This window comes from Micromonospora sp. NPDC053740 (assembly GCF_040677775.1).
GTDB lineage: Bacteria > Actinomycetota > Actinomycetes > Mycobacteriales > Micromonosporaceae > Micromonospora > Micromonospora alfalfae.
This window is the reverse complement of the sequence record NZ_JBFASO010000004.1, coordinates 1-113908: the sequence shown is the minus strand read 5'-3', so window position 1 is coordinate 113908 and position 113908 is coordinate 1. Positions and strand designations below refer to the sequence as shown.

Here is a 113908-nt window from a genome sequence, read left to right as displayed (position 1 = left end):
CGCCTCCGGTGACCACGCAGAAACCGCTGACCGGTCGGGCGTACCAGGGCGGGTCGGCGTTGGACGTGGCCACCGCGCTGCTCGCCTTCGCCCACGACACGTTGCCCGCGTCGGCGGGACCGGACGAGGTGGCCGAGGGCTGCGAGCTGGACTTCCTGCGCGAGCACCGCCAACCGCGAAGCCGACTCGCCCTGATCTGCGCGCGGGGCTTCGACGGGTTCAACAGCGCGTTGGTCCTGCGCGGGGCCGCGCCGATGAGGGGAGAGGCGTCATGAGCGACAAACGAGCCCGGGTGGTCTTTCTGGTGCGGGTGCCGGTGCCGCGCACCGAGCAGTTCCTCGCCGCGTACGAGAAGGTGCGACACCTGGTCGCCGACGGTGTGCCGGGGCACCTGGTCGACCAGGTGTGCCGGTCGTCGACCGATCCGGAGCAGTGGTTGATCACCAGTGAGTGGGCGAGCCTGGCCGACTTCGAAGACTGGGAACGCAGCCCCGAACACCGTGACCTGGTCCGCCCGATGCGGGAGTGCTTCACCGACGCCCGTTCGCTGCGCTTCCACATCCACGCCCAAACCCCCGCCCTGCCCTGACCGCCCCGCCGCCCCCGCCCCGTCCCGCCGCCCCCGCCCCCGCCCCCGCCCCCGTCCCGCCGCCCCCGCCGCCCCCGTCGATCATGGAGTTGTGGTGGGGGACAAAGTTTCCTTATGCGGACGAACCAGGCACCACAACTCCATGATCGGACGGGGCTGGCCGGCTTCCATCCCGCGATCTTGCGCGTACTGTCGCGACATAGAGGGCATTCAACGCATTGCAACGACCGGAACTGCAAGATCGGCGCGGTGGGGTGGGGTGGGCCGATGGCTTGGCTTCGTCCCGGGCGGTGTCCTTCAGGAGCGCGTAGGGTCCTGGAGCCATGAAGGTATTGATCTCGGTGGACCTGGAAGGCATCTCGGGGATCGTGCATCCCGCCGAGACGAACCCGGATCGGTACGACTACGAGCGCGGCCGGGCGCTGATGACGGCCGAGGCGAACGCGGTGATCGCCGGGGTCCTCGATGCCGAACCCGACGCGGTGGTGTGGGTCGCCGACGCGCACGGCACGTTTCGGAACATCCTGCCGGAGGACCTCGACCGGCGCGCTCACCTGGTGCGGGGCAAACCCCGCCCGCTGGGCATGCTCGCGGGGCTGGACGAGCAGACGGATGCCGTTCTGCTCGTCGGCTATCACGCTCGGGCTGGTGCCGGGCCCGCCGTGCTGGCCCACACGATAAGTGACGCCGTCCTCGACGTAAGGGTGGCCGGCCGGTCGTTGGGCGAGATCGGCCTCAACGTCGCCATGGCGGGGCACCTGGACGCGCCCGTCGTCCTGCTCAGCGGAGACGACACCGCCTGCACGGAATTCAGTGAGCTGGTGCCCTCGGCAGTCACCGTCGCCGTCAAGCAGACCCTGGGGCAGGCCGCCGCGGTGGCCCTGCATCCACAGGAAGCGCGGGAGCGGCTGCGCCACGCTGCCGCCGACGCGATCGCCCGGCGCGCCTCGATTCCCCCGGCGAAGATGGCCGGGCCGTTGGACGTCGAGGTCGACCTGTACGGCCCGTACATGGTCGACCTCGCAACTCTGGTGCCCGGTGTGACCCGCCTCGGCGGCGGCCGGACTGTCGCCTTCCACGCCGCCGACGTCGCCGAGGCGTACCGGCTGGTTCAGCTGCTCGTTCAACTCGCCAGCATCAAACCGAGCTAGCGCCCGGGAATCGTCGGGCTCGGCCGGTGACCGTGACGCCATCGGCCGTCCGGTTGGTACCGCGCGACGCTTGTACGAGGGGTCATGTCTCGGTGACGCTCCGCCAAGTCGCCCGCTCGATCCTGTCCGCCGAACGGGCTGTCGGCAATCCGGCGGGCCGCTGCTTCTGATCCATCCATTCGCATCTAGCAATGGCCCTGCGGCCGTCGTATGGTTCCCCGCAACACCCCGACAAGCGTACGTGATGGGCGGATTCGCCCTCTTTCATGCTGGGCGGTGAACGGCAGTGACGGCAGAAGATCCTACGGCGACCGACCCCGGCTGGGTGGACGATGTCCTTTTCGCCGGCCACCCGAACGACGTTTGTCTCCGTCTGCCCGAGCCCGTCGACCGGGCCACCCTGCACCGGTTGGTCACCGCCGCGCAGTACCGGTTGACCGCTGCCGGACTGCGCCCCGGTGGCGCCGCGGCGCTGCGGTTGCCGCCGTCGCTGGCGTACGTGGTGAACCTGCTGGCCACCTGGCGCGCCGGGGGGCAGGCGATCCTGCTCGACCACCGGCTCACCGACCACGAGGTGGACCGGGCGCTGGTCCGGTTGACCCCGCAGGTGGTGGTCGCTCCGGTGCGGACCGGTGGCGGCGCGCTGAAGATTTTCGTCGACGTCACCGAGGGCGTCACAGGGTACGCCGACCGTCCGGCGGTCAGCGGCCACGCCGTGATCCAGCTCAGCTCCGGCTCCACCGGCCCGTCCAAGGTGATCGGCCGCACCGCCGCCGACCTGGTCGCCGAGGTGCACCGCTACACCCTGATCGACGGGGTGGCGCTGCCTGGCGAGCGGCTCATACTGCTGCCCTCGATGGTGCACGTGCTCGGCCTGGTCGGTGGCCTGCTCTACGGGCTGCACGCCGGGGTCGAGCTGGTTCCGCCGCAGCGGCTCAGCGGCGACGCGGTGCTGGCCGCGATCAGCTCGGGCACCACACCGGCCACAGTGCTTGGTGTGCCGTTCCATATCGGACTGCTCGCCTCCACCCGCCCGGCTGGTCCACTGCCGCAGCTGCGGCGGATGACCACCGGTGGTGAGCTGGTGCCGGCCGCCGTCGCCCGGGCGTTCACCGATCGCTACGGGGTGCCGCTGGGCAACATGTACGGGATGACCGAGGTCGGGGTGATCGGCACCGACCTGTACGGGTCGCACCGGCCGTCGATCGCCCCCGCGCCCGGGATCGAGGTCCGCGAGTCCGGCGGTGAGCTGTGGGTGTCCTGCCCGGCGTCGCCGTACGTCGGACTGAGCGACCCGACCCGGTGGTCCGACGGCTGGCTGCACACCCGCGACGCCGGCACCGTCGATGAGGACACCGGCCTGGTCACGGTGCGCGGTCGACTCGACTCGCAGGTCTCCGTCGGTGGGATGAAGGTCGACCTGACCGAGGTGGAGGCCACCGTCGCCGAGCTGACCGGGGTGGCCGCCGCCGTGGTGGTCTGGGACGACGGCATCACCGCGTACGTCCAACCCGACGGACCGCTGTCGGAGCAGTCGCTGGACAAGCTCCTCGCCGAGCGGTTGGCCGGCTACAAGCGGCCCCGGGCGTTGCACCTGCTCGATCAGTTGCCCCGTACCACCACTGGCAAGCTGGTCCGCTCGACCGACGTGCTGCGCTCGGCGGCCGCCTCGTGACCGGGCCGCTGCACCACCTTGACGTCGACAGGCGCGCTCGCCTGCGCGGCGATCGCCAGGACGAGGCCCCGGCCCAGCCGCGGGTGACCGACCCGCAGGACCTCGGCGCCGGGCACCGGCCGCAACGGCAGCCCCGGCGGCGGCATCAACCGGCGAAGCCCGCCGCCGCGCAACCCCTGCCCGCACGCCTTGCCGACCGCCTCCTTGGCGGTCCACAGCCGCAGGAAGTCCACAGTCCGGCCGGCCTCGGGCCGATCGCCCAACCAGGCCAGCTCGGCGGGCGGGAACCAGCGGCGGGCCAGCGCGAGCGCCGGCAGCGGGCGGATCCGCTCCACGTCCACCCCGACCGCGCCGGCCCGACGGGCGGCGACCACCACCAGCCCGGCGGTGCGGCTGATGCTGACCGCCACCTCGACCCCGTCGGCGCGGACGACCGGCCGTCCTTCGCGGTCGTGCGTCAGCACCACAGCGGTGTCCGCGCGACCGAGCAGCAGGGCACTCGCCCGCCGCACCAGCTCAGCGGACGGGTCCGGCTGACCGCCGGTGTCCCGGCCGACCCACACGTAGACGGTGTCCCGACCGGACACCGTCAGCTGACCCACCTAGAGAGGGTATCCATGAGAGCCGAGGTCCGCGCCTTCGTCGTCGAGCAGCTCGCCGACATGAACTACGACGTCGAGGGGCTCGACGACGACACCACGCTCGGCCCGTCCGGCGTCGACCTGGAGTCGCTCGCCCTGGCCGATCTGTCCGTCCGGGTCGAGGACCGGTACGGCCTGACGTTCGCCGACGACGAGTCGGAGCAGCTGGCCCTGATGACTGTCGGCGAGTTCACCACAATGGTCGCCAATCGCGTCACCGAGGCGACGAGCGACAACGCCTGATGAGCGGTCAGCCCGATCTGGGGCGAGCTGACCTGATGACCATGCTCGCCGAACTCACCGCGAAACCGGCTGCCGAGGTGTCCGACCGGATCGGCTCGATGGAGCTTGCCTGGCTGGTGCACCTCGTCGAGCAGCGCTACGAGTGCCGGCTCGACCTCACCGACGACGAGCTGGCCGGCATCCGCACCGTCGACGACGCCCTGGTGGTGTTCCGGGCGTCGCTGACCGCCTCCGCAGATGGTTGAGGCGCGCGTCGCCCAGCTCACGGGTGTGCACGCGGTCAGCGCCCTGGGGCGGGGCGCCGACGCGCAGCTCGACGGTGTGCTGGCCGGGGTGCCGGCGTTCGCAGCGGTGAGCCGATTCGACACCGCCGCCCGCCGGGTCACAGTGGCGGCCACACTGCCCGAGGTCGCCACCCTCCCCGACGAGTTGGCCGCCGCTATCGACGCGGCCTGCCGGGCGGCCGGCCTGGACCGCGCGCAGCGCACCGGGTGCGCCCTGCTGCTCGCCGTGCACGGCGGCCCGGCCCCGGGCCCGGCGCCGGCCGTGCTCGCCGGACAACTCGCCGCCCGATGTGGACTCTCGGGTCACACCCGGGTCTACACCAGCGCCTGCGTGTCGGCGAGCACGGCGGTGGCCGATGCCGCCGCCCGGATCACCCGCGGTGACGTCGAGCGGGTGGTGGTCGCTGCCGGCTACCTGGTGGAGTCGGACCAGTTCGCGCTCTTCGACGCCGGTCGCGCCCTCGCTGTCGACGGGGCGGTCCGCCCGTTCAGCGCCGGCCGCCGGGGGTTGCTGCTGGGTGACGGCGTGGCCGCGGTGGTGCTGGAGTCGAGCACCGGCCGACGACGCGGTGTCGATCCGGTGGCCACAGTTGTCGGTTGGGGGCGGGCCGGCGACGCGTTCCATCCCTGCCAGCCGGAGCCCGGTGGCAGCGGACTGGCCCGCGCTGTCGGCGGCGCGCTGCACCGGGCCGGGCTGGCACCGCAGTCCGTCGGCTACGTCAACGCCAACGCCACCGGAACTGCGCAGAGCGACGCCGCCGAGGCGGCCGCCCTGCGTCGGGCCCTCGGTGGGCATGCCGACCGGGTCCCGGTCAGCTCCACGAAGTCGGTGCACGGGCACGCGCTGGAGGCCTCCGGGTTACTCGAACTGGTGGTCACCGCGCTCGCGCTGCGCCACGGTGAACTGCCTGTCAACGCCGGCTGGCTCGCCCCCGACGAGTCCTGCCCCGTGAACGTGGTCAAGGACCGTCCCCACAAGACGGAAGCCACCCACGCCCTGACCCTCAACGCCGCCTTTGGCGGCGCCAACACCGCTCTCCTGGTCGGCCGCGAATGACCGCCCCCGAGTCCCCGCGATCTTGCACTTTCTGCCCCGACGATTCCGACCAAGCACCCGAAACGACGACCGAAACTGCAAGATCGACGGGGGTCACGGCGGGGGTCGGGGCGGGGGTCAGGGCCCGGGCTTGCTGGCCTGAGGGTGGGGACGTCGCGGGCGCGGCGGCGGGGGTGCCGGGGTTCGTGCACTCGGACTTCGCACCGGTGGTGGTGGCCGTCGCCGAGCGGTGTCTGCGGCGGGGGTACGGGTCGGCGGGAGTACCGGCCGGGGTGCGGACGGGGATCGTGCTGGTCAGCGCCAGCGGTGATCTCGCCAGCGCCCAGCACGTACGGGCCACCGTCGAGGCCGGCGGGCGGGTCGGCCCGCTGTTCTTCTTCCAGTCCGTGCCCAACAGCGTCGCCGGGCACCTCGCGGCCCGCTGGGACCTGCACGGCCCGGTGGTCTGCCTCAGCCCGACCGGCGACCCGTACACCGACGGTGTCGCCGAGGCCGACCTGCTGTGCGACGACGGCGACGCCGACGAGGTGTTGCTGATCCTGATCGAACAGGCACCCGACGGGCCGACCGAGGCGGTCGCGGTGCTGATGGGGGGAGGAGCAGGACAATGAGGAAACGGGGACTGCGCGGCGCACTGGCCGCCGACACCGAGCTGGGTGCGGGCAACGTCCTGGCCCGGGTCCTGGCGCACGGCGCCGACCCGGACGGGCCCGGACTGACCTTCGACACCGCCGTCGACGGGCACCCCGCCGAGACGCCGCTGACGCTGGGGCGGCTCGACGAGCGGGTCGCCGCCCGCGCCGCCTGGCTGCACGAACAGGGGGTACGCCCCCGCGATCCGGTCGCCGTCTGGGCCTCCGCCGCCGCCGACATGGTGCTCAGCTTCCTGGCGCTGGCTCGGCTCGGCGCGATCCCGGCGCTGATGAACGGCAAACTCCGCCCGGAGATCGCCGCCGAGTACATCCGACGCCTGCGCGGCGTCGCTGTGCTGGCCGACGACGAGCACACCGCGCTGCTGGCCGGGCACGACCTGGGCGTACCGCTGCTCGGCACTCCCGCGCAGGCCGGCGCGGGTGACCCGGCCACGGCCCCGGCGCACTACCGGCACCACCCGGACGACCCGATCGTGATCACCCACACCTCTGGGACGACCGGGGTGCCCAAGGCGGTGCTGCACTCGCACGCCAGCCTCTTCGCGGCCACCCGACACCTGCTCACCATGCCGCAGGCGCAGGGCACCACCCGGATCCTCAACGCGCTACCCGCACCGCACACCGCCACTGTGCTGATGGTCAACCAGGCGCTGGGCAACCGCGCGCAGATGTTCCTGCTCTCCGAGCAGGGCGGCGAGCAGGTGCTGGACGCCATCCAACGCTGGCGCCCCGACGGGGTGTTCGGTTTCTCGGTCACCTGGGCGGAGCTTGCCCGCTTCGACCTGTCCGGGTACGACCTGGACTCGGTGCGGCTGTGGTTCAACACCGGCGACGCCTCGCACGAGCCGCACATCCGCCGCCTGGTCGCTGTCGGTTGGCGCGACACCATCACCCGCGACGGGGTGGCGAAGGTGCCCGGCTCGGTCTTCATCGACGGGCTGGGCTCCAGCGAGATGGGGCACTCGATGTTCCACATCACCCACCGCGCCGACACCGACCGGTACGGCCGCTGCATCGGCCGCCCGTACCGGTTCGCCACCGTCGCGGTGCTCGACGCCGACGGGGAGCCGGTGCCGGTCGGCGAGGTGGGTTTCCTGGGCATCGACTCGCCGTCGCTGTTCCGGGGCTACTGGAACGACTCGGTCACCACCTACCGCTTCCGCCAGCGTGGCTGGTACCTCACCGGTGACCTGGTCCGCGCCGACGCCGAGGGCCGCTACTACCACCTGGACCGGGCGGTGGACTCGGTCGACGCCGGCGACGGGCGGCGCTTCTACACGGCGTTGTCCGAGGAGCGCATCCTCGCCGCCTGTCCGGACGTCACCGACTGCACTGTGGTGATCGTCGCCGAGGCCGGCGCGGTCGTCACCGACGTGCTGCTGGAGTTGGCCGCCGGCGCCGACGCGGCCGAGGACCGCACCGAGCGGGTCCGGGCCGCCCTCGGCCCGGACGTCGGCGCCACGCTGCGCCGGGTCGTGCCGGTGCGCTCCGCCGACATCCCGGTCACCGTGACCGGAAAGGTCCGCAAGGTGGTCCTACGCGAGCGCTACCTCACCGAGGCCAGCTCGTGACCGCGTTGATCACGGGGATGGGTCTGTTCACACCGGTCGGGCGGGGCGTCGAGGAAACCTTCGACGCGCTGACCACCGGCCGGTCCGGGCTGACCCGCCCGCCCGAGGGGCACCCGGCGAGCACGTCGCTGGACGTCGCCGGCCTGCTGCCCGACATCGACCCACGCACCGTCGCGTCCGGGCCGGAGACCCGGGTGCTGGACCGGATCGTCGTCCTCGCCCTGCTCGCCGCCGCCGACGCTCTCACCGACGCCGGCATCGAGGTGGGCCGCGACGTCGACCCCGACCGGATCGGTGTGATCGTCGGTGGGGTCGGCGGAATGGCCACCCTGGAGTCGCAGGTGCTGGCCCGGGCGGCCCGGGGTCGGGCGGCGGTCAGCCCGTACCTGCTCACCGGGATCCTGCCGAACATGCCGGCGGCGCGGATCGCCATCGCGCACGGCATCCGGGGCTACAGCTCGTCGGTCGGCACCGCCTGCGCCTCCGGCGCCCAGGCAGTCGCCGACGGGGTGCGGCTCATCGCCACCGGCGAGGTCGACGTGGTGCTCTGCGGGGCCAGCGAGGCGCCGCTCTTCCCGACCTTCGCCGACACCTTCGGCAACGCGCGGGCGTTGGCGCGCGCCGGCACCGACCCGGGCCGGGCGAGTCGGCCGTTCGACACCTCCCGCAGCGGCTTCGTCCTGTCCGAGGGTGCCGCCCTGCTGGTGCTGGAGCGCGCCGAGCACGCCGCGGCGCGCGGCGTCGCCGGGTACGCCGAGGTGGCCGGCCACGGCGCGACGACTGACGCGTACCACCCGACCGCCCCCCGCCCGGACGGCGCCGGCGCTGCGGCGTGCATCCGCCGGGCGCTGCGCAGCGCCGGTGTGCCGGCGGCGGCGGTCGGTTACGTCAACGCACACGGCACCGGCACGAAGCTGGGTGACATCGCGGAGACCACCGCCCTGGCCGACGTCTTCGGCGTCGGCGGTGTGCCGGTCAGCTCCACCAAGGCGCTCACCGGTCACCTGCTCGGCGCGTCCGGGGTGCTGGAGGCGGCGGCCACCGCGTTGGCGCTCGGTCGAGGGCTGCTGCCGCCGACGTACCACCTCGACGATCCGGATCCGGCCTGCCCGGCGGACCACATTCGTGGCACGCCCCGCACCGCCGACCTGGAGTACGCGGTGACCAACTCGTTCGGGTTCGGCGGCCAGAACGTGAGCCTGCTGCTGGCGCGCGTCGCCGAGCCGAGGGGGTGATCGAGGCGGCATCCCGGGCGGGGTGTGCCCGGACGGCAACAGGGGGAATCGGGTGGGAAGGGTTTCAGGGGACATGGACATCCGTGGTATCGACCACATCGAACTCTACGTGGGGGACGCCCGACAGGCGGCCTTCTACTTCAGCACCGCCGTCGGCTTCGAGATCTGCGGCCAGGGTGGTCCGGAGACCGGGCTGGAAGGGCAGCGCTCGCTGCTGCTCTGCCACGGCGACATCCGGTTGCTGCTCACCTCCGGGCTGAGCGCCGAGCATCCGGCGGCGCGGTACGTGCAACGCCACGGTGACGGCATCGCTGTCGTCGCTGTCGAGGTCGACGACGTGTCGGCCGCGTACGCCGAGCTGGTGGGTCGGGGCGCGACAGGTGTGACGCCGCCGACCACCCGCACCGGCGCGGACGCCGAGGTGGTGATCGCCGAGGTGGACGGCTTCGCCGACGTGCGGCACCGGCTGGTGCAGCGCCGGGGCGAGGGGGGCGAGTTCCTGCCCGGCGCCATCACCGCGACGGCGTCCACGACGGACGGCCACCCGCCGGTGCTCGCCGAGATCGACCACCTGGCGGTCTGCGTGCCGCCCGGCCAGCTCGACGAGACGGTCCGGCACTTCGAGGCGCTGTTCGACTTCGCGCAGATCTTCGAGGAGCACATCGAGGTCGACGGGCAGGCAATGAACTCCAAGGTGGTGCAGAGCCCATCCGGGCTGGTCACAGTGGTGCTGCTCGAACCGGACCGCACCCGGCGGCCCGGGCAGATCGACGCGTTCCTCGACCAGCACGCCGGTGGGGGAGTGCAGCACCTGGGGCTGCGCACCGACGACATCGTCGGCGCGGTCGAGGCGCTGGGCCGGCGCGGGGTGCGCTTCGCCGGCACCCCTGCCAGCTACTACGACGCCCTGGAGGCGCGGGTCGGTCGGATCGACGCCCCGCTGCACCGGCTGCGCGAGCTGGGTGTGCTCGTCGACTCCGACCATGACGGCCAGCTGTTGCAGATCTTCGCCGAGTCGATGCACGTGCGTCGCACGCTCTTTCTGGAGCTGATCGAGCGTCGCGGCGCGCGGGGCTTCGGCAGCGGCAACATCAAGGCGCTCTACGAGGCCAAGGAGCGGGAACTGGCCGCCGTGGCGGCCACACCACAGGGGGTGGGGGCGTGAGCGTGAGGAGTGAGCCGGTTTTGCGAGCCCCGCAGTCGCGAACAGAGGAGGCACAGTGACCGCGACGGAGTACGAGCCGACGTTGACCGCCGAGGAGCGGGCGCTGCTGCCGTCCGACGACGATGTGCGGCACTACGCCGAGCATGGCTGGTACCTGTCGGGAAAGGTGTTCACCGACGACGAGGTGGACGCCCTCGCCGCTGCCGCGCAGCGCTACTACGACGGGGAGCGGGACCGCAGGCTGCCGGCACGCCCACCGAAGCTGGCCTACTGGGAGCCGTCCTTGGGGCCGGTGCAGCGGCACAACGACTACGTCCACCACGAGCACGACGGGCTCGGCGCGATCCTGCGCAAGCCGCTGCTCGGCGCGGTCGCCGCCCGGCTCGCCCAGGCCGACGAGATCCGGGTCTTCCAGTCCACGCTCATCTACAAGCCGCCGATCTCCGGCGAGCCGAGCAACATCGTGCCCTGGCACTTCGACAAGCACTACTGGGCGTCCTCGTCGTCGGAGAAGATGCTCACCGCGTTCATCCCCTTCCACGACTGCGGGGAGGAGATGGGCACCATCACGATGGTCGACGGTTCGCACCGGTGGAAGGAGATCGGCGCCGACGACACAGTGGTGCGGCACTTCGCCGACCGGGACCGCAGCCAGCTGGAGGAGATGCTGGCCGAGAACGCCGCGTACAACGGCGCGGAGATCCGCAGGATCCCGATGGTGATCCCCAAGGGACACGTGAGCTTCCACCACTGCCGCACCTACCACGGCAGTGGCCCCAACGTCAGCGGTCGCCCCCGACAGGCGATCTCGCTGCACCTGCAGGACGGCGACAACGCCTGGCGGGAGTATTCGCTCTCCGACGGCACGCTCGCCGCGTACAACCACGACGTGCTGGTCCGCCGCACCCACGACGGGCGGCCGGACTACGCGGACCCCGACTACTGCCCGGTCATCTGGCGCCACCGCGCCCAGCAGGGAGGCTGACATGTCACGGTACGACTGGGGTAAGACGCACCCGGGCATCGAACGGTTGGAGCGGGCGGTGACCGAGCGGCGCGACGCCGTGGTCAAGCACCCGCTCTACGCCAACCTCGACACCCACGAGGCGCTTGTCACCTTCATGGAGCACCACGTCTTCGCGGTCTGGGACTTCATGTCGCTGCTGAAGTCGCTGCAACGGCAACTGACCTGCGTCACCGTGCCGTGGATCCCGACCGGCCCGACCGGCAGCCGTCGCCTCATCAACGACATCGTGATGGTCGAGGAGAGTGACGAGCTGGGCGGCGGCTACATCAGCCACTTCGAGCTGTACGTGCAGGGCATGGTTGAGGCCGGCGCGGACACCACAGCGGTGAACGCCCTCGTCGACCTGCTGCGCACCGGCCGGCCGGTCACCGAGGCGCTCGCCGAGGCGGGGGTGCCGGCCGCGTCGGCGAGGTTCGCCGCGACCACCTGGCAGATCATCGAGTCCACCCCGGTGCACTGTCAGGCGGCGGCCTTCGCGTTCGGCCGGGAGGACCTCATCCCGGACATGTTCACCCAGGTCGTCTCCGTCAACGAGGTCAGCAACCGGCTGAACACCTTCGTCGACTACCTGCAACGGCACATCGAGGTCGACGGCGAACAGCACACCCCGATGGCCATGCAGATGCTCGCCGACCTGTGCGGCGACGACGACACCAGGTGGCAGGAGTGCGCCGACACCGTCAACACCGCCCTCACTGCCAGGGCGCGGCTCTGGGACGACATCCTCGCTGCCATCAAGAGTCCGGCGTGACCGACGCCGACCCGGTCCGGCTCTACCGCACGGTCCGGCTGATCCGCCGGTTCGAGGAACGGGCGGTGGAGCTGGTCCACGGCGGGCAGATCGTCGGCGGCGTCCACCCGTACCTCGGTCAGGAGGGGATCGCCGCCGGCGTCTGCGCCGCGCTGGACGCCGACGACGTGCTGGCCGGCACCCACCGCGGGCACGGCCACGTCCTGGCCCGCGGGGCCGATCCGGCCCGGATGCTCGCCGAGCTGTGCGGCCGGGTCACCGGCCTCAACGCCGGTCGGGGCGGTTCCATGCACGCCGCCGACCTGAGCATCGGCGTGCTCGGCGCCAACGCGATCGTCGGCGCATCCGGGGCGATCATCACGGGCGCGGTCTGGGCCTACCGTCGCCAGGGCCGCGACACCGTCGGGGTGAGTTTCTTCGGCGACGGCGCGGTCAACGAGGGGATGCTGCTGGAGGCGTTCAACCTGGCCGCGCTCTGGCGGGTGCCGGTGCTGTTCGTCTGCGAGAACAACGGCTACGCCACCACCATGCCGGTCGCCGGTGCGGTGGCCGGCAGCATCGCCGGCCGGGCCGCCGCGTTCGACATCCCGGCCGTCCAGGTCGACGGTCAGGACCCCGAGACGGTACGCGTCGCCGCGGCCGCCGCCGTCGACCGGATGCGCGCCGGCGGCGGCCCCGAGCTGATCGAGGCCCGGACCTACCGCTTCGACGTCCACCACACCTTCGAACACGCGGTACGCCTCGACTACCGGCCACCCGACGAGGTGACCCGGGGTCGGGCCCGGGACCCGGTGCGCATCCAGGGTGAACGCCTCACCGACACCGACCGCGCCGCAGTGGACGCCGAGGTCGAGGCGACCCTCGACGCGGCGGTGCGGTTCGCGGTGAGCAGCCCGGAACCCGACCCGGCCGACGCGTTGACCTATCTGTACGCCAGCGGCCTGACCGCCCGCGCCGGAGGTGGTTGAGGTGCCGCGACTGTCGTACCGTCGGGCGCTCACCCGGGCCCTCGGCGACGAGTTGGCCCGCGACGAGGCGGTGTTCCTGCTCGGCGAGGACGTTCAGGTCGGGGCGTCGCTGGTGACCACCGGGCTGGCCAAGCGGTTCGGCACCGAACGGGTCCGCGACACCCCCCTGTCCGAGCAGGCGTTCACCAGCTTCGCCACCGGGGCGGCGCTGGCCGGGCTGCGGCCGGTGATCGAGTTCCAGATCCCGTCGCTGCTGTTCCTGGTCTTCGAGCAGATCGTCAACCACGCGCACAAGTTCCCGTTGATGACCGGCGGGCAGTGCAGCGTCCCCGTCACCTACCTGGTGCCCGGCTCCGGCTCGCGTACCGGGTGGGCCGGGCAGCACTCCGACCACCCGTACAGCCTCTTCGCCCACGTCGGCGTGGTCACCGTCGTGCCGGCCACCCCCGCCGACGCGTACGGGCTGCTGGTCACCGCGATCCGCCACGACGACCCGGTGGTGGTGTTCGCGCCTGCCGGAGCGATGGACGTGCGTGCCGACGTCGACGACCTGACGCCGGTGCCGCTGGGCAGAGGCCGGATCCACCGCTTCGGCGACGACGTGACTGTTGTTGCGATCGGGCACCTGGTGCACGACGCGCTCGCCGTCGCCGAGGAGGTGGCCGACCAGGTCTCGGTGGAGGTCTTCGACCCGCGGACCCTGTACCCGTTCGACATCGACGGTCTCGCCGAGTCGGTGGCCCGCACCGGACGCCTCGTGGTGCTCGACGACGGCAACCGTTCCTGCGGGATGGCCGCCGAGATCATCGCGAGCGTGGTGGAGCGGGTCCGGCTGCTCGCCCCGCCGCGCCGGGTCACCCGCCCGGACGGGGCGGTGCTGCCCTTCGCCCCGGCACTGGACCGGGCCGTCCAGCCCGGCCGGGCCCAGCTCGCCACCGCCATCCACCTGACCATGAAGGACTCCTCATGATCGACCCGAACTATCAGTGGCCGGCGGCTGACCGGGCCTGGACCGACCTGCCGGAGCAGGCCCGCCGGGCCATGGTGGCCAGTGGGGCGGCGGCCTGGGAGCAGGTCTTCCACGGCCGGGCCACCTACAACAAACAGTGGCGGTTGGCCCGACCCCCGGTGCTCACGGCCGACGCCTGGCGGCAGCTCAACGACGTCTGCGACCGGCTCGCCCAGCTCATCCTCGACGCCTGCCGTCGGCGGGCCGGCACCGCGGGTGAGCTGCGCCGGCTGCTCGGCGTACCGGTGGGGGAGACCCGGCTGCTGGACGAGGCCGAGCCGCTGACCGAGGCGCTGCTGGCCGCGTACCGCCCGGACGTGATCTTCTCCGCCGGGGTGCCGAAGTTCGTCGAGTACAACATCGACAGCAGCCTCGGCGGCGGGTTCGACGCCGACACCGTCATCCAGCGGTACGAGGGCCTCTACCGGGAGCACGGCATCCTCGACGATCTGCCGGTGCGGGCCGCGCCCTCACTGCTGGACCAGCGATTCGTGGCGATCCGCGAGGAGCTGCGGCTGCCCGAGGGCGCCCGGGTGGCGCTGCTGATGGACTTCGACGGCGACTACCCGGGCCTCGACGACCCGCAGACGTTCATCCGGATCCTCGACCCGCTCGCCGTACGGGCCCGCGACTTCGGTATCGACCTGGTCATCGCCCCGGTCGCCACCGCCACTGTGGACGCCGACAACCGCCTGGTCGTCGACGGCGCACCTGTCGACGCGCTGTTCCGGCTGTTCGTGCCCAACCGGGTCACCCCGACCGCCGGCCTGGACGCGGTGGCAGTGGCCCTCGCCGCCGGCACCCTACCGATGTTCGTGTCGGCGGCGGCCTGGCTGCTCGGCAACAAGACCACGTTCGCCTGGCTGTGGGAGGACGTGGACGGGCTACCCGTCGACGACCAGGCACTGATCCGCCGGCACGTGCCGTACACGGTGCCGTTGACCGGCGCGGTGCTCGACCGGGCCATCGCCGAGCAGGCGAGGCTGGTGGTCAAACCGGCCGACGGCTCAGCCGGGATCGGTGTGCTGCTCGGCCCCGAGCTGAGCCCGACGGACTGGGCCGACGGCGTACGGGCCGCCGCCGGGCAGGGTGGCGCGATCCTTCAGGAGTACCTGTCGACCGACCGGGTGCCGATGGACTTCGTCCAGATCGAGACCGGTGAGACGGTCACCGCCGACGTCCCGTACTCCCTGGCCCCGTACCTCTTCGGCCGGCAGGCGTCCGGCGGCCTGGCGAGGGTCGGCTACCCCGGCTGCGACGGAGTCCTCAACCTGGCCCACGGCGTCCTCCTAACCGGAGTCCTCCTAACCGGCTGACCCCCACCCCCACCCCCACTTCAGCCCCGTTGATCATGAAGTTATTGCCCTCCCCGCCGGCGTGTCGTGGCAATAACTTCATGATCAACGCGGTGGGGGTTTGGGGAGGCGGTGAGGGGACAGGGTGCGGAGGGTTTGGGCTGTCGCTATGGCGTCGCTGCGGGCGCTGCCGTGGCGGCCGTCGGTGCTGTAGAGGGTGGGGTCGGCCGTCAACGGGTGGCCGGTGAGGTGCACGTGGACGGTGTCCAGGTGCTCGGCCAGGCTTGCGGTGTGTGCCGACAGGCGGCGCATTCGCTCGCCCAGGCCGGGCCGGACGTGCTCGGGCACCGCCGGGCTGTGCGAGACGTCGAACATGCCCACTGTGATCACGGCGGCGCCCACCTCGCGCAGCGCGATGATCATCGTGGTCAGCTCGGCGTCCACCGTCTCCGCGTCGTACGCCGGGTGGAAGGCGTCGTTGCCGCCGCAGACGACCAGCGCCAGGTCCGGTGCGAAGGCCAGCGCCGGGGCGAGCTGGGTGGCCCGCACCTGGTGCGCGCGCAGCCCGCGTCGACCCAGATTCCGGTACGCCAGCTCGGGGCGCACGGCGGTCAGCTCGGCGGCGACCCGGTCGACCCACTGCACGTCCGGGTAACCAGGTGTCGGCTCACACATGCCCTCCACGACGCTGTCGCCGAGCGCCACGAACCGCCGCCACGGGTGCCCGCTCAGCAGGTCGGTGGCCTCCCCGGGGCGCAGACAGTACGGGTCCGTCGATTCGGTGAGCGTCGATGGCATGCCGGCACGCTAGCCGACCGTCGGGCTGCCGGGCCAGGCTCAGCCGGTCAGGCTGACCTCGGCCAGGTAGACACAGGTCCGCCCCTCGTGCGACGAGTAGTAGCTCACCCACAGCAGGTCGTCGTGCCAGACCAGTCCGGGGTAGCTGGTGTCGCCGCCGGACGGCAGCGCGACCAGCTCGGTCAGCTCGCCCCGGTCCGGGTCGACGACGCAGATCGAGGTGCGGACCTCGCCATCGTGCAGCCGCACCCCGGCCAGCAGCAGCCCGTCGGGCAGGCGGAGCAGCGTCGGCCCGCCCACCTGGACACCCAGATCCGTCCAGGTCCAGTCCCGGTACGGCGGCACGGCCCGGCCGAGCTGCGCGCTCGCGGTGCCCGCGTCCCGCCGCAGCAGGCAGAGGGCGGTGCCGTCCGGGGCGAAGACCAGACCGGACTCGTTGGGGTACCCGTCCTCGAACAGCGCCGGCGCCCAGGGCCGCAGGTCCACCCCGTCCGTGCTGCGGTAGAGCCGGGCGAACCTCGGCTCCCGGGTGGCGTAGCCGACGCCGTACATCGCGTCGTCATGCCAGGCCGCCCGCCACACCCAGACGTCCGGTTCACCCACCGGGGTCGGATCGCCAAAGGCATGCCCGTCGGTGGAGAGCCAGGTCACCGTCTGGAACGTCTTGGTGACCGCGCCGGTGGCGGCCGCAGCCAGCAGTTGCAGCCGCCCGTCGGGTCGCGTCACGAAGCGGGGGTCGCGCAGGTCGGCGTCGGCCTGCCGGATGACCGTCGCGGAGGTCCAGGACCGGCCGTCGGTCGACGTCAGCACCCGGATCACGCCGTCGTCGCTCAGGTGGGTGCTTGCCTCCCGGAAGGCGCAGAACCAGCTCCCGGCGTACCGGATCAGGTCGGTGAACGCGTTGTGCGGCGCACCGTCGCCGATCCGGCGCACGGCGGTGACCTCGGCGGTGCGACGGCGGGTGGGTGACGACGTCATACGCGGCAGCCTCCAGGTGCGGTGACGACGGTCGACGCTAGCCGTCCCCGGCCGACGCCCGCGCGGCCAGCAGCCGAACGTCCGACGAACAACGCGCGGACGCTGTCGGATTGGCGTCGTGGACGACGCCGCGTCGGCGCGCCGGGGTGGGCTGGTGGCACCCAACGCCCACCATGGGCGGTGGGCTGACCGCAGAATCCATCGGCGAGGGAGGTGGCCGCATGCTCGGTTCGTTCCTTCAGGCCCTCGCCACGAAACTGGTCGAGGAGATCCTCAAGCTCCTGGTTCAGTGGCTGGCGCCGAAGGCGCTGCGGTCGGTGCCGCACCGCGCCTCGCCGAACTGCCCGCGCTGCGGCGGGTACGGGGTCCGCCGGTGGGCACCCGGTGGCATGTGGATGTTCCTGCCGTCGATGCTGGCCTTCGCCTGGGGTTTCGGGTTCACAGTGCTCGGTGTGCCGGTGGTCGTGCTCACCGTGGTCGCCGTCCTGGTGTCCGACGGCGTCGGCGGAGTGCCGACCGCGCTGCTCGCACCGCTCGGCCTGCTGGTCCCTGCCGCGCTGATGGTCGCGGGCGCGTTCGGCCTGGCCCACTACCACAGCTACCCACCACAGTGGTGCGCCCGCTGCCACTGTCGGTGGCCACGCCGGGAGCGGGACGAATACCTACGCGCGTCGGCCCCGGTGATGACCTGCGGTTGCGGTCAGCGGCTCCGGGTGCCCCGGACGACAGCCGGGACGCGACTGCGCTGCCCACGCTGCCGTACCGAACACGCCAGCCCGGCTGCGGCCGGGCGCTGACGGGCCTCAGTTTTTCAGCGGGCCACGCTGTGCTCGGCGAGGAGTTCGCCGAGCACCCGCCCGGCCCACTCGGCCTTGGCCGGGTCCCCACTGTCCAGGGTGATCAGCGCCTTCCACAGCGCCCAGCCTCGTCCGCGGGCCCAGGTGGCGTCGTCGAGGCCGAGCGCGGCGCGGAAGGTGGCCCGGCTGGGGCCGTGCAGCAGGGTCCAGGCGATCACTGTGTCGCAGGCGGGGTCGCCCACTCCGGAGCAGCCGAAGTCGATGACGGCGGCGAGCCGGCCGTCGCGGACCAGCAGGTTGCCGTCCGCGACGTCGCCGTGGAACCAGACCGCCGGCCCGGTCCAGGTGGCGTCGAGGGCGGCCTGCCAGATGCCGGTGACGACGTCGACCGGCACCCGGTCGCGATGCGTCTCGATCGCCGCCCGGGTCTCGGCGTCGTAGGTGGACAGCGGGCCACCCCGCCAGGCGCTGTGCGGGCCGGCCGCCGGACCGTCGGTGGCGTCCACGCCGCGCAGGGCGCGCAGGAAGGCGGCAAGGTCGGTGGAGAACCGGGTCAGGTCGTCGATCCGCTCGGCGTGGGCGGTCCGCCCGTCGATCCACCGGTAGACCGACCACGGGTACGGGTATCCCGCCCCGGGCCGGCCGTGACCGAGCGGGGTCGGCACCTGCACCGGCAACTGTGGCCCGAGCACCGGCAGCCAACGCTGCTCCTTGGCGACCTGGAGGGCGTACCCGGCACCGCTGGGCAGCCGCACGCTCATCTCCTCGCCCAGGTGGAACGTGCGGTTGTCCCAGCCGTCGACAGCGACGGGGCCGATCGGCAGGTCCGCCCACCGGGGGAACTGCTCGGCCACCAGCCGGCGGACCAGTGCCACGTCGATCCGGTCGGCTACGGCGTCGTCTGCCACTGGGACGCCTGGCGGCGGCTGCGCGTTCATCATCATCAGTGCGAGCCTGCGGCAGCCGCGCCGGGCCCGCAACGGGTTTACCGGGTGGGGACGGGCGTGGGCCGCGCCGGTGTCTCCGGGCCGGAGGCCCTGCTCAGCAGCGGGTACGCGGTGACCACCAGGCACGCCGCCGCCATTGTCAGCAGGGCCGGGGTGAATCCCAAAGCGTCCACCGACCAGCCGCCGAGCAGCGCGCCGACCGGCAACCCGACGAACGCCAACGAACCGGCGATGCCGATCACCCGGGTCTGCAACTCCGGTGGCACCCGCTCGTAGAGCGCCACCCCGAGCAGCGGGTTGACCGCCGCGATGCCGATTCCGGACAGGAACGTCACCACGAGCACCACCGGCAATTCGTCGCTGATCGCCAGCGCCACCAGCCGGGGCGTGCCGGCGACCAGCGCGCCGACCAGGAACGTCAGCCGCCGGGGCAGCCGGGGGCCGAGCGCGGTGAACACCAGATTGCCCAGCAGCGCGCCCGCCGAGAACGCCGCCAGCACCAGGCCGAGACCGCTCGGGCCGGGCAGCTCCCGGGCGACCCAGACCGGGATGTAGACGGCCACGCTGGCGTTGGCCACCATGTTCAGCGCCGAGATGACGGCGAGCATGCCGAGCAGCGGCCGGTCCCGGCTTAGGTAACTGAAGCCACCCCGCAGGGCGCGCAGGTAACCTTCCGGCTGGGCGGGTTGCGTCGGGCCGGCCGGCGGGCGGACCAGGACGCCGATGAGCAGCGCGCAGACCCCGAAGCTGGCCGCGTCGATGAGGATCGCCTCGGTCACCCCGAAGACGGCGATCAGCAGGCCGCCCACTGCGGCGCCGAACAACGTCACCACCCTGCTGAGCCCGTCGTACGCGGAGGTCAGCCGGATCAGCGGCACTCCGGCGGCCTCCGCGACCGGGCGGAACATCACGTGCTTCACCCGGTCCCCGATGCCCCGCAGCGCGCCGGCCACCGCGACGAGCGCCACCAGCGGGACGAAGCCCAACCACGGGGTCAGCGCCACGACGACCATCACCACCGCGCTGCCCGCGTCGCAGAGGATCGAGGTACGGCGCAGGCCGATCCGGTCCGCCCAGGGCGTGCCCAACGCGCTGGACAGCAGGTACGGCAGGGTCTCGGCGAACGCGACCAGGCCCATCTTGGTGGGGCTGCCGGTGGTGACCAGCACCAGCCACGGGATGGTCACCACCGAGATGCGGGTGCCCAGGTTGGAGATCAGGTCCGCGCTGACCAGGACCACCAGTTGCCGGCGGGGGGTCACGCCCCGACCGCCGCCGCCCGGCGGGCCGCGTGCCGTGCGCGCAGCGCCCGCTTGTCCACCTTCATCGACCGGTTCACCGGCAGCCGGTCGAGGAACTCCACGGCGGCCGGCGCCCACATCTTGTTGAGCTCGGCGGTCACCAGCTCGATCAGCTCCGCCCCGGTGACCGTCGCGCCCGGTCCGAGCACCACATACGCGTACGGCACCTCGCCGACCGTCTCGTCCGGCACGCCGATCACGGCGGCGGCCCGTACCTGGGGGTGCCCGACCAGCACGTCCTCGATGGGACGGCAGAAGATCGCCCAGTTCCGGCGATGCGTGACGATCATGTCGTGGGCCCGGTCGACGAGGTAGAGGTAGCCGTCGTCGTCGAGGTGGCCGATGTCGCGGGTCCGCACCCACCCGTCGACGAGCGTCTGCGCGGTCAGCTCGGGCTGACCGTGGTAGCCGGCGAAGCTCAGTCGGGTCCGCACCCACACCTCGCCGTCGCGGCCGGTCGGCAGCACCGCGCCGTCGTCATCGCGGATCTCGACGCGGACGTCGCCGTAGGGCCGCCCGCAGGAGCGCAACCGCTCGGGGTGCTCCGGATCGTCGGTCAGCCCGGGCAGCGCGCTGATCACGACCGCCTCGCTGAGGCCGTACACGATGCGCAGCACCGGACCGAACCGCGCGATGGCCTGGCGCAGCCGGGCGGGCGCGGCGGGCCCGGCGCCCACGTTGAACATGAACATGGCGGAGAAGTCCGCGTCGACGAGCGCCGGGTGGTCCAACACCTCGTAGAGCATCGGCGGGGTGACGAAGGTCGAGTTGATCCGCTCCCGTTGCACGATGTCCACGAAGGCCACCGGGTCCCACTCGTCGCGCAGGAACAGCACCCCACCGGTGAACAGGTTGAACAGTGTGGTGATCTGCCCACTGGCCAGCCACATCGGCGAGTGCGACAGGTGCCGCAGCAGCGGGAACCCGGCGGCGCGGAAGTCGGCGGCCAGGGCGAGGATCTGGGCGTAGAAGCTCTCCCGGTGGTGCACCAGCTTGGGGCTTCCGGTGGTGCCGCTGGTCTGCAGGAACGACTCGGGCGCCGGCACGGACGCCGGCAGCTGCGTCACGTCGGTGTCGGCGGTGAGGTCGGGGCCGGCGCCGCCCGCGCCCAGACAGCACACCGGTGTGCCGGGCAGCGCGGCGGCCAACTCCGGGCCCAGACCGGCCGGGTCCCGGGCGTCGTAGACCAGGGCGTCCGGGCGGGCCAACCGGATGAACTCGTCGACCTCCCGCCGCGCTGTCACCGGGGCGACCCACATCGTCCGGCAGCCGAGCAGGTGCAGGGCGAGTTGCAGCAGTGGACCCTCCACCGCGTTCGCGACGGTCACCAGCACCGCCGACCCGGGCCGTACGCCGTGCCGGGTCAACGTCGCGGCCATCGCCCGGACCCGCACGGCGGCCTCGGTGTAGGTGAGCCGCTGATCGGCGTCGACCAGTGCCTCCCGGTCGCCGAATTCGGCGAAGAGATCCAACACCGTGTGCACGTAGGTAGTGGTGTGCCCGGGTCCGTCAGTCATCCGGCAGCCCCCATCCGAGAAAGCGGCGGTCCCCGGGCAGCTCCCGGTGACGACGCGACGGTGGCGCGCTTGGGCGACCGCACCGCCGCCGCCTGGAAGCCTAGGCGGGAAACGGCTGGTCGGAACCGTGCCGACGGACGGTCCGGGCGGCCCGCCGGACATTTGATGGCGTCGATCAGGTTGATTGACGCCCGTCAGCGGCGGCGGCTAGGTTTCTGGACCATCGTCCAGGCGGGCGCCGTCAGCGGACGGCCCTGGGCTGCCACACGATGGAGGTTCCATGGCAACGGCAACCCCGAAGAGATGGCCTGTCATCGCCGCTGCGGCCGCGCTGTTGGTCGCCGGCACACCCGCCGTCGTCGCCAGCGCCGGTCCGTCCGGCACCGCCGCCAGCCGACCCGACCGCGCCGAGTGGGCGGGCAGTTGGGCCACCGCTGTCACCCGGGGCAACTCGGTCGGGTTGACCAACACCGGCCTCAACGACCAGAGCGTCCGGATGATCGTGCACGTGTCGGTGGGCGGCCCGGCGCTGCGGGTCCGCCTGAGCAACCTCTACGGCGAGCAGGCGGTCACTGTCGGGCGCGCCACAGTCGCCCGGCCGAACACCGCGACCCCCGACGACCTCTCCGACATCGACGCGGCCTCGGTGCGCCCGCTGACCTTCACCGGTGCCACCACGGCGACAATGAACCGGGGCGCCGAACTGCTCAGCGACCCGTTGGCCTTCCCGGTCGCGGACGACAGCGACCTGGTGGTCACAGTGCACTTCCCGACGCCTACCGGCCCGACCACGTTCCACGGGCAGTCCCAGCAGGCCAACTTCATCGGCGCCGGGGATCTGACCGGGGCGGCCGAGGGCGCCGGGTTCACCACCCGGCCGACCTGCTGCTGGTTCTTCCTCTCCGGCGTCGACGTGCAGCGCAAGGGCAGCCCCGGCGCGCTGGTGGTGCTCAGCGACTCCATCGGTGACGGCAACGGCAGCACGGTCAACGCCAACCGGCGCTGGCCCGACCTGCTCTCCGACCGGCTGCTCGCCGACCGGCCGGACAAGCGCACCCCGGGTGTGCTCAACCTGAGCCTGGCCGGCAACCGGCTCAACCACGAGGGCACCGAGCCGGGCGACGGCAACTACCCGGGCTACTACCAGCTCGGCCCGAACGCGGCGGCCCGGCTCAACGAGGACGTGTTCGGCCAGACCGGGGTGCGTACTGTCGTCACCCACCTGGGCATCAACGACATCTGGATGTCGAACGACACACCTGAGGCGATCATCGGCACGCTGCGCCAGATCAACCAGCAGCTTCAGCAGCGCGGGCTGACCAGCCTGGTGGCCACGCTGACGCCGTACGAGGGGCACGGCGCGCCGGGCGTGTGGACGCCGCAGAAGGAGGCCACCCGCCAGGCGGTGAACGCGTACCTGCGCGGCAGTCGGGAGTTCGACGGGCTACTCGACTTCGACAGGGTGCTGCGCGACCCGGCACGGCCCAGCCAGCTGCTGCCCGCGTACGACTCGGGGGACCACATCCATCCGAACGACGCCGGCAACCAGGCACTGGCAAACGCCGTGCCGCTGCGGCTGCTCGACCTGTGACACGGGCCGGGGCGGCGGGTGATCCCCGCCGCCCCGGTCACCGACATCCTGGGGAGGAGTTGGCAGTGGACGTGGACGAGATACTCACCGGCCTGTACAGCGAGGCGGGCAGACAGGACCCGTATCCGTGGTACGCGGACCTGCACCGGCTCGGCCCGATCAGCGCGGTGCCGGCGCGCGCCGAGCACCGGACGGTGGCCGCCGTCGCGGTCGGCTACGACCTCGTCGACGGGTTGCTGCGCGATCCGGAGTGGACGAAGCAGCCGCCGCCGGGCTGGGAGGAGCAGGACATCCTGCGGACCTTCCAGACCTCGATGATGTTCGTCAACCCGCCCGATCACACCCGGATGCGGCACGTCTTCTCCCGCACCTTCACGCCGCGCCGGCTCGGCGCGCTGGAACCGGTGATCCTGCGGGTGGTCGACGAGCTGCTGGACCGGATGGCGGACGCCGGTGAGGGCGTCGTCGACTTCGTGGCCGACTTCGCGTACCCGATCCCGGCCCTGGTGATGGCCGAGTTCATCGGCATCCCGGCAGGGGAGTTGCCGTGGTACCGCGAGCGGGTGGAGTGGATCGACGAGTTCCTGGACGTGGCGGGGAAGACCCCGCAGCGGCTGGCCGCCGCCAACACCGCCGCGCAGGAGTTGCGGGCCTTCTACCGGGAGCTGCTCGCACACCGCCGCCGGACGCCCGGGGACGACCTGCTCAGCGGCTTGGTCGAGGCGCTCGACTCCGGGGAGGTGGAGCTGACCGAGGACGAGCTGATCAGCAACCTGGTCGTGCTGTTCAACGCCAGCTTCGTCACCACCGTCTACATGTTCAGCAATGGGCTGCCGTTGCTGCTGGCCCACCCGGAGACCGTCGCGGCGCTGCCCACCGACGCCACGCTGGCGCAGGGCTGCGTCGACGAGGTGCTGCGGTTGGCCAGCCCGGTGCACTTCCTGGCCCGCGCCGCGCCGGCCGACACAGTGCTGCACGGCGTGCCGGTCGCCAGTGACGACAATGTGCTGATCATGATCGGGGCGGCCAACCGGGACCCGGCCCGCTTCCCGGCCCCGGACGCCTTCGACCCGTCCCGTCCCGGCCCGGCGTCGCTGGCCTTCGGGGCGGGCCTGCACTTCTGCCTCGGCGCTGCGGTGTCCCGGTTGGAGGGACGTCTCGCGCTGCCCCGGCTGTTCGCCCGGTTCCCCGCGCTGACGGTCACCGAGACGCCGACGTACAGCGGCAGCCTGTTCCTGCGCGGTATCGACAAGCTGCTGGTCAGCACCTGTGGATAGGAGCGACATGGCGCTGCACCCGGAGGTCGCGGCGTACCGGGCGGCCCGCGCCGCGGCCGGCACTCCACCGCTGTACACGCAGACCCTCGCCGAGGCGCGCGCCGCGGACCTGGCCGCGATCCGCGCCGGCAGCGGCGCGGTCGAGCCGGTGACCGAGGTACGCGACGAGCGGATCCCCGGCCCCGCCGGGGAGCTGCCGCTGCGGGTGTACCGGCCGACCGGGTCGGGTCCGCTGCCCACAGTGCTGTACTTCTTCGGCGGCGGCTGGACGCTCGGCAGCATCGACACCGCCGACGGCATCTGCCGACGCCTTGCCAACGCCGTGCCCTGCCAGGTGATCACCGTCGGCTACCGTCTCGCCCCGGAGCACCCCTTCCCGGCGGCGGTGCACGACTGCCACGCCGCCACCTCGTGGATCGCCCGGCACGCCGACGAGTTGGGCGTGGACCCGACCCGGCTGGCGGTGGGTGGGGACAGCGCCGGCGGAAACCTGGCCGCCGCTGTCACCCTGCTCAGCCGTGGCGACGGGCCGCCGCTCGCCGCGCAGCTGCTGGTCTACCCGAACACCGACCAGAGCGGCGAGCCCGTTGGCGACGACGACCCGACGGTGTTCAACAGCCGTTCGGTCGCCTGGTACCGGACGCACTACTTCTCCGACCCGGCGCACGCCAGGGATCCGCTGGCCTCGCCGCTGCTCGCCGACGACCTGTCCGGGTTGCCGCCGGCGCTGGTGATCACCGCCGAACTGGATCCCCTGTGCGCCGAGGGGCGGCGGTACGCCGAGCGGCTGCGCGACGCCGGCGTGTCCGCCCGGCTGGAGCACTACCCGGGCATGATCCACGGCTTCTTCGCCATGCCGGGAACCTTCACCGACGGACGGCGGGCACAGGGGAGCGCTGCGGCGTTCCTCCGCGAGCGCTTCGGGCTGCCGTCCCGGCCGGACGACGCGGACGAGTTGGTCGAGCCGGCGATGGGCCCGGGGTCGGGCGATGGGTGAGCGGGTGGTGGCCGACCTGCCGGCCGTGTCGCTCGCCGACTACGCCGAGCGGGCCCGGGCCGTGCTGCCACCGGACGTGTGGGACTACCTGGCCGGCGGCAGCGCGTCGGAGGTCACCCTCACCGCGAACCGTCGCGCGCTGGACCGGGTCGCGGTGCTGCCCCGGGTGCTGCGCGGGGTGGACACCGTCGACCTCGGCACCCACCTGCTCGGCCGTCGGTACGCCATGCCGGTCGGGGTGGCGCCGATGGCGTACCAGCGTTTGGTGCACCCGGACGGAGAGCTGGGTCTGGCGGCGGCGGCCGGCGCGGCCGGGATCCCGTACCTGGCCAGCACGCTGGGCAGCACCCCCATCGAACAGGTCACCGGGGCGGGCGCTGACGTCTGGTTCCAGCTCTACTGGCTGCGCGACCGGGCGCTCGTCCGCGATCTGCTGGACCGGGTCGTCGCGGCCGGGTGCCGGGCGCTGGTGGTCACCGTGGACGTCCCGGTGCTCGGCCGACGTCCACGGGACCTGCGCAACGCGTTCCGGCTGCCGGCCGAGGTGATCGCCGCGAACCTCCCCGACGGGCGCGACGCGCTGGCGCACTCCGGTGCCCCCGGGGTGTCCGCGATCGCCGCCCACACCGCCGCGTCGTTCGCGCCGGCGCTGCGCTGGGCCGACCTGGCGTGGCTGCGCGAGCAGGTCGACCTGCCGCTGGTGGTCAAGGGGCTGCTGGACCCGCGTGACGCGACCGAGGCGGTACGGGTCGGCGCGGACGCGGTGGTCGTCTCCAACCACGGCGGGCGGCAGCTGGACGGCTCACCGGCGAGCGTCACCATGCTGCCGGAGGTCGTCGACGCGGTCGGGGACGGCTGCCAGGTGCTGCTGGACAGCGGCATCCGGTGCGGCACCGACGTGCTGCGGGCGCTGGCGTTGGGTGCGGCCGGGGTGCTCGTCGGCCGGCCGCTGCTGTGGGCCCTCGCAGCCGGTGGCGAACCGGCCGCCCGGGACGCGTTGGGACTGCTCGTCGCCGAGTTGACCGATGCGCTCACCCTGGCCGGCTGCGCCGACGTGGTGGCGGCCGGCGAGCTGCGCACCCTCGGGGTGGGTTGAGGGGTGAGCGCCGCCGAACCGGTCGACCTGACCGTCGCCGACCTGCACCCCGCGCTGGGCGATCCGGCGCTGACCTCGATGAACTTCCTCAACGAGGTGTCCGAGCGTTACCCGGCGGCGGTGTCCCTCGCGGCTGGCCGGCCGTACGAGGAGTTCTTCGACCTCGCGGCGGTGCACCGGCACCTGGACACCTTCCACCGGCACCTCGTCGACGACCTGGGGCACCGACCCGAGCAGGCCCGGCGGCTGCTGCTGCAGTACGGCCGGACCAAGGGCATCGTGCACCACCTGATCGCCCGCAACCTCGCTGTCGACGAGGGGATCACCGTCGACCCGGAGGACGTGGTGGTGACCGTCGGCTGCCAGGAGGCCATGTTCCTGGTGCTGCGGGCGTTGCGGGCCGGGCCGGCGGATGTGCTGCTCGCGGTCGCCCCGACCTACGTCGGCCTGACCGGGGCGGCCCGGCTGGTGGACCTGCCGGTGTGGCCGGTCGCCGGTGGGTCGGCCGGTGTCGACCTGGTCGACCTGGCGGCCCAGGTACGCCGAGCCCGGGCTGCGGGGCTGCGGCCGCGCGCCTGCTACCTGATGCCGGACTTCGCCAACCCCTCCGGGGCCAGCATCGACACCGCACACCGGCAGCGGTTGCTGGACCTGGCGGCGCAGGAGGATCTGCTGCTGCTGGAGGACAACCCGTACGGACTGTTCCACGGCGACGACGGGCCGCGCCCGCCCACCCTCAAGGCGTTGGACACCGGCCGGCGGGTCGTCTACCTCGGCTCGTTCGCCAAGACAGTGCTCCCCGGCGCGCGGGTCGGGTACGTCGTCGCCGACCAGCGGGTGGCCGGCCCGGGCGGTCGCGTCGGCCCGCTCGCCGACCAGCTCGCCATGATCAAGAGCATGGTCACTGTGAACACGTCACCGATCGCCCAGGCGGTGATCGGAGGCCGGCTGCTGGAGCACGGATGCAGCCTGGTGGCCGCGAACACCCGGGAGCGGTCCGCGTACACCCGGAATCTGCGCCACCTGGTGGCCGGCCTCACCCGGCGCTTCCCCGATCAGCCGGACCGGCCCGCGGTGCGTTGGACGGTGCCGGCCGGCGGATTCTTCGTGGTGGTGACGGTGCCGTTTCCGGTCGACGACGCGCTGCTGGACCGCTCGGGGCGCGACTACGGGGTGCTGTGGACGCCGATGGCGCACTTCTACGACGACACCGCGCCGGTACGTGCGTTGCGGTTGTCGGTCAGCGCTGTCACACCTGAGCAGATCGACGTCGGGCTGGATCGCCTCGCGGCGCTGATCACCGACGAGCTGGCTCGCCGGGCGGGTTGACACACCGCGTTCATCGGATGGCAATGCGCGACGACCCGCCTGCCGCCGTCCTGGTTGGACGGTCATAATAAGCCGCATGGTTGCCTGGGAGTACGCCCTACTCGTCCGCCGCTATCAGGGACAGGGCCGCAATTTTCACGTCTCGTTCGTCTGGTACGCGCCGGACGGGTCACGCAAGGACATCACCGCCTACGGCGACACCGCCATCGCGCACCTCAACCGCGCCGGCCGGGAGGGGTGGGAGCTGGTCTCCGCCGCCGAGGACGTCAACAACGTCCAGGGCAGCACCGAGGTCCACCGCTACCACCTGAAGCGCCCCATCGTCTGAGGGTTATCGGCCCGCCCCGGCACTCACCTGGATAAGCGACATACCTCTGGGTCACAGCCGTGAACCAGAGGTATGTCGCTTATCCGAGCAGGTGCCGTCAGTGGCAACCCGCTCAGCTCAGGTCGATGCCCGGGTAGAGGGGGTACGTGGCCAGCAGGTCGGTGGCCTGACCGGCGACCTTGTCGGCCAGGCCGGCGTCCAGGTTGTACTTCGCCTTCGACGGGGTGCCGTCGGCGTTGGCGCCGGCGGTGGTCTGGGTCAGCACCGTGTGGATCAGCTCGGCGGTCTGATCCATCTCGGCGGTGCCCAGGCCCCGGGTGGTCAGCGCCGGGGTGCCGATCCGGATGCCGGACGTGTACCAGGCGCCGTTCGGGTCCTGCGGGACCGAGTTGCGGTTGGTGACGATGCCCGAGTCGAGGAGGGCCTGCTCGGCCTGCCGGCCGGTGAGCCCGTAGCCGGACACGTCGATCAGCACCAGGTGGTTGTCGGTGCCGCCGGTGACCAGCGTCGCGCCCCGGCGCAGCAGCCCCTCGGCGAGCGCCTGCGCGTTGTCGACGATCCGCTGGGCGTAGTCGGCGAAGTCGGGCCGGCGGGCCTCGGCGAGCGCGACCGCCTTGGCGGCCATCACGTGCGGCAGCGGACCACCGAGCACCATCGGGCAGCCCCGGTCCACCTGGTCGGCCAGCTCCGGCTGGCAGAGCACCATGCCGCCGCGCGGGCCGCGCAGGGACTTGTGCGTGGTGGTGGTGACGATGTGCGCGTGCGGCACCGGGTCGAAGTCGCCGGTGAAGACCTTGCCGGCCACCAGGCCCGCGAAGTGCGCCATGTCGACCATGAAGGTGGCGCCGACCGAGTCGGCGATCTCGCGCAGGATCCGGAAGTTCACCTTCCGGGGGTACGCCGAGTAGCCGCCCACCAGGATCAGCGGCTTGAACTCCCGGGCGGCCTCGGCCACCCGGTCGTAGTCGATCAGGCCGGTCGTCGGGTCGGTGCCGTAGCTGCGCTGGTCGAACATCTTGCCGGAGATGTTCGGCCGGAAACCGTGGGTGAGGTGGCCGCCGGCGTCCAGCGACATGCCGAGCATCCGCTGGTTGCCCAGCTCGCGGCGCAGCGCGAACCAGTCGGCTTCGGTGAGGTCGTTGACCTGGCGGACCTGGGCCTTCTTCAGGGCGGGGGACTCCACCCGGTCGGCCAGCACCGCCCAGAAGGCGACCAGGTTGGCGTCGATGCCCGAGTGCGGCTGCACGTACGCGTGCGCGGCGCCGAACAGCTCCCGGGCGTGCTCGGCGGCGAGCGCCTCGACGGTGTCGACGTTCTGGCAGCCGGCGTAGAAGCGGCGGCCGACGGTGCCCTCGGCGTACTTGTCGCTGAACCAGTTGCCCATTGCCAGCAGGGTCGCCGGGGAGGCGTAGTTCTCGCTGGCGATCAGCTTGAGCGACTCCCGCTGGTCGGTCAGCTCGGCGCCGATGGCGTCGGCGACCCGCGGCTCGACAGCCCGGATCACCTCAAGGGCGCTCCGGAATGCGGTGGATTCGGCGTTGCGGGACATGCGACCTCCAACAGACGTGCGGGAAGGCCCAGGCGCTCGGCAAACGTCCACGTGACGAGGCCGCTCCCCGATGGTTCTCCATCCCCACGCGCCAGTAACGGCCCGGGAGGATCCTACCGGGCCGGAACCGGCCGTTCGGGCCGCCCTCCGGGAAGCGACCCCGCCGACGTGATTGGGCGATGCGTCGCGGGGCACACGGTAGGTGACCACCGCGCCGTCACGGGTGCGGCCAGGGTTCGCACAGAAGGAGTCGAGAACATGACCACACCCACCTCCGACCGGCCGCTCGCCCTGGTGACCGGGGCCTCCAGCGGGATCGGGTACGAGCTGGCCGCGCAGTTCGTCGAGCACGGCTTCGACCTGGTCATCGCGGCCGAGGACGACGGCATCGAGGCGACCGCGCAGAAGCTGCGCCGCGACGGCGGCCCGCAGATCTGGTCGGTCCGCGTCGACCTGGCTCGCGAGCAGGGCGTGACCGAACTGGTGGCCGCCGTCACCGCGACCGGACGGCCGCTGGACGCGCTTGCGCTCAACGCCGGCCGGGGCGCCGGTAACGCCTTCGTCGGCGGCACCGACCTCGCCGACGAGTTGGAGATCGTCGACCTCAACGTGCGCTCGACGGTGCACCTGGCGAAGCGACTGCTGCCCGGGATGGTCGAGCGGGGTGCGGGCCGGGTGCTCTTCACCTCGTCGATCGCCTCCACCATGCCGGGGCCGTTCCAGGCGGTCTACAACGCGTCGAAGTCGTTCGTGCAGTCCTTCGCCGAGGCGCTGCGCAACGAGCTGAAGGACACCGGCGTCACGGTGACCTCGCTGATGCCCGGGCCGACCGACACGGAGTTCTTCGACCGGGCCGATATGGAGGACACCCGGGTGGGCTCGGGCAGGAAGGACGACCCGGCGAAGGTCGCCGAGCAGGGCTTCGAGGCGATGATGAAGGGTGATCAGACGATCACCGCCGGCTCGCTGATGAACAAGGTGCAGACCGCCGCCGGCAAGATCATTCCGGACAAGCTCAAGTCCGAGCAGCACCGACGGATGGCCGAGCCGGGATCCGGCAGCTGACCCGCGGGGCACACCGAAGGGCCCGGCACGATGCCGGGCCCTTCGGTGTGAGCGGGTGCCTCAGGCCGTCACCGCGTCCATTGCCTTCTTGATCGCCTTCGGCGCGGTGGGGGTACGCGGTGCGTCCGCGCGCAGCGCGATCATCTTCTCGCCGATCTCCTGGAGCTGCTTTCGGCCCAGCGCGTCGCGGACCTTGGGGAACCACTCCTGCTCTTCCTCCTCGACGTGGTGGCTGACGTTCTCGATCAGCACTGTCGTCTTGGCGTTGAACCGCTCGTCGTCGGCGTCCATGCTGACCAGCTCGGCGCAGAGCACGTCGGCGACGTGGTGCTCCTCGTACGACTCGAGGATGTCGTCCTCCAGGTCGGGCAGCAGGCGGCGGACCTCCGGGTACATCACCTCGTTCTCCAGGTAGGTGTGCACGGTCAGCGCCTCCAGGATCTGGTTCACCAGCTTCTGCCGCTGGCTCGCCGGCCCCTCCTCGGCGTCCTGGAAGGCCTTGAACAGGCGGCGCATTTCCTTGTGGTCCTCTTTGAGCAGGACGATGGCATCGGTCGACACCGGTATGACCTCCTGAAAAAGTCTGGGCTGGTGCGGTTCCGGTACCCCGACGCCGAAGGCGGAAACAAGGTGAAACCGCCTCAGACCATCGCCAGGGTGCGGGGTATCTCGTCGAGCAACTCCCGAGCCAGAAAGCCGATCCGTCCGTAGCGGGGAATCAGCCGCTGGCCGCTCACCGAGTGCGCGAACGAGCCCCAGCAGGCCGCCTGCGCCGGGTCGGCCCCCCGGGACAGCAGCCCCGCCAGCAACCCGGCGAGCACGTCCCCGCTGCCGGAGGTGCCCAGCCCGGCGTCGCCGCTCTCCTCCCGCCAACCCCGCCCGTCCGGGGCGGCCACGTGCCCGTACAGCGACACGACCGCCTCGTACCGCGCGGCCAACTCGGCCGCCTCGGCATCCAGGTCGTCGCCCGGCTCCCGCCCGAGCAGATGCCCGGCCTCGGTGACATTGGGGGTGAGAACCACGGGCCGACCCGAGCCGACCAGCAGGTCCGGCGCGTGGCTGAGCGCACCGAGGGCGTACGCGTCGAGCACCAGCGACGTGTCCGGACGGGCCGCTTCCAGGACCAGACCCAGCAGGCGGTTGGTCTCGTCGATCGCCTTCAGGCCGGGGCCGATCGCCACCACGTCGGCCTGCGCGACCAGGTCGTCGAGCTGGCCGTCCCGGTCGGCGGCCACCGCGCCGTCGGCGGTCTCCGGCAGACCGACCACCAGCGCCTCCGGCACCTGGATGCTCAGCGCGGCGGCGGTGGACTCGGCGGCGGCGAGCTGGAGCACCCCGGCGCCGGCGCGCAACGCGGCCACCCCGGCGAGCAGCACCGCGCCCGGCGTGAAGCGGGAACCGCCGACCACCAGTACGGTGCCCCGGCTCTCCTTTCCACCGACCGGCACCGGGAGCGCCCAGTCCCGCAGCAACGCCGGGGTGATCACCTTCACCTCAGACCGGCTCGGCATGGATCTCGTCCTCCCTGGTGGGCTGGGCGCCCTGTTGGTGCAGGTGGCCGACCTCGTTGAAGCCGTCAAGCGTCAGCCGGTGCTCCGCGTCGGCCGACCAGTCGGTGATGGAACAGTTGGCGATCACGTGCTGGCGGGTCAGCGCCATCAGGTCCGTCTCGGTCAGCCCCTCCACCAGGTAGCGCAGCAGAAAGACCAGCGCGTCGTGGCCGAAGAGCAGAACACGCTGGCCCTCGTGGTCTCGGCGCAGGTCGCCGAGGAGCGTGCGCAACCGCAGCGCCACGTCCGTCCAGGACTCTCCGCCCGGCGGCCGGTAGTAGAACTTGCCGAGTCGTTCCCGGCGCGCGGCCTCGTCCGGGTACCGCTGACGTACCCCGTGGCCGGTCAGTCCGTCGAGGATGCCCAGCTCCCGGTCGCGTAGCCGCTCGTCCCGGCTGACCGGGATGTCGGTGCCGTGCAGCGCCAACTCGGCGGTGGAGACTGCCCGCAGGTACGGCGAGACCACCGCCACGTCGGGCCGGCGGTCCGGGGGAAGCCCGGCCAGCCAACGACCGGTGGCCCGGGCCTGATCCTCCCCGGTGGGGGAGAGCGGCACGTCGGCGTCGCGGTGGCTGAGGCCGATCAGCTCCTCACCGGTCGCCTCGGCGTGCGTCGCCGCCACGTTCGCGGTGCTCTCACCGTGCCGGATGATCCAGAGCGTCGCCAGTTCCGCCATGCCGACCCCCTACCCGGGCGCCCACCGCGGTAACCGTGGCCCCGCCGATCGCACGCCGCCGGACGACCGTGCAGGTCGCCGCCGTCTGCGGGGCAGCGCCGCGAGGGGTTGATGCCGAACAATGTGACGGACAGCCAACAGGGGGGTGTCGACGGTGACCGTCGTGCGAGGTTTGCGGGAAGCGTTTCTGATATTCGTGATGGCCGGGGTGCTGGTCGCCGTCGCGGCAGCGATCTGGGTGGCGATCGCCGGCGGTGCCTACACCAACCGGCTGGGCATCGGCTTGGTGGTGGTGGGTGGGCTCCTCGGCGTGACGGGCGACCTGACGCTGAGCCGGATGGGCATGCTCGGCCCGCGCGCCACCTTCGGCGCCGCGCCGGAGCGGGAGACGGCCGGCGGTGGCCAGGTGCTCACCGGCGTCGGCATCTTCCTCTTCGTCGGGCTGCCGATGATCGTGGTGGGCGTGCTGCTGATCACCTGACCGGGTGCGCCAGCCCCGCCGCCGCCGGACAGCTCCGCCGCCGCGCCGCACGGGTGTCCGTTCGATGGCCGTACGGCGTGCCTGCGCGTCGTACCCTCGGCAGATGGCGACGGCGGCGGAGGAGATTCAGGTGGGGGAGCGGTTGGTCCGCGTCTCCAGCCCCGACAAGCCGTACTTCCCGGAGCGTGGGCTGACCAAGCTGGACGTGGTCCGCTACTTCCTGGCGGTGGGCGACGGCATCCTGCGGGCGCTGCGGGACCGGCCGACCATGCTGGAACGCTGGCCGCGCGGTGTCTTCGAAGGCGCGACGATCGCCACCCGGCAGACCAACAGGGGCGACGCGTTCTACCAGAAGCGGCTGCCGGCCGGCGCGCCCGAGTGGGTGCGGACCGCGCACATCACGTTCCCCAGCGGTCGTACCGCCGACGAGGTCGCGCCGAGCGAGTTGGCGGTCGTCATCTGGGCGGCCAACCTGGGGACCCTGCGGTTCCACCCGTGGCCGGTCACCGCCGCCGACGTGGAACGCCCCGACCAGCTGCGCATCGACCTGGATCCGATGCCCGGCGTCGGCTTCGAGCAGGTGGTGCCGGTGGCGCACGAGGTGCGGGCGTTCCTCGCCGAGCTGGGCATGACCGCCTACCCGAAGACCACCGGCGGTCGGGGTCTGCACGTCTACCTGTCGATCGAGCCGCGGTGGAGCTTCGGCGACTGCCGTCGGGCGGTGCTCGCGCTGGGCCGGGAGATGCAGCGCCGGTTGCCGGACCTGGTCACCACCACCTGGTGGCGCGAACAACGGGACCGGCCGGTCTTCGTCGACTACAACCAGATGGCCCGGGACCACACGGTGACCTCGGCGTACTCGATCCGGCCGACGCCCGCCGCGTTGGTCTCCGCGCCGCTGGACTGGTCGGAGCTGGACCAGGTCCGACCGGAGGACTTCGACGTGCTCAGCATGCCGTCCCGGTTCGCCGAGCGCGGCGACCCGCACGCCGGCCTGGACGGTGACCGGCACTCGCTGGAACCGCTGCTGGAGCTGGCCGACCGCGACGGGCTGGAGGCTCCGCCGGAGCGCTGAGCCCGGCGCTCACGCCCAGGGGCTGCCAAGCCCGTCGAACTCCTCGAAGACCAGCCAGGTACGGGTGGACAGCACCCCGGGAATGCTCTGCACCCGGCCCAGCACCACGTCGCGCAGCGCGGCGTTGTCCGGGGCGCGCACCAGCGCGAGCACGTCGTGGTCACCGCCGAGCAGCGCGGCGTGCTCGATGTAGCGCACCCGGGCCAGCTCGGCCGACACCTCCCGCCAGGTGTTCTGCTCGATGGTCAGGGCGATGTACGCCGACGTGCCCAGCCCGGCCGCCTCGGGCGCCACCTGGGCCCGGAACCCGGTGATCACCCCGTCGCGGAGCAACCGCTCCACCCGCGCGTACGCGTTGGTGCGGGAGATGTGGATCCGTTCGGCGAGGGTGCGCACCGACGTCCGACCGTCGCGGACCAGCTCGTCGAGGATCCGCCGGTCGACCTCGTCCAGGGCTCGGGCCGATCGTCCCGATCCCGCGCCCCGGCTCGCTTCGTCGGCGGTCTCCTGGCTCACTGCTGGGCCCTCCGCATGCCAACCGTCCCGCCTTCTGTGTCGATCTTGAGTCAATCATTCACAAGCGGAAGCATAGGCTCACCACACGTCCCAGGAGGTTCCGCCGTGACGACCACTCCCCAGGCGGTCCGCAGGGCATCCCCGCGCGCCCGTCGAACGGTCACCCCGCCCGACCCGGCGCGCTCGTTGCTGCCAGACGCCGAGCCGGTCCGCCTGCTCGCCGAGAACGGCACGCCGTTGCCCGCCCGTGCCGACTACCCCGAACCACCCGCCGAGGTGCTGCGCGAGCTGTACCGCCGGATGGTGCTCGGCCGCCGCTTCGACACCCAGGCGACCGCCCTGACCAAGCAGGGCCGGCTCGCCGTCTACCCGTCCTCGCGGGGCCAGGAGGCGTGCCAGGTCGGCGCGGTCCTCGCGGTCCGCGACACCGACTGGGTCTTCCCCACGTACCGCGAGTCGATGGCGCTGGTTGCCCGAGGCATCGACCCGGTCGAGGTGCTCACCCTGCTGCGTGGCGACTGGCACTGCGGCTACGACCCGACCGAGGTACACACCGCGCCGCAGTGCACCCCCCTCGCCACCCAGTGCGTGCACGCCGCCGGGCTGGCGCACGGCGAGGCGTACCAGGGTCGCGACACAGTGGCGCTGGCCTTCATCGGCGACGGCGCCACCAGCGAGGGCGACTTCCACGAGGGGATCAACTTCGCCGCCGTGTTCAGGGCGCCGGTGGTCTTCTTCGTGCAGAACAACAAGTACGCCATCAGCGTCCCACTGTCGCGGCAGACCGCCGCGCCGTCGCTGGCCTACAAGGGCGTCGGCTACGGCGTACCCAGCGAGCAGGTCGACGGCAACGACCCGGTGGCGGTGCTCGCCGTGCTCACCCGCGCGGTCGCCCACGCCCGGGCCGGCAAGGGGCCGTTCCTGGTCGAGGCGCACACCTACCGGATGGAGCCGCACACCAACGCCGACGACGCCACTCGCTACCGCGACGGCGCCGAGGTCGACGCCTGGCGGGACCGGGATCCGGTCGCCCGGCTGGAGACCTACCTGCGCGCCCGCGGTGTGCTCGACGACGCGGCGATCGCCGAGATCACCGAGCAGGCCGAGGCGTACGCGGCGGACCTACGGACCCGGATGAACGAGCAGCCCACCGTCGACCCGCTGAGCCTCTTCGACCACGTCTACGCCGAGCCCACCCCGCAACTGATCGAACAGCGTGAGCAGGTCCGCGCCGAACTGGCCGCCGCCCACGCCGAGGAGGGTGACGCCTGATGGCCACCACCATGGCGAAGGCGCTCAACACCGCGCTCGCCGACGCGCTCGCCGCCGACGACCGGGTCGTCGTCTTCGGTGAGGACGTCGGCGCGCTGGGCGGCGTCTTCCGGATCACCGACGGCCTCCAGGCCCGTTTCGGCGAAAACCGCTGCTTCGACACCCCCCTCGCCGAGGCCGGCATCGTCGGCTTCGCCGTCGGCATGGCCATGTCCGGCCTGCGCCCTGTGGTCGAGATGCAGTTCGACGCATTCGCGTACCCGGCGTTCGAACAGATCGCCTCGCACGTGGCGAAGCTGCGCAACCGCACCCGGGGCGCGCTGAGCGTGCCGATCGTCATCCGCGTGCCGTACGCGGGCGGGATCGGCGGAGTCGAGCACCACTGCGACTCGTCCGAGGCGTACTACGCGCACACCCCGGGACTGAAGGTGGTCACCCCGGCGACAGTCGACGACGCGTACTCGCTGCTGCGCGAGGCCATCGAGGACCCCGACCCGGTGGTCTTCATGGAGCCCAAGAAGCTCTACTTCGCCAGCGCCGAGGCGTCCCTGCCGACCCGCAACGAGCCGTTCGGCCGGGCCGTCGTGCGCCGGCCCGGACGCGACGCCACACTGGTGGCGTACGGGCCGGCGGTGCCGGTCGCGCTGGAGGCCGCCGAGGCCGCCCGCGAGGAGGGGTGGGACCTGGAGGTCGTCGACGTGCGCACCATTGTGCCGTTCGACGACGAGACCATCACCGCCTCGGTCCGGCGTACCGGCCGGTGCGTGGTGATCCAGGAGGCGCCCGGCTTCGCGGGCGTCGGCGCGGAGATCGCCGCCCGGGTCCAGGAGCGCTGCTTCCATGCGCTGCACGCCCCGGTGCTGCGGGTCGCCGGACTGGACATCCCGTACCCGGCGCCGATGCTGGAGCACACCCACCTGCCCGGCGTGGACCGGGTGCTCGACGCGGTGGCCCGCCTCCAGTGGGACGACCAGCCGGACGCGCGTTGGGCGGCGGCATGACCACCGTCGAACGGACGCAGGTCTTCCTCCTGCCCGACCTGGGCGAGGGGCTGAGCGAGGCCGAGATCGTCGAGTGGCGGGTCGCCGTGGGTGACGTGGTCACCGTCGACCAGAGCGTGGTCGAGGTGGAGACCGCCAAGGCCGTCGTCGACGTGCCCTGCCCGTACGCCGGCCGGGTGGTCACCCTGCACGGCGCGGCCGGTGAGGTACGCCCGGTCGGCCAGCCGTTGATAACCATCGCGCCGCTGGACGGCGGCGACGAGCCCGCCGGGCACGCCACCTACCGCGAGGAGGAGCGGGCCGGATCCGGCAACGTGCTGATCGGGTACGGCACCGGCCACGGCACCGCCACCCGCCGTCGGCGGCGACCTCGCCTGGCGGTGGCCCCCGAACCGGCCGACGCCGGCCCGACCGGCGGCACCCCCGCGGCTGCCGGTGCCGCGTCCGGTGACCAGGCACCGCCGTCCGCGGCCCTTGTCATCTCGCCGATCGTGCGGCGGCTGGCCCGTGAGCACGGCGTCGACCTCGACACGGTGCGGGGCACCGGACCCGGGGGTGTGATCCGCCGCGCCGACGTGGAGGCCGCGCTGACCGCGCCCGCCGCCCGGCTCGCCGCCGTGCCGGACCCGCAGGTCGGGTCGGCCCCGGCCGGAGACGGCGACGTCATCGTCCCGCTGACCGGCGTCCGCAAGGTGATCGCCGACAAGCTCTCCCGCAGCCGGCGGGAGATCCCGGAGGTGACCATCTGGGTCGACGTGGACGCCACCAGCCTGCTGGAGACCCGTGCCGCGATCAACGCGGCGACTCCCGACGCGCCGGTGAGCATCCTCGCCCTGCTGGCCCGGATCTGCCTCAGCGGACTGCGCCGGTTCCCGCAGCTCAACGCCCGGGTCGACACCGAGGCGCAGCGCATCGTCCAGTCCGCCGGGGTGCACCTCGGCATCGCCGCGCAGACCGACCGGGGTCTGCTGGTGCCGGTGCTGCGCGACGCCCAGCGGCTCACCACCGCCGAGTTGGCCGCCGAACTGGCGGCGACCACGGCCGCCGCGCGGGCCGGCAGCCTGCCCCCGGCCCGGCTGACCGGTGGCACCTTCACGCTGAACAACTACGGGGTGTTCGGCGTCGACGGCTCCACGCCGATCATCAACCACCCCGAGGCGGCCCTGCTCGGGGTCGGGCGGATCGTGGACAAGCCGTGGGTGGTCGATGGGCAGCTCGCCGTCCGCAAGGTGACCCAGCTCAGCCTCACCTTCGACCACCGGGTCTGCGACGGCGGGGTGGCCGGCGGCTTCCTGCGGCACGTCGCCGACTGCGTGGAGCGACCGGCGCTGCTGATCGCCGCCGTCTGACGCGTACCCCCCCTCGGCCCCGGCGCTGCCTCTGCGGCGCCGGGGCCGGCGCACGTCCGGGCTCCCCGGCGGTGCCATCGGGCCGGGGCTTCCCGGCGGTGTCTTCGGGCCGGGGTTTCCCGGCCGTGTCTCCGGGCCGGGGTTTCCCGGCGGCCTCACCGGGAAGTCGGCCCCGCCGGAGCGCACCGAACGCGTCGAAGGGAGCCCGCCGTGGCCGTGGCGAACGAGCTGCTGCTGAACTCGGTCCGGGTACGACGGCCCGCCTCGGCCGGCGCGCCGCTGTACTGCGACGCGCTGGAGTACGGGCTCACCGGTGACGGCGCGACCAACGACCAGCCGGCGCTGGCCGCCCTCGTGGACCGCCTCGGCACCGGGTACGCCTCGGACGGACGGGCTCGGGTCATCTACTGCCCGCCGGGCATCTACTCGATCCGCGACGCCGGCACCGTGTGGCGCAGCGGTGTGTCGCTGATCGGGGCCGGCCCGGCGGCGACCCGGTTCATGCTCAGCAACGAGGGCAACCGGGCCGACCCCACCCCGCTGGCCTTCTGGACGACACTCCAGCACGGCGCCGACCGGGACCGGCACATCGCCGACTGCACCTTCGCCGACTTCCAGATCGACGGCTCCGGCGTGGCCATGGCCGAGTACAACTACCTGGCCAAGGGCCTCGGCCTCCAGTACGTGGTGCGGGGCGTGTTCCGCAACCTCTACATCCACCACACCGCCGCCAGCGGGCTGGGCTGCGACTTCCTCCAGGACACCCTGATCGACGGCGTCGTGGTGGTCGGCTGTGGCCGGCTCGACAACGGCGAGCAGATGGGCGGAGCCGGCATCGGTATCGGCGTCGGCGGGTGGGGTCCGGAGGAGCGGCTGACCATCGCCAACTGCACCGCCCTGGCCAACGGCACCAACGGGATCTTCCTGGAGTTGCAGAAGGACTACTGGGAGCCACCGCGCGGCTACCGCATCATCGGCTGCCACAGCCAGGGCAACCGCTTCGGCATCTCCGACTGGGGCACCGACGGGCTGATCGTGTCCGCCTGCACGATGACCGGCAACCTGGAGGCCGGCTTCGACGTGTCGTCGCAGGGCACCTCGACCGTGGCCGGCCGGGGCGGGCTGCTCACCGACTGCGTCATCGACGGCAACCTGCGGGACGGGGTCAGCATCGGCAACAGCCCTGGCCCGTACACCGTCCGGGGCAACCGGATCAGCGGAAACGGCCAGCACGGCTACCACGCGCGCGACCTCCGGCGCGGTTACCAGGGCCCGGTCCGCGACGTGGTGATCGAGAGCAACGAGTTCTGGGGCAACGGCCTCGACGCCGTCCGCATCGACCACCAGATGACCGACGCCGTGCTGCTCAACAACCGGATCCGCAACAACGGAAGGCAGTACGCCCGAGCCGCCGGTGGTAAGGGCGAGGCCGTCCGCTACAGCGAACGGAGCCTGGTGGACCGGACCGCCGACTGGCCGCACGACGGGCACCGGGGCAAGATCCTGCGGGTCGGTCGGTCCGTGGCCACGGTGGCCGCCAACAGCGGCGACGAACTCACCCTCGCCCCGGTCCGCCCGGACGCGTTCAGCGCGTGGAGCGGGGACGTGCCACCGCCGGGCTGTGCGTACGAACTGGACCCCGCCCCCGGGCTGCGGGCCGGCATCACCATCGACGCGCCCTTCGACTCGGCCACCATCAGGGGCAACAGGGTCTGGGACAACCACGACAACCCGACCCAGACGCACGGGCTGTGGATCACCGAGCGGGGCAGTTGCGTGGACTGCCGGGTCGAGGACAACGACCTGGCCGGCAACGCCGACGAGGGGATGCGACTGGACACCCCGCCGGTGGGCGGACGATGGCGGGACAACCACGTGGACAGTGACTGGAGTTGACCGGACGCTGGCTGCCGTCTGGGCGCCCCGGCGACGCCGCCGGCGAGAGCATGAAGCTGAACGACGTGTGGCGGCGGCCGGAAGGATCCGGCCGCCGCCACTGTCGTGGTTGAGCTGATCAGCCGGCCAGACCAGCCACCGGGGTCGGGTCCAGCACCACGGTCGCCGAAGCGGACTGCGGAGGTACGCCCGGGTCGGTCGGGGCGTCGGTGTACTCCGCGACGAACACCGCGGTCAGGTTGTCAGCGCCGCTGTGCCCACCGTCCAGGAAGGTGGGAATGGTGCCGGAGCAACCAGTCGAGGTGGAGAGCGGGTGCCCGTGCTCATCGTGCCCGAGCACATAGGTGACCTTCACCCGGGAGCAGTCCACCGGCAGGTCGTCGGTGACCTTCACCTCGTACGCGACGGTCTGCCCGAACTGGAACGGCTGCCCGGCCTCCGGGGTGACGAACTCGACGACCGGCGCGGTCGGCCCGACCACCAGCGGCAGGGACGCCGAGGCGGACCGTCCGGTGCGGTCGGTGACCTTCAACGTCGGCGTGTACGAGCCGTTCTCCGGGAACGTCCAGCTCGCGTTCGGGTTGGTGCTGTCCACCGAACCGTCCGCGTTGAAGTCCCACGCGTAGCTGAGCTTGTCACCGTCCGGGTCGGTCGTGCCGGCGCTGGAGAACGCGACGGTCAGCGGGGCCTGCCCAACGGTCGGCGTGCCGCTGATCTTCGGGATCGGCGTCCGGTTGCCCCTGACGAAGTCGATCCGGGACAGCTGGGCGTCCGGGTTCTCGGCGAAGTAACCGTCGCCGTACTCCAGGACGTAGAGCGCGCCGTCCGGGCCGAACTCCATGTCCATCGGGTTGTCCACCACCAGCGACGGCGCCACCGGACGGATGTCGTCGACGTCGCCGTCCTCGTCCAGGCGGAACTCCTTGATGTAGTCACGGGTCCACTCGTAGAACAGCGGCACCCCGTCGTAGTAGGCCGGCCAGCGGGTACGCGACGTGCTGGTCCCGTCGTAGTCGTAGGCCGGGCCGCCCATCGGAGCGATGCCGCCGGTGCCCAACTGCGGGAACTCGGCCGAGGCGGCGGCCGCGTACCAGACCTCAGGCTGCTCGACCGGCGGCAGCACGCGCTTGCCGGTGTTGTGCGGTGAGTCGTTGACCGGGCGCTTGCAGTTGAACTTGGCGCCGGACTCGCCGGTGGCGAAGTCGTAGTCGCGGTAGGCGATCGTCGGCGTCACGCAGTACGGCCAGCCGTAGTTCGCCGGCTTGTCGACGCGCATCCACCGGCCGTGACCGGCCGGGCCGCGCTCCGGGTTCGGGTTGGAGGCGTCCGGCGAGTAGTCGCCGACGTACACGTCGTCGGTACGCCTGTCGACGGCGAACCGGAACGCGTTACGCAGCCCCATCGCGTAGATCTCCGGACGGGTCTGCGCGGTGCCCGGCTTGAACAGGTTGCCGGCCGGCACCGTGTAGCCACCACCGGCCTTCACCTTGATCCGCAGCAGCTTGCCGCGCAGGTCGTTGGTGTTGGCCGCGGTGCGCTGGGCGTCGTACGCCGGGTTGCGGTCGGCCCGCTCGTCGATAGGGATGTAACCGTCGGAGGCGAACGGGTTGGTGTCGTCGCCGGTCGACAGGTACAGGTTGCCCTTGCTGTCGAAGTCGATCTGGCCGCCGACGTGGCAGCAGATGCCCCGGTCGGTCGGCACGTCGATGATCTGCTGCTCGCTGGCGAGGTTCAGCTTCGTCCCGTCCAGCTTGAACCGGGACAGCCGCAGCGCGCCCTTGAACCGCTGCCAGTCCGCCTCGGTGCCGGTCTCCGGCGCGTCCCCCTCGTTGACGCCGGGTGTCGCCGGGTCGTCCACCGGAGTGTCCATCGGCGGCGAGTAGTAGAGGTACACCCACTTGTTCTGGGCGAAGTTCGGGTCGATGGCGACGCCCTGCAACCCCTCCTCGTCGTGCTCGTACACCGGAATGTCGGCGGCGAGGGTGTTCAGCCCGGTGCGCGGGTCGTGGATGCGGACCTCACCGGTGCGGGAGGTGTGCAGCACCCGCAGGTCGGGCAGGACGGCGAGGCTCATCGGCTCGCCCGGGAAGTCGTTCAGTGTCACTTTCTGGAAGCTGCTGTCCGGCGGCGCGGCCGGCGCTGCGGACGCTGCCGACTGTGGTACGGCCAGACCGGCCGTCACCAACAGCAGGGCGGACGCGTATGCGGTCCTGTTCATCAGGTGAGTCCCCCGAGGTGGTTTCAGTACCGAAGTGAAGCGAGATAGTCGAATCCGACGCGAGCGGTGTCCAGGGCGTCGGCGGGGGAGCGCGGCGCGGTGCCCGCGTCGTCACGCTCCACGATGTACTCCTCGATGCCGGCCTCACGCTCGTGGGCGAAGATGCGGCCGAAGTCGATGACGCCGTCGCCGAGGTCGGCGAAACCACCCTCGACGTCGAGGTCCTTGACATGCACCTGGCGGATCCGACCGCGGTTGGCCCGGATCACGTCGACCGGGTCGTGGGCGCCACGCCAGGTCCAGTAGAGGTCGAGCTCGAAGTGGACCAGCCGGGAGTCGGTCTGCGAGCTGAGGATGTCGAACCCGGTCGAGCCGCCGGTCAGCGGCACGAACTCGAGCTGGTGGTTGTGGTAGCCGAAGTCCAACCCGGCGCGTTCGGCGAGCCGACCGGCGCGGTTCAGGTCCCGGGCCAGGGCCCGGTAGACGGCAGGGTCCCGGATCGGCTGACCGCTCGCGTCCCGACCGAAGTACGGGTGGACGATCTTCTTGCAGCCCACCACGTTGGCGTCGGCGAGGGCCTGCTCCCAGGTGGCGGCGTCGAACGGCTGCGGGATGCCGACGTGACCGGAGGTGGAACGCAGCCCGGCCTCGTCGAGCGCGGCCCGGAACTCTGCGGCGGTGCGTCCGACGAACCCGGCGTGCTCGACTCGCCGGTAACCGATCCGGCGCAGCGCGTCCAGGGTGCCGGGCAGGTCGGCGGCGAGCTGATCACGCAGCGTGTAGAGCTGAATGCTGATCCGGTCCACAGGCACCCGACGGCGGCCCTGGGCCTGGCCGGCGGGCGCGGCGACGGCGGGGCCGCCGAGCAGGCCGGCGGCACCGACAGCGGCAGCGGAGACAGTCGCGGCGCGCAGCACTCCACGCCGGCTGACCGGCTCGGACGCCGGTGTCGGCCCCGGTCGGTTGAGTTGTTGATCCATGGTGGTGGTCCCTTCCTGACGGCTGGTACGCCGTCGGCGGCGGTCGACCTGACTGCCGTCCGCCGGGCGCGCCGAACCGGCCGGAGGCGGGCTCCGGCTGGACGGTGAGGAACGGCGCGGGTGCGGCCCGGACCCATCGGGAGCGGAACGCGGCGACCCGGCAGAGGTGGCGGCAAGTTGATCGACGAATGGGCAACCCTCTATCTAGATCGAGACCTTACCCTTGCCCCCGGACGAAGGCAAAGCTTTGTCGCGTTCGCCGGAAGTTTCGCTTCAACTGACAAAAGTCCGCCCACGAGGTGCGCCACAAGGCCTGACCTTCTACTTCCCGTGCCACCACGCCGCGCGATCCGGCCGGCTCGGCCGACCCGCCGCATGATCCACTCGGGTTCACGGAAGTCGCGGTGTCAGGGCGGCCGGGATACCGCGACTTTCGTGAAGTCGAGTCGACCATGGGCGCACCGGGCCCCCAGGTGCCACCACCGCGCCATTCGGACAGTCGACGTTGGGTCGCTCAAGCGGAGCGAAACGCATGACACGGGTCGCTTGAACCCCTGTTCGGCCAAGCGGAGCATTGTCGGAAAATGCGTCGATAAATGCGCGGCCGATTATTTCGGAATGCCGCGAATGGGCCCGTCAAGCGGGCAAGAATGTGGCGGAGGGAAGTCGAAAACGGGGGGACTGAAACATGACGTCTAGGCGGCGAATGACGCTGTTGGCGGTAACCATCGCAGCGGCACCACTCGTCCTGGGTGCGTGCACCGTCGACCGGGGTTCGGCGACCGGCTCGGCCAGGAAGCACGCCGCCCCACCGGAACTCGCCGTGACGCCGGGGGACAAGGCCCGGGACGTCCCGGTCAGCGCCGAGGTGGGCACCGTGGTCAGGGGCGGGCGGGTCACCGGCGTACGCCTCACCGACGACAAGGGCAAGCAGGTGAACGCCGAGCCGCGCGAGGACGGCTCCGGCTGGGTGCCGAACGCTCCGCTGCAACCACGACGGACCTACACCGCCGAGGTGACAGCGACCGGTGACTCCGGTGCCACCACCACCCGCACCACCACGTTCACGACGATGGCCAAATCGACCAAGCCGCAGATCACCAGCACCCTGTATTTCAACGGCAATCGGACGTACGGCACGGCGATGCCGGTAACGGTGGCGTTCGACCCAGGAATTCCGAAAGAGGCCAGGGCGGATGTCCAGCGGCGGTTGTTCGTAAAGACAAATCCACCGCAACCGGGTACCTGGTCGTGGCTTGAGGATGGAAGTCAGGTCTATTACCGGGCACCCGATTTCTGGAAGCCGGGGACCACCATCAGTGTCCGGGCCGGCCTGGAGGGTCTGCCGATCGGCAAGAAGCTGGTCGGCGACGCCGAGCGGACCGCGACCTCCAAGATCGGACGGCAGGTCTCGCTGGAGATCGACAACGCCACCAAGCAGATGACAGTGCTGCGCGACGGCAAGCAGGTCCGCCGGATCCCGGTGAGCCTGGGTAAGCCGAGCACGCCGAGTTCCAGCGGCAAGATGGTGATCATGGAGAAGCACGAGCGGGTCACCTTCGACACCCGTGGTGAGCCGAACGGTGGCTACGTGGTCGACGTCGACGACGCCCAGCGCTACACCTGGGGTGGCGAGTTCATCCACTCCGCCCCCTGGTCGGAGGGGGACCAGGGCAGCACCAACGTCTCGCACGGTTGCGCGAACGTCTCCGCCACCGCGGCCGACTGGTTGATGGGGGTGACGCAGGTGGGTGACCTGGTCACCGTCAAGGGCACCGAGGTGGAGCTACAGCCGGGCAACGGCTGGACCGCGTGGAACGTGAGCTGGGACGAGTTCGCCCGGGGCAGCGCCCTGCCGGTGCCGCCCGGGCTCAAGCCCGCGCCGGTCGCCCCGGCGCACCCGGGCGCGGTGGCCGGCGGATCGCCAGCACCGGCACCCTCGGTCAGCGGCCGCTGACACACCACGTGCGGCAGGACAGGGTCGGCCCGCCACGACGGCGGACCGGCCCTGCCGCCGCCCGTCATCTCAGAGGTACGCGGGCGGCCCGGCTCTGTCGCCGCCCGTCACCCCAGGGGTACGCGGCGGGCCCGGCCCTGTCGCCGCCCGTGGCCCTCGCCCGTCACCCCAGGGGTACGCGGGCCACCCCGGGCCCGGTCAGGCTGCCCAGCCAGAGGTGGTCGCCGTGCTGGCGTACCCCGGTGATCATCGAGTAGTGCCCGTTCGGACCGTGCAGCGTCCGGCGGACCGTTCCCGCGTCGTCGACCAGCGCGACCAGACCATAGCGGCGTGGCTGCGGCTGCATCGCGTCGGGCAGCAGGGCGGCGATCTGGCGCAGCCGCGGATGGGGCAGCAGCCGTTCGGCGATCGGCACCCGGGGGCTGGGCAGCGCGATCCAGTACGTCCCGTCACCCACCGAGGCGAGATTGTCCGGGTACGCGGGCAGGTCGGCGAGGACCCGCACACCGCCGCTGAGCTCGACCCGCAGCAGGCGGTGGGTGCTGGTCTCCACGAGCATCAGCGCGGACTCGTCCGGGGTCAGCGCGATTCCGTTGGGAAAGTACAGCCCGTCGGTCACCACCTCGGTGCGGCCGCTGCCCGGATGATGGGCCAGCACCCGACCGTTGGGACGGTGCTCCAGCAGGTCCCGCTTCCAGTGCGAAACCGGGAACCGGTCGGAGCTGTCGGTGAAGTAGATGGTGCCGTCACGGGCCACCGTCGCGTTGTTGGCCAGGTGCACCGGGGGCGCCGTTCCGGTCAGTTCGCGTACCGCGCCATCCGGGGTGACCCGCAGCAACCCGCGGTACGCGTCGCAGACCACCAGTGCCTCACCGGACCGGTCCAGCTCGATGCCGAGCGGACGGCCCCCGGTCTCGGCCAGCAGGTGGGGTGGGGTGCCGGCCCGCGCGTCGACAGGCCACCACCAGAGCCGACCGTCCTCGTCGCCGCTGATCACCCGCCCGGCGCCGTCGACCAGCACGTCCTCGGGGCCGACGGCACCCGCGGGGAGGGGTAGCAACTCGGCCTCGTCGAGTCGGCGGTCGGTGGGGGCCCATGGCCCGGCCAGCGCCGGAGGGCTGGTCGCCGGCTCGCGGACGGGGCGGATCAGCCGGGGCGGCCGGGGCCGGGGGATCAGCATCGACCTATTCTCCACCGGAATGCCGGCCGACCCCCGGGTTCCGCGCCCGCGCGGCGCGCCGCCCGGCCCCCTGACTCCACCCCGAGAGGGAGGTGGGATACCTCGGGGTATGCCCCTGGGCGTACCCGGAATCACTCCGTGGACTGGCGAAAATGTCGGTGGTGGCGGCTAGATTTCTGGGCATGGAAGAGCACAGCGACCGGCTGGACGTGCAGGTCAGCGTGGGTGACCAGATGGTCCTCGTGCGGGTGGCCGGCGAGATCGACATCGCAACGGTGTCCGCGTTCCGGTCCGCGCTGTGGTCCGCGCCGGCCCGCCCGATGCTTCAACTGGACTTGTCCGGGCTGCGGCTGCTCTCCGCCGCCGGCGTTCGCACGCTGCTCGCCGCGCATCTGCGCGTGCGGGCCCGGGGTGGCGAGCTGGTCCTGGTCGACCCGAGCCCGGTGGTGGCGCGGGTGTTGCGCGTCAGCGGGCTGCACCGCGTGATGCCGATTCTGGAGCTGACCTCGCCGATCGAGGCCGCGCGTCGCCCGGCGTTCGCGACCACGGACCTGCAACTGGCCGCCTGACCCGACGGCGAGGTGGGCTTCCACCCTCGCACCCGGACGCGGGGCCGCCGGCGTGGGCCGGCGACCCCGGCAATCGGTCAGCTCACGCCGAGCAGGTCGACGACGAAGACCAGCGTCTCGCCCGGCTTGATGACGCCGCCGGCACCCCGGTCGCCGTACCCCAGGTGCGGCGGGATGATCAGGCGACGGCGACCGCCGACGCGCATGCCGGCGACGCCCTGGTCCCAGCCGGCGATGACCTGACCGCCGCCGAGCGGAAAGTCGAACGCCTCGCCCCGGCTCCACGACGAGTCGAACTCGCCGCCGGTGGAGTGCGACACGCCAACGTAGTGCACGCTGACCAGTTGGCCCGGCTGGGCCTGCGGGCCGTCGCCCACGGTGATGTCCTCGATCACGAGGTCGGCCGGCGGTGCACCCTCGATCGGACCAACCTCGGGCTTGCCCGACTGGGCGCCTGCTGCCTGGGTCATGCGGGGATCTCCTGCCGTGTTGGGTGATGTGTCCGGTCACCGTCGATCCTGCCGGATCACCCCTCACCGATGTGCGGCGGACCCGCAACCTGCTCAGGCCCGTCCCCGCCGGTCGCACATCGGCGGTCCCGGTGGCGCTGCCGGCCCGGGTGGTGGGGCGACGCCCTGGCGGGCGTCACCGGTGCTGGTGACGCCCGCGGAGGGGGTGTGCGGTGTTCACCGCAGCCAGGGCATCCGCCGGACGATCGGCAGCCCCGCCCACACCCGGCCCAGGCCCCAGGTGTCGCCAGCGTTGACCAGCGCCAGGACCGCCAGCACCGCCGCGTAGATCAGGTGGTCGTCCATGAAGGGGTTGTTCTCCGGAGGCAGGACGGCGGTCCACATCATGACCAGCAGCAGCCCACCGGCCACGGCGGCGACCCGCATGCCGATGCCGAGCAGCAGCGCGACACCGATGCCGGCCAGGCCGACCATGAAGAGCCAGTCCGCCCAGGCGGCACCGGCGATCCCGGCGTAGAGATCCTTGAACGGGCCGGTCACGCCGAAGGTCAGGAATCCCTTGGTGGGGCTACCGCCGTTGATCCAGGCGTTCTTCGACTCGGTGGCCATCCCGAAGCCGAACATCTTGTCGATGAAGGCCCAGAGGAAGATCCAGCCGAGTGCCAGCCGGGTGCCGGCCAGGATGTACCGGACGGCCCGCTCGTGAGCGGTGCCGGCCTTAGCAGCGGTGTTCTTGGCGGTGACCCGCTCGATCGTCGCGATCATGGTCTCCACGTCCCTTCTCAGCTTCGCACCGCGCTTCCCGGTGGCATCTCCAGTGGACGCCCACGGCGTTCTCGGCGGCAGGGCCGACAGACCGCAACGGCCCGGGACGTTTGACCCCCCCCCGGATCGCAGGCGCTGTGCTCGTCGAGTAGCGCTCAGATCGTCGTCGTGGGGCACCGACCCGACTTCGTTCGACCGTCCGATGCCGGGTCGGGCGTTCACCTAGGCTCGCAAAGGGCCGGCCGGCCTGGGTGGACGGGCGGTGCGCGGTGGTCGATGCGGAGGGCGTCGGTGGCTGAGGCGACGGTCGCGGTCCCGCTGTGGGCCTGGGCGGCGGTCGGCGCGGTGATCGCGGTGCTGCTCGCAGTGGATGTGCTCCTGCACCGGGACAACCACGTGATCGAGCTCCGCGAGGCACTGCTGTGGAGCGCCGTCTGGATCGGCGCGGGTCTGCTGTTCGGCCTGGTCGTCTGGTGGGGCCTCGGCGGTGACCCGGCCATCGCGTACTTCTCCGGCTACCTGCTGGAGAAGGCGCTCTCGGTGGACAACGTGTTCGTCTTCGCGCTGCTCTTCGGCTACTTCCAGGTGCCGTCGGGCTACCAGCACAAGGTGCTGTTCTGGGGTGTCGTGGGGGCGCTCGTCTTCCGGCTGCTGTTCATCTTCGCCGGTGCCGAGTTGCTGGACCGGCTCGCCTGGGCCGGGTTCGCGCTGGGCGGGTTCCTGATCTGGACCGGCTGGCGGCTGGCCGTACGCGGGAAGCCGGACGTCGACCCGGAACGGAATGTGGTGGTCCGGCTGTTCCGGCGGCTGGTGCCCACCGATGCCCGCTATCACGGCGACCGGTTCACCGCCCGGGTGGCCGGCCGACGGGTGGCGACGTTGCTGCTGGTCGCGCTCGTCGCCATCGAGGCCACCGACGTGGTCTTCGCCATCGACTCGGTGGCGGCGATCCTTGCCATCACCACAAACACCTTCCTGGTCTGGACGGCTACCGCGTTCGCCGTCCTGGGGCTGCGCAGCCTCTACTTCTGCCTCGCCGGCCTGCTGCGGCACTTCGGCTACCTGCGGTACGGGTTGGCGCTGCTCCTGGCCTTCGCCGGGCTGAAGCTGATTCTCGCCGAGACGCCGGTGGGCAAGCTGCCGGTCTGGTTGACCCTGGCCGTGGTGCTGCTGACCCTTGCGGTTTCCATCGGCGCCAGCACCCTGGCCGCCCGCCGACGACCCGCTGGCTGAACCGCCGAGCCGCTGGGCCGCCGGGCCGCCGACACCGATCATGCCCCGCGGGTCGGGGTCAGCTCAGGGATGACCGGGCTCGATGCGGGCGGTCACGTCGAGGTGCGCGGGCTGGCAGTCGGTAGTGGCCGCGAATCGGCGGACCGCGGCGCGAACGTGCTCGCGTACGCCGGCGGTCGGCGCATCGGCGGTGAGGTCCACGCGGATCCACACGTCGGGGTGCGGTGGCGCGCCGGTGAGCACCACCCGGGCCCGGCGTACCCCGGGGTTGCCGGTCAGGTCGCGTTCCAGTGCGTCGGCGAGAACGTCGGTGGCCAGCCGGGTCCGGCCCGGCCGGCGGCCGGGGTGGCTGAGGGTGCCGCGCAGCGTGCCGTCCGGGCCCCGCAGTTCCCGGGCCAGCAGGCGTTGCCCGGCCAGCGCGAACAGCGCCCCGGCGACGGCCGCGGCCAGGGTGCTCCACGGCGCGGCCGTCCGCCACTCGTCGACCAGTTCGGCGCTGAGCAGCACCGCCGCCGGGTCAGCACCTGGCAACGTGCCGAGGCTGGCCGTCAGCGCCGCCGCGCCGCCCGCGACAAGCAGCAGCGCGATGATCGTCCACAGCAGTCGGTGCCCGGCGTTGGTCACGCCGGCCGTCGCCGAGGCAGCAGCCGGACGTCGATCCGGGCGGGGCGGGGTGCGGTGAGGTGGCGCAACTCCTGGTGCACCGCGAACTCGACCTCCGCTCGGGCCGCCGGGTCGCCAGACGCGCGGACCCGGGGGCGCCACTGGCCGCCCCGCCGTCGGACCCGGACCCGGGCGCGGCGGACGCCCGGCACCGCGCTGGCGGCGTCAGCGAGCCGCCGTTCCACACAGCGCCGGTGCAGGTACCAGCCGTCGCGCTCGTCGGCACGCAGGCGGACCGGCGTCCAGCGGCGCAGCTGGGCTACGAGAATGGCCAGGCCCAGGAGGAGAGCCCCGGCGGCCGCCGCCCGGACGGTCGGGTCGCGCCACCGGGTGTCGCTCAGCGCGTCGAGCCAGCCGCTCGTGTCGAGCGGTGTCGGTCGGCGCACTGTGAGCAGCAACGCCTGGACGGCCGCCGCCGCGCCACCGAGGAGCAGAGCGGTGGCCAGCAGCAACGAGGCGACCCGGTTGACGGTGCGCATCTCAGCCGTCCTCCGGTCTGGCGGTGCGGACACCGGAGGAGTCGACGCCGGGGACGAGCAGGTCGTCCACTGTGACTGTCACCACCGCCACGCTGAGGCCGGTCTGGGCGGCCACCCGGTCGGTGACCACCGCCCGGACGGCCTCGGCGATCGTCGGCACGCTGTGCCCGTACCAGGTGATCAGGTGCAGGTCGAGTCCGACGGACCGGTCATCCAGGCGGACCGCCGCCGGGCGGACGACGGACACGCCCGGCACGAGGCTGGCCGCCTGCACCGCGATCCGCGCGACCTCCGCGGTGTCACCCGGGCGGCGCTCCGGACCGGTGGTCGCGGGGGCCAGCCCGGTGCGGGGGTTGGTCCCCGCGGACGGGCGGGTGGTCATCGGCGCCGCCGAGCGTCGGCGCGGCGGTCGCCGAGACCGGTCACCGCGAGGTCGCCGTCGAGCACCCGGACGACCAGCCAGCCGAGCAGGCCGGCGAGCACGGCGAGGGCGGCCACGCCGACGCCGGCGAGCGCCCAGACCGCCACGGCGAGGAACCCGGCGAGGAAGCCGAACTGCTGTCGCGACATGGTCACCTCCGGGCCGGTCCGGTACCGGCGGTGGCTGGATACACCCGGGGGCCATCCCTGGAACGTCGGCGCTACTGTGATCCCCGTCACATCAGAACTCGGTGGCCCATGATCGACCACCTAGACTCGGCCCGGCTCGACCGACCGGCGGATGGATCAGGCAGATGACGAGCATCGGGAGCGACGACCGCGGTGGGCTGCGGGCGATGCCCGCCGAGGCGGGGCTCGACGCGCTGCTCAGCCGCGCTGGTCACAGGGTCCTGGCGGCGCGCCGGCTCACTGATCTGGTCCAGGGCCGCCCATCCGGCGTGACCGGCAGCCAGTGGACCTCGGCGAGCCGCGCCAGCTTCGATTTTGTTGTCTACACCGCCGACACCGGCCGTCCGGTCGTCGCCGTGCAGATCGGCCCGGTGCCGCCTCCCGGCTCGGCGGAGCAGCGCGTGCAGCGACTCACGGACGCCGTGAGCGCGGCCGTCGGCCTACCGGTTCTGCGGATCGGGTCGCCCACGTTGAGCGCCGCCGAGCATGGCCGGCGCCTTGTCGAGTACGTGATCGACGCGCGCGCCTACGCCGCGGGCGGGGCCACCGCCGCCGGGACCGAACCGCAGCCGGTGGGCTTCCGGGACATCCTGGGCCGGCTGCCGGACGGGCGTACCGGCCCGGTCAACGACCTCGGCGCGCTGACCCGCGCGGCTGCGGTCGAGGCGTACGTGGCCGGGCAGGTTGCCGACCCGATCGTGCGGGGACTGCACGTGCGCTGGGTGGACGGGCCGGCACAGGGGTGGAGTTGGGTGCAGGTACGCCCCGACGCGTGCCTCATCGAGCAGGTCTCGGTGACCGAACACCGTTTCTCCTGCGGCATCGACGCGGCCCGGCTGGCCGAGGATCTCGCCGCCGTCGCCGTGGGGGAACGACTGCGGGAGAACGTCGGCGTCGACCTGCTGTCGCGTGCCGAGTGGACCGCGCAGATCGCCGCGCTGAGCCAGCGCCGCCACGAACTGGTCGGCGGGTTCGCCTTCGACCACCTCTGCGCCGACTGACCAGCGTCCGTCTCACCTGCTGATCCCTGCTCCGCACCGGCTCCGTGTCGGGTCGCGGCAATTTCCTGTGCGTCTGTTGAACCTTCCCGGCCGCAGCCCCGTACTCCTGCGCGAATGAACAGGATCTCCCCATCCGCGTCCACCGGGCGCGGGAGACGGTGCGGAAAGGGCATCGTCGGCCATCGACGCATTACCGGGTAGGTCACGGTGGGTCGCCACCGCGGCGTGCCACCTCACATCCGTCGGTCCGCCGAGGGCAGAAATCCACTACCGGATCGAGAAGGAGAGCAATTCGATGCGCAGGTCCACTCGGGCGCGCCGGCCTTCCGGCAACGCGCGGAGCAAGCGTCTGCTGGCAGTTGTCGGCACGCTCGCGGTCTTCGGCGGAGTTGTCGCCGTGACTCAGATTTCGTCGGCCCAGGACCGGCGGACAAATAAGCCACGTCCGGCTTCCGGGCAGTGCGTGGAGCCGAGCCCCGGCGCGACCGCGCCGACCGGTGGCTCGACCAGCCGGACCTGGCAGAACGGTCGGTGGGTGCGTAATCACTGGGGTGACGGACAGCAGTCGGTCCCCGAGTGCGAGGACGGCAAGGACGGCACGGTGGGCACCGGCACGGCGATCGCCTGTCCGGACGTGACGGCCAAACTGCCGCAGGTGCCGAACCGGGCGCGCGCCGAGGTGGACCGCAACCTCGCCCAGTTGCAGACCCAGATCGCCGAGGCGGACCGCCGGCTCGCCGCCGAGGGCAACAAGGGTGAGGCGTTCATCCGCAGCGCGATCCTCCAGCCCTTGGCCGGCAAGCGCCGCGCCGTGCTGGACCGGATCACGACCGCCATCGACCGGGTCGGACCCCGGCCGCAGGGCCTCGCGCAGCTCGCCGAGTGCCAGGTGCAGCCCACCGGCGGCACGGGCGGCAACAACGGCGGCGGCAGCACGCCGACCACCACCCCCGGTGGCGGCAACAACGGCGGCGGTAACAACGGTGGCGGCAACAACGGTGGCGGCACCGCGCCCGGCGCCGGGCTCGGCGTGCTCGCCAACGACTGCGAGGAGAGCCGGCTCCAGCCGCACGACGGTTTCCAGAACGGCAACCGGTGCGTGAGCACCGAGTTCGGTGAGGTCGGCGCGGCGGCCAACAACCCGTCGCTGCTGATCACCCAGTTCCCCGAGCAGGTCGGCCAGAACCAGCCCTTCACCCTGCGGGTCAGCACCCGCAACCTGGTCCGGGACCGCTTCCTGGCCGCCGGTCAGGGTGGTTACTACGTGGAGAGCTCGCTCCTCAACGACCAGGGCCTGGTCCGCGGTCACTTCCACACCGCCTGCCGGATGCTGGACAGCCTGACCGCTCCGCCGGAGCCGCAGGAGGTGCCCGCGTTCTTCGTCGCGACGGAGGACGGCCGCGGCGGCGCCCAGCCCGACGAGGTGACGATCCAGATTCCGGGCCTGCCGGAGTCCGGCACCGCCCAGTGCTCGGTCTGGGCCGGTGACGGCTCGCACCGCCTGCCGATGATGGAGCGGGCCAACCAGACCCCCGCCTTCGACTCGGTGCGCATCGACGTCAACTGACCTGACGTACCAACGGCGGCCGGCCACCCGGGGCGACAACCCGGGGTGGCCGGCCGCCGCATCGCTTCGGGAGCCCTGACAAAACGACGGGGCCCCGCCGTTTCCGGCGGGGCCCCGTCGAGTCGCGTCAGCGGCTCTTGTACGCCTCGACGACCTCAACCGGGATGCGGCCGCGCTCGGAAATCTTGTAGCCGTTCTTGACGGCCCATTCCCGGATGGCCCGGTTCTGCTCCCGATCCATTCCCGCACCGGTGGGTCGTCCCGGCCGTCGGACTGAACGGGCGCTCTCCACCGGGCCGCGCCCGATCCGCCGACCCGCATTGATGTACGGATCGAGCGCCTTGCGCAGGACGCCGGCATTCTCGTCGGAGACATCGATCGTGTAGGCCACGCCGTCGAGGCTGAACTCGACCGTCCGGTCGGCCTTCCCACCGTCGAGGTCGTCGGTCAGAACCGTGATTACTTTTCTCGCCATTGCCGATTACTCCCTGTGTGCGGCGGGATGTGTCCAAAGTCTGACCTACCACCCCGGTAATCCGCAACAATATGCCTTCCATTCATTCGGCGCGTCGCGATTCCGTTACCGAGCAAAACCGTGAATCGGTTCGGTGCCGGAGCTTCATTCCCCGAGGATGCCGCTGTGGCCGGCGACGGCAGCCGCCTCGGCCCGGTTCGAGACCCGCAACTTGCGTAGCAACGCGGCGGTCATCCGTTTCACCGTCCGTTCGGAGACGTGCAGTTCTTCGGCGATGTCGACGGTGCTGCGGCCGGCGGCGATCGCCCGCAGCAGCCTCCGTTCCTCGCCGTCCAGGTCGACGGGCGCGGGGCGCGTGGGCCGCAGCATGGCGCGCAGCAGTTCGGCCGGCAGCACCGCCCAGCCGTCGAGGATCGCCAGCAGTGGGGGCAGTAGTTCCTCCGCTTCGCTGGTCTTGGGCAGGAACCCCTCGGCGCCGGCCCGTAGCGCCTCCACCGCCGGCCCGGGGTCGGTGGAGCCGGACATCGCGACCACCCGTACCCGTGGGGTGGTCCGCCGGATGGCGGCCACCGCCCGGATGCCGCCGGGCGGCGGCATGTGCAGGTCGACCAGGGCCAGGTCGGGGCGGCAGTTGCTGACCAGGGCCGCTGCCGCGGCGGCATCGCCGGTCGAGGCGACCACAGCGACGCGGCCGTTTGTGGTGATCGGGAGCAGCAACTCCAGGCCGCGGACGAAAAGGGGGTGATCGTCCACGACGACGAGTCGCAAGGTGGAGGCTCCCGGCATGTCTGCGCCGTTCCCCAGCGGGTACCGATCATGCGGGTTCGCACCGAACGAGAGGAGTCGGGTGCATGCGCGCACGGCACGGTTTGCGCGACCTGCTGCGAGGGTTGCGCCCCGATGGGCCGACACCGGGTGAGCGGCCACCGGCGGCGGCCGATCCGGAGTTGCTGCTGCGGGTGTTGTGCCACGAGTTCCGGACGCCGATCAGCACCCTGACGTCGCTGACCCGCGCGCTGGCCGACGAGCGTCGTGAGCTGACCGGGGACGACCGGCGGGCGCTCAGTGAGCTGGCCCGCGACCAGGCCGCCCACCTGCAGAGCCTGCTGCGTGACGCGACCGCCGGCACCGGAGTGCTGACGCCGACTTCGCAGCCGGAGCCGGCCGTCGCGCTGTCGGGCATCCTGCGGGAGGCCGCCGCGCTGGTGCCGGTGGGCCGTCGGCGGGCGCGGGCCACCCGGCGGGCGGCCTCCTGCCCGGTGCCGGCCGGACGTACCCGACAGGTGCTGGTCAACCTGGTGCAGAACGCGTTGCGGCACGGGCCGCCGGACGGGCAGGTCGGGCTCTACGCCACAGTGCGCGGCCCCAGCCTGAGCATCCTGGTCACCGACGAGGGTCGGGTCGACGACGCGTTGCTGGTCGCGCTGCGACGTCCGGCGCCCGCCGTCGGGATGTCAGGTCTGGGCCTGTGGATCGCGCGGCAGCTCATCGCGACGGACGGGGGAGCGTTGCGGGCGCACCGGCTACGGCCGCGTGGAGTGGCGCTGGAGGTGCTGCTGCCGATGGGACGCCCGGTGCCCTGACCCGGGCGGGACACCGGTTGGCCCGCTCGGGTCATCGGGGCGGGAACGGCCTCGCTACCTGTTTTCCGGTACCGAGGAGGTTGGATGTTCAGCCACGTCAAGGATCTGCAGTTCGAAGCCAAGCCGGACGGCCCGGACGCGGCGTTCGCCCGCCGGTTGCAGGAGGTGCTGGGCGGCAAGTGGGGCGAGATGACGGTCGCCAACCAGTATCTCTTCCAGGGTTGGAACTGCCGGCTGCCCGGCAAGTACAAGGACCTGCTGCTCGACGTCGGCACGGAGGAAATGGGCCACGTCGAGATGATCGTCACGATGATCACCCGGCTGTTGGACAACGCGCCGCTGTCGCTGACCGAGGGGATCGCGGAGGACCCCGGAGGTGCCGCGACCTACGCCGGTGAGAACCCGGCGCACTTCATCCACGGCGGTGGCGGGGCCCTGCCCGCCGACTCCAACGGGGTGCCCTGGAACGGCGCGTTCATCACCGCCAGCGGCAATCTGTTGGCCGATTTCCAGCTCAACGTCACCGCCGAGGCGCAGGGTCGGCTCCAGGTCGCCCGGTTGTTCCACATGACGGACGACCCGGGCGTCAAGCAGATGCTGCGTTTCCTGTTGGCCCGCGACACGATGCACCAGAACATGTGGCTGGCGGCGATCGAGCAGCTCAAGGAGGACGGGCTGGAGGAGATGCCGGTGCCGGAGGCCTTCCCGGACTCGGGCGAGTTCACCGAGGAGTACGGCTACACCTACCTGGGTTTCTCCTCGGGCACCGACGCCGCCCAGGGGCGCTGGGCGTCCGGGCCCTCGCCGGACGGCAAGGGCGAGTTCCGGTACGACGACAACCCGCGGGCGAACGCGCCGGAACCGGTGCTGGCTCCGGGTGACCCTCGTCTGTACGGCACCAACCCGGGGGTGGTCGGCTCGGTGAAGAACACGGTGAAGAGCAAGCTCACCTGAGGTGCCTCGTCGGGTCGTCCGCCGGTCCCGGGCGACCCGACGGACCGGGTGGAAGAGTGGTCTGGGTCACAGATCGGAACAAGGGGAACGCTTTGTTACTTGAGTGAGACACGCTCAACTCAACGCGAGGTGTTCGATGGCAACTCTTCCGGTACTTCCCCTGACCGACGCCGTACTGCTGCCCGGCATGGTCATCCCGGTGACCCTCGACCCCACCACCCAGGCCGCGATCGACGCGGCGCGCGCGACCGGCGACCGCAAGCTGCTGGCCGTGCCGCGCATCGACGGCGAGTACGGCCCGGTGGGCGTGGTCGCCACCATCGAGAAGGTCGGCAGGCTGCCCGAGGGTGAGCCCGCCGCCGTGATCCGTGGCCTGTCCCGGGCCCGGATCGGCTCCGGCGTGCCCGGCCCCGGCGCTGCCCTCTGGGTCGAGGCGACCGAACTCGACGAACCCGCCCACGCCGGTCGGGCCCGGGAACTCGCCCGCGAGTACCGCGCCCTGGTGACCTCCGTGCTCCAGCAGCGGGGCGCCTGGCAGGTCATCGACGCGGTGGAGCGGATGACCGACCTCTCCGAGCTGGCCGACTCGGCCGGTTACGCGCCCTGGCTGACGCTGGAGCAGAAGACCGAGCTGCTCGCCGCGCCGGACGTCACCGCCCGGCTGGAACTGCTTGTCGGCTGGGTCAAGGACTACCTGGCCGAGCAGGAGGTCACCGAGCAGATCAACAGTGACGTCCGCGAAGGGCTGGAGAAGTCCCAGCGCGAGTTCCTGCTGCGCCAGCAGCTCGCCGCGATCCGCAAGGAGCTGGGCGAGGACGAGCCGGACGGCTCCGCCGACTACCGGTCCCGCGTCGAGTCCGCCGAGCTGCCGGAGAAGGTACGCGAGGCGGCCATGCGCGAGGTCGGCAAGCTGGAGCGGGCCAGCGACGCCTCCCCGGAGGCGGGCTGGATCCGAACCTGGCTGGACACCGTGCTCGAGATGCCGTGGGGCACGCGTACCGAGGACAACACCGACCTGGCCGCGGCCCGGGCGGTGCTCGACGCCGACCACGCCGGCCTGTCCGACGTGAAGGACCGCATCCTGGAATACCTGGCGGTGCGTAACCGGCGTGCCGAGCGCAATCTCGGTGTGGTCGGCGGTCGCGGCTCCGGTGCGGTGCTCGCCCTCGCCGGTCCTCCCGGGGTGGGTAAAACCAGCCTCGGCGAGTCCGTGGCGCGGGCGCTCGGGCGCAACTTCGTCCGGGTCTCGCTCGGCGGTGTCCGCGACGAGGCGGAGATCCGCGGGCACCGGCGCACCTACGTGGGGGCGCTGCCCGGTCGGATCGTCCGCGCGCTGCGCGAGGCCGGTTCGATGAACCCGGTAGTGCTTCTCGACGAGGTGGACAAGCTGGCCGCCGGCTACGCCGGTGACCCGGCCGCCGCCCTGCTGGAGGTGCTCGACCCGGCGCAGAACCACACCTTCCGGGATCACTACCTGGAGGTCGACCTCGACCTGTCCGACGTGCTCTTCCTGGCCACCGCCAACGTGGTGGAGTCCATCCCCGGCCCCCTGCTGGACCGGATGGAGCTGGTCACCCTGGACGGGTACACCGAGGACGAGAAAGTCGCCATCGCCCGCGACCACCTGCTGCCCCGGCAGCGGGAGCGGGCCGGGCTGACAGTCGACGAGGTCAGCGTCGCCGACGAGGCTCTCGCGCTGATCGCGGGGGAGTACACCCGGGAGGCCGGCGTCCGGCAGCTTGAGCGGGCCCTCGCCAAGATCCTGCGCAAGGTGGCGGTGACGCTGGCGACGGACCCGACGCCGGCCCGCGTGGGCACCGACAACCTCACCGGTTACCTGGGGCGGCCGAAGTTCACACCGGAATCGGCCGAGCGCACCGCGGTGCCCGGCGTGGCCACCGGCCTGGCCGTCACCGGCGCCGGTGGGGACGTGCTCTTCATCGAGGCGACCAGCATGGAGGGTGAGCCAGGGCTGACCCTGACCGGCCAACTCGGTGACGTGATGAAGGAGTCGGCGCAGATCGCGCTCTCCTACCTGCGCTCCAACGGGCGGCGGTTCGGCATCGACCCGAACGCTCTCGCGGGACGCCGGATCCACGTCCACTTCCCGGCGGGCGCGGTGCCCAAGGACGGTCCGAGCGCCGGCATCACCATGGTCACGGCCCTGGCGTCGCTGGTCACCGGTCGCCCGGTCCGCCCCGAGTTCGGGATGACCGGTGAGGTGACACTCTCCGGTCGGGTGCTGCCGATCGGCGGGGTGAAGCAGAAGCTGCTCGCCGCGCACCGGGCCGGCCTCACCGAGGTGATCATCCCGGCGCGCAACGAGCCCGACCTGGACGACCTGCCGACCGAGGTGCGCGAAGCGCTGACAGTGCACACCCTGGCCGACGTGGCCGACGTGCTCGCCCTGGCGCTGCGCCCGGCCGACGTGAAGACGCTTGACGGTCCGGCGCTCTTCGCGGTCTGACGCTCCGACCATCCGGGCCCCCGCCGTCTTCCGACGGCGGGGGCCCTTTCGGTACGCGGGGGAAGGTCTACTGTCTCGTCTGCACCGTCAACCACCTCTCCGCCGCCAGGCGGCCCCCTGGAGGAACCCCGTGAACGTGGTGCTCTGGATCATTCAGATCCTGCTCGCCGCCGTCTTCGCCGGCGTCGGACTGGCCAAGCTGGGCCAGCCCAAGGAGAAGTTGCGCGACGTGATGCGGTGGGTGGACCCGGTGCCGCCGTCACAGGTCAAGGCGCTCGGCGCTGTCGAGTTGCTGGCCGCCGCCGGGCTCGTGCTGCCCGCTGCCACCGGCATCGCCACGGTGCTCACCCCGCTCGCCGCCGTCGGGCTGGTCATCGTCATGATCGGCGGCCTCCTGGTGCACCTACGCGCTCGTCAGCAGCAGACCACCCAGGAGGGACGTCGCACCGAGATCCAGGGCGCGGTCACCTGCGCTGTACTGCTCGTCCTCGCCGCAGTGGTGGCCTGGGGTCGTTTCGGCCCGTACGCCCTCTGATCCGGGTCGGCCAGCACGCGACAATGCACAGTAGAGTCTGCCCGCCGGCCGAGGTGGCACTCAACGGGGGAGAGGTATGGAACCGATCGTGAGCGCACCTGGTGCGGTACCGCCGGCAGCGCCACAACGGTCAGATCCACCGGGCCGACGGATGGGACGGCGAGTACTCTTCGCCGGCGGGGCGGGCGCTGCGGTGGCGACGACGGTGGCCACCCTCGCCGGAGCCGAACAGGCGGGATCGCCGCCCGTCACGACAGTGCGGGAGGCCCCGCTCAGCCTCCGGGACCCCCGGATCGGCTGCCGGCTCGACGGCAGTGACGAGTCGGACAAGGTCACCACCGCGCTGAACCTGCTGCCGGCCGGTGGCGGGGAGATCTTCCAACCGGTTGGCGCACTCGGTCTCGGATCGGAGATCCGCTTCCCGACGAGTGTGACCTGGACCGGCGAGAACATCGGCGCGGCGATCATCCAGCCGGCCCCGGGCTACACCGGTCGTCTGGTGTCGAGCGGTAAGTACAACCAGATCTCCAACGTGCACTTCTACGGCATGCGGACCTCCAACGTGCTGTTGACCATCCGTGGCCCCCGGTCGACCTTCCACCACCTGCACTTCGGCAACTCGGGCAGCCACGCCATCGAGTTCCTCGGCACTGACGCGGAGACCAGCGCCCACGCCAACAAGATCACTGATATCAACATCGAGGACTGCCTCGGCGTCGGCATCCTGGTGAACAAGGTCGCGTACGACAACGAGTTCCTCAACGTCTGGGTCGGTGAGTGCCAGACCGGGATACGGCTGCTCGACAGCGCCTGCTTCTTCGACAACCTTCATGTCTGGGGTTGCCGGGGCAACGGCGTGGAGCTGCGGGAACCCGCCCATCGGAACATCTTCCAGAACGTCTACCTGGAGTCGAACGGCACGAGTGGCACCGGAAGTGGCGCCGACCTGCGGCAGGTCTGGGGGACCCAGTTCATCGGCGGCCGGCTGTGGCGCAACGCCACCAACGGCATCGAGGTCTCCTCATCCGGACGTACCCGGATCATGGGGCTCGACATCCACGACAACGGCGCGAACGGGATCCTCGGCCGTGACGCCGACATGTGCCAGGTGATCGGCAACCAGTTCTACGACGACGCGACGCCCCGCCGCCAGGACCGACCGATCATGACGGTCGGCACCAGCAACAACTGGATCGTCAGCAACAACGTGATGCGGGCGTACGACCACCGCTCCGGTGGCGCGTCGCTGGCCGGGGCCAACAACGTGCTCAACGCGAACATCGGCTGACACCGGCGGGCGGCGAGGGCTCACGTTTCTCCCGCCGCCTCGCCGGGCCATGTCGTCGGCGACCGTCGTACTCCGGCGGTCGCCGACGGCGTGTTCAGCGCTCGTCGCCGCCGCGGTCGCGGCGCACAGTGGCCTTGCGGCCCTTGATCGTGCTGGAGCGCAACCCGGAGATGACCTCGTCGGCCACCCCCTGCGGCACCTCCACCAGTGAGAACCGGTCGGCGATCTCGATCGAACCGATGTCCCGACCACGGATCCCGGTCTCCCCGGTGATCGCGCCGACCAGATCCTGCGGGCGCACCCCGGCGCGTCGACCCAGGCCGACGAAGACCTGGACGGTGTTGCCGCCGCCGGAGCGCGGCCGGCCCCCGCCCCGCCGGTCGCCGCCCCGGCCGCCGGCCTCCGGTCGACCCTCGCGCGGCCCACGGACCGGAACCTGCGGGATCTCCTCCTCGTCGTCGGAGCCCGGCGACGTCACCTCGTGGGCCAGCTTCACCGCGGCGAGGGCGACCTCCATCAGGTCGAACTCGTCGGTCAGCGTCTCCACGATCACCCGGAACGGGTCGAGATCGTCCTCCAGCAGGCTCTCCCGCAGGGCCGCCTGGGTCAGCTCCAGCCGCCGGGTCCGCATGTCGGCCACTGTGGGAATCTTGTCGATGGTGATCCGCTGGCCGGTCACCCGCTCGATGGTCTTGAGCATCCGGTGCTCACGCGGCTCGGCGAGGGTGATCGCCACGCCCTCGCGGCCAGCCCGACCCACCCGGCCGATCCGGTGCACGTACGACTCGGGGGCGGACGGCACGTCGTAGTTGACCACGTGGGTGAGCTGCTCGACGTCCAGCCCACGGGCCGCCACGTCGGTCGCCACCAGCAGGTCGGCGGTGCCGGCCCGCAGCCGGCCCATGACCCGGTCGCGCTGCTCCTGGCTCATGCCACCGTGCAACGCCTCGGAGCGGTAGCCGCGACCGTTCATCGTCTCGGTCAGTCGGTCGACCTCTTCCCGGCTGCGGCAGAACACGATCGCCGCGGTCGGGGACTCCACGTCCAGCACACGACCCAACGCGGCCGGCTTGTGCGCCCGGGTCACGATGTACGCGCTCTGCCGCACCCGGGGCGCCTCACCCGCGACCTGCTGCTCCCGGCCGATCTCGATCCGGACCGGTTCGCGCAGGTGCTGGCGGGCCATCCCGTCGATGCGCGAGGGCATGGTGGCCGAGAAGAGCACCGTCTGACGCTGCGTCGGAGCGTGCTCCAGGATCGCCTCGATGTCCTCGGCGAAGCCCATGTCGAGCATCTCGTCGGCCTCGTCGAGCACCACCGTGGCGAGCCCGCCCAGGCGCAGCGTGCCCCGGGCGATGTGGTCGAGGGCCCGCCCGGGGGTGGCCACCACCACGTCGACACCGCTGTCCAGCGCCCGCAGCTGCCGCCCGATCGGCTGCCCACCGTAGATCGGCAGCACCCGCGCGCCCAGGTCCTTGCCGTAGCGGTGGAACGCCTCGGAGACCTGCACCGCCAGCTCCCGGGTCGGCACCAGCACCAGCGCCACCGGGTCGCCGCCCTGGCGGTGTGCCGCCATGAGGTTCAGCAGCGGCAGCGCGAACGCAGCCGTCTTGCCGGTGCCGGTGGCCGCCTGACCCAGCAGGTCTCGACCCTCCAGCAGCGGTGGGATAGCCTCCCGCTGGATGGGGGTCGGCTCCTCGTACCCGAGGGCGGCGAGCGCGCCCAGCAGCTCGGCGCGGAGCCCGAGCTCGGTGAAGGCGCTCACCTCGTCGGTGCCGTCGGGGGCGGCGTCAATCGGTGCGTCAATCGGTGCGTCGTGCTGTGCAGGTGCGGAACTCATGTGCCAAGCCTTTCATTACGCCGTCCGAGCCGCTGCGCCGACCGCCACAAGAGCTGTCCCCGAGCCCGTGCTGCGGCTGTTCCGCGGCCCCGACGGCGGCCTCGATCAGGCGTCGGTGGTCAGGATGGCCAGCACCATCACCGCGGCGAGGGCCACGTCGAGCACCACGCAGAACTCGGCGTAGCCGCGCGGCACCACCCGACGGTTGCGGTGGTGCACCACGTCCCAGCCGGCGTGCGCCAACCACCCGAACGCCACCAGCCAGTCGGCGGTCCGCCCACCGGCCAGCACCGCGACCAGCGTCACTGCGACCCAGATGGCCAGACCGGCGAGTTGGGTGGCGAGCACGCCCCGCCCGCCCAGCGTCCGACGGGCCATGCCGATCACCAGGTAGCCGCCGGGCAGCACCAGCATCGTCCACGGGCTGAGCACCCCCGGGTCGACCCACATGTCCACGGTCAGCAGCAGCGCCAACCCGGCCGGCCAGCGGTGGGCGAGCGCCACCACGACCCGGTGTCGGCGTACCGACGACGACGTCTCGTGTCGGTGCCGGAGAGCCACCAGGACCATCGCGGGGATCATCAGCAGGTGACCGCCGAGCAGCAGCGCGTCGGCGTCGATCAGCCCGGCCCGAAACGGCACGATCAACAGCAGGAACGGAACGTACATCGCGGCGGCCATCTCACCGACCGCGTGCCAGCGGTGCGCCCGGTAGCGCATCGCCACCGTCATCCCGACGGTCATGTTCGTGGCCATCACCAGTGCGGCGACCTCCGGCCGGGCCAGCGCGTCGCCGACGCCCAGAGCGGTGCCGGTCAGCTCCCACAACGGCCCGAGCAGCAGCATCCCGGCGACCATCGCCAGGGCCATCTCGCCCAGATGCCACAGCAGCCGCCGCCTGCTGCTGACCGGTGCCGCGGCGGTCGGTGTCGGGCTGGTCGGTGTCGGGGCCGAGGGGGCCGGCTCGTCGGTGGGCACTGGCGCGGGCGACGGTACGGCGGTGAGGCTGTCCGCGTACATCCGGGTGTTTTCCATGCCTCGACCCTGCCGGTGCCCCCGGTGTGGCCGGCAGACCCGTTCGTCACGGGAAAACCGTGCGGACCGCACGGCCCGACCGTGACAGTTCGCACGGGTGGACCCTGCGCCGGGCGGTCCTAGGATCGGTGCGTGGCGAGCGACGCGGTGACTCCCCGGGCGGACCGCCGGTTGCGCCGCGCCCGGCGGGCGACGCTGGTGTCGCTGGCCACCGGCGTCTGGGCGAGCGTTCTACTACCGGCGGTCGGCCTGACCCGCGAGCCCGACCCGGGCCGGGTGACACTCGGCGCGCTCGGCATCCTCGCCTTCGTGATCGCCCAGACCGTCGTGCTGTACGCGGCCGTGACGCCATGGCTCGACCCGCGCTGGCGGCGTCGGGCCGAGCTGAGCCTGGTCGGGGTGGCGGTGCTGACAGTTCCGCTGGTGGGTCCGGTGGCGGCCGGCAGGTGGCCGACCTGGGCCTGGCTCGGTGCGGCGCTGATCGGCATGACGCCGCTTCTGGTGCGGTGGCGGGCCGCGCTGGCGGTGGCTGTCGGCGTCCTGGCGGTGGCGGTCGCGGTGGCCTGGTGGACCGGTGGTTCCGTTCCGCGCCACCTCGCCGTGACCGGTGGGATCGGCGCGGCAGTGGCCGCCGTCAACGGGTTCCAGGTCTGGTTCTGGGACCTGCTCGTGGAGGCCCGGCAGGGTCAGGCCGCCCAGGCCCGGCTGGCCGCCGCCGAGGAGCGGCTGCGCTTCGCCCGCGACGTGCACGACGTCCTGGGGCACACCCTCACGGTGATCGCGTTGAAGGCCGAACTCGCCGCCCGGCTCGCCCCGGTCGACCCGGAACGGGCCGGACGGGAAGCCGCCGAGGTGCAACGGTTGGCCGCCTCCGCGCTGAGCGATGTACGGGAGACCGTGCACGGCTACCGGGCCGTCGACCTCGACGAACAGCTCACGGCGGTGGTGGGGGTGCTGCGCTCCTGCGGGGTGCGGTGCACGGTTCTGCCACTGCCGGCGGACCTGCCGCAGCCGGCCGCCATCGAGCTGGCGGCGGTGCTGCGCGAGGCGAGCACCAACGTGCTGCGGCACAGCCGGGCCGACTGGTGCCGGATCCGCATCGATCGGGAGGATGACGTGGCCAGGATGACGGTGGCCAACGACGGCGCCGACGACAGTGGCCCGGACGCGCACAGTCACGGCCTGCGCGGGCTGGCCGACCGGCTCGCCGCTGCCGGGGGCGAGTTGCGGGTACGCCGGGAGGACGCGATCTTCACCCTCGAAGCCACAGTGCCGGCGCCGTCGTGATCCGCGTCCTGCTCGCCGACGACGAGGACCTGATCCGGGTAGCCGTCGCCGCGCTGCTCGCCCTGGAACCGGACATCGAGGTGGTGGCACACGCCGCCGACGGGAAGACGGCCGTCACCGCGGCGCTGGCGCACCGCCCGGACGTGGCAGTGGTCGACCTGGAGATGCCCGGCCTGGACGGCATCGCGGTAGCCGCCGAGCTGACCCGGGTCCGACCCGACTGCGCTGTGGTCGTGCTGACCGGCCACGGTCGCCCCGGGCACCTGCGCCAGGCGCTGACCGCCGGCGCCCGAGGGTTCCTGCCCAAGGGCTCGCCGGGTGGGGCGCTCGCCGACGTGATCCGGCGGGTGCACGCCGGAGGGCGCTACGTCGACCCGTCGCTGGCCGCCGACGCGTTGACCCTGCCCCCGTGCCCGCTGACCCCTCGGGAACTGGAGACGCTACGGCTGGTGGAGGTGGGTGCCCCGGTCGCGGTGATCGCCCGTCGGGTACACCTGTCCACCGGAACCGTGCGCAACCACCTCTCCGCCGCCGTGCAGAAGCTCGGCGCCGCCGACCGGGCCGAGGCCGTCCGCACCGCCCGGGACAACGGCTGGCTCTGACCGTCGGCGCGCCTCGCGGACGACCGCAGCGTGGGTGGACGGAAGCTGATCAATAAGGGGCAGTGGAGTCCTCGTCTCCCAGCCGGCTGCGAAGATGGACAAATGCCCAGGAAAGCCGCGGCGGGTCCGGTCGACCCGGTGCGCTCCAGTGCCGTCGAGCTGTTCTTCGACCTCGTTTTCATCTTCACCCTCGGCCGCTTGTCGGCGACCCTGGTCGAGGAGCCCAGTCTGCTCGCCGACGCGCAGGCCGTGATCTTCCTGCTGGCCTTCTGGTGGATCTGGTACAACACCAACCTGGCCACCGACAGCCTCGACTGCGAACGACCCACAGTGCAGATTCTGATCATCTGCGTGATGCTCGGCAGCCTGCTGATGTCCATCAACGTTCCGGACGCCTTCGGTGACCAGGGCTTCGTCTTCGTGAGCGCGTACCTCGGGATCCACCTCGGCCGGACCCTGGTCATGGCCCTCTACCTGCGCGGCACCCCGGCCTGGCGTCGGCCGGTACGAGGAATCGTCTGGTATCTGCTGTCCGCGACGGTCTGGTTCGCCGGGGCGGCGGCCAGCGGCGGCGAAGCCCGAGTCCTGCTGTGGGCATGCGCGCTGGCGATCGACTACTCGGGGCCGGTCCTGGGATGGCCGCTGCCGTGGCTCGGCCGGGCGCGGGCCAACGAGTGGCACCTCTCGGGCGAACACCTCAACGAGCGGTACCGGCAGTTCATCATCCTGGCCCTCGGCGAGACGATCCTGGCCACCGGCAACTTCTACCGGCTGTCGACGCGGGACCTGGCGGACACCACAGCATTTCTGCTCACCTTCTGGACCGTGGTCTTCCTCTGGTGGACCTACTTCTATCGCACCACGAGCAGCCTCGCCGTGAAGATCGACACCGCGGTGGACCCGTACCGGCTCAACCTGCGGGCGAGCTACACCCACCTGGTGATGGTGGCGGGCATCCTGCTCACCGGCATCGGAGGCGAGCTGATGCTGAAGGAGCCCGACGCGCAGCGGTCGGCCGGCAACGTCGTGGCGATCCTGGTCGGGCCGCTGACCTTCCTCATCGGGCGGATCATCTTCGAGATCTGGGTGTTCGGCCGCCTGACGAGGCACTGCCTCGCGGCCGTGGTGGCGTGCCTGATCCTGAGCCCGGTCGCGGCGCGACTCCCGCCGCTGGCGGTGGGCCTGCTGGGCGCGGCCACCATCACCGTCGTCGCCATCTTCGACCTGACCCACCGCGCCCGGATCGCGGGTGAGGTCAACCCGGCGTCGGCCGAGGGCGCTCACCGCCGCCACCCGGCCTGAAGGGTGTGGCTCGGTTCCGATCCGTGAGGGCGGCGTGGACCGTCCGGCTAGCGTGGGCGCGTGCGTACCGTTGAACTGGTCTGCTCGCCCGGCCTGGAGGTCGCGGTCCGGGCGGTCTGGGGCCGGCTGGCCGCCGCCGGGTTGCCCAGCCTGGCCCGCAACACCCACCCGACCAACCGGCCGCACCTCACCCTCGCCGCCGTCGACGAGTTCCCGCCGGGGATCGAGCACCGCCTCGCCGAGCTGTTCGACGCCGCGCTGCCGGTGCCGGTGACGCTCGACCGGGTCGTCGTCCTCGACGGCAGCGCCCCACTGGTCTGGCTCGTCCGACCCACTCCGGCGCTGACCGCGCTGCACGCCGCCGTCTGGGACGTTCTCGCCGAGGCCGACGGACACCGCCCGTGGCATGCGCCCGAGGTGTGGGTGCCGCACCTGAGCCTGGCCCTGCGGTTCCGCAACGCCGACCTGCGGGTGGCTCGTGCCGTCGCCGGTGGACAGCGACCGACGGGTGACTTCGCCGCCGCGCGCAGCTACGACGGCACGGACCGGACGGTGACTCCGCTGACCGGCCTCGGCTGAGATCGTCGCAAGTCGTCCAAAACCTCAGTTGCTGCCCCCACCGCCGTCGCCGCCTCCGCCATCGTTCCCGCCGCTGAACTCGCCGCCACCACCGCTGCCACCCGCACCGCCGGCGTAGCCGTGGCGGCCGTCGAGGAAGGGCAGGTCGCCACTGATGCCGCGGGGTTTGGGCCGCTTACCTGGCCCGGCGAGGTGTTGCAGGCAGACCCGGCCGGAAACCGGGAAGCATTCGCCACGGCCTCCGCAGTCGGCCAGGTAGCGGTTGCCGTCCTGGATGTCCAGTTCCTGGTCCACCCGGAACAGCAGCGGAAGGCCGGTCGGGCCGCACCCCTCGTCCCGCCGGCCGTGGCCCAGCGTCGCGAGCAGGAGAGGCCCGCGATCGGCGGCGGTCGTGTCGCCGCTCGCCGCGGACGTCGGTCGGTGGTGCGTAGCGCGCCCGAACGCGGCGTCACAGAAGGTGGCGTAGTCCCGCGCATGGAGGGTCAGCTCCTGCCACAGGTCGTCCACGACCACCGAGGGCATGGACAGTTTCGCGTTGGGCTGGCGGGCGATGATCCGGAACCACTGCCGGGTCGCGGTCTCGACGAGAACGATGTCGTCGTCGCTGAGATGGGGATACCGATTTCGTAGATGGTGACGTCCGCTGGCAGGAAACTGCAGGTCGGACACGGCGCGGAGTCGGCGAGGGGTGCGGTCGCTTCTGAACTTCGTCCAGATCATCCGGTTACTTCTATCCGCCCGGCGGTGCGGGCGCTAAGGCCCCGACTTGCCGAAGTGGCGTCGCGGCCCCTTCAGAGTAGGGGCAGCGGGCAAGCTGAGGCGACCGCCGGGGCGTGTCGCCCCGACGGCCGCCGGCCCGATCCTGGTCAGTTGTCGCGCGGCTGCGGAATCTCCTGCCTGGTGAACGAGATGCCCGCGGCCGGGGCGGCCCGGGTGGCGAGCGAGGCAGCCGACTCATCAGTGTCGTAGAGCCGAACCGAGCCGTTGGCGGTCCGGCTCACGAAACCGAGTCGGAAGCCATTGGAGTTCTGGAAGACGAATGCCGTCGGATCGGTCGGATAGGTCTCGTCCGGCACCGTCGCCGTGGCCCAGTTGCCCCAGGCGGTGGAGCCTGCGGCGGTCTGTCGGCTGTGCTGGATGGTGTCGTCGGTCGTCCGGGTGAACACCGAGACACGGCCGGTGTTGGGGCTCAGGACCGCGGTCGGGGAGCCGACCGGCGTGACACCGATGTCGCCCACCGCGTTCCAGGTGCCGGGCCAGGTGCCGTCAATGCTCTGCAACTGGCTCTTCACCACTCCGTCGGTGTGCCGGGCGAACACCATCAGGCGGCGGCCGGGCAGTGTCACCACGCTCGGCGTGTCCACGAAGCCCGCGTCACCCAGGCCCGCCCAGGCCGAGGTGAGCGCACCACCCTTGTACGTGGCGGCCTGCAGGGTGCCGGCCGCCTTCCTCAACCAGGGCTACCGCACCGCCGTCGTGGCCCGTGCCGCCGACGGTTCGCTGGTCATGAAGAAGCAGGAACTGGGCGGGGCCTGGCCGAGCACCTGGCAGACGGTGGGTACGTTCACCGCTGCCGGGTCCCCGGCCGCGATCCTCGACCCGGCTCTGGGTCGGATCGTTGTCGTCGCTCGCGCCAGCGACAACGAGATGTACCGGGTGTACGAGACCGAGCAGGGCTCGGGCACCTGGGGTGAGTGGCTGCGCCTGTACGAGAACCCGGGCGACCCGACCGCTGCCACCGCCGCCACCGATCCCGCCATCGCGCCGATCCAGAACTCCGGCGGAACCGGCTTCGTGGTGGTCTACCGCAACCGGAACAACACCACCATCGCGCTGGACCGGCGGTTCGCCGCCCCCGGCGGGATGGCGGCAGCGAAGGTGAGCCCGTCCGCGGTCAGCTTCGCCGCACACCTGATTCCGACGCCGAAGGGCTGAGCCTCGGCCCCACCAGCCCCGGGGGTCTTCGTCCACGTGACGGAGGCCCCCGGGTCGCTGTTCACCGGTACCTAGACTGGGGCGATGAGCGTTGGCACCGACGGTCGGGGGATGGCCGAGCTGGCGGCCCTGCTGGCCGACGGCACCCGGGCCGGAATGTGCCTGGCGCTGCTCGACGGGCGGGCGTGGACCGCCGGTGAGCTGGCCCGGCGCGCCGGTGTCGCCCCGTCGACGGCCAGCGACCACCTCACCCGACTCGTCAGCGGTGGGCTGCTCGTCGAGGAACGGCAGGGCCGGCACCGCTATCTGCGGCTGGCCGGGCCGTCGGTGGCCCAACTGATCGAGGACCTGGCCGGGCACGCCCCGGCCACGCCCGCACCGACAGGGTCGCTGCGCGCGACGACCGCCACCGCCGCCCTGGCGTACGCCAGGACCTGCTACGACCACCTCGCCGGGCGGCTCGGCGTGCTGATGTACGACGCGCTGCTGGCCGAGCGCCGACTCGACCGGTCCAGCGGCTTGGCGCTCACGCCCGACGGATGGGCCTGGGCGGCCGGGTTGGGCGTACCCGTTGACGTGCTGCGCGCCGCCCGCCGCCCGGTGGTCCGCGACTGCCTGGACTGGACCGAACGCCGCCCGCACCTGGCCGGAGCGCTCGGCGCGGCGCTCTGCCGCCGCTTCACCGACCTCGGCTGGATCAGCCAGGGCACCGGCCGCGCCGTCCGACTCACTCCCACCGGTCGTCAGGGCCTGGCCACGGCCCTGTCCATCCCCGAACACACCCTCGACCCGCCGGTGGCCTCGCCGCCCACGAGCGGCCGCGCCTGACCGGCGAGTAGCGGAGGACCGGGGCGGGATCGTTCGGTGTGGGGCGAACGGTTCGCGCCCTACGGTCGGGCGGTGACTGACAACTGGCCTGTCATTGCGCCCGCCCCGGGAACACCGGCGTGTGGGCCGCCCTCGGTCGAACCGGAGCGCGGTTGGTGGGTGACCCGGCACGCCGACGTGCGCGCGGCGCTGACCGACAGGGCGTTCCAGGTGCCGGCCGTGGACACCGGTCCGCCCGGCACCCTCGCCTGGCTACGTGCCACCGTCAGCCGGTTCAGTCCACAGCGACAGCACGCCGACCGTCGGGCGGTCGCGGTGAGCGCTCTGGCCCCGCTGGACCCGGACGACCTGCGGCTGGACGCGGCACGGCTGGCCGGGGCCGTTCTCGACCGCGCCGGCGACCGCGTCGACGTGATGAGGGAACTGGCCCGGCCGGTGCCGCTGCTGGCGTTGGCCGATCGCCTCGGTTTCGCTGATCCGGTAGCCGCCGGGACGGCGGTCGCTGTCGTCGCGGCGGCGTACCACCCGGGGGTGGACCCGGCTTCGACAGCGCGGGCTGACCGGGCGGTGACGGCGCTGCTGGCGCTCGCGCCGCAGGGTCCGCCGGAGGTACGGGCGAACCTGATCGGTCTGCTGGTGCAGGCGTGCGACGCGACCGCCGGCCTGATCGGCGCCGCCGCCCAGCACCTGCTGCCCCCTGCCGGCCCGCGAGCGCCAGCCACGGCACGGACCGCCGATCTGCTGGGCGAGGTGCTGCGCCTCGACCCACCGGTGCGGGCCACCCGACGGGTCACCGTCGACGAGGTACGGCTGGGCGGGCGGGATCTGCCGGCCGGAAGCCCGGTGCTGCTGCGCTTCGACGCGGCCAACCGTGACCCGCAGGCGTTCACCGAGCCCGGCACGTTCCAGCCCGGTCGGCCCGGTGCCGGGCTGTTGACCTTCGGGACGGGGGAGCGGGGTTGCCCCGGCGACCGGCACGCCCTGGCGTTGGCCACCGGGGTGTTCGACGTGCTGCGGGAACGGTGCCGGCGCAACCCGACGCCGGTGCGCCACGAACCGCACCCGACACTGCGGGTGCCGACGACTCTGGAGGTGAGCGTCCGATGATCGACCGTCGTGCCGCGTTCCACGCCCTGCACCGCGCTGGCCGCCCTCTGCTGTTGCCCAACGCGTGGGACCACGCCTCGGCGGCGGCGCTCGCCGCGCGTGGACATCCGGCCATCGGCACCACAAGCCTCGGTGTCGCCGCGACCGCCGGCCTACCCGACGGCGTCGCGGCCACCGCGGCGGAGACCCTCGCCCTGGCCCGCCGGCTGGCTCGGCTGCCGGTGCTGCTCAGCGTGGACGTGGAGGCCGGGTTCAGCGACGACCCGGCGGAGGTCGCCGAGTACGTGGCGGAGTTGGCCGGTCTCGGCGTGGTCGGGATCAACCTGGAGGACGGGCGCGCCGACGGCACCCTCGCCGACACCGAGTCCACCGCCGCCAAGGTCGCGGCAGTGAAGGCGGCCGTGCCGGAACTGTTCATCAACGCCCGCACCGACACCTGGTGGCTCGGGGTGGACGACCCGCTGCCGCAGACCCTCGCTCGTGCCCGTGCCTACCTGATGGCCGGTGCCGACGGGATCTTCGTGCCCGGGACCGTCGACCTGGCCACAGTGCGCGTCCTCACCGAGCGGATCGACGCTCCGGTGAACGCGCTGTACCAGCCGGGCGGCCCGGGGCTGGCTGAATTGGGCGCCGCTGGGGTGGCCCGGGTCAGCACCGGCTCGCTGCTGTTCCGGGCCGCGCTGGGCGCCGCGCTCGCCGCCGCCGACGCCGTCCGCCTCGGCGGGCCCGCAACACCGGCGGGGCTGCCCTCGTACGCCGAGGTGCAGGCCCTGGTGCCGGCGGGCGGTGACTGACGGTTGCGGCCGACGTTCGGCGGTCCATCAGTGGGTGCCGGGCTGGGCTCGGCCCGTCGGCGGGGTGCGCGCGGTGGCCCGCACGGGGGCGGGTGCGCGCGGCGGCGGCCCGCGCGGGGGGCGGCCCGGTCGGGGGCGGCCCGGTCGGGGGCGGCCCGGTCGGGGGCGGCCCGGTCGGCGCGTCGGCGGTGGGGTGCCCGTGTGGGGGTCGGTGCCTTTCGAGCTGAATCGTTTGTGACATCACGTGCCCGCTCGCGTAGCCGGCGGCAGCGGCGGTGATTCGTTGACGACATCAGCTCCAAAGGCACCGGACCAACGATCACACCCCGGGGCGAGTGCAATGTCCACGCTCCGTTGGGGGGAAATAGGAGGAATGTTCGGTCCGTTACGGTCCCGATGATTACGGTGTGTTTCAGGGCGAACCACCCAGTGCCGTGACCGGAGAGAGGGACCCGTCATGCGAGTGCCCAGCCGTAGCCCGGGACAGCAGCCCGGCTCGCCTCCGTCGCCCACCGCTCCGGCCCGCCGCCGACCCTCCGGCGCGACCCCCCGCCGCGTTCCCGCCCCCGCCCCCGACCTGCCCGCTTACCGGGCCGCCGTCGCCGAACTGCTGGTCGAGGTCGGTGCCCTGGCCGACGCGGCGAGCACCCGGGCCCGGCAGGTGCTCATCGACGAGCGGCTGCGGGAGCCGGCGCTCGCCGCCGTCCTCGACGCCACCCCGCAGGGGCTGATCGGCGCACGCGAGACGCTGCTGCTGGAGATGGCCCGCTACCAACCGAACGATCGCACCTCGGCGGGTGACCTCAGCGCGCTGGTCCGGATCTACCTGCTCTCCCGCATCGACGTGCTGTGGTGGCAGGACGCGCCGACCTTCGTCACCGACGACCAGGTCAACGGCAGCGCCGAGCTTGTCGACCTGGAGTGGCTGCGCCGCCGCGACCTGCTGCGCTTCCGCTACCAGGAGCAGCCCGCGACCATGCTGGGCCGGGCCGCCCGCGGGCTGCGTCGCCGGCTGCGGCCCGACGCCACCCCGCGCACCGCGGGGCTGCTGTTTCGCCGCGCCCGACGCGAGGTGGTGGCCCTGCTCAACGACATCGGACGGGAGTTCACCGCTGTCGCGCCCCCAGCCACCCCGTCGCTCTGGGTGACCAGCCTGGTCCGCAGCGCCGAGCACCAGTACCGGCTGCGCCGGCTGGGCTACGCGGCGATGCTGCCCAGTGGGCACTGCCTCGGCTACTCGGCCGACGTCGAGCTGGCCTGGTTCGAGCGTTTCGGCGCGCGGGACGCCCTCGCGGAGCTGCTGCTGAGCCGGCAGGAGGCCGGTGAGCTGAACGTGATCGACGAGGGGCAGGCCTGGCACCTGTGTCTCGCGCCCACCGCCCGGCGTCGGCTACGTCGGGCGTACGAGGCCGAGATGGGGGTCTGAGCCGGTGTGCGGCATCGCGTTGAGCATCGGCCCCGAGGCCGACCCGGCGACCTTCCGCCGGATGCTCGCCGCGCTGGCCCCGCGCGGTGAGGTCACCGAGACCCGGTCCGAGAGCGGACTGCTCGCCGGCACCCGCCGGCTGCGGGTCGTCGACCGGGACCGGGCGGTGCAACCGTGGACGTCGACCGACGAGCGTTGGCTGCTCTGCTTCAACGGCGAGATCTTCAACTACCGGGAGTTGCGCGCGCAGTTGACCCGCCTGGGCCAGGCCTTCCGCACCGAGAGCGACACCGAGGTGCTGCTCGCCGCGTTCCAGCAGTGGGGCGAGGCGGCGGTGACCCGGCTGCGCGGTGAGTACGCCTTCGCGGTCGTCGAACGAGCCACCGGCCGGGCGTACCTGGCTCGCGACCCGCTCGGGGTGAAACCGCTGTACTGGTCCCGTCGACCCGGCTGCCTGCACCTCGCCTCCGAGGTCAAGGCGCTCGTCGGGCACGGCGCCCCGATCGCCGAGGTGCCGCCCGGGCACCACGGCTGGGCGGACGCGGACGGGCACGTCCGACTGAGCCCGTACGTCGACCTGTTCACCATCGGCGACGGACTGCCGGTCATCGACGACCCGGACGAGGCCGCGCTGCTGGTCCGCGCCGCGCTCAGCGACGCGATCCGCATGCGGGTGGAGACCGACCTGACCGTCGGGGTGGTGCTCTCCGGTGGGCTGGACAGCTCGTTGACCCTGCGGCAGGTGCGCGACATCCACCCGGACTGCGTAGCGGTGACCGTCGGTGTCGCGGACAGCCCCGACGTGGCGTACGCGCGGCGGCTCGCCGCCGATCTCGACGTGCCGCACGTGGTGGTCGAGCTGCGACCGCGCGACATCCGGCTCGCCGACGTCCGCGAGGCCATCCGGGTCTCCGAGCTGACCGAGTACGGCGACATCATCAACGCGGTCGTCTCGGTGCCGATCTTCCGGCGGCTGCGCGACCTGGGCATCAAGGTGGTGCTGACCGGCGACGGCTCCGACGAGCTGTTCGGCGGGTACCCGATGTACCACCAGGTCGCGCCGGCGGCGGCCCGCCGACTGTTTCTGCACCGGATCCGCAACCTGTGCCGCACCGAGTTGCAGCGGGTCGACCGGGCCGCCATGGCACACGGCGTGGAGGCCCGGGTGCCGTTCCTCGACCTCAGCGTGGTGGAACTGGCGATGCGGTTGCCGGTGGATCTGAAGCTGCGCCACGGGCAGGAGAAGTGGATCGTCCGGCGGGCGTTCGCCGACGTGCTGCCCGACTACATCCTCCGCCGTCCGAAGAACCCGATGTCGTACTCGTCGGGGCTGCACGAGCGGGTCCGGCTCTACAAGCCGCTCTTCGCCAGGCTGCACCGCTCCTTCGGCTACGACCTGCAGGAGCCGGTCCGTCGGGACTTCGACACGGTGTTGAGCCGCTGCGGCAACGACCTGGACCGGGCCATCGCCGACGGGCTGACCCGACCCGACTACACGGTCCTGGAGCACGCCCGTGACCTGGTCGGCGCGGCCAAGTGGAACGCCGCTCCGGTGGTCCGCCGGCTGGTCGGCCCGCGCCCGGCCCGCCACTGACGGCCGCACCGCACGCCACGCTCGACTCTGACACGGTGTCAGGGATGCGCGTTCAGCTCACCAGCAGCAGCGCGCCGACCGCGGCGAGCGTCGCGGTGACCGCGAGCAGGGTGCTGGTCAGCACGAACCGGGTCACCGGCACCGCCACCCCTGCCGCCCGGCAGCGCTCGAACCACAGCAGGGTGGCCAGTGACGCCCAGGGGGCGGCCAGCGGCCCGACGTTGGTGCCGATCAGCAGGGCCAGCAGGCGGGTGTGGTCACCGGCCGGCAGCACCGACTCGCCGGCCAGGTAGGCGGGCAGGTTGTTCACCGCGTTGGCGAGCAGCGCCCCGGTTCCACCGGCGCGCAGGGCGCCCAGCGCGCCACCGTCGGCGCCGACCAGGGTGCCGACCAGGTCGTCCAGCCCGTGCCGGCCGAGGGTCTGCACCACCAGGAACAGGCCGGTGACGAAGAACAGCAGGCGCACCGGGATCAGCCCCGGGCGCAGTGTGGCGGGGGAGCGGAGCAGGAACCCGACCAGCACCAGCACCAGCCCGACGGTGGAGGCGATCTCGATCTCCACGCCGGCGAGGATGCCGGCGACGAAGATCAGGCAACCGGCGAGCGCCGTACGGTGCAGCACCGGGTCGGCCGGCACGTGCCGGGTCGGCGGGACGAAGCGTCCACCGGCGGGCCGCTGTCGCCGCCACCACCCGAACCAGAGCAGGGCCATGGTGACCGTCACGGCGGCGAGCTGCGGCAACGCCATCCTGGCCGCGTACGCCAGGGGGGCCAGCCCGACCCGGTCGGCGGCGAGCAGGTTGGTCAGGTTGGACACCGGCAGCAGCAGGCTCGCGGTGTTCGCCAGCCAGACAGTGGTGACGGCGAGCGGGGCGGCGGGGATCCGCAGGTTCCGGGCCAGCGCGAGCAGCACCGGGGTGAGCAGCACGGCGGTGGTGTCGAGGTTGAGCACGAGGGTGGTCAGCGTGGCGAGACCACCGCAGAGCAGGAACAGTGCCGCCCACCTGCCTCGGGAGGCGATGGCCAGTCGGCTGGCCAGCACGTCGAAGACACCGGCCACGGCGGTCAGCTCGGCGAGCACGATCACGGTGCCGAGGAACACCAGCAGCGGCAGGATCCGCTGCAGGGTGGCGGTGGTCTCCGCGCGGGGGAGCAGCCCGCTCAGCGCGCAGGCCGCGCCCACCACGGCGAGGACGGCAGCCACCAGGTCCAGCGGGTGGGGCCGTCGGCGCGTGGTCGGCTCGGGCGGGGCGGCAACTGTCACGTCTGTTCACGTTGGCACAGCGTCTGGCCAGCTTGTTCGCAACCCCCGTCCTGGTGACGGGCCCCACCGCGCCCGTACCCGGGGGGCCTGGCGTCGCAACGGCACGGGCCCGGCCCCCGAAGGTTCGGGGACCGGGCCCGGCGTGGTGCGTGGTGCCTACCAGCCCAGGTAGCTGGGCTGGGTCTGCACGTTGAGCTCCTGGTAGCGGGTCAGCTTGGCCGACCAGGTACGCCAGTCGTTCAGCTCCAGGACGTCCAGGCCCTTCACCATGTCGTTGGAGTAGATGTGGCCGTTGTAGTAGTACGCGGACCAGGTGCCGCCGCCGACGAACGTGTCGGCCGAGAGCGGGCCGCGCTCCCAGAAGGCGATCTCCTTCGGGTTGGCCGAGTCGGTGAAGTCGAACACCGAGATGCCACCCTGGTACCACGCCTGGACCATGATGTCCTTGCCGAGCACCGGGATCAGCGAGCCGTTGTGCGCCACGCAGTTCTCGGTGTCGGCGTTGGCCCGGGGGATCTTGTAGTAGCTGCGGAAGGTCATCGTCCGGGCGTTGCCACGGCCGGCGATGTCGTAGATGGCGTCCGCGCCGCGGTTCGGGCCGACGGTCTCGTTGCAGGTCGCCGCCCCGCCACCACCCAGCTCGTCGGTGAAGATCACCTTGGTGCCGGCGTTGTTGAAGGTGGCCGAGTGCCAGAACGCGAAGTTGACCTCGTCCCGGACCCGGTTGATGACCCGGGGGGCCTCGCGGTTCTTGATGTCGAGCAGGATGCCGTCACCCATGCAGGCGCCGGCGGCCAGGTCCTTCGACGGGTAGGCGGTGATGTCGTGGCAACCGGTGGTCGCCGAGCCGGTCTGGCTGCCGGGGAAGCCACCGTCCGGGAAGAGGTTCGGCGTCGCGACCACTGCCGCGTCGGTCGGCTTCTTCACCGGCACCTTGATGATGGAGATCGAGTCGTGCGGCGGCTGGCAGTCCGGGAATTCGGCCCGCGGGCTGTACGACGAGACGTACAGGTAGATCGCCTTGCGGTCCTTGCCCGGCACCAGGGTGTGGGTGTGCGAGCCGCAGGCCGTCTCGACGGACTTGATGTAGCGCGGGTTGGCCTTGTCCTTGATGTCGAAGACCTTGATGCCCTCCCACGAGCCCTTCACGTCCGCTCCCTGCGTGGTGCTGTTGCAGGAGTCGTCGCTGCGTGACGAGTCGGTGGAGAGGAAGAGCAGGTCGCCGTGGACGGAGATGTCGTTCTGCGACCCGGGGCAGAGCACCCGGGCCTTGACCTTCGGAGCGCTGGGCCGCGAGATGTCGTAGATGACGAAGCCGTTGTAGTTGCCGGCGAACGCGTACTTGCCCTGGAAGGCGATGTCGCTGTTTGTGGAGTCCAGCGGGGCGACCTTGGGCAGGTTGGCGATCTGGCGCAGGTTGGGACTGCTCACGATCTCGTCGACGCCGGGGATCGTGTTGGTGAGCGCGGGGGCCGGGGCCGCCTGCGGCACCGACTGGGCGTTGCTCGCCGGGGCGACGAGGGCGCTGGCGACGAGGAGGCCGGTCGTGGCGAGCGCCACGACACGCAGTTGTCGTAACCGTGGCTTGTGGAATCTGATCATCGGCGGGGCCCTTCGCAAGGGGGAGACGATGGTTGACACGTTACAGTCCGACGAAGAACGTCGATGTGAGCTGGATCACATGAAAGCGGGTTCTTCAATGGATAGCATCGCGGTGACCTCGACTGCAGGGAGTGGCCCATGACCAACCGGCGCGCACGCATCCTGGCGGGCGTCACACTGGCTCTCGTGTTGCCGCTTGTGGTGTTCATGGTGATCCGCCTCGACGGCGACACCGGTACGAGCGCACCGCAGCCGGTCTCCGCGCCCGCCACCTCCGCCGCGTCGCCGACGGTCAGCCCCGTCCCCACCGACCTGACAGTCATCGCGCCCGGCCGGCCGGGCGAGACCGCGGCCACCCGCCCGGCGCACGAGGTCCGCGACGCCGGCCCCGCCCCGCACAACTCGCTGGACGTCTGGTTCGTGCGGATGATGATTCCGCACCACGCACAGGCGCTGGCGATGGCGGAGCTCGCCCCCGAACGGGCCGCCGACCCCGACATCCGGGCCATCGCCGAGCGCATCCGGGCCAGCCAGGGGCCGGAGATGGGCATGATGCGCGGCTGGCTGCAGACCCGTGGCCTCCCGGCCGAGGCGCAGGGGCACGACCACGGCACCATGCGCGGCATGCAGTCGCCAGAGGCGATGCGGCAGCTCACCGCGGCCCGTGGCGCGGACTTCGACAGGCTCTTCGTCCGGATGATGACCGAGCACCACCAGGGTGCCATCGAGATGGCCACCAACCTGCTCACCGTCGGCTCCGACCTGACGCTCAACGAGTTCGCCAACTCCGTCGCCACCGAGCAGACCGTCGAAATCGACCGCATGCGCGAGATCCTCGGCGGCTGAGCCCAGGCGCGGGGCGCGAGGCCCGAGCGTCCCGGCACGTACGCTGGGTGACCGTGAGACGCACAGTGTTCGGCCGCCCGCTGCGCGGCGTCGCCTTCGACGTGGCCGTCGCCGCCCTGGTGGTCCTCGTCTCAGTGGCAGCGGCGGTGAACCAGCCGGGCGGCTGGGCGGCCACGGCGGTCGGCCTGGGGATGGCTGTGGCGTTGCTGTTCCGCCGCACCCACCCGAGCGCGGTGACGGTGGCGGTCGCGGTGCTCGCCCTGATCCAGGTGATCGCCCGCTGGGGTCCGCTCATCTACGACGTGGCCGTCCTGATCGCGCTCTACAGCGTGGTGAAGTACGGCCGGCGGCTGCGCGACGGCGTCCTGGCCGGCGCGGTCGCGGCCGTCGGCGTGCTGCTGGCCGCCGCGCAGACCCCCAACGTCATCCAGTGGTGGGTGACCGCGCTGTGGTACGCGCTGGTCACCGGGGCGGTGTGGCTGGTCGCGCTGAACGTGCGGACCCGCCGGCTCTACGTGCTCAGCCTCGAGGAGCGGGCCACCACACTCGAACGCGAGCGGGAGGCGGAGTCCCGGGCGGCGGTCGCCGAGGAACGCACCCGGATCGCCCGTGAGCTGCACGACGTGGTCGCCCACAGCATGGCCGTGATGATCGTCCAGGCGGACGGGGCCCGGTTCATGCTCGACCGCGACCCCGCCCAGGCGCGCACCGCCGTGAAGGTGGTCGCGGACACCGGCCGGCAGGCCCTCGACGAGATGCGCCGGCTCGTCGGCGTCCTGCGTGACGCCGGCCCGGCCGGCGCGGACGGGGCCGACGGGCTGGCGGTGGCGGCCGACCCCGAGCACCGACGCCTCGCCCTGGCCGAACTGCCCGACCTGCTGGCCCGGTTCGACGACGCCGGTCTGCACGTCCGCAGAACCGTCACCGGTGCGCCACCGGCCCTGCCGCCGGGCCTGGAGCTGACCGTCTACCGGGTGGTGCAGGAGGCGTTGACCAACGCGCTCAAGCACGCCGGCGTCGGCGCCGGCGTCGAGGTCGTCCTGTCGTACACCGCCGAGGCCGTCGTGGTCCGGGTGGTCGACGACGGTCGCGGCCGTCCGCTGGTCAGCCCGGCGCCGTCCGGCGGTCACGGCCTGCTCGGCATGCGGGAGCGGGTGACCGTGTACGACGGCAGCCTCACCGCCGGTCCCCGGCTGACCGGGGGCTGGCAGGTCGAGGTTCGGCTGCCGCTACCGTCAGAGCCGGCAACGGAGGTGATCGCGGCATGACGGTCCGGGTAGTGATCGTGGACGACCAGGCGCTGGTCCGCGCCGGGTTCCGGATGGTGCTGGAATCCCAGCCCGACCTGGAGGTCGTCGGGGAGGCGATCGACGGCGCGGACGCCCTGCGGGTGCTCGCCCGCACCGAGGCCGACGTGGTCGTGATGGACATCCGGATGCCCACCATGGACGGGGTGGAGGCGACCCGTCGACTCTGCGCCGAGCGGCCCTCGGGTGGCCCTCGGGTGCTGGTGCTGACCACCTTCGACACCGAGGCGGACGCGTTCGCGGCGTTGCAGGCCGGCGCGAGTGGCTTCCTGCTCAAGAACGTCCCGCCGGAAGAGCTGCTGGCCGCGATCCGGGTGGTGGCCCAGGGCGACTCGGTGGTGGCTCCGTCGATCACCCGGCGCCTGCTGGACCGGTTCGCCGGGCAGCTCGGCGCCGCCCCGAGCGCCGACCCTCGACTCGCGCAGCTCACCGAACGGGAACGGGAGGTGCTGCTGCTGGTCGCCCAGGGGCTGTCGAACGCGGAGATCGCCGCCCGGGTGCACGTGGCCGAGGCGACGGTGAAGACCCACGTCGGGCGGATCCTGGCGAAACTCCAGCTGCGCGACCGGGTCCAGGCGGTGGTCCTGGCGTACGAGAGTGGGCTGGTCACGCCCGGCGGATGACACGGCGTACGACCTGGGTCGTAGCGGCCGGCGGGCGCACCGCGACCCGGGGCGCACGCAGGTCGAGCGCGCAGGTGGAGATCGACAGACCGGTGCCGGACATAGCGTCGGAGGGGTCCGATCCGCCACCTGCACCGGGAGCCCCGCATGATCCGCCTGACCCTGCGCTCGTTGCGTGCCGAGGCGCTGCGCATGCTGCTCTCGGCGCTCGCCGTCGTGCTCGGCGTCGCGTTCGTCGCCGGCACGATGATCTTCGTCGACGGGATGCGGACCGGGGCGTACGAGCGGGCCGGCACCTTCGACCGCCACACCGACCTGGGTGTCTACTCGGCCGGCCGCGAGGTGTTGCCCCCGGCGCTGGTCGACCGGGTGCGAGCGGTCGACGGGGTGGCCGCCGCAGCCGGTGAGTTGACAAACACCGCCGGGATCGTCGGAGCCGACGGTCGGCCGGTGCTCGGCTTCACCATGCTCGTCGCCATCCCCACCGAGGACGCGCTGCGCTCGTACGACGTGGTGACCGGCCGGTTGCCCGACCGGGCCGGGGAGGTGGTGCTCGACGCGCCGACGGCCGCCGAGCAGGGCTTCGGGCTCGGTGCGTCGGTCCGGATCGGCGCCACCGGTGGGGCGGCCCGCCCGTACACAGTGGTGGGCACCGTCGACGTGGCCGGCACCTCCCGCGACGTCGGCGGCCCGTTCGTCGGCCTGGTCGGGTCGGACGCCTTGGCCCTCACCGGCGAGCGGGGCTACGGCCGGATCATGGTGGCGGCCCGACCGGGCGTCGACGTCACGGCACTGACCGAGAAGGTACGCGCCGCGTCCGGCGCCGAAGCCACTGTGAAGAGCCGCCAGCAGATCCTCGACGAGGCGGTGGAGGACGCGGTGCGCAACGTGGACCAGTTCCGCATGCTGCTGTTGATCTTTGTGGGGGTCGCGATCGTGGTGGCCGGCTTCGTGATCGCCAACACCTTCGCGATCGTGCTGGCCCAGCGCACCCGACGGACCGCGCTGCTGCGCCTGATCGGCGCCACCCGGGGACAGGTCTTCCGGTCCACGGTGCTGGAGTCGGCGGTGCTGGGCCTGGTCGCCTCCGCGCTCGGCGTGCTGCTCGGGGTGGCCCTCGCCGCCGGGTTGCGGCTGCTGCTGTCCCAACTGGACGTGCCGGTCACCGGTGGGCTGACAGTGACCGGTTCGACGGTGCTCACCGGCCTGCTGCTGGGCACCGGGCTCACCGTGTGCGCCGCCCTGCTGCCGGCCTGGCGGGGGACGCGGATCGCCCCGGTGGCCGCGCTCACCGATGCCGCGGTGCAGCCAAGCCGGGGTGCTGGTCGGGTTCGACTGAGCATCGGCGCGGTGGTCCTCGCCGTCGGTGTGGCGGCGCTGGCCGGCGCCGCCAGCGCCGGTCAACTGCTCCTGGTGGCGGTCGGTGGGGTGCTCACCTTCTTCGGGATCGTGCTGTTCGGGCCGGTGCTCGTCCCCACGCTGGCGCGAGTGTTCGGCTGGCCGGTACGTCGCGTGCTCGGCACCATCGGTGAACTGGCGGTCAACAACACGGTGCGCAATCCGCGGCGGGTCGCCGCGACAGCCACCGCGCTGGTGATCGGTATCGGACTGGTCTCGGCGTTCATGGTCGGCGCGCGCAGCACCAAGGACGGCATCGAAAGCAGCGTTGACGCCCAGATCGGGACGGACTTCGTGGTCAGCGGAATCGGTCAGGACCTGCCGGCCGCGCTCGTCGGTGAGCTCGCCTCCCGCCCCGAACTGGGTGTGGTGCACGAGCAGCGCAGCACCGTCGTCGACGACGTCGAGATCCGCGCGGCCCACCCGGCGCTGGTCGGCCGGACGCTGAGCGGGGTGCTGGCCGGCGACGCCGAGCGGGTCGGGCCGGGGCGGGTGCTGGTGCACCGCGAGTTGGCGCGGGCCCGCGGCTGGCAGGTCGGCTCCCCGGTGACCGTCAGAGGGAAGGCGTTCCGGGTGGCCGCCGTGGTCACCGACGACACCCCCGGCGGCGAGGTGCCCGCCGGTCACGTCATCGACCTGTCCGACCAGGACTTCGCGGCGCTCTTCCCCGCCCAGCGCGGCTACCTGGCCGAGATCGACCCCGCCGCCGGGGTGAGCCCCGAGCGGGCCCGCGACGCGATCACCGCGGTGCTGGGCCGCTACCCGACGGCGAACCTGATGGACCAGGGCGCCTACAAGAAAATGCTCACCGGCACTGTCGACATGCTGCTCGCCTTCGTCACCGCGCTGCTCGGTCTGGCCGTCGTGATCGCCCTGGTCGGCGTGGCGAACACCCTGAGCCTGTCGGTGGTCGAACGGACCAGGGAGAACGCCGTGCTGCGGGCGGTCGGGCTGACGCGAGGGCGGATGCGCGCGGTGCTCGCCGTCGAGGCGGTGCTGATGGCGCTGGTCGGCGCGGTGCTCGGAGTCGGACTCGGCACCGGAGTCAGCGCGTCCACGATGGCCCTGCTGGACCGCCTCGGCGGCGACTTCCACGTGGTGCTGCCGCTCGGCCAGCTCGGGCTGATCCTCGGTGTCGCGGTGCTCGCCGCCCTGCTCGCCTCGGTGCTGCCGGCCCGCCGGGCGCTGTCCCGCCCGGTCGTCGAGGCGCTCGCCGACCAGTGAGCCGCTAGCGGTCCGGACCGGCCGGGTCCGCGACCCGGCGACCGGACGGACATCCGCTGGCCGGCCCCGCCATCTTCCCCGGCGGCGGGACCGGCCAGCGGTGCCGGGTCTACAGGCGCTCGACCATCGGGCCGACGCACCGGTTGCGGGTGTCGAAGACGTAGCGGGCGTGCCTGACCACGAGGTCGTAGTCGAAGGTGTCATGGTCGGTGACCACCACCACCGCGTCGGCCGCGCGGACCTCACGCTCGCTGAGCCCGACCACTGTGATCCCGGCGGGGATCTGGTGCGCCTCGGCGTACGGCTCGACGGCGTGCACCTCGGCGCCGAGGGCCTGCAACCGACGGGCCACGTCCACGGCGGGGGAGTCGCGCATGTCGCCGGTGTTCTTCTTGTACGCCAGACCGAGCAGCAGCAGTCGGGCGCCGCTGACGGCCCGGCCGTCCCGGTTCAGCCCACCCATGATCCGCTGTGCGACGTGTTCGGGCATTTCGTGGTTGACGTCGTTGGCCAGTTCGATGAACCGGAACTGCCTACCGAGGCGGCGCTTGACCTGCCAGGACAGGTAGCACGGGTCGATCGGCAGGCAGTGCCCGCCGACGCCGGGGCCGGGCCGGAACGGCATGAAGCCGAACGGCTTGGTCGAGGCGGCGTCGATCGCCTGCCAGACGTCGATGTCGAGGTGGTGCGAGAGCATGGTCAGCTCGTTGATCAGCGCGATGTTGACCTGGCGGAAGGTGTTCTCGATCAGCTTGGTCAGCTCGGCGACGCGGGTGGAGTCCACCGGTACGGTGCGTTCCACGAGGCGCTGGTAGAACCCGTCCACCCGGGCCAGCGCCGCCGGGTCCACACCGGAGACCACCTTCGGGGTGTTCTCCAGGCGCCAGGTCGGGTTGCCCGGGTCGATCCGCTCCGGGCTGTAGCCGAGGTGGAAGTCACCGGGGCTGGTCAGACCGCTGGCCGACTCCAGCAGAGGGCGCAGCAGCTCCTCCGTGGTGCCCGGGTAGGTGGTCGATTCCAGGATCACCGTGCAGCCCGGGCTTACGTAGGGGCCGATACCGATGCCGGCCTGCTCGACGAAGCTCAGGTCCGGGGTCCCGTCGCGCAGCGGGGTCGGCACCGTGATGACGCAGATGTCGAACCCGTCAGCGTCGGTGTACTCCGTGCTGGGGTGGTAGCGGCCGCTGCCCAACGCGCGGCCCAGCCGATCGGCCGGAATGTCCTCGATGAACGACTCGCCGGAGGCGAGCCGCTTCACCCGGTCGGCGTCGACGTCGAGACCGACCACGTCGAGCCCCGCCTCGACGGCCCGCATGGCCAGCGGCAGTCCGACGTACCCCTGACCGATCACAACCAGCTTTTCAGCGCTCACCCAGGCTCCCGCAGCAGATGGTGTAAATAGCCTGCTGGGAGCCTAGAGGCGTCTTCGGCGCCGTAAGTCCGTTTTGGGGATATCGGTGCTTGTGGGACTAGCGGGGGTCGGCGACAGCGCTCGACTCAACCGCCCGCCGGCACCTCCGGGTCGAGCGGCGGGCTGGAGGTGGCGGGTGGCTCAGGAGGCGCGCTGGTCGGCGGCGGCGCGCCCGTCGTCGGCGCCGCGCTGGTGGGCGGCGCCGTGGTGACGTCCACCGTCGGGGTCGGCGAGTTGACGGTCTGGCTCGGCTGCACACTCGGCGTGGCGGAGACCGAGGCCGACGGGGAGTTGCCGGTGACGTGCGGCCGGTCCGGCCGGCCCGGCTCGACACTGGTGATCTGCTCGTTGGCCGCGGGCAGGTCGACGGGGCCGCTCGGCGCCACCGTCGGCGAGGTGGCCGGCAGATTGACAGCCGGGTCGTCGCCGACGTTACGCGTCGCGGCCAGCGCCGCCCCGAGCCCGACCAGCGCGACCAGCATGGCCGCCGCCGCGCCGACGAGCGGACCCCGCCGTCGCTGGCGTCCGTCCGCCACCGCCGCGCCGGCCGGCACGTCAGTGCGGGTGCCCGGCCCAGCGTCGCGCAGCGCGACCGGCCCGGCCATCGCCGTCGGCGGCTCGCCGCCGGTGACCGCCGTCCGAGCGGCCTCGGCCATCGCCGCTCCGCTGGTGAACCGCTCCAGCGGATCCTTGGCCAGGGCCCGCGACACCAGGGCGCGGACCGCCTCCGGAATGTCGTGCGGCAGCTCCGGCGGCTCGTCGTCCAGGTGCCGCACGGCGACCTGGAGCGGATTGTCACCGGTGAACGGCGGACTGCCGGTCAGGCAGCAGTAGGTGACAGCGCCCAGGGCGTAGATGTCGGTGGCACCGCTGACCGGTCGACCGGCGGCCTGCTCGGGAGCCATGTAGAGCGCGGTGCCCGGCACCGCGTTGGTGCTGGTGATGCTGGTGATGTCGGTGGAACGGGCCACGCCGAAGTCCACCAGGACGACGGTGCCGTCCTCCTGCACCAGCAGGTTGCTGGGCTTGACGTCGCGGTGAACGATGCCGCCGCGATGCGCCGCGTTGAGCGCTGCGGCCGCCTGGGCCACGATCGACATCGTCTCGGCCACGTCGAGCCGCCCGGCCGCCTCGATCCGCTTCGACAACGGCTCGCCGGCGACGAACTCCATGACGAGGTAGTCCGCCCGCCCGCCGTCGGGGAGATCGTCCGCACCGCAGTCGAAGACCTGCACGATGCCGGGGTGCCGCAGCGCCGCCATGATCCGTGCCTCGGCGCGGAAGCGGGCGATGAAATCGGGATCGGAGACCAGCGCCGGCAGGAGAACCTTGACAGCGACCTGCCGGCCGAGGATCAGGTCGGAGGCACGCCAAACGTCGCCCATGCCGCCCGTGGCGACACGTTCGTCCAAGCGGTAGCGACCGCTGAGCACGACCTCCGATGACAACACCGCATTACCGTACCTAGAGTGGCGCGGGGCGGCGCGCCGTGGCAGGGCCGCCGGGCGGCCGGTTCAGACCGGCTGATCCGGCCTGACCTGTGTGGACGCTCGCCCTTTGTGACGCTGCGAAAGGGTAGTGTCACGAAACGCGACTATTTCCGTCGCTCGGGCCGTCGATGGTGGCAAGAAACCCCGTACAGGCGTGGCTGGCGTCTGTTGCGTGCCGGCCGTTACGACGACGCGCCGTCGGGCCGGGTTGATAATTGTCACTCTTCCGTGACACGACGCCGACTTGTCGCTTCGTGAGCCCCCTCTTAGCGTTAGCCCGGCTCGGGCCCTCCCGGCTACCTCGGCGCGCAGCGCGCCAATCGAGCACCCCGGCGTTGGCCCCGGACACGCCGCCCCGACAATCGTGGTCGCGGGCACAATCTGAAGCGGTGGAGGGCGGTGCGGTGCTGGTGCTGATCGGGCGGACGACTCGTGCCGCGTGGCGTGCGCCAGCCCGGTTGGTCGGGCCGACCCGCCCCGAACGACGCGTGGGCCGCGCATGACCGCCGACCTGTCGGAGGTGGTGACCGCCGCGCAGGCCGGGGACGAGGAGGCGTTCCGCTTTCTCTACCGCAGCCTCCAGCCCGGGCTGCTGCGGTACCTGACCGCGCTCGTCGGGGCCGACGCCGAGGACGTCGCCTCCGAGACCTGGCTCCAGATCTCCCGTGACCTGCCCGGCTTCACCGGGGGCGAGTTCCGGGCGTGGGCGGTCACCATCGCCCGTAACCGCGCGATGGACCACCTGCGCCGGATGCGCCGTCGCCCCTCACTCCCGGTCCCGGTGCAGGCGCTCGTCGAGCTCGCCAGCGACGCGGACACCGCCGAGCGAGCCAGCGAGACGATCGGCACCGAGACCGCCCTCGCGCTGATCGCCACCCTCCCGCCCCGGGAGGCCGAAGCGGTCCTGCTGCGGGCCGTGATCGGGCTGGACGCGGGATCCGCCGGCCGGGTGCTGGGCCGCCGGGCCGGCGCCGTGCGGACCGCCGCTCACCGTGGCCTACGCCGGCTCGCGGTCCTGCTCGAGCGGCAGAGCCCGGCCGGGTCCTCGGTCGGGGTCGAGGGGGTGCCACCGCCGCGTGCGGGGAGTGGCCCCGCCCTGCGGGCGTCGCACGTCGAACCGGCGGACGGCTGACGTGAGGGGACTCCCGATGAACCCGTTCCGGCGGGCCGACCACGCCGACACCGAGCGGCTGCTCGACTCGGCCCCTGCCTGGGTGGACGCCCCGCTGGATCAGGGCCCCTCCGCCCCGCCCACGGAGGCGGACGCGAACTCACCTGAGGTGACCTCGCACGCGCCCCCGGTCGAGCCGGTGATCGCGTTGCTCGCCGCGGCGGCCGGCCCCGTCCGCCCGGGTGAGTTGGCCGGGGAGGACGCCGCGGTGGCCGCGTTCCGGAACGCCCGAGCCAACCCGGCGCCGGCCGTGCCGCAGCGGCCACGCCGTCGCCGGATGACCACCGGCGCGGTGGCCTGGATCGGCGCGGTGGCAGCTACCGCCACGGCGGGGGCCGCCTTCGCCGCGGTCACCCGGGACCGCGAGCCAGACCCGGTCGCGCCGGCACCGTCGCGCCCGTCACCCTCGCCGCACCAGGGCGCATCCCGGTCGACCGAGCCCGGTCGGTCGGTGGGCCCTGACGTCGCGTCGCCGGGCGCGCCGCCGTCCGTCACCGCCACACCGTCGACCGGTCCCACCACCGTCGGCCAGATGCACGGACTGTGCCGCGCGTGGCGGGCGAAGAAGCCCGAGCAGCGGGAGAAGGCGCTGCGCACGCCGGCCTTCCAGAAGCTGGTGACCGCCGCTGGCGGACCCGCCAAGGTCGAGGCGTACTGCCAGCGGCTGGTACCCGAGACGAAGCCGTCCGAGCCAGCGAAGGTCACGCCCTCCGCGCCGGCGAAGGGCAAGCTGTCCCCTTCGGGGCAGGCCCCGCCGGCACCGCCGCGACCGGGCCACCCCACCGGCGGCTGACCGGCTGGCGGTTGGGAGCGGTTTGGTTCCGCCCTCCTTCGGAAATTCGTCTGTTAGACAGAGGTTGGTGGCACCGTGCACGCCCCCCGACGGTGTCGGTGGGTGGGTTTACGGTGGCACAGTGTGCCGGACCCGGCACATCGGAGAGGGGGCCCGACCCTTGGTGACGTCATCCGACCTGGACCGCAGCGCCATCCTGCGCGAGTCCGCAGCCGCAGTCCGACACCTCGCCCGGATCTGCTTCAAGACCGGCCCACCCACCCACACCGGCGTCGAACTGGAATGGACCGTGCACGACGCCGCCGATCCCGCCCGCCCCGTCGACGCGACGAGGCTGCGGGCGGCGCTGGGGCGGCACAGCCCCGCCACGCTGGATGCCACCAGCCCAGCCGAGCCGCTGCGACACGGCGGCATGGTCACCCTGGAGCCCGGTGGCCAGTTGGAGATCTCCACCCCGCCCCGCCCCTCGGTCGCCACGTTGATCCGCGCCACCGAGGCCGACATCGCCCAGGTCACCGACCTGCTGGCCGCCGCCGGGCTGATCCTCGGCAGCAGCGGCATCGACCCCCACCGACGGCCCCGCCCGGTGGTGGAAACTCCCCGTTACCGCGCGATGCGCGGAGCCTTCGACCGCCACGGCCCGGCCGGCCGCACGATGATGTACAGCACCGCCGGCCTGCAGATCTGCCTCGACGCCGGCGAGCCGGACCAGGTCGCTGACCGCTGGGCCGCGGCCCACGCGGTCGGGCCCCCACTGCTCGCGGCGTTCGCCTCCGCCGCTCGACACGCCGGGCGGCGCACCGGTTGGGCCTCCGCCCGGATGGCCGCCTGGCTGGCCATCGACCCGACTCGGACCCGCCCGGTCTGGTCGCCCTCCCGGTCGGCGGACGATCCGACCGACGCCTGGATCAGCTACGTGCTCGCCGCGCCGCTGCTCTGTCTGCGCCGGCACAGCGCCGACTGGGCCGCGCCGCCCGGGGTGACGTTCGCCGACTGGCTCGACGGCGCGCTGCCCCAACCGCCCACCGCCGATGACCTCGACTACCACGTGAGCACCCTCTTTCCGCCGGTGCGGCCGCGCGGCTACCTGGAGCTGCGCTACCTGGACGCCCAACCCGATCGTGGCTGGCGGCTGCCACTGGCGGTGGTGACCGCCTTGTTCGCTGACCCGGGCACCGTTCGCGAGGCGTACACGATCGCCGCGCCGGTGGCGCACCGCTGGTCGGCCGCCGCCCGGCACGGCCTGGCCGATCCGCCGCTGGCCGCCGCCGCGGCGGCCCTGCTCGACCTGGCAGTGAGCACCATGCCCCGACTGGAGCTGCCGGCCAGCACCCACGACGAGATCCGGCGAGGGATACGCCAGCGGCGGGCCGCCGCAGAGAGGAGAGACCAGTGAGCGCGAGGAGTGAGCCGGTGTTGCGAGCCTCGACGGCGGGCCGCGTCGACGGCGAGCGGTTGCGCGACCACATCGCTGTGGAGTTGGCCCGGGCCCGCGCCCGCAGCGCGTTGCTGACCGAGGTGGTCGACGACGCCGACCTGACCCGCCAGCACTCACCGCTGATGTCGCCGTTGGTCTGGGACCTCGCCCATGTCGGTAACCAGGAGGAGCTCTGGTTGGTCCGGGACGTCGGGGGCCGGGAGCCGGTCCGGTGTGACATCGACGAGCTGTACGACGCGTTCAAACAGCCGCGCCGGGACCGCCCCACGCTGCCCCTGTTGCCGCCCGCGGAGGCGCGCGCCTACCTGGCCACCGTTCGGGACAAGGTGCACGACCTGCTCGACGCGGTGACCTTCACCGAGCGGCCGCTGGTCGCCGACGGGTTCGCCTTCGGCATGATCGTGCAGCACGAGCAGCAGCACGACGAGACAATGCTCGCCACCCACCAGCTGCGCTCGGGGCCGGCGGTGCTGCACGCCCCGGCGCCGCCCGAGCCGTCGGTACGGGTCGGCGCGGAGGTGCTGGTGCCGGCCGACGAGTTCACCATGGGCACCGACACCGATCCGTGGGCGTTGGACAACGAACGTCCGGCGCATCGGGTCGACCTCCCGGCGTACGTCATCGACGCCGCCCCCGTGACCAACGGCCAGTACGCGGCCTTCATCGCCGACGGCGGCTACACCGAGCAGCGCTGGTGGAGCGCGGCCGGCTGGGAGCATCGGGTTCGGGAGCAGCTGAGCGCCCCGATGCACTGGCGTCCCGACGGCGACGACTGGTCGTATCGGCGCTTCGGTCAGTGGGCGCGGGTGCGCGCCGACGAGCCGGTGGTGCATGTGTGCTGGTACGAGGCGCAGGCGTACGCGGCGTGGGCCGGCAAGCGGCTGCCGACCGAGGCGGAGTGGGAGAAGGCGGCCCGGTGGGATCCGGCGACCGGGCGGTCGCGTCGTTACCCCTGGGGGGACGACGACCCGACCGAGGCGCACGCCAACCTCGACCAGCGCCATCTGCGACCGGCGCCGGTGGGCGCGTATCCGGCCGGCGCGTCGCCGTTGGGTGTGCACCAGCTCATCGGAGACGTCTGGGAGTGGACCTCGACCGCGTTCGACGGGCATCCGGGGTTCGCCGCGTTCCCCTATCGCGAATACTCGGAGGTCTTCTTCGGCGGCGACTACCGGGTGCTGCGCGGTGGCTCGTTCGGCACCGACCGCTCCGCCTGCCGGGGCACCTTCCGTAACTGGGACTATCCGATCCGTCGTCAGATCTTCAGCGGTTTCCGCTGCGCCCGGGACGCGCGACCGGACGAGACGTACCGGTGAGTCGCCGCACGACCGGCGGCCCGGCGGCGGGCCGGGGGCGCTGATGTGTCGCCACCTGGCCTACCTGGGGCCGCCGGTCACCCTGGCCGAGCTGTTGTTCGACAGTCCGCACTCGCTGGTGCGGCAGTCCTGGGCGCCTCGCGACATGCGCGGCGGCGGCACGATCAACGCTGACGGGTTCGGTGTCGGCTGGTATCCGGGGGAGGGTGAGCCGGTGCGGTACCGGCGGGCGCAGCCGATCTGGAGCGATCCGACCATCGCCCAACTGGCGGCGGTCACCAGCAGCGCGGCGGTGGTGGCGGCGGTCCGCTCGGCCACAGTCGGGATGGCGGTGCTCGACAACGCGGCGGCGCCCTTCGCCGAGGGGCGGTGGCTGTTCAGCCACAACGGTGTGGTCCGCGGCTGGCCGGACGCCGTGGTGCCGCTCGCCGCCGGTCTGCCGGTGCGTGACCTGCTCACTCTGGACGCCTCCACCGACTCGGCGCTGCTCTGGGCGCTGGTGCGGCATCGGTTGCGCGCTGGTGCCGACCCGGTCGAGGCGGTCGGGCGGACGGTGACCGATGTCGCCGCCGCAGCCCCAGGGTCGCGGCTCAACCTGCTGCTCACCGACGGGCACCGGGTGGTGGCGAGCGTGGCGGGGCACGCGTTGTCGGTCCGCGAGACGCCGGGTTCGGTGCTGCTCGCCTCCGAGCCACACGACGACGATCCCGGGTGGCGGTCGGTGCCGGAGGGGCACCTAGTCGTCGCCACAGCGGGTGAGGTGCGGGTACGTCCACTGCCGATCCCGGTGAGCCGCGCCGGGCAGGCACGCAACGGTTGAGCGAACAGAGGAGCGAACCGATGACCGCGGAACCCCTGGAGATCTACCTCGAAGAGGGTGACCTGGAGCGTGGCCTGCGCGACGACGTCCGGGCCGGGCTGAGCGCCGGCCGCAAGTGGCTGCCGCCGAAGTGGTTCTACGACGCTCGGGGCAGCGAACTCTTCGAGGAGATCACCCGACTGCCCGAGTACTACCCGACCCGGGCCGAGCGGGCCGTGCTGGCCGCGCACGCTCCCGACATCGCGGCGCTGACCGGGGCCAAGACGCTCATCGAGTTGGGCTCCGGCTCGTCGGAGAAGACCCGGCTGCTGCTGGACGCCTTCACCCGCCGAGGTGGGCTGGGTACGTTCGTCCCCCTCGACGTGTCGGTCAGTGCGCTGCGCGGGTCCACCGCCCAGATCGCGGCCGACTATCCCGGCCTGCGGGTGCGGGGCATCGTGGGGGACTTCACCAGGCAACTGGACCGGCTTCCCACCGGCGGTCGGCGGTTGGTGGTGTTCCTCGGTGGCACCATCGGCAACCTGTTGCCCGCCGAGCGGGCCGAGTTCCTGACGGCGATGCGCGCCGCGTTGGAGGTCGGCGACTGGTTGTTGCTCGGCACGGACCTGGTGAAGGACCCGTCGGTGATAGTGCCGGCCTACGACGACGCCGCCGGGGTCACCGCCGAGTTCAACCGCAACGTGCTGCACGTGATCAATCGGGAGTTGGGCGCCGATTTCGACCCGGCCGCGTTCGAGCACGTCGCCGTGTGGGATCCCGACCACGAGTGGATCGAGATGCGGTTGCGGGCGACCCGGCCGATGAGCGTGCGGGTGCTGGGGCTGACTGTCGATTTCGCGGCGGGGGAGGAGCTGCGTACCGAGGTCTCGGCGAAGTTCCGCCGGGAGGGGGTCGCCGCGGAGCTGGCCACTGCCGGCTTCGCCGCGACGGAGTTCTGGACCGACCCGGACGCGCTCTTCGGTGTCACGTTGGCGCGGGCGCGGTGAGCCTGTTCACCCGGCGCGGTCGGGCCGGGCGGTGATCCGATAGGCTGATCACGCGAAGGGGAGTAGCCCCCAATGTCGTGGTCGACATACTGGTGCGTTCCGCATCCGGCCACGCGGCCCCGGTTTTCTCGGGGCGGGCGAGACCTTCGACTCAGGCTGTTGCAGCCGGGTCGAGGGCGCCCCTGTACCTCCTCCCGGCGTGAACGGGAAGGATGTCATGGAGGGATTTTTCGCCGCGCTGGTAGTCAGCTTCGGCGTCATCTTCGTCGCCGAGCTGGGGGACAAGTCCCAGCTGATGGCGCTGACCTTCGCCACGCGCTTCAAACCGATTCCGGTGCTGATCGGCATCACGGTCGCCACAGCCGTGGTGCACCTGGCGTCGGTCGCCATCGGCGCGAGTCTCGGGGCGGTCCTGCCGACCGAGTGGATCTCCCTGGTTGCCGGCGTGGCGTTCCTCGGGTTCGGTGCGTGGACGTTGCGCGGGGACAAGCTCACCGAGGAGGAGAAACGCAAGGCGGAGAAGACCAACAAGACCGCGCTGGTCGCGGTGTCCGTGGCGTTCTTCCTCGCCGAGCTGGGCGACAAGACGATGCTCGCCACGATCACGCTCGCCACCAAGTACGGCTGGTTCGGCACCTGGCTCGGCTCCACCATCGGCATGGTGGCCGCCGACGCGCTGGCCATCCTGGTCGGCCGGATGCTCGGCCGGCGGCTGCCGGAGAAGACCATCAAGTACGGTGCCGCGATCCTCTTCGCCATCTCCGGTCTCTGGCTGATCCTGGAAGCGGTGAACGAGCTGACCTGAGCCCCGACTAGCTGCCCGGAGGGCGGGTAACGGCCCGGGGTGGAGCCGGCCGAGTTGTTGCGCCAGGGCGACCAGGTGCTGGTTGCCGTGGTGGAGGTGGCCGGCGCGCTGGTGATCTTCGTTGGTGCGGTGTGGGCGGCGGTGCGGTTCGTGGTCGAAGGGCTGCGACACCGCACCGCCGCCCGCTTCACGCCGATCCGGCTCTCGCTGGGCCGCTTTCTGACCCTGGGCCTGGAATTCCAGCTGGCGGCCGACGTGCTGCGCACGGCGGTGTCCCCGTCGTTCACGCAGATCGGCCAACTGGCCGCCATCGCGACGATCCGAACGGCGTTGAACTACTTTCTGGGCCGCGAGATCCGTCAGGAGCAGCGTCAGGTGGCCGAGGGGGAGCGTCGACCGTGACGGGCACCCTGGTCACGGCGGTCACCGCCCTGGCGCTGGTCGCCGGGGTTCTCACCACGCTCACCACCGGGGCGCTTCGCCGCGGCGTCCGGGTGGTGCTGGACCTGCTCACCGCGGCCGGCCTGCTGCACCTCGCCGGCGAGCCGGGGTGGAACGGCCTGGCCGGCGCGGTGGCGATCATCGCCCTGCGTCAGCTGCTCGGGGCGGCGCTCAGCCGCCGACCCCCATGGTCCGGCCGACAATCCCCGGCGCCCTGCGCGGAGGACGATCACCACCTACCGTTGGCCTCGACAGGTGAAACGGGAAAAGCGGGAGGATGACCACATGAGCCGGCACGACGAACCGAACGAGTACGGCTACGCCGGCGGCGCCACCGCCCCGGAGCCGCCGCCCGGCGGGAAGCCCGACGAGCAGGATCGCGTCGAGGCGGTGGCGGTGCCGGGCGACGACCTCACCGGGCCGACGGCCGAGGCGCTGGTCGAGGAGACCGAGGACCTGCCGCCCGCCGACCGTCGCCGCTGAGCGCCAGCCCGCGCGGTTGGTGCGGCGGCGCGGCACGGCGGCGAAGACGCGCTCGCCGCGCCGCCCCTTGGCGCTTCGCGTTCGCTGAATCGCGCCGATGCGGTCAGCGGGCGTCGGGGTGCTGGTAGACGTCGGGTACGCCGTCCCCGTCGGCGTCCAGCCGCTCCCGCTCTGCCACTCTCCGGTACGCCGCGTTGCGGCGGACGAGCACCGTGGCGGCCAGCCCGGCGGAGATCACCGAGCCGAGCAGCACTGCCGCCTTGACCCGTTCGCCAGCGGTGCTGCCCGCCCCGAAGGCCAGGTCGCCGATGAGCAGCGAGACGGTGAAGCCGACGCCGGCCAGCAGGGCGATGCCGAGCAGGTCGACCCAGGTGATGTCCTCGTCCAGTTCGGCGCGGGTGAACCGGGCCAGCAGGTACGTCGAGCCGAAGATGCCGATGCTCTTGCCGAACACCAGACCGGCGACGATGGCGATCACGATCGGGTCGCGTAGCAGGGCGCCCAGGTCGGTGCCGCGCAGTGTGACCCCGGCGGCGAAGAAGGCGAAGATCGGCACCGCGAAGCCGGCCGACACCGGCCGCCAGCGGTGCTCCAGGCGGGCGGCGAGCCCACCCTCGCCCGCCTCCGCGGTGCCCGCCTGGTCGTTCCCGGTGGTCGGCTGGTCGCCGCCCGCCCGTCGACGGGCGAGCACCGGGACCGTGAAGCCGAGCAGGACCCCGGCGACCGTGGCGTGCACGCCCGAGGCGTGCATCAGTGTCCAGGCGGCGATTGCGAGGGGGATCAGCGCCCACCACCAGGTACGCCCTCGCTGCACCAGCGCCGCGAAGAGCCCGATCGCCGCGAACGCGGCGAGCAGCGGAACGGGATGGAAGCCGGCGGTGTAGAAGATCGCGATGATGATGATCGCGAACAGGTCGTCGACCACCGCGAGGGTGAGCAGGAATGCGCGCAGGCCCTGGGGCAGATGTGAGCTGACCACCGCGAGTACGGCGAGCGCGAATGCGATGTCGGTGGCTGTCGGAATGGCCCAACCGCGCAGGCCCTCCCCGCCCCCGCTCAGCACCACCGCCACGTAGATCAGCGCCGGCAGCAGCATCCCGCCGAGCGCGGCCGCCATCGGCAGCGCGGCTCGGCGCGGGTCGCGCAGGTCACCGGCGACGAACTCCCGTTTGAGCTCCAGGCCCACCACGAAGAAGAAGATGGCCAGCAGGCCGTCGGCCGCCCAGGTGGCCAGATTCAGGTCGAGGTGCCAGGGCGCGCCGGGCCAGGGCACGACGTCGCCCAGCCGGGTGTACGAGTCGGACCACGGGGAGTTGGCCCAGATCAGCGCGATCAGAGCGCCTGACAGCAGCAGCGCGCCACCGACGGTCTCGGTGCGCAGCACCTCGGCCAGGTGCCGGGCCTGCGGCCAGGACGATCGGGAGAACAGCCGCATCTTCGGCGGACGCTGGCCTGTCGGCGGGGTGGGGGAGGTCAACTTCGGGCTCACCTACAGGAGTCGGGACGGCAGGAATCCACTCGCCGACCAGACTTCCCGGCACACCGCTGTCGACCCTATCCGGCGGTGCGGCCGGCGGCGACCGCTGGGCCGATCGGACGCCGTTCGATCGCGGCTTCGACTTTTCCCAGTTGTCGCCGCTGCCGAATGGACGTTTGTCGGGTTGGTCATGCGGGCGCACATCTCGCACCCGGAATATAGGTAACTCCGGACATAAGCCGTATGAGCCGCTTTAATGGTTTCACGAGTTTAGAGACGACCTTGGGGGTTTTCGTGAAGTTCTTTGCCGTAACCGGACCGGCACGGGGGCGCTCCTGATGGACCTGCTCCGCCAATTGCGCCACGTGCGTCGGCACTGGTGGGTCGCGCTGGTCACGGTCATGGTGGCTCTCGGCGTCTCGGCGTTCCTGACCGTACGGGCCCAACCTCGATACGTCGCCTCGGTGACCTTCTTCGTCACCACCCCCAACACCGGCGTCACCGACGCCTACCAGGGCGGGCTCTTCCTCCAGCAGCGCGTCAAGTCGTACGCCGACCTGCTCAGCAGCGACCGGCTGGCGCAGAGTGTGGTGGCCGAAACTCCGGTCGGCCTCACCGCGGACGAGGTGCAGCGCCGGGTGAGCACCTCCACCGAGACCGGCACCGTTCTGCTGCGGGCATCGGTCACCGACACCGACCAGACCCGCGCGTTGCGCGTGACGGAGAGCCTCGCCAACAAGTTCGTCGAACTCGTACAGAAGGTGGAGACGACGCCGGAGGGCAAGGCGCCCATCAAGATCGAGGTGGTCAGTGGCCCGCGGGTCAGCGCCAACCCGGTCTCGCCGCAGCCGGTCCGCAACCTCACCCTCGGTGGCCTGGTCGGCCTGATCCTGGGCATCGGTCTGGCGATCCTGCGCGGCGTCGCCGACGTCCGACTGCGCGACGCCGCCGGCCTGCAACGCGCCACCGGCAGCCCGCTGCTCGGTGAGATTCCGTTCGAGGCCAACGCCCGCAGCGCCCCGCTCATCGTGGGCGACGCCGCGACCTCGGCGCGCGCCGAGGCGGTCCGCAAGCTGCGGACCAACCTGCGCTTCGTGGACGTCCACGAGCCTGCCCGGGTCATCGCGGTGACCAGCGCCCTGCAGGGCGAGGGCAAGACCACCCTCTCCTGCAACCTGGCCATCGCCCTGGCCGAGGCGGGCTGGCGGGTGCTGCTCGTCGACGCCGATCTGCGCCGCCCGAAGGTCGACGACTACCTGGGCCTGGACGCCGGCGTCGGCCTCACCGACGTGCTGGTCGGCGACGTGAAGGTGGGCGACGTCGTGCAACGCTGGGGCGACAAGTCGCTGCTGGTGCTGCCCAGCGGGTCGGCCCCGCCGAACCCGAGTGAGCTGCTCGGCTCCAAGGCCATGTCGGACCTGCTGCTGGCGCTGCGCGAGTCGGCGGACATCGTGATCATCGACACCGCGCCGCTGCTCGCGGTGACCGACGGCGTGGTGGTGGCCGTGCAGGCCGACGGCGCGCTGCTGGTGACCCAGCAGGGCCGTACCTCGCGCACCCAGGTCGCTGCGGCGGCCCGGTCACTGCACTCGGTCTCGGTCCGGCTGCTCGGCTGTGTGTTGAACATGGCCAAGGTCGCCAAGGCCGAGGCGTACCAGTACGAGGCCTACCGGGTGGTGGCCTCGACTGCCGAGGCGTCGGTGCCCGCCGACCGGGCGGCGTCCGGCCGGCACAGCGCGACAGCCGACGGGGTCAACGGCGTCCCCGACCACACCCAGGAACTCACCCGGCTGCCCCGATGAGCGCGGCGAGGGGTCGCAGCGACCGTTCGATCTCCTCGGCGCAGCGTCGGAAGTCGGCCGCGGTACCGCCGATCGGGTCCCGAAGGTCGTCCTCGTCCGGGGCTGCGGGTTGCAGCCGTCCCCGGGCCTGGGCGGCGGCGGCGATCGCCGCCCGCAGCGGGTCGTCGGCCGAGTCGGCGGGCGGCTCGGCCGCCGCGGCCAGCCGGCCGAACTGGCGCAGTGTGAACGTGCGGTGCAGCGCTCCTGGCGCCAACGAGGTACAGATCGAGCGTTGGCGTCGGGTCGCGGTCAGCACGAGCGTCGCGTCGACCAGATGCTCGGGGCGCAGCCCCCTGGTCCGGAACGCCGCCGGGTCCGCACCGATCTCGGTCGCGACCTCCATGGCGTACGGGTGCATGGCCAGCCCGTCGATCGCGTCGGTGCCGGCGCTGGCCACCTCGACGGGTCGGTCCGCCAGCAGCCGGCGGGCCAGGTACTCGGCCATCGCTGACCGGCACAGGTTGGCGTGGCAGACGAACAACACGCGATCAGCCATCGGTGCCCCTCTCATCGGTACGGACACCGGCGCTCGCACCGCGGGGGCGGTGCGTCGACGCCGGAGGTCGCGCGGGGAGGGGTTGTCGGCATCGTACGCGCGCCGCACGCCGGCCGGTCGTGGTGCCGCGCCGGTCGCCGGCGATCCCTGTGGGACGGAGGCGCGCCGGTGAAGATCGGCATCCTGTCGTACCACTTTCCGCCCGAGCCGGCGTTCATCCCGGGGAGCCTCGCCGAGGAGCTGGCCGCGCGTGGGCACGAGGTGCGTGTCCTCACCGGCTTCCCGGACTACCCCGGTGGCCACGTCTATCCCGGCTGGCGGCAGCGGTGGCACCACGAGACGCACAGCCAACGGCTGAGCGTCCGACGGGTGCCCCGGTACCCCGGGGGTGCCGCGTCCGTCGGCGGCCGGATGGCCAGCTACCTCTCCTTCGCCGGCAGCGCGGGGCTGGTCGCACGCCGGTTCCTGGGAGACGTGGATGCGCTCTACGTCTTTCAACTGCCGGCGACGACGTTCGCCGCCGCCGGGGTGCTCCGGTTGCTCGGGCGGGTGCCGGCGGTGCTGCACGTGCAGGACGTCTGGACCCGCGACGGCGCGGACGAGGGGAGCGAGGGCCGCTGGGCGGCGCGGATGCGCGGCACGATGACCCGGATCTACCGGAGCGCCGCGCGAATCGCGGTCGCGGCGCCGTCGATGAAGGACCTGGTGGTCGCCGCCGGCGCCGACCCGGCCCGGGTCCGACTGGTGCTGAACTGGACCGATGAGCGGATCTTCCATCCGGCGACACCCGGCGCGGCGGCCCGCCAGCTGGTCCGTCGTGACGGTCGGTGCGTGGTGATGCACGCCGGGACCATAGGGGCGCGCCAAGGACTGGAGACCGCGGTCCGTGCGGCCGCGGCACTGGACCGGACGATGGATCTGGTTCTGGTCGGTTCCGGCGCGGCGGAGCGGCGGGTGCGGGGGCTCGCCGCGGAGCTGGGGGCGGAGAACGTCCGTTTCCTGGAGCGGCGGTCGCCGGTCGACATGCCCGAGCTGTACGCCGCCGCCGACTACCAGCTGGTCATGTTGCGCGACCTTCCTGAGCTGCGCGGCACTGTGCCCGGCAAACTCCAGGCCGCGCTCTCCTGCGCCGCGCCGGTCATCGCCTCCGCCGGTGGGGACACGGCCGAGTTGGTCGAACGGGCTCGGGCTGGGTTGTCCTGCCCGCCGGAGGACTGGGCGGCGTTGGCCGACAGGTTCTGGTTGGCAGCCACCATTCCGCCGCCGACCCGCACCGAGATGGGTCGCCGGGGGAGGGCCGCGTACCTGCGCGAGATGTCGCTGCCCGCGGGCGTGGACCAGATCGAACGGCTGTTGCACGAGGCCGCCGGACGGGTCGCAGAGCCCGCCGCTGAACCACGAAGAAAGCTCGCTTAAGGGACGACAATTGCAATAACGGTACGAACTTCCCTCAGGCGTGCTAAGAACGTCAGGGAATCGACCTTCTGTCCGGTTCCGCGAATGGGAGTGTGGTGTGACGGTGAGCGAACGTCCGATCCGGCGACGGAGCCGGTGCCGGCGTCGTCGGCGGGCCCGACTGCGACGGGCCCTCCTCGGCGCCCTCGTGGTTGGCTCGCTGCTGCTGGCGACCGGCGGGTGGATCGGCTTCCGCGGCTGGCAGGCGCGCACCCACCTGCTCAACGCCGCCGGCCTGGCCCGAGAGTTGAGCGCCCAGATCGTCGGTGGGGACACCGACCGCGCCCTGCGGACGCTCGCCGCCCTTCAGGAGCAGGCCGGCGCGGCTCGTACGGCAACGGCAGACCCGAGCTGGGAGCTCGGACGGCGTACGCCGATCGCCGGCGACGACCTCGACGCCGTCGCGCAGATCGCGGTCGCCATCGACGAACTGGCCCGGCACGCGTTCCCGACCCTGCTCCGGACGGACCTGGCCAGCCTGGTGCCGACCGGCGGCCGCGTGGACCTCGCCCGGCTCGCCGCCGTCTCCACGGAGCTGTCCGGGGTGCACGAGTCGGTGCAACGTACCCGCCAGAACCTGGCGGCGGTGCCGGCCGACAGTCTGGTCAGTCAGATCCGGCAGGCGCTGAGCGACCTGCGCGACGAGATCGACCGCCTCGCCAGCCTCACCACGGCCGCCGACCAGGGTGCCCGCCTCCTCCCGCCGCTGCTCGGCGCGAACGGCCCACGCCGCTACCTGCTCGTCTCGCAGAACCTCGCCGAGTTGCGCGCCACCGGCGGCATGTTCGGCGCGTACGCGATGATCGAGGCGGAGAACGGCAAGGTGAAGATGGGCAAGCAGGGCAGCACGTCCTCGCTCGGTCAGTTCACCCCGGCGCTGAAGGTGCCTGCCGAGACCCGGGCGCTCTGGACGGACCTGCCCGGCATCTATCCCGCCGACGTCAACCTGTCCCCGCACTTCCCGACCGCCGCCACGCTGTACCGCGAGATGTTCCGGCGCAAGACCGGCACCACTGTCGACGGCGTGCTCGCCGTTGATCCGGTGGTGCTGTCCTATCTGCTCAAGGCGACCGGTCCGGTGCTGGTGCCCGGCGGTGTCCCGCTCGCCAGCGAGAAGGTAGTGCAGACCCTGCTCAACGACAGCTACCAGAGTCTCGACGTCAAACAGCAGGACGAGTTCTTCGCGGCGTCGGCGTCCGCGGTGTTCGACGCCTTTTTCAAGAAGAATGTCAACCCACGGGTGTTGTTGTCCGCATTTGACCGTGCTATCACCGAACGCCGGATATTGTTCTGGAGTGCCCGACCTGAGGAACAGCGGACATTCGGCGAGAGCCGGATGGCCGGGACGCTTCCGGAACAGGACACCGTGCCGACCGTCGGCGTGTTCCTCAACGACGGCAGCGGCGCGAAGCTCGGCTACTACCTGCGGCCGACGGCGAACCTGACGGTCGGCGAGTGCCGGTCGGACGGCCGCCGTGAGCTCCGGCTACGGGTGACCCTGCGCTCAACGGCGCCGAAGTCCGGACTTAGCAAATCCGTGCTCGGCCTGGGCCTGGCTGGCGATCCGTACACCGCCCGCACGTTGGTGTCGATCTTCAGCCCGGCGGGCGGCGCGGTGCTGGAGGCCCGGCTGGACGGGGTCGAGACGGCACTTGGCAGCGGCACCGAACGCCGCCGTCAGGTGGCGACGGCCAGCGTCGATGTCGGCCCCGGCGCCGAGCGGGCACTGGAGGTCACCCTGCTGACGGCCAAGACCGGCGTTGGGCAGGCCGAGCTGTGGCTGACCCCCACCGCCAGCCCCTGGACCACCCAAGTTCATTCCGCACCAAGCTGTGATCAGTAGGAGGGAACCAAATCATGCGGCTATCCCGCATCATCATGGCGCTCACGGTCGGCCTGGCCGTGGTGGCCGTGCCGACGGCAGCGGGGGCGGCACAGCCGCAGCCGCAGCCCACCGCGACGACCGACCCGCCGCAACCGCCGCCGTACCCGCCGACCGCCGCGTCGCTGACCGTCAACCGGCCGACGATCTACCTCGGCGAAACGGTAGTGCTCACCGGCACCAACTTCGGTCCGAACGAGACCGTCGACATCAACGTGACTGTCACTCCGCAGGCCGCTCCGGCCGGCGGCGCGGCTCCGGCTCGCCGCAGCGACGGCAGCACCGTGGCAATGGCTCCGGTGGCCTACCAGGCGAGCGCGCCCCTGCACTTCACGGCGTACACCAACGCCCAGGGTCGCTTCACCAAGAGCTACAAGCCGTCGGTGACGGGTCTGCTGACCTTCACCGCCACGGGCCGGGAGTCCGGCCGTACCGCCACCACCGAGCTGCGGGTGCTGCACAAGAAGCAGCCGCTGCCCGTCACGGGTGACAGCCTCGGCACGCCCATGAAGCTCGGTGGCGGCCTGGTCGGCGCCGGAGCGGTGATGCTGCTGCTGACCCTGGCCTGGCGTCGTCGCCAGCGCTTCGGTGGTGCGGCGCACTAATCCACACCACCGGGCCGCGCCCGGACAGCACTCAAGCTGGCGCCCGTCGGAACACTCCGACGGGCGCCAGCCTGTTCGGATGGACGCCCGCCAGCGCCGTCCCCGGCCGTCGTCGGTCCGGCCATGCCCGCCGGTGTCAACGTCGACACCGAGCGGTACGGCATGCCCGCCGGTGTCAACGTCGAGCGGTACGCCCAACGTCCAGCGCTGCCGCGTCGAGGGTCAGCCGGCCCGCACCCGTCACCGGCGACAGTCTCTTCCCAGGCGGGGTGGGTAACACCGGCGAACGGCCTTCAACACGGTCACGCTGAGGCGCTGCCCAGCCCGTGTGTCCGCCAGCTGCCCATCTGCGGCCTCGGCGTGCGGCTTCGGTGTGTCTTGCGGCCTTTGCGCGGTCGACCCATTCATGATCGACTCGGGTTTCATGATGTCGGGCTGTCCGGCCGTCCGGGATGCCCCGACTTCCGTGAACCCGAGTGGATCACGCGGGTGAGGGTCGATTCGACGCCTTGGACGCGGCGCTGGATGGTTCGTTTGTCCGGCGGTGGGTGTTTGTGGGGTGTGGCCGGGTGCACTCGTGGGCCGGAATCGTGGCGGGGCCGGGGTCGTTACATACCCTGACGATCGCAGTACCACCGACCCGCCGCCCGACCCTGAGGGCTGGTCACGCAGGCTGGAATGCCAGCCGCCACCCGGTCGTTACAGTCCCCACGAACGACCACCGGGCACCGCCACGATGAGGGCGCCGGCGGTGGGCCACCCCCGGAATGACCCCGGCCCCCCGGTCGTTACACAGGGTCCCGGCGCCACGAGCCCCCCGCTCGCAGGTCGCCGACCCGACGCCCAGATGGCGTCACCCCCCAGACTTTTCCCCTTGCATGTGCAGCGCCGGACGAGGTGCTCACACCCCGCCGCCGTCCCCCTTGTGGTGGTTGGGTGTTCTACCCCCGAAGGAGCTACCCCTCATGAACACGATCTTCCGTAAGAGCATGCTGTCCGTTGCCGGTCTCGCGTTCGCCGGTGGTGTCTTCGCCGGCCCGATCGCCGCCCACGCCAACCCGGTGGATGCCAAGCCCGCCGCCGTGGCCGTGCAGTCGGCGCCGAAGCCGCAGGGCGACCAGTCGCACATCAGCCTGAACGATGAGCAGACTGCGAATGTGAAGGCGATCATCGCCGCGACGAAGAAGGCGGGTCTGCCGGAGCGGGCTGCGGTGATCTCGATCGCGACGAGCCTGCAGGAGTCGAAGCTGGAGAACCTGGGCCACCTGGGCGACATGAACGACCACGACTCGCTGGGCCTGTTCCAGCAGCGCCCGTCCAGTGGTTGGGGTACCCCGGAGCAGATCACCGACCCTGAGTACTCCACGACGGCGTTCCTCAAGGGTTTGAAGCAGGTCGACGGGTGGCAGGACATGCCCCTGACCGACGCCGCGCAGACCGTCCAGGTGTCGGCCTACCCGGACGCCTACGCCCAGTGGGAGCAGCAGGCCACCGACCTCGTCGGCCAGCACTGGAACAGCTGACCCGCACCACCGCAGGACAAGCACGCAACACCACGCACAACAGCACCACCGCACGACACCAACCGCTGGCCGGCACCCGTAACCCCGGGTGCCGGCCAGCGGCCTTTCTGTTGTGGCCGGACGCTGCCCGCCGGTCGCGGAACTAGAGGTCCCGGTGCCAGCGCCCTCCGGGGATGTGGATCGAGTCATCCAACCCGCATCTGCCCGAGATCTTGGACAGTTTCCGTTCCGTGCGAACGGAAACTGTCCAAGATCTCCGTGGACGGGACGAGGAATCATCGGTGCGTCAGTTGACCCGCCGCCCTAGAGGCGCAGGTCGAGGGCCGCGGACACCGGCCGATGGCGCGGGGCGCGGGCACAGGCCGGGGAACGCCGCTCAGTGGGAGCAGCAGGCCACCGACCTCGTCACCCAGCACTGGAACGGCTGACCCGCACCACCCGCAGTACACGCACACCAGCACTACAGCACGGCAAGGCCACCGCACGGCAAGGCCACCGCACGGCAGGACGCACCGCACGGCAAGGCCACCGCACGGCAGGACGCACCGCACGGCAAGGCCACCGCACGGCAGGACGCACCGCACGGCACCGACCGCTGGCCGGCACCCAGATCCGTGGTGCCGGCCAGCGGCGTACCCCGGTCAGTTCTTGTGGTTGTGGGTGCGCCAGATATCGATCAGCGCGGCGATCAACGCGAGCACGATGATGCCGGTGGCGAGCATGAGGGACTGTTCGAAGGCGTTGGTCCAGTCGCCGTGGCTGTCGGCCAGCGTGGAGAAGAACAGCGAGCCGACGGCGGCGATGCCGGCGGCGGCGCCGATCCGCTGGCCGGTCTGGAGCATGCCGGCGCCGCTGCCCGCCTGATCGACAGGCACCTCGGAGAGGGTGATCGTCTGGTTGGGGGCGATCACCAGTCCGCTGCCGATGCCGGCGACGAGCAGGGGGCCGGCGGTGACCCAGGGCGCTGGGGCGTCCGGGAAGAGCCGTAGTGCGATAACGGTGGCTGCCAGTCCGACCACGACGGTGAGCAGTCCGATGGCCACGAGTGGTCGGCCGAAGCGGTTGACGATGCGGCCACCGAGTACGGCGGCGGCCGCCGAGCCCAGGGCGAAGGGGGTGATGGCCAGGCCGGCGACGAGGGCGCTGTAGCCGAGCCCCATCTGCAGGAACAGGGTGAAGATGAAGAAGATCGCGGTGAAGCCGCCGAAGTAGACGAGCGCGAGGATCGAGCCCAGCGTGTACGACTGGAAGCTGAACAGCCGGAGGTCGAACAGGGGTTGGTGGTGGCGTGCGTACCGTCGTTCCCAGAGCCCGAAGGCGACCAGCACGGCCAGGCCGGCCGGGATGAGCGCCCACTTCCAGGGGGTCCGCCACTGCTGTTCCTGCACCAGTGGCAGCAGGACCAGGACCACACCGACGCCGAGCAGTAGGACGCCGAACGGGTCGAGTCGACGCCAGCCGGGTTGTCCGGTGGGGCGGCCGGGTAGCAGCCGCCAGCCGAGGATCACCGCGAGGACGCCGACCGGCACGTTGACGAAGAAGACCCAGCGCCAGCCGTGTTCGTCGCCGCCGACGGCGATGAGCAGTCCGCCGAGCAGCGGTCCGACGGCGGTGGAGATGCCGATGGTGGCGCCGAGCAGCCCGAACGGGCGGGCGCGTTCGGGCCCGCGGAACAGTTGCTGGATCAGCCCGATGACCTGGGGGTTGACGACGCCGGCGGCGGCGCCTTGGAGCAGTCGGGCGATGACGAGCCAGGTCGGGGAGGTGGCGAGGCCGGCGAGGGCGCTGGTGATGGTGAACAGCGCGATGCCGAAGACGAACGCGTTGCGTCGACCGCGGGCGTCGCCGAAGCGGCCGGCGGGGACCAGCGCCAGGCCGAAGGTGAGCGCGTACCCGGAGAGGATCCACTGCAGGTCGCTCGGTGACGCGTGCAGCGCCCGGTCGATGGAGGGTACGGCCACGTTGACGATGCTCACGTCGAGCAGCGTCATGAAGGCGGCGACGAGTCCGACGCCGACTGCCTGCCAGCGTCGTCGGTTCTCGGCCGCTGTCACCGGCTGCGGCGTCTGCGCCGCGCTCATCGCGCCCCCCGTCGACCCTCGGTCATGCATGATTGACCGCTACCCGGGTCTTCGGGGGGCGAACCGTGCCGGTTGGTTCCGCGGGTCACGCCATCTGGCGGGCGCAGAACCGGGCACCGAAGTCGAGGCCTGCCATCGGTGAGTCCTCGCGGTGCAGCAGGCCCTTCTCCGTGAGCAGGTGCAGGGGGCTGCCCACCTGCTCCTGGGTGAGCCCGGATTCCTCGGCGATCAGGTCCGGGTAGGGCACCTGCCCGCGTGCCTCAAGGGTGGTGACCGCCTGGTACACCCGTTGCTCGGCCTCCGACAGTTGCACCTGCTGCATGGTTCCTCCTTGTGCTCGTCCGCCACTGCGGTGGCGGTTGCCGTGCGCCGGTTACCCCCTCGGTGCCCGAAGATGCACACCCGATCGGGCGGTCACGGCGGCGGGCGGGTCCGGCGGTCGGGCCGGGGAGGTGCCCTAGGCTGCTTCCGTGATCGTTTGGGATCTCGTCGTCGTCGGCGCTGGCCCCGCGGGGCTGTCCGCGGCGCACGCCGCTGCCAGTGCTGGCGTCTCCACACTTGTCGTCGAGCGAGCCGTGCACCCGCGGTACAAGACCTGCGGTGGTGGCCTGATCGGCACCTCGCTGGCGGCCGTTCAGGATCGGATCGAGGTGCCCGCGCACGACCGGGTGGACCGGGTGACGTTCACCCGCGACGGCCGTCGGGAGTTCACCCGCCGCAACGGCAGTCCGGTGGTGACGATGGTGCGCCGCGAGGAGTTCGACGACCGGCTGCGCGCGGCGGCGGTGGCCGCGGGCGCACAGCTGCGGGAGCGGGTCGCGGTCCGCGCGATCGAGCAGGACCCCGAGGGGGTACGCCTGCGGCTGGCCGACGGTACGACGATCGCGGCTCGTGCCGTGATCGGGGCGGACGGCTCGTCCGGGGTGACCGGCCGGCACGTCGGGGTCCGGTACCGGCAGGTGGATCTGGGTCTGGAGTTGGAGATTCCGGTGCCGCCCGTCGAGCAGGAGCGGTGGCGGGGCCGGCTGCTGTTGGACTGGGGTGCCATGCCGGGTTCGTACGCCTGGGTCTTTCCCAAGGGTGACCGGCTGACCGTCGGTGTGATCGCCGGGCGGGGGGCGGGGGAGGGGACCCGCGACTACCTGCGGCGGTTCGTCGACCGGTTGGGTCTGGCCGGGTTGCCGGCGGAGCACGACTCCGGTCACCTGACTCGTTGTCGGGCGGAGGATTCACCGTTGCGCAACGGCCGGGTGCTGGTCGTGGGGGATGCGGCGGGGTTGCTGGAGCCGTGGAGCCGGGAGGGCATCAGCTTCGCGTTGCGCTCCGGCGAGTTGGCCGGGGCTGCGGTCGCTGGCGGTGACCTGGCCGGGTATGAGCGGGCGGTGGCTGAGCGTCTGCTGCCGGAGATGCGGGCGGGGTTCCGGCTGCTCGACGTGTTCACCCGTCGCCCGGACGTGTTCCACGCCCTGTTGGCGACTCCGCCGGGCTGGCGGATGTTCGTGCAGTTCTGCCAGGGGCGGGCGAGCTTCGACGAGATGCTGCGCCGCCGCCCGATCCGGGCGGCCCTCGCGGTGCTCGACCGGGTGTCTCATCCATCGCGCCAGGCCACCACCGCTCACCCAGGATCCTAGGACGCCTTACGGGGTGTGCGCCCGGCTACTGGTGCCGACCGCCGTGAACGGCAGACAATCACAGCGGAGCAGGAGGAGGCGCTGATGACCGAGCAGCCGTTCACCGACGACGAGTACGCGTTTCTGCGTCACACGCGGTTCGGGGAGTTGCCGCCCGCCGTCCGACCCGACGAGCGGGTGGCCCTGACCGAGACCGATCCCGGGCGCGATCGGCCGGAGGAGTCCGACGACCCGATCCGCTGGAACGTGCAGGGCTGAGAACGCGCGACGGGCCGCGGGTGTCGCCACCCACGGCCCGTTCGTGATGCGCTGCCGTCAGAAGACGGGCACGCCCTCGCGTACCAGACGCCAGTTGGGCTGGAAGAAGTCGGCCGGGTCGATCGTTCCCCTGGCCTGCGCCCAGTCGATGAGCAGCTGACGGATCTCCTGCTGCGCGTTGTAGACCTGGGTCTTCACGATGCCGGGGAAGTTGCCGCCGCCGCTGCGTCGGTAGTTGTTCACCGCCACCACGAACTGGGCGTTGTCCGCCACCGGGGTGTCGGTGCCGGCCAGCACCAGGCGGGTGATCCGCTGCCCGACCGGCTTGGAGATGTCGATGTCGTAGTCCAGGCCGGAGAAGACGTCGTAGTTGTAATCCGGCACGGCCGGGTCACTGATCTGCTCCGGGTCGACCGGGGCGCCCGGCGCGAACGTACGGAAGTACTTCGCCGAGTACTCCAGATACGCGCGCACCTCGGCCCCGTTGAGGACTACCGCCTCGAGGGTGTTGTCGTACACGTACAGGCCGGCCACGTCGCGGATCTTCACATCGCCGGCCGGGAAGACGGCGGTCCGGCTGAACGGCGCCGCGATCGACAGCACCGGCAGGTCCGCGTACGCCGTGCCCGCCAGCGCCGCGCCGACCACCTCGGTCTGCACGTGGTTGATGAAGTCCAGGATCGGCGTGTCCTTGTACCGCGACTCCGCCGCCGACAACTCCACGGTGGACTGCGCGACCACCTGGTTGACGTACGCGATGGTCTTCTGGTGCTGGGCCCGCACGGCCGCGAGCACCTTCGGGTCCTCGACCACAGTGTTGGTGTTCAGCATGGTGGCGGCCTTCTTGGTGATCGTCCACCGGCCACGCTCACGGGTGAGGGTGAAGTCCATCCGGGTGAGCCGCTGGCCCCACTTCGACGGCTCGGAGAGCAGCACCTGCGTGCCGGTGCGCTCGTTGGTGACGAACCGCTCGACCACCTCGTTGTGCGCGTGACCGAAAAGGATCGCGTCGATCCCGGGCACCTGCTGGGCGATCAGCGCCACCGGGTTCTCGTTCGGCAGCTCCGGGCCGTAGCTGGAGGTGCCGCTGTCACCGCCGTGCGCCGAGATCAGCACGAGGTCCGCACCGCGGGCCCGCATGATCGGCACCCACTTCGCGGCGGTCGCGATCATGTCGTCGAAGCGCAGCTTGCCCTCGACGTTGCCCTTGTCCCAGATGGCCACACCGGGGTTGGTCAACCCCAGGATGCCGACCCGCAGGGTCGGCGCGGCGAAACCGAGGGAGACCTTCTTGATGACGTACGGCAGGAAGGCCGGCTTGCCGGTCTTCGCGTTGACCGCGTTCGCGGCGAGCGCCGGGAAGCCGAGCTGACGGATCCACAGGTCCAGCAACGGCAGGCCGTAGTTGAACTCATGGTTGCCCAGGGTCACCGCGTCGTAGTCGATGACGTTCATGGCCCGTGCCATCGGGTGCTTCTCCCCGGTGGCGGTGATCGGCTCCTGCTTGGCGTAGTACGTGGCCAGCGGCGTGCCCTGGATCGTGTCGCCGGCGTCGAGCACCAGCGTCGCCTTGCCGCGCCGTTCCCGACGGATCTGGTTGATCAGAGTCGCCAGCTTCGCGACGCCGATGTCGTTCTGCTTGCTGTCGTCGTACTCGGCGTCGCGGTAGTAGTCCCAGTTGTAGACGTTGCCGTGCGTGTCCGACGTGCCCAGGAGGGTGAGGTCCCAGGTGCGCGGCCGGGCCGGGCCGGCCGCCTGCGCGGGCGCGGCGGCGATCAGCGGGGTCGTCGCCGCGGCCGCCGCGGCGACGAGCACTTGGCGGCGCGACGGGCCGGAGGAAGAGGTCATGGCGTGCCTTTCCATGGGGGTGGATGCGCCTCGTGAGCGCCTTGCGCACCATAACCAGCACCCGGCACTACCGCCACGGCAGCCCCGATCGTTGCAGCGGTTTCCGCAGGCCGACGCGGGGTAGGGCGGTCAGGGACGGTATTCGTGGGAGAGCGCCGCTTCCCGCGCGCAGCAAGGAGAGTTCTCAGTGAGCGAGGATCAGCACACCCAGCAGGACCCGACCAGCCAGTACGGCCAGCAGTCCGGCCAACCCGCACAGCAGCAGTCAGCGCCCGGCTCGACCGGGGAGATGACCCCGAAGCCGGACCACGGGGAGGAGTCGTACCGGGGCAGCGGCAAGCTCGACGGCAAGCGGGCGCTGATCACCGGCGGTGACTCGGGGATCGGCCGGGCGGTCGCGATCGCCTTCGCCCGGGAGGGCGCGGACGTGCTCATCTCCTACCTCGGTGAGGAGGAGGACGCCGACGCCCGGGAGACCATCCGGCTGGTCGAGGCCGCCGGCCGGCGGGGCGTCGCGGTACGCGGTGACATCACCGACGAGGCGCACTGCCAGGAACTGGTCGACCGGGCGGTACGCGACCTGGGCGGACTCGACATCCTGGTCAACAACGCGGCGTACCAGATGTCGCAGGACAAGGGGATCCTCGGCATCAGCACCGAGCAGCTCGACCGGGTGTTCAAGACCAACCTGTACGCGATGTTCTGGCTCTGCAAGGCCGCCATTCCGCACCTGGCCGAGGGGTCGGCGATCATCAACACGTCGTCGATCCAGGCGTTCGACCCGTCGCCGCAGTTGCTGGACTACGCCACCACCAAGGCGGGGATCGCCAACTTCACCAAGGCCCTCGCCGCCGACCTGGCCGAGCAGGGCATCCGGGTCAACGCCGTCGCGCCGGGGCCGGTGTGGACGCCGCTGATCCCGGCCACCATGCCGGAGGAGAAGGTGAAGCAGTTCGGCACCGACACCCCGGAGGGGCGTCCCGGGCAGCCGGCGGAGCTGGCGCCCGCGTACGTCTTCTTCGCCTCGCAGGAATCCAGCTACGTGACGGGCGAGATCCTGGGGGTCACGGGCGGTCGACCGACCAAGTGACCCGCCGTCGGGTGGGCGTCCGCCCGGGGCGCCCGCCCGGCGGTCCGCCGTGCTCATGCGGCTTGTCGCTGTGGCCTGCTCGCGCGGTCCCTTGTTCGCGCGGTCCCTTGTTCGCGCGGTCCCTTGTTCGCGCGGTCCCTTGTTGGTGTGGCTTGTTCGCGTGGCTCGGCGGTCAGCGTGGCCAGGCGGCGAAGCGTTGCCGGATCTCGGCGACGTCGGCGGCGCCCAGGCCGTACCGGCCGAAACGCTGGTCGGAGAGCCGGTCCAGGTAGCGGCCGGCGGCGCGCACGTCGTCCGGGTCCAGCGCGGGGTCGACCTGCCGTGCCAGGACCAACAGCTCGGTCACGTCGTAGTGGTCGAGGGCCGCTGCCACGTCGATGAAGTCGCGAACCTCCCGCCGGTTGACCAACGCCGCGATCTTGTTCGCCACCAGGTCACGAACGTCCATCACCGGGCCGAGGTCCATCACCACCGGACTCTGCTGGCGGTCCAACCGGGCGAGGCTGAGCCGGATCTGCCGTCCGTCGCGGCTCACCACGAAGTCCTTCATGTCCTGCTCGTACCCGTCGAACAACTCGGCCAGCTCACTGTCCGGGTCGGCGTCACTGACGATGAACCCGGCCCGCTCCAGGGCCACCCGCACCCCGGCGGACGCCGCCGCCGCGGCGCCCTCCACGTCCGCGAAGAGGTCGACGTCCTCCGTCGGTCGGGCGACCAGCCCGTGCGCCGCCCACGCCACCCCACCACCCAGAACGAACCGGTACGGCCCGGCGGCGGCAAGCGCCACCCGGGCCACCTCCCGGTAGAACTCGTGCAGATGAGGTTCGATCACGCCGCGCGCAGGCCGCGGTGCCGGCTCTCCCACGCCTGGCGTACGCCCCGAGGCAGGTTGAGCAGTCGCCACACCCGACGCAGCGTCCGCCCGTTGATCAGGGCGCGCAGATCCTCGGCCCGAGTGGTCTCGCGAAGCACGTTCTCGTACATCCAGAGCAACTGGTCGGGGTCGCCGAGGTCGAACGTGCGCTCGGCGTTCCACATCAGCCGTACCGGCAGCTCCACGACACCTCGGGTAGGGCCGGCCAGCTCCGCGAGCGTCCGCGCCACCACAGCGGGGCGACCCGGGCGGGCGAGAAAGGCCACGCCGGTCGCGGTGGGGGAGACGGCCTGCATGGTGTCAGGGTAACGCCCACCAGACCCGGTGTCGCTCAGGTCGATCCCAGCACGCTCCTCCAGGCGCGCCGGCCCGACCCTCATCGCCTCCAATTTTGTCCGGTTTGCGCGTAGTGGTGCGCTCGGCCGGTTCGTGATCGACTCGGGTTTCATGATGTCGGGGTGTCCGGCCGTCCGGGATGCCCCGACTTCCGTGAACCCGAGTGGATCACGCGGGTGAGGGTCGATTCGACGCCTTGGACGCGGCGCTGGGTGGGTGGTTTGTCCGTGACCGGGGGTTTCTGGGTGGTGACCGGATGCACTCGTGGGTCGGAATCATGGCCGGGGCGGGGTCGTTACATACCCTGACGATCGCAGTACCACCGACCCGCCGCCCGGACCCCTGAGGGCTGGTCGCGCAGGTCGGAAATGCCAGACCCCCTCCGGTCGTTGCAGTCCCCACGAACGACCGACGGGCACCGCCTCGATGAGGGTGCCGGCAGGTGAGCCATTCGGGAATGGTCCCGGCCCCCGGGTCGTTGCAGTCCCCACGACGACCAGCGGGCACCGCCTTGATGAGGGTGCCGACGGGTGGGCCAACCCGGAATGACCCCGGCCCCCCGGTCGTTACACAGGGTCCCGGCGCCACGAGCCCCCCGCTCGCAGGTCGCCGACCCGACGCCCTGATGGGCGTCACCCCCCAAAGACTTTTCCCCTTTGTATGTGCAGCGCCGGACGAGGTGCTCACACCCTGCCGCCGTCCCCCTTGTGGTGGTCGGGGTGTTCTACCCCCGAAGGAGCTACCCCTCATGAACACGATCTTCCGTAAGAGCATGCTGTCTGTTGCTGGTCTCGCGTTCGCCGGTGGTGTCTTCGCCGGTCCGATCGCCGCCCACGCCAACCCGGTGGATGCCAAGCCGGTCGCGGTGGCCGTGCAGTCGGCGGCCCCGAAGCCGCAGGGCGACCAGTCGCACATCACCCTCAACGACGAGCAGACCGCCAACGTCAAGGCGATCATCGCCGCCACGAAGAAGGCCGGTCTGCCGGAGCGGGCTGCGGTGATCTCGATCGCGACGAGCCTGCAGGAGTCGAAGCTGGAGAACCTGGGCCACCTCGGCGACATGAACGACCA

110 protein-coding genes, 1 pseudogene and 1 riboswitch (1 of these 112 cut by a window edge) are annotated in these 113908 nt (G+C 72.0%); of the genes and pseudogenes, 72 read left to right on the top strand and 39 right to left on the bottom strand.

Annotation, left to right across the window (positions count from 1 at the left end):
- The 4 genes from AB0K35_RS13275 to AB0K35_RS13260 form a co-directional block, all read left to right on the top strand.
- A protein-coding gene (locus tag AB0K35_RS13275; RefSeq protein WP_363885370.1) for a beta-ketoacyl synthase N-terminal-like domain-containing protein crosses the window boundary here: on the top strand, positions 1 to 275 show its 3' end. It extends 982 nt beyond the left edge of the window; the window shows 275 of its 1257 coding nt (coding positions 983-1257); its start codon lies off the left edge, out of view; it ends in the stop codon at positions 273 to 275.
- Positions 272 to 589, top strand: a complete 318-nt coding sequence (locus AB0K35_RS13270) for an antibiotic biosynthesis monooxygenase family protein (RefSeq protein WP_238672270.1) — start codon at positions 272 to 274, stop codon at positions 587 to 589. Before AB0K35_RS13275 ends, AB0K35_RS13270 begins: the two co-directional genes overlap by 4 nt.
- 323 nt (positions 590 to 912) lie before the next feature.
- The gene (locus tag AB0K35_RS13265; RefSeq protein ID WP_363885368.1) at positions 913 to 1740 is read left to right on the top strand and encodes a M55 family metallopeptidase; all 828 of its coding nucleotides are present in this window, start codon (positions 913 to 915) and stop codon (positions 1738 to 1740) included.
- A 325-nt stretch (positions 1741 to 2065) separates the two neighbouring features.
- Positions 2066 to 3415: a class I adenylate-forming enzyme family protein gene (locus AB0K35_RS13260; RefSeq protein ID WP_363885366.1), complete on the top strand. Its 1350-nt coding sequence runs from the start codon at positions 2066 to 2068 to the stop codon at positions 3413 to 3415.
- Here the strand turns inward: AB0K35_RS13260 and AB0K35_RS13255 are convergent.
- Positions 3343 to 4017 (bottom strand): 4'-phosphopantetheinyl transferase superfamily protein, encoded by a 675-nt coding sequence (locus AB0K35_RS13255; RefSeq protein ID WP_363885364.1) that lies wholly within the window; start codon positions 4015 to 4017, stop codon positions 3343 to 3345. The genes AB0K35_RS13260 and AB0K35_RS13255 overlap by 73 nt on opposite strands.
- A gap of 15 nt (positions 4018 to 4032) precedes the next feature.
- Here AB0K35_RS13255 and AB0K35_RS13250 point away from each other — a divergent pair, with 15 nt between their 5' ends.
- The 12 genes from AB0K35_RS13250 (at position 4033) to AB0K35_RS13195 (ending at position 15335) form a co-directional block, all read left to right on the top strand.
- Entirely contained in the window at positions 4033 to 4299 is a 267-nt protein-coding gene (locus AB0K35_RS13250) for an acyl carrier protein (protein WP_238672266.1), read from the top strand.
- Positions 4299 to 4544 (top strand): acyl carrier protein, encoded by a 246-nt coding sequence (locus AB0K35_RS13245; protein ID WP_210781760.1) that lies wholly within the window; start codon positions 4299 to 4301, stop codon positions 4542 to 4544. The genes AB0K35_RS13250 and AB0K35_RS13245 overlap by 1 nt, the downstream gene beginning before the upstream one ends.
- Positions 4537 to 5640 carry a beta-ketoacyl synthase N-terminal-like domain-containing protein gene (locus AB0K35_RS13240; protein ID WP_238672265.1) on the top strand — a complete coding sequence of 368 codons (1104 nt, stop codon included), beginning with the start codon at positions 4537 to 4539 and terminating at the stop codon, positions 5638 to 5640. The genes AB0K35_RS13245 and AB0K35_RS13240 overlap by 8 nt, the downstream gene beginning before the upstream one ends.
- Before the next feature lie 173 nt (positions 5641 to 5813).
- Entirely contained in the window at positions 5814 to 6251 is a 438-nt protein-coding gene (locus AB0K35_RS13235; protein WP_363885361.1) for a beta-ketoacyl synthase chain length factor, read from the top strand.
- Positions 6248 to 7864: a class I adenylate-forming enzyme family protein gene (locus tag AB0K35_RS13230; protein ID WP_238672263.1), complete on the top strand. Its 1617-nt coding sequence runs from the start codon at positions 6248 to 6250 to the stop codon at positions 7862 to 7864. The genes AB0K35_RS13235 and AB0K35_RS13230 overlap by 4 nt, the downstream gene beginning before the upstream one ends.
- Entirely contained in the window at positions 7861 to 9099 is a 1239-nt protein-coding gene (locus AB0K35_RS13225) for a beta-ketoacyl-[acyl-carrier-protein] synthase family protein (protein ID WP_238672262.1), read from the top strand. Before AB0K35_RS13230 ends, AB0K35_RS13225 begins: the two co-directional genes overlap by 4 nt.
- A gap of 73 nt (positions 9100 to 9172) precedes the next feature.
- Complete coding sequence (gene hppD / locus AB0K35_RS13220) at positions 9173 to 10264, top strand: 4-hydroxyphenylpyruvate dioxygenase (RefSeq protein ID WP_363885359.1); 1092 nt, start codon at positions 9173 to 9175, stop codon at positions 10262 to 10264.
- A 55-nt stretch (positions 10265 to 10319) separates the two neighbouring features.
- Entirely contained in the window at positions 10320 to 11249 is a 930-nt protein-coding gene (locus tag AB0K35_RS13215) for a phytanoyl-CoA dioxygenase family protein (protein ID WP_238672260.1), read from the top strand.
- 1 nt (position 11250) lies between these two features.
- A complete protein-coding gene (locus tag AB0K35_RS13210) occupies positions 11251 to 12042 on the top strand; it encodes a DUF3050 domain-containing protein (protein ID WP_238672259.1) in 792 nt (263 codons plus the stop codon).
- The gene (locus AB0K35_RS13205) at positions 12039 to 13010 is read left to right on the top strand and encodes a thiamine pyrophosphate-dependent dehydrogenase E1 component subunit alpha (protein WP_238672258.1); all 972 of its coding nucleotides are present in this window, start codon (positions 12039 to 12041) and stop codon (positions 13008 to 13010) included. The genes AB0K35_RS13210 and AB0K35_RS13205 overlap by 4 nt, the downstream gene beginning before the upstream one ends.
- A gap of 1 nt (position 13011) precedes the next feature.
- On the top strand, positions 13012 to 13980 hold the full coding sequence (locus AB0K35_RS13200; protein WP_238672257.1) for a transketolase C-terminal domain-containing protein: 969 nt from the start codon (positions 13012 to 13014) through the stop codon (positions 13978 to 13980).
- On the top strand, positions 13977 to 15335 hold the full coding sequence (locus tag AB0K35_RS13195; protein ID WP_363885356.1) for a hypothetical protein: 1359 nt from the start codon (positions 13977 to 13979) through the stop codon (positions 15333 to 15335). Before AB0K35_RS13200 ends, AB0K35_RS13195 begins: the two co-directional genes overlap by 4 nt.
- Positions 15336 to 15419: 84 nt before the next feature.
- On the opposite strand, the gene AB0K35_RS13190 is transcribed toward AB0K35_RS13195, so the two are convergent.
- From AB0K35_RS13190 to AB0K35_RS13160, 7 genes are all read right to left on the bottom strand, one after another.
- Entirely contained in the window at positions 15420 to 16112 is a 693-nt protein-coding gene (locus AB0K35_RS13190) for an SGNH/GDSL hydrolase family protein (protein WP_363885354.1), read from the bottom strand.
- A gap of 39 nt (positions 16113 to 16151) precedes the next feature.
- Positions 16152 to 17090 (bottom strand): exo-alpha-sialidase, encoded by a 939-nt coding sequence (locus AB0K35_RS13185; protein WP_238672254.1) that lies wholly within the window; start codon positions 17088 to 17090, stop codon positions 16152 to 16154.
- A 286-nt stretch (positions 17091 to 17376) separates the two neighbouring features.
- Positions 17377 to 17562 carry a hypothetical protein gene (locus AB0K35_RS13180; protein ID WP_363885352.1) on the bottom strand — a complete coding sequence of 62 codons (186 nt, stop codon included), beginning with the start codon at positions 17560 to 17562 and terminating at the stop codon, positions 17377 to 17379.
- 190 nt (positions 17563 to 17752) lie between these two features.
- Entirely contained in the window at positions 17753 to 17860 is a 108-nt protein-coding gene (locus tag AB0K35_RS13175; RefSeq protein WP_363885350.1) for a phage DNA packaging protein J, read from the bottom strand.
- Between the two features lie 41 nt (positions 17861 to 17901).
- On the bottom strand, positions 17902 to 18831 hold the full coding sequence (locus AB0K35_RS13170; RefSeq protein WP_363885349.1) for an aminoglycoside phosphotransferase family protein: 930 nt from the start codon (positions 18829 to 18831) through the stop codon (positions 17902 to 17904).
- A 41-nt stretch (positions 18832 to 18872) separates the two neighbouring features.
- A complete protein-coding gene (locus tag AB0K35_RS13165; RefSeq protein ID WP_363885347.1) occupies positions 18873 to 20096 on the bottom strand; it encodes an MFS transporter in 1224 nt (407 codons plus the stop codon).
- Complete coding sequence (locus AB0K35_RS13160) at positions 20093 to 21652, bottom strand: AMP-binding protein (RefSeq protein WP_363885345.1); 1560 nt, start codon at positions 21650 to 21652, stop codon at positions 20093 to 20095. Before AB0K35_RS13160 ends, AB0K35_RS13165 begins: the two co-directional genes overlap by 4 nt.
- A 313-nt stretch (positions 21653 to 21965) precedes the next feature.
- Here AB0K35_RS13160 and AB0K35_RS13155 point away from each other — a divergent pair, with 313 nt between their 5' ends.
- The 6 genes from AB0K35_RS13155 to AB0K35_RS13130 all read left to right on the top strand — a co-directional run bounded on the left by AB0K35_RS13155 (position 21966) and on the right by AB0K35_RS13130 (position 28270).
- A complete protein-coding gene (locus AB0K35_RS13155; RefSeq protein WP_238672353.1) occupies positions 21966 to 23243 on the top strand; it encodes an SGNH/GDSL hydrolase family protein in 1278 nt (425 codons plus the stop codon).
- Between the two features lie 65 nt (positions 23244 to 23308).
- Positions 23309 to 24520 (top strand): cytochrome P450, encoded by a 1212-nt coding sequence (locus tag AB0K35_RS13150; RefSeq protein WP_238672248.1) that lies wholly within the window; start codon positions 23309 to 23311, stop codon positions 24518 to 24520.
- Between the two features lie 7 nt (positions 24521 to 24527).
- On the top strand, positions 24528 to 25517 hold the full coding sequence (locus tag AB0K35_RS13145) for an alpha/beta hydrolase (protein ID WP_363885343.1): 990 nt from the start codon (positions 24528 to 24530) through the stop codon (positions 25515 to 25517).
- Positions 25510 to 26613, top strand: a complete 1104-nt coding sequence (locus tag AB0K35_RS13140) for an alpha-hydroxy acid oxidase (protein ID WP_363885341.1) — start codon at positions 25510 to 25512, stop codon at positions 26611 to 26613. Before AB0K35_RS13145 ends, AB0K35_RS13140 begins: the two co-directional genes overlap by 8 nt.
- Before the next feature lie 3 nt (positions 26614 to 26616).
- Positions 26617 to 27942, top strand: coding sequence for a PLP-dependent aminotransferase family protein (locus tag AB0K35_RS13135; protein WP_238672245.1), 1326 nt, complete (start codon positions 26617 to 26619; stop codon positions 27940 to 27942).
- Between the two features lie 67 nt (positions 27943 to 28009).
- Positions 28010 to 28270 (top strand): hypothetical protein, encoded by a 261-nt coding sequence (locus tag AB0K35_RS13130; protein WP_238672352.1) that lies wholly within the window; start codon positions 28010 to 28012, stop codon positions 28268 to 28270.
- Positions 28271 to 28382: 112 nt separating this feature from the next.
- Here AB0K35_RS13130 and AB0K35_RS13125 read toward each other — a convergent pair whose 3' ends face one another.
- Entirely contained in the window at positions 28383 to 29819 is a 1437-nt protein-coding gene (locus AB0K35_RS13125; protein WP_238672244.1) for a glycine hydroxymethyltransferase, read from the bottom strand.
- 19 nt (positions 29820 to 29838) lie between these two features.
- Positions 29839 to 29928: riboswitch (ZMP/ZTP riboswitch) on the bottom strand.
- 149 nt (positions 29929 to 30077) lie between these two features.
- On the opposite strand from AB0K35_RS13125, the gene AB0K35_RS13120 reads away from it, so the two are divergent.
- Positions 30078 to 30884, top strand: coding sequence for an SDR family NAD(P)-dependent oxidoreductase (locus tag AB0K35_RS13120; protein ID WP_363885339.1), 807 nt, complete (start codon positions 30078 to 30080; stop codon positions 30882 to 30884).
- A 60-nt stretch (positions 30885 to 30944) separates the two neighbouring features.
- On the opposite strand, the gene AB0K35_RS13115 is transcribed toward AB0K35_RS13120, so the two are convergent.
- From AB0K35_RS13115 to AB0K35_RS13105, 3 genes are all read right to left on the bottom strand, one after another.
- Positions 30945 to 31445 (bottom strand): hemerythrin domain-containing protein, encoded by a 501-nt coding sequence (locus AB0K35_RS13115; protein WP_238672242.1) that lies wholly within the window; start codon positions 31443 to 31445, stop codon positions 30945 to 30947.
- Positions 31446 to 31525: 80 nt separating this feature from the next.
- Positions 31526 to 32395, bottom strand: coding sequence for an NAD(P)H-hydrate dehydratase (locus AB0K35_RS13110; RefSeq protein ID WP_238672241.1), 870 nt, complete (start codon positions 32393 to 32395; stop codon positions 31526 to 31528).
- Positions 32379 to 33110 carry a histidine phosphatase family protein gene (locus AB0K35_RS13105; protein ID WP_238672240.1) on the bottom strand — a complete coding sequence of 244 codons (732 nt, stop codon included), beginning with the start codon at positions 33108 to 33110 and terminating at the stop codon, positions 32379 to 32381. Before AB0K35_RS13105 ends, AB0K35_RS13110 begins: the two co-directional genes overlap by 17 nt.
- A 154-nt stretch (positions 33111 to 33264) precedes the next feature.
- Between AB0K35_RS13105 and AB0K35_RS13100 the strand changes: the two genes are divergently transcribed.
- A complete protein-coding gene (locus AB0K35_RS13100; protein ID WP_238672239.1) occupies positions 33265 to 33591 on the top strand; it encodes a hypothetical protein in 327 nt (108 codons plus the stop codon).
- 103 nt (positions 33592 to 33694) lie between these two features.
- Entirely contained in the window at positions 33695 to 34666 is a 972-nt protein-coding gene (locus AB0K35_RS13095; protein WP_238672238.1) for a DNA primase small subunit domain-containing protein, read from the top strand.
- A gap of 9 nt (positions 34667 to 34675) precedes the next feature.
- On the opposite strand, the gene AB0K35_RS13090 is transcribed toward AB0K35_RS13095, so the two are convergent.
- The gene (locus AB0K35_RS13090; protein WP_124854498.1) at positions 34676 to 35182 is read right to left on the bottom strand and encodes an Lrp/AsnC family transcriptional regulator; all 507 of its coding nucleotides are present in this window, start codon (positions 35180 to 35182) and stop codon (positions 34676 to 34678) included.
- A 72-nt stretch (positions 35183 to 35254) separates the two neighbouring features.
- Between AB0K35_RS13090 and pdhA the strand changes: the two genes are divergently transcribed.
- The 4 genes from pdhA to AB0K35_RS13070 all read left to right on the top strand — a co-directional run bounded on the left by pdhA (position 35255) and on the right by AB0K35_RS13070 (position 40700).
- A complete protein-coding gene (pdhA, locus tag AB0K35_RS13085; RefSeq protein WP_363885713.1) occupies positions 35255 to 36454 on the top strand; it encodes a pyruvate dehydrogenase (acetyl-transferring) E1 component subunit alpha in 1200 nt (399 codons plus the stop codon).
- Positions 36451 to 37455 carry an alpha-ketoacid dehydrogenase subunit beta gene (locus AB0K35_RS13080; protein ID WP_181539337.1) on the top strand — a complete coding sequence of 335 codons (1005 nt, stop codon included), beginning with the start codon at positions 36451 to 36453 and terminating at the stop codon, positions 37453 to 37455. Before pdhA ends, AB0K35_RS13080 begins: the two co-directional genes overlap by 4 nt.
- Positions 37440 to 38804, top strand: a complete 1365-nt coding sequence (locus tag AB0K35_RS13075) for a dihydrolipoamide acetyltransferase family protein (protein WP_363885711.1) — start codon at positions 37440 to 37442, stop codon at positions 38802 to 38804. The genes AB0K35_RS13080 and AB0K35_RS13075 overlap by 16 nt, the downstream gene beginning before the upstream one ends.
- 216 nt (positions 38805 to 39020) lie before the next feature.
- Positions 39021 to 40700 (top strand): right-handed parallel beta-helix repeat-containing protein, encoded by a 1680-nt coding sequence (locus tag AB0K35_RS13070; RefSeq protein ID WP_363885709.1) that lies wholly within the window; start codon positions 39021 to 39023, stop codon positions 40698 to 40700.
- A gap of 118 nt (positions 40701 to 40818) precedes the next feature.
- Here the strand turns inward: AB0K35_RS13070 and AB0K35_RS13065 are convergent, their stop codons facing one another.
- Both AB0K35_RS13065 and AB0K35_RS13060 read right to left on the bottom strand, forming a co-directional pair.
- Entirely contained in the window at positions 40819 to 42918 is a 2100-nt protein-coding gene (locus AB0K35_RS13065; RefSeq protein ID WP_238672237.1) for a PQQ-dependent sugar dehydrogenase, read from the bottom strand.
- A gap of 23 nt (positions 42919 to 42941) precedes the next feature.
- Positions 42942 to 43898, bottom strand: coding sequence for a sugar phosphate isomerase/epimerase (locus tag AB0K35_RS13060; RefSeq protein ID WP_238672236.1), 957 nt, complete (start codon positions 43896 to 43898; stop codon positions 42942 to 42944).
- A 706-nt stretch (positions 43899 to 44604) separates the two neighbouring features.
- On the opposite strand from AB0K35_RS13060, the gene AB0K35_RS13055 reads away from it, so the two are divergent.
- Positions 44605 to 45855: an Ig-like domain-containing protein gene (locus AB0K35_RS13055; protein ID WP_363885335.1), complete on the top strand. Its 1251-nt coding sequence runs from the start codon at positions 44605 to 44607 to the stop codon at positions 45853 to 45855.
- Between the two features lie 163 nt (positions 45856 to 46018).
- Here the strand turns inward: AB0K35_RS13055 and AB0K35_RS13050 are convergent, their stop codons facing one another.
- Positions 46019 to 47035 carry an SMP-30/gluconolactonase/LRE family protein gene (locus AB0K35_RS13050; protein WP_238672234.1) on the bottom strand — a complete coding sequence of 339 codons (1017 nt, stop codon included), beginning with the start codon at positions 47033 to 47035 and terminating at the stop codon, positions 46019 to 46021.
- A gap of 182 nt (positions 47036 to 47217) precedes the next feature.
- Here AB0K35_RS13050 and AB0K35_RS13045 point away from each other — a divergent pair, with 182 nt between their 5' ends.
- Positions 47218 to 47604 (top strand): STAS domain-containing protein, encoded by a 387-nt coding sequence (locus tag AB0K35_RS13045; RefSeq protein ID WP_238672233.1) that lies wholly within the window; start codon positions 47218 to 47220, stop codon positions 47602 to 47604.
- A 77-nt stretch (positions 47605 to 47681) separates the two neighbouring features.
- On the opposite strand, the gene AB0K35_RS13040 is transcribed toward AB0K35_RS13045, so the two are convergent.
- Positions 47682 to 48074 (bottom strand): FKBP-type peptidyl-prolyl cis-trans isomerase, encoded by a 393-nt coding sequence (locus tag AB0K35_RS13040; protein ID WP_238672232.1) that lies wholly within the window; start codon positions 48072 to 48074, stop codon positions 47682 to 47684.
- Positions 48075 to 48290: 216 nt separating this feature from the next.
- The gene (locus AB0K35_RS13035) at positions 48291 to 48848 is read right to left on the bottom strand and encodes a DoxX family membrane protein (RefSeq protein WP_238672231.1); all 558 of its coding nucleotides are present in this window, start codon (positions 48846 to 48848) and stop codon (positions 48291 to 48293) included.
- 282 nt (positions 48849 to 49130) lie between these two features.
- On the opposite strand from AB0K35_RS13035, the gene AB0K35_RS13030 reads away from it, so the two are divergent.
- Positions 49131 to 50072 carry a TerC/Alx family metal homeostasis membrane protein gene (locus tag AB0K35_RS13030; protein ID WP_238672230.1) on the top strand — a complete coding sequence of 314 codons (942 nt, stop codon included), beginning with the start codon at positions 49131 to 49133 and terminating at the stop codon, positions 50070 to 50072.
- Positions 50073 to 50135: 63 nt separating this feature from the next.
- Here the strand turns inward: AB0K35_RS13030 and AB0K35_RS13025 are convergent, their stop codons facing one another.
- From AB0K35_RS13025 to AB0K35_RS13010, 4 genes are read right to left on the bottom strand one after another with little or no spacing between them, the layout of a single operon-like run.
- Complete coding sequence (locus AB0K35_RS13025; protein ID WP_357364184.1) at positions 50136 to 50696, bottom strand: hypothetical protein; 561 nt, start codon at positions 50694 to 50696, stop codon at positions 50136 to 50138.
- Positions 50693 to 51214, bottom strand: a complete 522-nt coding sequence (locus tag AB0K35_RS13020; protein ID WP_363885332.1) for a DUF6286 domain-containing protein — start codon at positions 51212 to 51214, stop codon at positions 50693 to 50695. Before AB0K35_RS13020 ends, AB0K35_RS13025 begins: the two co-directional genes overlap by 4 nt.
- 1 nt (position 51215) lies before the next feature.
- Complete coding sequence (locus AB0K35_RS13015; RefSeq protein ID WP_363885330.1) at positions 51216 to 51596, bottom strand: Asp23/Gls24 family envelope stress response protein; 381 nt, start codon at positions 51594 to 51596, stop codon at positions 51216 to 51218.
- Positions 51593 to 51784: a hypothetical protein gene (locus tag AB0K35_RS13010; RefSeq protein ID WP_146754562.1), complete on the bottom strand. Its 192-nt coding sequence runs from the start codon at positions 51782 to 51784 to the stop codon at positions 51593 to 51595. Before AB0K35_RS13010 ends, AB0K35_RS13015 begins: the two co-directional genes overlap by 4 nt.
- A 164-nt stretch (positions 51785 to 51948) precedes the next feature.
- Here AB0K35_RS13010 and AB0K35_RS13005 point away from each other — a divergent pair, with 164 nt between their 5' ends.
- Both AB0K35_RS13005 and AB0K35_RS13000 read left to right on the top strand, forming a co-directional pair.
- Positions 51949 to 52824 (top strand): hypothetical protein, encoded by an 876-nt coding sequence (locus AB0K35_RS13005; RefSeq protein WP_238672226.1) that lies wholly within the window; start codon positions 51949 to 51951, stop codon positions 52822 to 52824.
- A 295-nt stretch (positions 52825 to 53119) separates the two neighbouring features.
- Entirely contained in the window at positions 53120 to 54391 is a 1272-nt protein-coding gene (locus AB0K35_RS13000) for a hypothetical protein (protein ID WP_363885328.1), read from the top strand.
- A gap of 127 nt (positions 54392 to 54518) precedes the next feature.
- Here AB0K35_RS13000 and AB0K35_RS12995 read toward each other — a convergent pair whose 3' ends face one another.
- Together AB0K35_RS12995 and AB0K35_RS12990 are read right to left on the bottom strand one after the other, a co-directional pair.
- Positions 54519 to 54866 carry an Lsr2 family protein gene (locus tag AB0K35_RS12995; protein WP_238672224.1) on the bottom strand — a complete coding sequence of 116 codons (348 nt, stop codon included), beginning with the start codon at positions 54864 to 54866 and terminating at the stop codon, positions 54519 to 54521.
- A gap of 144 nt (positions 54867 to 55010) precedes the next feature.
- Entirely contained in the window at positions 55011 to 55619 is a 609-nt protein-coding gene (locus AB0K35_RS12990; RefSeq protein WP_238672223.1) for a response regulator transcription factor, read from the bottom strand.
- 98 nt (positions 55620 to 55717) lie between these two features.
- Between AB0K35_RS12990 and AB0K35_RS12985 the strand changes: the two genes are divergently transcribed.
- From AB0K35_RS12985 to AB0K35_RS12965, 5 genes are all read left to right on the top strand, one after another.
- Positions 55718 to 56449, top strand: a complete 732-nt coding sequence (locus AB0K35_RS12985) for a HAMP domain-containing sensor histidine kinase (protein ID WP_363885326.1) — start codon at positions 55718 to 55720, stop codon at positions 56447 to 56449.
- An 84-nt stretch (positions 56450 to 56533) separates the two neighbouring features.
- Positions 56534 to 57403 carry a manganese catalase family protein gene (locus tag AB0K35_RS12980; protein ID WP_363885324.1) on the top strand — a complete coding sequence of 290 codons (870 nt, stop codon included), beginning with the start codon at positions 56534 to 56536 and terminating at the stop codon, positions 57401 to 57403.
- Positions 57404 to 57539: 136 nt separating this feature from the next.
- Entirely contained in the window at positions 57540 to 59870 is a 2331-nt protein-coding gene (gene lon / locus AB0K35_RS12975; RefSeq protein WP_238672220.1) for an endopeptidase La, read from the top strand.
- A gap of 130 nt (positions 59871 to 60000) precedes the next feature.
- Complete coding sequence (locus AB0K35_RS12970) at positions 60001 to 60405, top strand: DoxX family protein (RefSeq protein WP_238672219.1); 405 nt, start codon at positions 60001 to 60003, stop codon at positions 60403 to 60405.
- A gap of 151 nt (positions 60406 to 60556) precedes the next feature.
- Positions 60557 to 61693: a right-handed parallel beta-helix repeat-containing protein gene (locus AB0K35_RS12965; RefSeq protein ID WP_238672218.1), complete on the top strand. Its 1137-nt coding sequence runs from the start codon at positions 60557 to 60559 to the stop codon at positions 61691 to 61693.
- 94 nt (positions 61694 to 61787) lie between these two features.
- On the opposite strand, the gene AB0K35_RS12960 is transcribed toward AB0K35_RS12965, so the two are convergent.
- The gene (locus AB0K35_RS12960) at positions 61788 to 63533 is read right to left on the bottom strand and encodes a DEAD/DEAH box helicase (protein ID WP_238672217.1); all 1746 of its coding nucleotides are present in this window, start codon (positions 63531 to 63533) and stop codon (positions 61788 to 61790) included.
- Positions 63534 to 63638: 105 nt separating this feature from the next.
- Positions 63639 to 64568: a hypothetical protein gene (locus AB0K35_RS12955; protein ID WP_238672216.1), complete on the bottom strand. Its 930-nt coding sequence runs from the start codon at positions 64566 to 64568 to the stop codon at positions 63639 to 63641.
- Positions 64569 to 64700: 132 nt separating this feature from the next.
- On the opposite strand from AB0K35_RS12955, the gene AB0K35_RS12950 reads away from it, so the two are divergent.
- The 4 genes from AB0K35_RS12950 to AB0K35_RS12935 all read left to right on the top strand — a co-directional run bounded on the left by AB0K35_RS12950 (position 64701) and on the right by AB0K35_RS12935 (position 68338).
- Positions 64701 to 65855, top strand: a complete 1155-nt coding sequence (locus AB0K35_RS12950; RefSeq protein WP_238672215.1) for a histidine kinase — start codon at positions 64701 to 64703, stop codon at positions 65853 to 65855.
- Positions 65852 to 66457, top strand: coding sequence for a response regulator transcription factor (locus AB0K35_RS12945; RefSeq protein ID WP_112673405.1), 606 nt, complete (start codon positions 65852 to 65854; stop codon positions 66455 to 66457). Before AB0K35_RS12950 ends, AB0K35_RS12945 begins: the two co-directional genes overlap by 4 nt.
- Positions 66458 to 66559: 102 nt before the next feature.
- Positions 66560 to 67759 (top strand): low temperature requirement protein A, encoded by a 1200-nt coding sequence (locus AB0K35_RS12940; protein ID WP_238672214.1) that lies wholly within the window; start codon positions 66560 to 66562, stop codon positions 67757 to 67759.
- A gap of 60 nt (positions 67760 to 67819) precedes the next feature.
- A complete protein-coding gene (locus AB0K35_RS12935; RefSeq protein WP_238672213.1) occupies positions 67820 to 68338 on the top strand; it encodes a 2'-5' RNA ligase family protein in 519 nt (172 codons plus the stop codon).
- Positions 68339 to 68362: 24 nt separating this feature from the next.
- Here the strand turns inward: AB0K35_RS12935 and AB0K35_RS12930 are convergent, their stop codons facing one another.
- Positions 68363 to 69007: a hypothetical protein gene (locus AB0K35_RS12930; RefSeq protein WP_238672212.1), complete on the bottom strand. Its 645-nt coding sequence runs from the start codon at positions 69005 to 69007 to the stop codon at positions 68363 to 68365.
- 197 nt (positions 69008 to 69204) lie between these two features.
- The gene (locus AB0K35_RS12925; protein ID WP_238672211.1) at positions 69205 to 69792 is read right to left on the bottom strand and encodes a hypothetical protein; all 588 of its coding nucleotides are present in this window, start codon (positions 69790 to 69792) and stop codon (positions 69205 to 69207) included.
- Here AB0K35_RS12925 and AB0K35_RS12920 point away from each other — a divergent pair.
- The 6 genes from AB0K35_RS12920 (at position 69773) to AB0K35_RS12895 (ending at position 76022) form a co-directional block, all read left to right on the top strand.
- Positions 69773 to 70273 (top strand): hypothetical protein, encoded by a 501-nt coding sequence (locus AB0K35_RS12920; RefSeq protein WP_238672210.1) that lies wholly within the window; start codon positions 69773 to 69775, stop codon positions 70271 to 70273. The two genes, AB0K35_RS12925 and AB0K35_RS12920, sit on opposite strands and share 20 nt — an antisense overlap.
- Positions 70274 to 70357: 84 nt before the next feature.
- Positions 70358 to 71101 (top strand): winged helix-turn-helix domain-containing protein, encoded by a 744-nt coding sequence (locus AB0K35_RS12915; protein ID WP_363885319.1) that lies wholly within the window; start codon positions 70358 to 70360, stop codon positions 71099 to 71101.
- A 72-nt stretch (positions 71102 to 71173) separates the two neighbouring features.
- Positions 71174 to 72208 carry a cytochrome P450 gene (locus AB0K35_RS12910; RefSeq protein WP_363885317.1) on the top strand — a complete coding sequence of 345 codons (1035 nt, stop codon included), beginning with the start codon at positions 71174 to 71176 and terminating at the stop codon, positions 72206 to 72208.
- Positions 72205 to 73002 carry an isocitrate lyase/phosphoenolpyruvate mutase family protein gene (locus AB0K35_RS12905; protein ID WP_363885315.1) on the top strand — a complete coding sequence of 266 codons (798 nt, stop codon included), beginning with the start codon at positions 72205 to 72207 and terminating at the stop codon, positions 73000 to 73002. Before AB0K35_RS12910 ends, AB0K35_RS12905 begins: the two co-directional genes overlap by 4 nt.
- A 457-nt stretch (positions 73003 to 73459) precedes the next feature.
- Positions 73460 to 74428: a DUF5715 family protein gene (locus AB0K35_RS12900; RefSeq protein WP_238672021.1), complete on the top strand. Its 969-nt coding sequence runs from the start codon at positions 73460 to 73462 to the stop codon at positions 74426 to 74428.
- Positions 74429 to 74432: 4 nt separating this feature from the next.
- On the top strand, positions 74433 to 76022 hold the full coding sequence (locus AB0K35_RS12895) for an asparagine synthase-related protein (protein WP_238672022.1): 1590 nt from the start codon (positions 74433 to 74435) through the stop codon (positions 76020 to 76022).
- A gap of 52 nt (positions 76023 to 76074) precedes the next feature.
- Here AB0K35_RS12895 and AB0K35_RS12890 read toward each other — a convergent pair whose 3' ends face one another.
- On the bottom strand, positions 76075 to 77286 hold the full coding sequence (locus AB0K35_RS12890; protein ID WP_238672023.1) for an SLC13 family permease: 1212 nt from the start codon (positions 77284 to 77286) through the stop codon (positions 76075 to 76077).
- A gap of 156 nt (positions 77287 to 77442) precedes the next feature.
- Entirely contained in the window at positions 77443 to 78888 is a 1446-nt protein-coding gene (locus AB0K35_RS12885) for a hypothetical protein (RefSeq protein ID WP_238672024.1), read from the bottom strand.
- A 138-nt stretch (positions 78889 to 79026) separates the two neighbouring features.
- On the opposite strand from AB0K35_RS12885, the gene AB0K35_RS12880 reads away from it, so the two are divergent.
- From AB0K35_RS12880 to AB0K35_RS12865, 4 genes are all read left to right on the top strand, one after another.
- Positions 79027 to 79734, top strand: a complete 708-nt coding sequence (locus tag AB0K35_RS12880) for a DUF305 domain-containing protein (protein WP_238672025.1) — start codon at positions 79027 to 79029, stop codon at positions 79732 to 79734.
- A gap of 47 nt (positions 79735 to 79781) precedes the next feature.
- Positions 79782 to 81002, top strand: a complete 1221-nt coding sequence (locus tag AB0K35_RS12875) for a histidine kinase (protein ID WP_363885311.1) — start codon at positions 79782 to 79784, stop codon at positions 81000 to 81002.
- On the top strand, positions 80999 to 81664 hold the full coding sequence (locus AB0K35_RS12870) for a response regulator transcription factor (protein WP_238672027.1): 666 nt from the start codon (positions 80999 to 81001) through the stop codon (positions 81662 to 81664). Before AB0K35_RS12875 ends, AB0K35_RS12870 begins: the two co-directional genes overlap by 4 nt.
- Positions 81665 to 81811: 147 nt before the next feature.
- Positions 81812 to 84286 carry an ABC transporter permease gene (locus AB0K35_RS12865; protein ID WP_363885308.1) on the top strand — a complete coding sequence of 825 codons (2475 nt, stop codon included), beginning with the start codon at positions 81812 to 81814 and terminating at the stop codon, positions 84284 to 84286.
- A 109-nt stretch (positions 84287 to 84395) separates the two neighbouring features.
- Here the strand turns inward: AB0K35_RS12865 and AB0K35_RS12860 are convergent, their stop codons facing one another.
- Together AB0K35_RS12860 and AB0K35_RS12855 are read right to left on the bottom strand one after the other, a co-directional pair.
- Positions 84396 to 85658 carry a nucleotide sugar dehydrogenase gene (locus AB0K35_RS12860; RefSeq protein ID WP_357273704.1) on the bottom strand — a complete coding sequence of 421 codons (1263 nt, stop codon included), beginning with the start codon at positions 85656 to 85658 and terminating at the stop codon, positions 84396 to 84398.
- Between the two features lie 125 nt (positions 85659 to 85783).
- Complete coding sequence (locus AB0K35_RS12855; protein WP_363885306.1) at positions 85784 to 87148, bottom strand: protein kinase; 1365 nt, start codon at positions 87146 to 87148, stop codon at positions 85784 to 85786.
- 538 nt (positions 87149 to 87686) lie between these two features.
- Here AB0K35_RS12855 and AB0K35_RS12850 point away from each other — a divergent pair.
- The 10 genes from AB0K35_RS12850 (at position 87687) to AB0K35_RS12805 (ending at position 95440) form a co-directional block, all read left to right on the top strand.
- Positions 87687 to 88319 carry an RNA polymerase sigma factor gene (locus tag AB0K35_RS12850; protein WP_238672031.1) on the top strand — a complete coding sequence of 211 codons (633 nt, stop codon included), beginning with the start codon at positions 87687 to 87689 and terminating at the stop codon, positions 88317 to 88319.
- Positions 88320 to 88335: 16 nt separating this feature from the next.
- Positions 88336 to 89151 carry a hypothetical protein gene (locus AB0K35_RS12845; protein ID WP_238672032.1) on the top strand — a complete coding sequence of 272 codons (816 nt, stop codon included), beginning with the start codon at positions 88336 to 88338 and terminating at the stop codon, positions 89149 to 89151.
- 160 nt (positions 89152 to 89311) lie between these two features.
- Positions 89312 to 90547: an ergothioneine biosynthesis glutamate--cysteine ligase EgtA gene (egtA, locus tag AB0K35_RS12840; RefSeq protein WP_238672033.1), complete on the top strand. Its 1236-nt coding sequence runs from the start codon at positions 89312 to 89314 to the stop codon at positions 90545 to 90547.
- A 20-nt stretch (positions 90548 to 90567) separates the two neighbouring features.
- Entirely contained in the window at positions 90568 to 91905 is a 1338-nt protein-coding gene (gene egtB / locus AB0K35_RS12835; RefSeq protein ID WP_363885707.1) for an ergothioneine biosynthesis protein EgtB, read from the top strand.
- Between the two features lie 43 nt (positions 91906 to 91948).
- Positions 91949 to 92725, top strand: coding sequence for an ergothioneine biosynthesis protein EgtC (gene egtC, locus AB0K35_RS12830; RefSeq protein WP_357367255.1), 777 nt, complete (start codon positions 91949 to 91951; stop codon positions 92723 to 92725).
- Positions 92726 to 92745: 20 nt separating this feature from the next.
- The gene (gene egtD / locus AB0K35_RS12825) at positions 92746 to 93711 is read left to right on the top strand and encodes an L-histidine N(alpha)-methyltransferase (protein ID WP_238672036.1); all 966 of its coding nucleotides are present in this window, start codon (positions 92746 to 92748) and stop codon (positions 93709 to 93711) included.
- A 217-nt stretch (positions 93712 to 93928) separates the two neighbouring features.
- Complete coding sequence (locus AB0K35_RS12820; RefSeq protein WP_124854391.1) at positions 93929 to 94516, top strand: TMEM165/GDT1 family protein; 588 nt, start codon at positions 93929 to 93931, stop codon at positions 94514 to 94516.
- Positions 94517 to 94555: 39 nt separating this feature from the next.
- Complete coding sequence (locus AB0K35_RS12815; protein WP_238672037.1) at positions 94556 to 94918, top strand: DUF1622 domain-containing protein; 363 nt, start codon at positions 94556 to 94558, stop codon at positions 94916 to 94918.
- Positions 94915 to 95238 carry a hypothetical protein gene (locus AB0K35_RS12810; RefSeq protein ID WP_238672038.1) on the top strand — a complete coding sequence of 108 codons (324 nt, stop codon included), beginning with the start codon at positions 94915 to 94917 and terminating at the stop codon, positions 95236 to 95238. Before AB0K35_RS12815 ends, AB0K35_RS12810 begins: the two co-directional genes overlap by 4 nt.
- Before the next feature lie 4 nt (positions 95239 to 95242).
- Positions 95243 to 95440, top strand: a complete 198-nt coding sequence (locus AB0K35_RS12805; RefSeq protein ID WP_238672039.1) for a hypothetical protein — start codon at positions 95243 to 95245, stop codon at positions 95438 to 95440.
- Positions 95441 to 95543: 103 nt separating this feature from the next.
- Here the strand turns inward: AB0K35_RS12805 and nhaA are convergent, their stop codons facing one another.
- Positions 95544 to 96875 (bottom strand): Na+/H+ antiporter NhaA, encoded by a 1332-nt coding sequence (gene nhaA, locus AB0K35_RS12800; protein WP_363885705.1) that lies wholly within the window; start codon positions 96873 to 96875, stop codon positions 95544 to 95546.
- A gap of 380 nt (positions 96876 to 97255) precedes the next feature.
- Between nhaA and AB0K35_RS12795 the strand changes: the two genes are divergently transcribed.
- Entirely contained in the window at positions 97256 to 98719 is a 1464-nt protein-coding gene (locus AB0K35_RS12795; RefSeq protein ID WP_238672040.1) for a polysaccharide biosynthesis tyrosine autokinase, read from the top strand.
- Here AB0K35_RS12795 and AB0K35_RS12790 read toward each other — a convergent pair.
- A complete protein-coding gene (locus AB0K35_RS12790) occupies positions 98700 to 99254 on the bottom strand; it encodes a low molecular weight phosphatase family protein (protein WP_363885299.1) in 555 nt (184 codons plus the stop codon). The genes AB0K35_RS12795 and AB0K35_RS12790 overlap by 20 nt on opposite strands.
- Before the next feature lie 168 nt (positions 99255 to 99422).
- Here AB0K35_RS12790 and AB0K35_RS12785 point away from each other — a divergent pair, with 168 nt between their 5' ends.
- The 4 genes from AB0K35_RS12785 to AB0K35_RS12770 all read left to right on the top strand — a co-directional run bounded on the left by AB0K35_RS12785 (position 99423) and on the right by AB0K35_RS12770 (position 104719).
- Positions 99423 to 100670 (top strand): glycosyltransferase family 4 protein, encoded by a 1248-nt coding sequence (locus AB0K35_RS12785; RefSeq protein ID WP_238672042.1) that lies wholly within the window; start codon positions 99423 to 99425, stop codon positions 100668 to 100670.
- Positions 100671 to 100773: 103 nt separating this feature from the next.
- On the top strand, positions 100774 to 102552 hold the full coding sequence (locus tag AB0K35_RS12780; protein ID WP_363885297.1) for a DUF4012 domain-containing protein: 1779 nt from the start codon (positions 100774 to 100776) through the stop codon (positions 102550 to 102552).
- Positions 102553 to 102566: 14 nt separating this feature from the next.
- Complete coding sequence (locus tag AB0K35_RS12775) at positions 102567 to 103196, top strand: hypothetical protein (RefSeq protein ID WP_238672044.1); 630 nt, start codon at positions 102567 to 102569, stop codon at positions 103194 to 103196.
- Positions 103197 to 104161: 965 nt separating this feature from the next.
- Positions 104162 to 104719 (top strand): hypothetical protein, encoded by a 558-nt coding sequence (locus AB0K35_RS12770; RefSeq protein ID WP_363885295.1) that lies wholly within the window; start codon positions 104162 to 104164, stop codon positions 104717 to 104719.
- Positions 104720 to 105360: 641 nt separating this feature from the next.
- Here AB0K35_RS12770 and AB0K35_RS12765 read toward each other — a convergent pair.
- Both AB0K35_RS12765 and AB0K35_RS12760 read right to left on the bottom strand, forming a co-directional pair.
- The gene (locus AB0K35_RS12765) at positions 105361 to 106800 is read right to left on the bottom strand and encodes an MFS transporter (RefSeq protein WP_363885293.1); all 1440 of its coding nucleotides are present in this window, start codon (positions 106798 to 106800) and stop codon (positions 105361 to 105363) included.
- Positions 106801 to 106885: 85 nt separating this feature from the next.
- Positions 106886 to 107122 (bottom strand): hypothetical protein, encoded by a 237-nt coding sequence (locus AB0K35_RS12760; RefSeq protein WP_363885291.1) that lies wholly within the window; start codon positions 107120 to 107122, stop codon positions 106886 to 106888.
- Between the two features lie 148 nt (positions 107123 to 107270).
- On the opposite strand from AB0K35_RS12760, the gene AB0K35_RS12755 reads away from it, so the two are divergent.
- A complete protein-coding gene (locus tag AB0K35_RS12755; protein WP_238672197.1) occupies positions 107271 to 108431 on the top strand; it encodes a geranylgeranyl reductase family protein in 1161 nt (386 codons plus the stop codon).
- An 84-nt stretch (positions 108432 to 108515) separates the two neighbouring features.
- Positions 108516 to 108689 carry a hypothetical protein gene (locus AB0K35_RS12750; protein WP_238672196.1) on the top strand — a complete coding sequence of 58 codons (174 nt, stop codon included), beginning with the start codon at positions 108516 to 108518 and terminating at the stop codon, positions 108687 to 108689.
- Between the two features lie 57 nt (positions 108690 to 108746).
- Here the strand turns inward: AB0K35_RS12750 and AB0K35_RS12745 are convergent, their stop codons facing one another.
- Positions 108747 to 110537 (bottom strand): 5'-nucleotidase C-terminal domain-containing protein, encoded by a 1791-nt coding sequence (locus AB0K35_RS12745; RefSeq protein WP_238672195.1) that lies wholly within the window; start codon positions 110535 to 110537, stop codon positions 108747 to 108749.
- A 187-nt stretch (positions 110538 to 110724) separates the two neighbouring features.
- On the opposite strand from AB0K35_RS12745, the gene AB0K35_RS12740 reads away from it, so the two are divergent.
- Positions 110725 to 111627, top strand: a complete 903-nt coding sequence (locus AB0K35_RS12740) for an SDR family oxidoreductase (RefSeq protein ID WP_238672194.1) — start codon at positions 110725 to 110727, stop codon at positions 111625 to 111627.
- A 172-nt stretch (positions 111628 to 111799) separates the two neighbouring features.
- On the opposite strand, the gene AB0K35_RS12735 is transcribed toward AB0K35_RS12740, so the two are convergent.
- Positions 111800 to 112459 carry a nucleotidyl transferase AbiEii/AbiGii toxin family protein gene (locus AB0K35_RS12735; RefSeq protein WP_145788333.1) on the bottom strand — a complete coding sequence of 220 codons (660 nt, stop codon included), beginning with the start codon at positions 112457 to 112459 and terminating at the stop codon, positions 111800 to 111802.
- Positions 112456 to 112797, bottom strand: a complete 342-nt coding sequence (locus AB0K35_RS12730; protein WP_124770765.1) for a hypothetical protein — start codon at positions 112795 to 112797, stop codon at positions 112456 to 112458. Before AB0K35_RS12730 ends, AB0K35_RS12735 begins: the two co-directional genes overlap by 4 nt.
- A 788-nt stretch (positions 112798 to 113585) precedes the next feature.
- Between AB0K35_RS12730 and AB0K35_RS12725 the strand changes: the two are divergent.
- A pseudogene (locus AB0K35_RS12725) lies at positions 113586 to 113908 on the top strand (hypothetical protein); the annotation flags it as partial.

Coding starts and splice junctions, on each gene's coding strand:
- AB0K35_RS13270 (WP_238672270.1), top strand. CDS start 272: ATGAGCGACAAACGAGCCCGGGTGGTCTTTCTGGTGCGGGTGCCGGTG.
- AB0K35_RS13265 (WP_363885368.1), top strand. CDS start 913: ATGAAGGTATTGATCTCGGTGGACCTGGAAGGCATCTCGGGGATCGTG.
- AB0K35_RS13250 (WP_238672266.1), top strand. CDS start 4,033: ATGAGAGCCGAGGTCCGCGCCTTCGTCGTCGAGCAGCTCGCCGACATG.
- AB0K35_RS13245 (WP_210781760.1), top strand. CDS start 4,299: ATGAGCGGTCAGCCCGATCTGGGGCGAGCTGACCTGATGACCATGCTC.
- AB0K35_RS13240 (WP_238672265.1), top strand. CDS start 4,537: ATGGTTGAGGCGCGCGTCGCCCAGCTCACGGGTGTGCACGCGGTCAGC.
- AB0K35_RS13230 (WP_238672263.1), top strand. CDS start 6,248: ATGAGGAAACGGGGACTGCGCGGCGCACTGGCCGCCGACACCGAGCTG.
- hppD (WP_363885359.1), top strand. CDS start 9,173: ATGGACATCCGTGGTATCGACCACATCGAACTCTACGTGGGGGACGCC.
- AB0K35_RS13210 (WP_238672259.1), top strand. CDS start 11,251: ATGTCACGGTACGACTGGGGTAAGACGCACCCGGGCATCGAACGGTTG.
- AB0K35_RS13195 (WP_363885356.1), top strand. CDS start 13,977: ATGATCGACCCGAACTATCAGTGGCCGGCGGCTGACCGGGCCTGGACC.
- AB0K35_RS13190 (WP_363885354.1), bottom strand. CDS start 16,112: ATGCCATCGACGCTCACCGAATCGACGGACCCGTACTGTCTGCGCCCC.
- AB0K35_RS13185 (WP_238672254.1), bottom strand. CDS start 17,090: ATGACGTCGTCACCCACCCGCCGTCGCACCGCCGAGGTCACCGCCGTG.
- AB0K35_RS13170 (WP_363885349.1), bottom strand. CDS start 18,831: ATGATGATGAACGCGCAGCCGCCGCCAGGCGTCCCAGTGGCAGACGAC.
- AB0K35_RS13160 (WP_363885345.1), bottom strand. CDS start 21,652: ATGACTGACGGACCCGGGCACACCACTACCTACGTGCACACGGTGTTG.
- AB0K35_RS13145 (WP_363885343.1), top strand. CDS start 24,528: ATGGCGCTGCACCCGGAGGTCGCGGCGTACCGGGCGGCCCGCGCCGCG.
- AB0K35_RS13140 (WP_363885341.1), top strand. CDS start 25,510: ATGGGTGAGCGGGTGGTGGCCGACCTGCCGGCCGTGTCGCTCGCCGAC.
- AB0K35_RS13125 (WP_238672244.1), bottom strand. CDS start 29,819: ATGTCCCGCAACGCCGAATCCACCGCATTCCGGAGCGCCCTTGAGGTG.
- AB0K35_RS13120 (WP_363885339.1), top strand. CDS start 30,078: ATGACCACACCCACCTCCGACCGGCCGCTCGCCCTGGTGACCGGGGCC.
- AB0K35_RS13110 (WP_238672241.1), bottom strand. CDS start 32,395: ATGCCGAGCCGGTCTGAGGTGAAGGTGATCACCCCGGCGTTGCTGCGG.
- AB0K35_RS13105 (WP_238672240.1), bottom strand. CDS start 33,110: ATGGCGGAACTGGCGACGCTCTGGATCATCCGGCACGGTGAGAGCACC.
- AB0K35_RS13095 (WP_238672238.1), top strand. CDS start 33,695: ATGGCGACGGCGGCGGAGGAGATTCAGGTGGGGGAGCGGTTGGTCCGC.
- AB0K35_RS13065 (WP_238672237.1), bottom strand. CDS start 42,918: ATGAACAGGACCGCATACGCGTCCGCCCTGCTGTTGGTGACGGCCGGT.
- AB0K35_RS13060 (WP_238672236.1), bottom strand. CDS start 43,898: ATGGATCAACAACTCAACCGACCGGGGCCGACACCGGCGTCCGAGCCG.
- AB0K35_RS13055 (WP_363885335.1), top strand. CDS start 44,605: ATGACGCTGTTGGCGGTAACCATCGCAGCGGCACCACTCGTCCTGGGT.
- AB0K35_RS13050 (WP_238672234.1), bottom strand. CDS start 47,035: ATGCTGATCCCCCGGCCCCGGCCGCCCCGGCTGATCCGCCCCGTCCGC.
- AB0K35_RS13045 (WP_238672233.1), top strand. CDS start 47,218: ATGGAAGAGCACAGCGACCGGCTGGACGTGCAGGTCAGCGTGGGTGAC.
- AB0K35_RS13040 (WP_238672232.1), bottom strand. CDS start 48,074: ATGACCCAGGCAGCAGGCGCCCAGTCGGGCAAGCCCGAGGTTGGTCCG.
- AB0K35_RS13020 (WP_363885332.1), bottom strand. CDS start 51,214: ATGCGCACCGTCAACCGGGTCGCCTCGTTGCTGCTGGCCACCGCTCTG.
- AB0K35_RS13015 (WP_363885330.1), bottom strand. CDS start 51,596: ATGACCACCCGCCCGTCCGCGGGGACCAACCCCCGCACCGGGCTGGCC.
- AB0K35_RS13010 (WP_146754562.1), bottom strand. CDS start 51,784: ATGTCGCGACAGCAGTTCGGCTTCCTCGCCGGGTTCCTCGCCGTGGCG.
- AB0K35_RS13005 (WP_238672226.1), top strand. CDS start 51,949: ATGACGAGCATCGGGAGCGACGACCGCGGTGGGCTGCGGGCGATGCCC.
- AB0K35_RS13000 (WP_363885328.1), top strand. CDS start 53,120: ATGCGCAGGTCCACTCGGGCGCGCCGGCCTTCCGGCAACGCGCGGAGC.
- AB0K35_RS12995 (WP_238672224.1), bottom strand. CDS start 54,866: ATGGCGAGAAAAGTAATCACGGTTCTGACCGACGACCTCGACGGTGGG.
- AB0K35_RS12985 (WP_363885326.1), top strand. CDS start 55,718: ATGCGCGCACGGCACGGTTTGCGCGACCTGCTGCGAGGGTTGCGCCCC.
- AB0K35_RS12980 (WP_363885324.1), top strand. CDS start 56,534: ATGTTCAGCCACGTCAAGGATCTGCAGTTCGAAGCCAAGCCGGACGGC.
- lon (WP_238672220.1), top strand. CDS start 57,540: ATGGCAACTCTTCCGGTACTTCCCCTGACCGACGCCGTACTGCTGCCC.
- AB0K35_RS12965 (WP_238672218.1), top strand. CDS start 60,557: ATGGGACGGCGAGTACTCTTCGCCGGCGGGGCGGGCGCTGCGGTGGCG.
- AB0K35_RS12960 (WP_238672217.1), bottom strand. CDS start 63,533: ATGAGTTCCGCACCTGCACAGCACGACGCACCGATTGACGCACCGATT.
- AB0K35_RS12955 (WP_238672216.1), bottom strand. CDS start 64,568: ATGGAAAACACCCGGATGTACGCGGACAGCCTCACCGCCGTACCGTCG.
- AB0K35_RS12940 (WP_238672214.1), top strand. CDS start 66,560: ATGCCCAGGAAAGCCGCGGCGGGTCCGGTCGACCCGGTGCGCTCCAGT.
- AB0K35_RS12915 (WP_363885319.1), top strand. CDS start 70,358: ATGAGCGTTGGCACCGACGGTCGGGGGATGGCCGAGCTGGCGGCCCTG.
- AB0K35_RS12905 (WP_363885315.1), top strand. CDS start 72,205: ATGATCGACCGTCGTGCCGCGTTCCACGCCCTGCACCGCGCTGGCCGC.
- AB0K35_RS12900 (WP_238672021.1), top strand. CDS start 73,460: ATGCGAGTGCCCAGCCGTAGCCCGGGACAGCAGCCCGGCTCGCCTCCG.
- AB0K35_RS12885 (WP_238672024.1), bottom strand. CDS start 78,888: ATGATCAGATTCCACAAGCCACGGTTACGACAACTGCGTGTCGTGGCG.
- AB0K35_RS12880 (WP_238672025.1), top strand. CDS start 79,027: ATGACCAACCGGCGCGCACGCATCCTGGCGGGCGTCACACTGGCTCTC.
- AB0K35_RS12870 (WP_238672027.1), top strand. CDS start 80,999: ATGACGGTCCGGGTAGTGATCGTGGACGACCAGGCGCTGGTCCGCGCC.
- AB0K35_RS12865 (WP_363885308.1), top strand. CDS start 81,812: ATGATCCGCCTGACCCTGCGCTCGTTGCGTGCCGAGGCGCTGCGCATG.
- AB0K35_RS12850 (WP_238672031.1), top strand. CDS start 87,687: ATGACCGCCGACCTGTCGGAGGTGGTGACCGCCGCGCAGGCCGGGGAC.
- AB0K35_RS12845 (WP_238672032.1), top strand. CDS start 88,336: ATGAACCCGTTCCGGCGGGCCGACCACGCCGACACCGAGCGGCTGCTC.
- egtC (WP_357367255.1), top strand. CDS start 91,949: ATGTGTCGCCACCTGGCCTACCTGGGGCCGCCGGTCACCCTGGCCGAG.
- egtD (WP_238672036.1), top strand. CDS start 92,746: ATGACCGCGGAACCCCTGGAGATCTACCTCGAAGAGGGTGACCTGGAG.
- AB0K35_RS12820 (WP_124854391.1), top strand. CDS start 93,929: ATGGAGGGATTTTTCGCCGCGCTGGTAGTCAGCTTCGGCGTCATCTTC.
- AB0K35_RS12805 (WP_238672039.1), top strand. CDS start 95,243: ATGAGCCGGCACGACGAACCGAACGAGTACGGCTACGCCGGCGGCGCC.
- nhaA (WP_363885705.1), bottom strand. CDS start 96,875: ATGCGGCTGTTCTCCCGATCGTCCTGGCCGCAGGCCCGGCACCTGGCC.
- AB0K35_RS12795 (WP_238672040.1), top strand. CDS start 97,256: ATGGACCTGCTCCGCCAATTGCGCCACGTGCGTCGGCACTGGTGGGTC.
- AB0K35_RS12790 (WP_363885299.1), bottom strand. CDS start 99,254: ATGGCTGATCGCGTGTTGTTCGTCTGCCACGCCAACCTGTGCCGGTCA.
- AB0K35_RS12775 (WP_238672044.1), top strand. CDS start 102,567: ATGCGGCTATCCCGCATCATCATGGCGCTCACGGTCGGCCTGGCCGTG.
- AB0K35_RS12770 (WP_363885295.1), top strand. CDS start 104,162: ATGAACACGATCTTCCGTAAGAGCATGCTGTCCGTTGCCGGTCTCGCG.
- AB0K35_RS12765 (WP_363885293.1), bottom strand. CDS start 106,800: ATGAGCGCGGCGCAGACGCCGCAGCCGGTGACAGCGGCCGAGAACCGA.
- AB0K35_RS12760 (WP_363885291.1), bottom strand. CDS start 107,122: ATGCAGCAGGTGCAACTGTCGGAGGCCGAGCAACGGGTGTACCAGGCG.
- AB0K35_RS12750 (WP_238672196.1), top strand. CDS start 108,516: ATGACCGAGCAGCCGTTCACCGACGACGAGTACGCGTTTCTGCGTCAC.
- AB0K35_RS12745 (WP_238672195.1), bottom strand. CDS start 110,537: ATGACCTCTTCCTCCGGCCCGTCGCGCCGCCAAGTGCTCGTCGCCGCG.
- AB0K35_RS12730 (WP_124770765.1), bottom strand. CDS start 112,797: ATGCAGGCCGTCTCCCCCACCGCGACCGGCGTGGCCTTTCTCGCCCGC.